This window comes from Actinoplanes sp. NPDC024001 (assembly GCF_040638955.1).
Taxonomy (GTDB): domain Bacteria; phylum Actinomycetota; class Actinomycetes; order Mycobacteriales; family Micromonosporaceae; genus Actinoplanes.
In genome coordinates this window covers 1-110,759 of the sequence record NZ_JBEZZB010000006.1, presented here as the reverse complement: position 1 = coordinate 110,759, position 110,759 = coordinate 1, and the positions used below count along the sequence as shown (strand labels likewise).

Genomic DNA, 110,759 nt, shown 5'->3' with positions numbered 1-110,759 from the left:
GACGTCTTCAACACGCTGCTGCAGATCCTGGAGGACGGTCGGCTGACCGACGGCCAGGGCCGCATCGTCGACTTCAAGAACACCGTCATCATCCTGACGACGAACCTGGGCACCCGGAACGCCGCGAAGGCGGTCCAGCTCGGCTTCCAGACCTCGGAGAGCACCGAGAACAACTACGAGCTGATGAAGACGAAGGTCAACGACGAGCTGAAGCAGCACTTCCGCCCCGAGTTCCTGAACCGGATCGACGACACGATCGTCTTCCACCAGCTCAGCGAGGACGAGATCCTGCAGATCGTCGACATCTTCGTGGCCCGCATCGCGGAGCAGCTCAAGAACAAGGACATGGGTCTGGAGATGACCGCCAAGGCCCGCAAGTTCCTGGCGACGAAGGGCTTCGACCCGGTGATGGGCGCCCGGCCGCTGCGCCGCACCGTGCAGCGGGACCTGGAGGACCCGCTCTCCGAGCAGATCCTCTTCAACGAGCTGCGGCCCGGGCAGACCGTGGTGGTCGACTGCAAGGGCAAGCCGGAGAAGCTGACCTTCCACAGCAAGGGCCGGGAGAAGGTGCCGGCCGCCGCCGGCGAGGAGTAGGTCACTGCCCGGCGAGCACCACCAGCTCGCCGGGCTCGGCCGTCAGCACCTGCGCGGCGCCCTCCATCTGGATCCGGTAACCGGTGGGCGGGCCGGGCGGGCCCCACACGGCGGCGACGATGGTCGCGGTGCGGTCCTCGTACGGGCTGGTGAGGACCCGCACCCGGGTGCCGGGGGCGTGCCCGTCATTGGCGACCATCAGCAGCGCGTCGAGGATCTGCCGGACACCGCGGAACGGCGGCTCGTCGAGTTCCGCCCGTTCCAGCAGCTCCCGCACCTCCCGGTCCAGCCGGGCGCACTCCATGTCGACCGCGGTCTCCTCGCCCATCTCGGCGATCCAGGCCAGCTCGCCGACCGGTGGCACCAGCTCCGGGGCGTGCGCCGCGACCGTCACGTAGAGCATCGACAGCAGCTCCTGACGGCCCTCGCCGGGATAGAGCGGGAACCGCTCGACGAGATGCCGGGCGCGGCCTTCCGGCAGCAGGGCGGCCCGCCGGGTGTCGTCGCGCCGCTGCTCGAACGACCGCCGGGCACGCTCCTCGGCCACGCGCCGCCGGCCCGGATAGATGGTGCGCCCGTAACTGGCGATCGTCTCGCCGGAGCGCAGGCCGACGGCCTCCAGCTGGCGCGCGGCCACGGAGTAGGCGACACCGGCGCGGGCCGCGTGCGCCCGGATGGCTCGTTTGCGGGCTCGCCCCCGCCGGGGCGTCCCTCGATTGTGATCAGTCATGCTGCTCACCGCCCTGTGCGGATGATATCGCCGGGTGTCTCTGCGCGGGGGTCACGAAGCGGGAGCGTCGTATCGCCGACGGACGAACCGGCCGAGCCGCCCGGCGAACTCGGCGATCGTCGCGGCGGCCGCGTGCCGCGAGTCCCAGACCGCGACCAGGCGGATGCTCAACCGGCCGCCCCCGGTCTCGATCGCGACCGGGACCAGACCGAACCGGGGATCGTCGGAGACCACCGCGATCCCCCGGCCGGCGGCGGCCAGGGCCTGCGCGACCGTACCGTTGGCGGCCTCGATCACGGTGGCCGCGCCGGCGCCGGACGCGGCGGCCGCGGCGTCCAGCGACTGCCGCGCGGTGAACGCCGGCGGCAGCACGATCAGCGGCTCGGCGAGCAGGTCGCTCAGCGGCACCGCGGACCGGCCGGCCCAGGTGTGGCCCTCGTGCACGTACGCCCAGACCGGCAGCACGGCGAGCGGCAGGCAGAGCAGGGGCGGGGCCGGCCGTACGGTGCCGATCGCCAGATCCGCGCCGAGCCGCAGCGTCTCGGCCGGGTTGAGCCCGTCGGCGCCGGCCACGCCGACGGTCGGGTCCTCCGGCGCCAGGGTCGCGATGAACGGCGACACCACGTCGGTGAGGGTGACCGTGGGCGCCCCGATGGTGAGCCGGTCCAGCCGGCCCTGCGCGTGGAAAGCGGCCGCCACCCGCAGCGCGTCGGCCCGTTGCAGCAGGTCACGAGCCTGCGTCAGGAGCGCCCGGCCGGTGGTCGACAGCTCCAAGCGGCCGCCGGAGCGGTCGAACAGCGGCACACCGAGATCGCGTTCCAGCTGGCGCAGCTGCCGGGACAGGCCCGGCTGGGTGAGGTGCAGCCGCTCGGCCGCGCCGCTGACCGTGCCGGCTTCCGCGGTCGCCACGAAGTAGCGGAGATGACGCAGCTCCATCATGCCTCCGAGGCATAGTCTCGCTGCCAAGATGGTAATGGACGGGCATACCTGTCGGCTCGACACTGGTCGGGTGAGCATCGAACAGCAGCGCCGGCTCGTCACCGCCCTCCCCGGCCCGCGATCCGAGGAACTGATGAGCCGCAAGACCGCGGCGGTCCCGGACGGCGTCGGCACCACCATGCCGGTCTTCGCCGCCCGCGCCGGCGGGGGCATCGTGGTGGACGTCGACGGCAACCACCTGATCGACCTCGGGTCCGGCATCGCGGTCACCTCGGTCGGCGCCAGCGCGCCCCGGGTGGTCGAGGCGGTGGGCGAGCAGCTCAGCGCGTTCACGCACACCTGCTTCATGGTCACGCCCTACGAGGGTTATCTGGCGGTGGCCGAGACGCTCAACCGGATCACCCCCGGCGACCACGAGAAGCGCAGCGTCCTGTTCAACTCGGGCGCCGAGGCGGTGGAGAACGCGGTGAAGATCGCCCGCTCGTACACCGGGCGGGACGCGGTCGTGGTGTTCGACCACGCCTACCACGGGCGGACCAACCTGACCATGGCGATGACGGCGAAGAACAAGCCGTACAAGCACGGGTTCGGGCCGTTCGCGCCGGAGGTCTACCGGGCGGCGGGCTCCTACCCGTACCGGGACGGGAACCTGGACGGTGCGACCGCCGCGGCGCGGGCGATCGACCAGATCGAGAAGCAGATCGGCGCGGAGAACCTGGCGGCGCTGGTGATCGAGCCGATCCAGGGCGAGGGTGGCTTCATCGAGCCGGCGCCCGGATTCCTGCCCGCGCTGGCGGCCTGGTGCCGGGCCAGTGGCGTGGTGTTCGTCGCCGACGAGGTGCAGACCGGCTTCGCGCGTACCGGTGATCTCTTCGCGTGCGAGCGGGAGGGTGTCGTACCCGATCTGATCGTGACCGCCAAGGGCATCGCCGGCGGCCTGCCGCTCTCCGCGGTCACCGGCCGCGCCGAGATCATGCAGGCGCCGCACGTCGGCGGCCTGGGCGGGACCTACGGCGGCAACCCGCTGGCCTGCGCGGCCGCCCTGGCGGCCGTCGCGACGATCGAGGCCGACGGCCTCGTCGATCGCGCCCGCAAGATCGAGACCTTGCTCATCGAGCGCCTGTCCCGCTTGCAGGCCCGAGATGATCGCATCGCCGACGTACGCGGGCGCGGTGCCATGATCGCCGTCGAGCTGGTCCGCCCCGGCAGCAGCGAACCCGACCCGCGCCTGGCCCGCGACGTGGCCCGTGCCGCGCATCAGCAGGGCGTCATCGTGCTGACCTGCGGGACCTACGGCAACGTCCTGCGGTTCCTGCCCCCGCTGACCATCAGCGACGACCTGCTGCACGACGCCTTCGACGTGCTCGACGCCGCCTTCGCCGCCACCCCCTGACCCGCACCGGGGTGACCTGCGCGCTGGGTGAGCTTCGGCCCGCACCCGCCCAACCGCCCTGCGGGAACCGGCCCGCACCCGCCCCAACCGCCCTGCGTGGATTTCGGCCCGCGTCCGCGCCCGAAGATCGCACGCTGACCTGCTTCAGGAGAACGCTCGATGAGTGCCACGTTCGCCGTTACCGATCCGGCCACCCTGGAGGCTGTCGCTGAGGTTCCCGACCAGGGGGTCGCGGAGGCTCGGGAGGCGGTCGACGCTGCGACGGCCGCCTTCCCCACCTGGTCGCGGACGGCGCCGCGGCGGCGATCGGAGATCCTGCACCGCGCGTTCCAGCTGATGTTGCGGGACCGCGACGAGCTGGCCCGGCTGATCAGCCGGGAGAACGGCAAGTCGCTCACCGACGCGGCCGGTGAGGTGACCTATGCGGCGGAGTTCTTCCGCTGGTTCGCCGAGGAGGCGGTCCGGCCCGGGGGCGAATACGGGGAGTCACCAGCGGGCGGCACCCGTACGCTCGTCACTCACCACCCGGTAGGCGTCGCCGCGCTGGTCACGCCCTGGAACTTCCCGGCCGCGATGGCCACCCGCAAGATCGCGCCGGCGCTCGCAGCCGGTTGCACCGCGGTCCTCAAGCCGGCGGCGGAGACGCCGCTGACCGCGCTCGCGGTCGCCCGGCTGCTCGCCGAGGCGGGCCTGCCGGACGGCGTGGTCACCGTCGTCACCACCACCGACTCGTCCGGCGTCGTCGGCGCCTGGCTGAACGACGAACGAGTCCGCAAGATCTCCTTCACCGGCAGCACCGCGGTCGGCCGGGTGCTGCTGCGGCACGCCGCCGACCGGGTGGTCAACTCGTCGATGGAGCTCGGTGGCAACGCCCCGTTCATCGTCACCGAGGACGCCGACCTGGACGCGGCGGTCGCCGGCGCGATGATCGCCAAGTTCCGCAACGGTGGGCAGGCCTGCACCGCCGCCAACCGGTTCTACGTGCACGCGGCGGTCGCCGACGAGTTCGTCGCCCGGTTCGGCGCGCGGGTGGAGAAGCTCGTCGTGGGCCCGGCCGCCGACGGCAGCGACATCGGGCCGCTGATCAGCGCGGCCGCGCTGCAGCGGGTCGAGCGCACCGTGACCGAGGCGGTCGCCGCCGGCGCCCGGATCAGCCACCAGGCCACGCAGTCCGGCGCGGCCGGCCACTTCTACCCGCCGACCGTGCTGGTGGACGTGCCGGCCGGCGCGGCCATCCTGCAGGAGGAGATCTTCGGCCCGGTGGCTCCCGTGACCACCTGGACCGACGAGACCGAACTGCTCCACGCGGTCAACGACACCGAATACGGCCTGGCCGCCTACGTCTTCGCCGGCGACCTGGCCCGGGCTCTGCGCCTCGGCGAATCGATCGAGGCCGGGATGGTGGGCATCAACCGCGGGCTGGTGTCGGACCCGTCCGCCCCGTTCGGCGGCGTCAAGCAGAGCGGCCTCGGCCGCGAGGGCGCCCGGGAAGGCTTGCGCGAGTTCCAGGAGACGCGCTACCTGAGCGTCGACTGGCCCCTCTAGGCAGTCCAGGCCCCCACCGGCCCACTTACTTCATCTGCGCTGGCGCCCGGCGCCGCAGAACGAGCGCTGGGCGTCAGCCAGACCAACCAGCTGACGCCTGGCGCTGGCCTACGACCGCCAAACGAGCACTGGGTGACAGCCGGGGTGGCGTTGGGGCGGGGTGGAGGGTGAGTGGCTGCTTAAGCCCGGCGGTCGCGTTGTGGGGCGCGACCCGGTGGGTGGTCGCGCGGGTAGCACAGGGGCACCTAGTTCGGCGGAAGCTGCGAACGCGTACCGGGAAAGGGCCGGAAGCGGACAGCGGAGCCGGACCCGCGCGGGGTGTCGCGGAGGGCGACCGGGAGAGAGTGTCGGATGGCCCACGTGCCGGGGCGCGGGAGGCCTACCGCCGGGTAGCGTCGGCGGTGATCCAGACTGCGGGGAGCGACGGGAGAACGGGAATGACGCGGTACGTCGCGATCGGTGACAGCTTCACCGAAGGGCTCGGCGACACGCAGCCCGACGGCACCGAGCGGGGCTGGGCCGATCTCGTCGCCGCCGGCATTGCTGCCGGGGAGGGCGAGACGATTCAGTACGCGAATCTCGCCATCCGTGGCCGCCTGCTGGAGCCGATCGTCACCGAGCAGCTCGACGCGGCGCTGGCCCTGTCGCCGCAGCCCACGCTGTTGTCGCTGAACGGCGGCGGCAACGACATGATGCGGCCCGGCGGCGACCTGGAGCGGCTGGTGAGCCTGACCGAGCAGGCGGTGCGCCGCTGCACCGACGCGGGTGTGCGGGTTCTGCTGCTCAGCGGGGCGGACCCGTCGGGGCACCTGCCGCTGGGCGGGCGGATGCGGCCGAAGGGCGCGATGCTCACCGAGGCGGTGCGCGGGTTCGCGGAGCGCTACGACGTGGTGTTCGTCGACATGTTCAACGACGCCGAGATCAAGAAGCGGCACTACTGGTCGGCCGACCGGCTGCACCTGAACGCGAACGGGCACCGCCGGGTGGCGAGTGTGGTGCTGGCCGCGCTCGGCTATCCGACGGAGGCCCACGTGATCGATCCGGGGCCGGCCGCGAGCCGCGGCCTGGTCGCCGAGGCCCGGTACTACCGGGAGCACGTGCTGCCGTGGATCCAGCGCCGGCTCGCCGGCCGGTCGTCGGGCGACAACCGGACCGGCAAGTACCTGGACTGGGTTCCGGTCAGCTCACCGGCAGTACCCGAGCGATCCTGATCGAGGCGTTCCCGCTGCCCGCCGCCGGGTAGGCGGCGCTGCCGTCCGGGTACGCCTTGAACGCCTGGTAGTTGTGGTCACGCACCTTGATGGTGAACGTGGCGCCGACCGCTTTGCCGGTGCCGGCGTCGTAGACCCGGGCCGCCGTCGCCGAACCGGACTGCCAGGTCAGCAGCATCCGGCCGGTGCCGTAGGAGACCAGGTGCGGATGCGCCGACGCCACCCCGGTGCTGATCGTCCTGTCGGACCGGCCGGTGGTGAAGTGCTCGAGCCGGACCGAGCCGCCCTGGCTCCAGGCCGTCCAGTAACCCTTGGTCTCGGCCAGCACCAGGTCACCGCCGAAGAGGGTGCCGTCGCAGGTGCCCACCGCCACCGTCCGGTACGGATCAGGCCGGGCGATCCGGCACTCGTTGTCGGTGGCGCAGACCGCCACGAACCGTTTGGTCCGCGGGTCCCAGACGATCCGTGACGTCCAGGCGTGACTGCATCCGACCTCGGCCGCGTCCCGGTGCCCGCTGACCAGGTTCCCGTTCGCGTCGACCACCTGGATCCGGTCGCCCTGGTGGATGTCGACGCAGGTGCCGTTCTTCACGGTGATCGCCACCCCGAAGTACGCGGCCCAGTTCTTGCCGTCGGTGGCGAGCCGGCCGTGGTGCTGATACCACCAGACGAAACGGGCGCCGTCGTCGTACCCGGTGCGCCCGCCGGTCAGATTGGTGACCTGCCGCTGCCAGACCTGCTTGCCGGCGTTGTCGAACCGGATCATGTGCATGGTGTAGCACGGGCTGGATTCGCCGCCGCAGAGCCGGCCGGTGCCGCAGTTGCCTTTGCGGGTGAGCAGCAGCACGCCGCCGTTCGCGTCGGCCTGCACGTCCTGCAGGTCGATCCCGGCGAAGCTGGTGGGTTCGCCAACGAGTTTGTCGGCGCAGTCCAGTTTGCCGAGGTAAACCTTGCCGTCGGTGCCGCGCCAGGCCAGCCAGGAGCCGCCGTCGGGCCGGGCCGCGATGGCCATCGGCAGCGGTTCGGTGTCGCCTTCGCTGCCGTAACCGGTGACCTTCGTGCCGAGCTTCACCTCGGTGACCCGGGCGACCGGGGTGGCGGAGATCTTGCGGGCGCACGGGCCGGTCGCGGTGGGCGCCACGGCGGACGGCGAAGCCGGGGCGGATGCCACGGTGGAGGGCGAAGCCGGGGTGGACGCCGCGCCGCTCGCAGCGGCGGCGCCAGCCGCGGGCACCGGGGACCCGGCGGCCTCCGGGTCGCTCGTGGAGCACGCACCGGTTGCCAGAGCGGCCATGAGTGCGATCGCCGCCGCGATGGTCCGCGATGTGCGCATACTGTTTCCTCGGGGATTTTTTAATTCTCGATTAGGGGCGACTTAAATGCACTTCGGCTGACGCCGGAAATGCAGCAATCGAAGACCCTAACCGTGTCAGCCCGAGAATGGAAACAGTGGAGAACTCTTTCCGAGAGGCTCCGGAAAAGCCGGCACCGACGTCTGCGCCCGCAACTCCGCGAGCGCCTGCCGGGCGTCCACCACCCCTGACGGCGTGAGCCGGTAGAACCTCCGGGCCGGCCGCCCCTGCTCGGACGGATCGATCTCCTCCCACCGGGCGGTCACCCATCCCGCCTCCTGCAGGCGGTGCAGGATCGGATAGAGGCTGCCGCTGGCCAGCCCGGTCGCCTGCATGAGCTCCAACCCGTACCGATCGGCGTCGGGCTCCGTGAGGAGCGCGGCCAGAATCCGCGCCGTCGGTATCGTGATGCGCATCCGCCGACTGTATCCGCCCTCTATATAGGGTGGACAGCCACCTCAGATCCGGAAGCGGCCGATCACCCGCTGCAGCTCCGCGCTGATCCCGGCCAGCTCGGTCGCGGTCCCGCTGGCCTCGGTGAGCGTCGACGTGGTGCTCTGCGCGGCGGCCGCGACCCCGGTGATCGTGCTGGCGATCTCGGTGCTGCCCTGCGCCGCGTCACCGACGCTGCGGCTCATCTCGCCGGTGGTCGCGGTCTGCTCCTCGACGGCCGACGCGATGGTCAGCTGGTAGTCGTTGATCCGCGCGATGATCTGCGAGATCTCGCCGATCGCGGCGACCGCGTTGGCGGTGTCCGACTGGATCGCCTCGACCCGACGGGAGATGTCGTCGGTGGCCCGGGCGGTCTCCTGGGCCAGGTCCTTGACCTCGCTGGCGACCACGGCGAAGCCCTTGCCCATCTCACCGGCCCGGGCCGCCTCGATGGTGGCGTTGAGGGCGAGCAGGTTGGTCTGCTCGGCGATCGCCGTGATCGTCTTGACCACGTTGCCGATCTCGGCGCTGGAATCGCCCAGCTTGGAGACGGTCGCGTTGGTGTTCTCGGCGACGCCGACCGCCTCGGAGGCGACCCGGGCCGCCTCGTTCGCGCTCTCGGCGATCTCCCGGATGGAGACGCCCATCTCGTCACTGCCGGCGGCGACGGTCTGCACGTTGCTGGAGATCGTGCCGGCCGCGGCGGCGACCGCGTCCGCCTGGGTGGCCGCCTGCTGGGCCGACTCGCCGATCCGCTCGGTGGCGCTGGTCAGCCGCTGGGTGCTCTGGCCGAGGATCTGCGAGCTGGCGGTCAGCTGGCCGACCATGTCACGCAGGCCGTCGCGGGCGGTGTTCACCGCCACCGCCATGCCGCCCAGCTCGTCACGGACCTGCACCTCGGCCGGCACGGTCAGGTCGCCCTGGGCGACCGCGGCGAGCGAGGTGGAGACGCTGCCCAGCTGCCGGACGATGATCCGGCCGATGAGGGCCGCCAGGGCGATCCCGAGCAGCAGCGCCACCGAGACGAAGACGATCATTTGGGTACGGGCGTCGCGATACGTCTCCTCGGCGGCCGCGGCCATCTCGCCCGACTCGGCGTCCTCGACCCGCTGGAGTTCCTCGATGGCCCCCTTGAGGTCGGCCTGGGTCTTGGTCCAGATCGCGACGACCTGGTCGGCGGGCGGCATCTCGAACCCGGCGGCCGGCGCCTCGCGGAAGAGCGCGACGTCCCGCAGATTGCGGTAGTAGGCGAACGCGTCGCCGAGCTTCTGCGCCGCCTCGGTGCGCTCCGGCGACCCGGCGGCCAGCGCGCGGTAGGAGTCCAGGGCCGCCACGAACGCGGTGTCGGCCTTCTCGGCGGTCTTCCGGGACTCGGCCTTGCCGGCCGCGTCCGGAGTGATCGCCCATCCGAACAGGCCCTGGAAACCGTCACCCGCCGCGCCGCGCAGCGTACTGAGCTGCACCAGGGCGTCGACGTGCTGCGCCTTCATCGCCTTGATGCCGTTGTTGAGCTCGCTCATCCGGTTCACCCCGAGCACACCGATGGCGAGCGCGGCGATCGCGATGGCGAGCACCGCGACGTAGATCTTGGTGCCGACGCCGAAGTCGGCCAGCCGCCCGGCTACCGGGTTGCGCTTCGCGGTCACCTGGTCAGCACTCGGCCGCACTCCCGTTCCCATACCTGGATGATCGGCAGATCCGGCGCAGAGATGAGCGAAGCGTGGTGCAACGTTCACATCGGCGGGCCACGCCGAGGGCATCTTGACAAGGAAGTTACGTACGTCAACACTGCGAAACAATTCAAGGCCAGCTATCCCGTCCCCCTGGTTAGCGCTCACATGAGGCAGGCCCCGATGCATCGAATCCTCGTCCGGATCACCACCCTGTTCAGCCTCGCCGTCCTCACCGTCACCGCCTGGACGCTGGCCGTGGTCAGCCCGGCCGCCGCGCTCGACCCGTTCACCGGCTACCTGATGGCCCACTTCATCGGGGAGTCGGCCCGCGGCGAGCAGATCTACCTGGCCCACAGCAAGGACGGCCGGAACTGGACCGACCTCAACGGCGGCAGCCCGGTGCTGCTCTCCACGGTCGGCACCCAGGGCGTCCGCGACCCCGCACTGGTCCGCTCCCCCGCCGGCGACCGGTACTGGATCATCGCGACCGACCTGCGGATCGCCAGCGGCACCTCGTGGGGCGACGCCTCCACCCGCGGCAGCAAGTCACTGGTCGTCTGGGAGTCCACCGACCTGGTCAACTGGTCCGCGCCCCGGCTGCTGAACGTGGCCGGCGCGATCGCCGGCGCCGGTGACGCCTGGGCGCCCGAGGCCATCTACAACGCCGCCACCGGTGACTACGTCGTCTACTGGGCCACCAATTCGGCGATGAACGGGGTCACCAAGCACCGCATCTGGTACGTGCGGACCAGCGACTTCCGCACCTTCACCGCCCCGCAGCTCTACATCGACCGGGGCACCGGCCAGGGCATCATCGACACCCAGATCATCGAGGTGCCGAACAGCCTCGGCGGTTACCGCTACTACCGGGCCTCGGCCGACGGGCAGATCACCATCGAAGGCAGCAACGCGATCCTGGGCAGCTGGACCCGGATCGGCGACCTGCAGCACCTCGGCATCTCCAACGGCGCCACCGGCGGCAACGTGGTCGAGGGCCCGATGTGGGCGCAGACCAACGGCGCCAACGAGTGGAACCTCTGGCTGGACCAGTACGCGACCGGCCGCGGCTACATGCCGGTGACCTCGACCAACCTGGGCAGCACCCAGAACTTCCGGACCCGCACCGACTACAGCCTCGGCGCCACCCGCAAGCGGCACGGCTCCATCCTCAACCTGACCGCCGCCGAGGAGAGCCGGGTGCTCGCCAAGTGGGGCGCGTCGGCGCCGCTGCGGCGGATCCAGTCCTACAACTTCCAGACCCGTTACGTGCGGCACGCCAACCTCGACGTCCGCATCGACGCCTCGGTCAGCCCGGCGCAGGACGCGCAGTTCCGGGTGGTCCCGGGGCTGGCGAACAACTCCGGCTACGTCTCCTTCGAGTCGGCCAACTACCCCGGCTACTACCTGCGACACTACAACTACGACCTGGTCCTGGCACCGAACGACGGGAGCACCACCTTCGCCGGTGACGCGACCTTCCGGCAGGTGGCCGGGCTCGCCGACGCGAGCTGGTCGTCGTTCCAGTCGTACAACTATCCGACGCGTTACCTGCGGCACTACAACTACCTGCTGCGGGTCGACCCGATCAGCACCACCCAGGAACGCGCGGACGCGACGTTCCGCATCACCAGCTGACAGCCGCGCGACCGGGCCGGCATCACCGGCCCGGTTCCGGCAGTGCGTCGGTCGGCCTGACCAGATCGTTCTGGTACGCGATGACGACCAGTTGCGCCCGGTCCCGCGCATTCAACTTGATCATCGTACGGTTGACGTGTGTCTTGACCGTGAGTGGCGAGACGTGCAGGCGCCGGGCGATGTCGTCGTTGGACAGCCCGTGCGCCACCAGCAGAAGGATCTCCATCTCCCGCTCGGTGACCAGGTCCAGAGCCGGCAGCCGGCGCACCGCCGGTGAGCGGATCTGGTGGATGAAGCGGCTGACCAGGCCCCGCGTGGCCCGCGGCGACAGCAGCGCCTCGCCGTCGGCGACCACCCGGATCGCGGTGACCAGGTCGGCCGGGTCGACGTTCTTGCCGAGGAAGCCGCTCGCCCCGGCCTGCAGCGCGAGCACCACGTTGTCGTCGTTGTCGAACGTGGTGAGCACCAGCACCCGCACCCCGGCGAGGCGCTCGTCGGCGCAGATCCGGCGGGTCGCCTCGATGCCGTCCAGGTGCGGCATCCGGATGTCCATCAGCACCACGTCGGTGCGCGTGGTGTGGCACAGGTCGACGGCCTCGCGCCCGTCGGCGGCCTCCCCCGCCACCTCCAGCCCCGACTCGGCGTCGATGATCATCTTGAAGCCGGCCCGGATCAGCGCCTGGTCGTCGGCGAGCAGCACCCGGATCGTCATGTCAGCACCTTCAGTTCGCTGTCGGCCGCGGCGGGCAGGACGGCGTGCACCCGGAAAGAGCCACCCGCGATCGCCCCGGCGGTGATCGTGCCGTGCGCCGCGGCCGCCCGCTCCCGCATGCCGAGCAGACCGAAGCCGGATCCGGAGCGGCGCGGGCGCGGGTGCGCGATCCGGTTGGTGACCTCGAAGGTGACCGTCTCCGGGCCGTACTCGACGTCGAGCAGGGCGCTGCCGTCGCCGTAGCGGTGGGCGTTGGTCAGGGCCTCCTGCACGATCCGGTAGGCGGCCAGGTCCGCCACCGCGGGCAGCGGCCGGGACTCGCCGCGCTGCTGGTGGCGCACCTCGAAGCCGATCGCGCGCAGGCTGTCGAGCAGGTCCGGCAGCCGGTCCAGTCCGGGGGTGGGCTCGGTGCTGTCCATCTCGTCCGGGTCGCGCAGCACGCTGATCACCGACTTGATCTCCTCCAGGACCGTGTCCGCCGCGGTACGGATGTGCCCCAGCACCGGCCACACCCGCTCCGGGTCGTTGCGCAGCACGTGCCCGGCGGCGCCGGCGTGCACGCTGATCACCGCGATGTGGTGGGCGACCACGTCGTGCAGTTCGCGGGCGATGCGCAGCCGCTCGTCCATCACCCGCCGCCGGGCTTCTTCCTCCCGGGTCAGCTCGGCCTGGCGGGCGCGTTCGGTCACCTCGGCGATGTAGGCCCGCCGCATCCGGGTCGAGTCGCCGGCCCCCGCGCCGCCGAAGATCCAGGCGAACAGCCCGAACTGGTCCGGCTTCCACCACTCCCAGAAATAGGCGGCGGAGCCGGCGGCCACCAGCGAACCCCAGACGAGCAGGGCGTAGAACCAGGGCCGGCGCCGCGGGGCGTACAGCGCGGCGGAGTAGGTCAGGACGCCGAGGGTGAGGACCAGCCCGCCGGGCGCCGCGCCGAACAGGATGGTCACCACGGTAACGACGGTGAGCAGGGCGAGACACCGCTCCGGATACCGCCGGCGCAGCCACGTGGTCACCGACGCCAGGACGGCGAAGGTGAGTGTCCACGCGCTGACCGGGCTCCCGTCCACCTTGAGGACCACGACGAAGACCGCGACCACGAGCGTGATGTCGCCGAGCCGCGCCCGATGGCGGTTGAGCCAGGGCGGAAGCCACCGGCCGTCCAGGTATTGCACGATCACGACGGTATGCGGCCGGGCCCGCCGCATCGTCATGTTCCCGCAGTAACCCGGCCCACCGCCGGCTACTGCGAACGCAGTACGCCGATGCCTGCGCCGGCCGGACGACGCCCGGGCCGTTCCCCGAGATCGTGATGGGGTCCCGGGTTTCACCTCGCAGCGGAGGACTTTGTGGCAACCCTTCTGTACCGGCTCGGCCGGTTCTCGTTCCGGCAGCGCCGGCTGACCCTGGCGGTCTGGGTCACCGTGCTCGCCCTGTTCGGCATCGGGGCGGTGACGCTCTCCGGACCGACCAGCAACGCGTTCTCGATCCCCGGCACCGAGTCGTCGCGGGCCATGGAGGTGCTGGAGGAGAAGTTCGGCGGCGGCGGTGACACGGCCTCCGCCAAGGTCGTCTTCACCGTGTCCGGGCCGGCCAAGCTCACCGGCGGCGAGCAGAGGGCCGTGGTCGACACGGCGGTCGCGCAGCTGGGGAAGGCGCCCGGGGTGGCCACGGTGACCGGGCCGTTCGAGGCGAAGACGATCTCGCAGGACCAGCAGACGGCGTACGCGACCGTCACGTACGCGATCCCCGCCGCCGACATCAGCGTCGACGACCGGAAGGCGCTGCAGGAGGCCGGGGACCGTGCGGAGGCCGCGGGCGTACGGATCGAGTTCTCCGGCGAGGTCACCCAGACCGCCGAGCAGAGTCACGCCGCCGAGGCGATCGGCATCGCCGTCGCCGCCCTGGTTCTGATGCTGACCTTCGGTTCGCTGGTCGCGGCCGGGCTGCCGCTGCTCACCGCGCTGATCGGCGTCGGCGTCGGGATGCTCGGCATCCAGATCGCCACCGGCTTCTTCGACCTGTCGTCGTCGACCTCCGCGCTGGCCACCATGCTCGGCCTGGCGGTCGGCATCGACTACGCGCTGTTCGTGGTCTCCCGGTTCCGGCACGAGCTGGCCGAGGGCCGCACCGGGGAGGAGGCGGCCGGCCGCGCCGTCGGCACCGCGGGGTCGGCGGTCGTCTTCGCCGGCCTCACCGTGATCATCGCGCTGGCCGCGCTGTCGGTCACCGGCATCCCGTTCCTCGCCGCGATGGGCTGGGCGGCCGCCGCCACCGTCGCCGTGGCCGTCGTGATCACGCTCAGCCTGGTGCCCGCGCTGCTCGGTTTCGCCGGCCGGCGGATCCTGCCGAAGCGGCACCGGCGCGCCTCCGCGAAGGTGCCGTTCGGCGAGCGCTGGGCGCGGGGGGTGCTGCGGCACCGCTGGGCCGCGCTGCTGGTCTCGCTCGGCCTGATCGCGGTGGCCGCGTGGCCGGCCCAGGACCTGCGGCTGGCGCTGCCCGACGACAGCACCGCGGCCGTCGACTCCACCCAGCGCAAGGCGTACGACCAGCTCGCCGAGGGCTTCGGCGCCGGCTCCAACGGCCCGCTCGTCGTGGTCCTTCCCGCCGACAGCGCCGAGCAGGCCCGGCAGGCGATCGGCAGGCTGACCGACGTCGTCATGGTCACCGCGCCGGTCGTGAGTCCGGGCGGGGACACCGCGATGCTGACCGTCGTCCCCGCCTCGGCACCGACCAGCGAGGCGACCAAGGACCTGGTCCACGCGATGCGCGCGTCGGGCATCCCCGGCCTCGCCGTCACCGGCACCACGGCCGTCAACATCGACATCTCGGAGAAGCTCTCCGACGCCCTGATCCCCTACCTGGCGATCGTCGTCGGCCTCGCGTTCGTGCTGTTGATGCTGGTCTTCCGGAGCATCGTGGTGCCGATCAAGGCGACCGCCGGCTTCCTGCTCAGCGTCGCGGCCGCGTTCGGCGCGCTGGTCTTCATCTTCCAGCAGGGCCACCTGGCCGGCCTGATCGGTCTGGACTCCACCGGCCCGCTGGTCAGCATCATGCCGATCTTCCTGATCGGCATCCTGTTCGGCCTGGCCATGGACTACGAGGTCTTCCTGGTCACCCGTGCCCGGGAGGAGTTCGTGCACGGCGCCGGACCGGACGAGGCCGTGATCGCCGGGATGAGCCACGGCGCCCGGGTGGTCACCGCCGCCGCGCTGATCATGATGAGCGTCTTTGCCGGGTTCATCCTGGCCGACGACACGATCATCAAGATGCTCGGATTCGGGCTCGCCTTCGGGGTGGCGGTGGACGCCTTCCTGGTCCGGATGACCATCGTCCCGGCCGTGATGTCGCTGCTCGGCCGCTCGGCCTGGTGGTTGCCCCGCTGGCTGGACCGGATCCTGCCGAACGTGGACGTCGAGGGCGAACGGCTCACCCGGCAACTGGCCGGCGCCGAGCGCGAGCGGGTGCCGGTCTGATCGAGCCGGCTCAGCCGGTGAAGTCCTCCCGGATGATCGCCCAGACCACCTTGCCGTCGGTGGTCGGCATGGCGCCCCACGCCGAGGACGCCTCGTGCACGATCTGCAGGCCCCGGCCACCCTCGGCGAGCTTGGCACCGCCCCGGCCTCGCATTCCCGCGCCGGGCCGGGGCATCACCCGGCTGTGATCCTCGACCGCCAGGTGCAGGCCCCGCCCGCGCCGGCTCATCAGCAGCCGCCCGTCCGTCGCGGTGTGCTCCAGCACGTTGGAGACCAGTTCGGAGACCACGATCTGCACCGGGTACGCCAGGTCCTCCCGGCCCCAGGCGTCGCAGGCGTTCTGGGCCAGCTTGCGGGCTCGCGCCGGCGTCTCCGCGTCCCGGTCCAGCCGCATCTCGATCCGATCGGTCAGCGGCCGGCCCCTCATCAGGGCCTGCTCGGCCGCCTCGGCCCGGGCGTAGAGCGGCAGATAGCGGAGCGCGCCGCTGCGGCGCAGGTTCGCGGTCAGCGCGCCCTCTTCCGGTGCACAGACGGCGACCGGCACCGGCGGGTCCATGCCGGCGCCCCGCCGGTACGCCGTCACCCACGCCGGTCCACTGCGGCCGGACTCGTCGTCCAGACCGGTCAGGTCGAGCAGCAGCCCGCGCGGATGCTCGCTGAAACACTTGCGCAGCGCCACCGAGACCGTGGTGGCCAGGGCCAGACTCCACGGGCCGTGCAGGCTCATCAGGGTGATGTCGGCGTCGAACTCACTCCGGACGGCCACCTCGGACGGCCCGGTGTCGAACAGGTAAGGCGGGGAGACGCCCATAGCGCGATCGTACGGAGTGTCACCACCATCCGCATCTGCCGACAACGGTGAAGGACTAGGGGTCTATATCCGGGTTGTCACGGATGGGCCGCTGACAGCGCACTTGGAATGATTGGCGCGTCTCGTCACCCGGCCTTGGGGAGGCCCGTCATGAGATTCATCCGTTGGGGTGTCGCCGGTGCGGTCACCGTTCTGCTCCTGGCCGCGGGCTGCGGCTCTGATCCGCCGGCCGAGCCGGGCGCCGCGGCGAGCACCGATCCGCACACGTCGCACAGCGCCGGATCAGCGCCACCGCCGGCTCCGCTGCGCACCGGGGAGCGCTTCGCCGACATCGGGCTGGCCCAGCCGTACACGCCGGCCGCGCCGAACGGCGGCACCGACGAGTACCGGTGCTTCCTGGTCGACCCGAAACTGACCGAGCCCGCCTACCTGACCGGCAGCCGCTTCCTGCCGCAGAACGCCGCCGTCGTGCACCACGCGATCTTCTACCGGCTCGCCCCGGAACAGGCGAAGGCCGCCACCCAGGTGGACGCCGAGACCCCCGGCGAGGGCTGGACCTGCTTCGGCGACACCGGCGTGCAGGGCGAGACCGCCTGGGTCGCGCACTGGGCGCCCGGCGCCGGCGAGACGCTGATGCCGGAGGGCTACGGCTTCGCGATGCCGCCCGGCAGCAAACTCGTCATGCAGATCCACTACAACCTGCTCGGCGCCGGTGACGGCGGCGACACCAGCGACCGGTCCGGCATGCAGATGCGCCTGGCCGACGGGAAGGCCCCGCTCAAGCCGCTCGAGACGGCCCTCGCGATGGCGCCGATCGAGCTGCCCTGCGAACCGGGCGGTACCGGCCCGCTCTGCGACCGCGAGGCGGCCGTCGCCGACGTCGCGAAACGCTTCGGCGCCGACTCCGGCGAGCAGGTCGCCCAGCTCGTCCAGTGGTGCAGCGGCGGCAAGCCCAAGCCGGGCAACACGCAGAGCTGCGACCAGCCGGTCGAGGAGGCCGGCACGATCCACATGGCGGCCGGTCACATGCACCTGCTGGGCCGGGCGATCAAGGTCGAGCTGAACCCGGGCACCGCGAAGGCGCAGACCATCCTCGACCAGCCGAACTACAACTTCGACGACCAGGCGCTCGTGCCGCTGGCGAAGCCGATCACGGTCGCCCGGGGCGACACGGTCCGGGTGACCTGCACCCACGACGCCACGCTGCGGGCGAAACTGCCACAGCTCAAGACGCTCCCGTCCCGGTACGTGGTGTGGGGCGAGGGCACCAGCGACGAGATGTGCCTCGGAATCATGGTGATGTCGAAGAGCTAGGCGGGTACCAGTAGGGCCATGACCGAGTACGGCATTCACGCCTCGCACGAGCAGATCCCGCCCGGCGCACTCCTCGAGGCGGTGATCGCCGCCGAACGAGCCGGCTTCGACGCCGCGATGTGCTCCGACCACTTCTCGCCGTGGAGCGCCCGCCAGGGCCAGTCGGGTTTCGCCTGGTCCTGGCTGGGCGCCGCGCTGCAGGCCACGAACCTGTCGTTCGGCGTGGTGAACGCACCCGGCCAGCGTTACCACCCGGCGGTCATCGCGCAGGCGATCGGGACGCTGGCCAGCATGTACCCGGGCCGGTTCTGGGCCGCGCTCGGCACCGGCGAGTTCAGCAACGAGCACATCACCGGCGGCAAGTGGCCGCGCAAGGAGGTCCGCAACGCCCGCCTGCGCGAGTGCGTCGATGTCATCCGGGACCTGCTGGCCGGCGAGGAGGTCTCCCGGGACGGCCTGATCACCGTCGACCGGGCCCGGCTCTGGACCCGGCCCGAGGTGACCCCGCCGCTGATCGGCGCCGCGGTCAGCAAGAAGACGGCACGCTGGTGCGCGGAGTGGGCGGACGGCCTGGTCACGGTCAACGCGCCGGAGCCGTACCTGCGGGAGATGATCTCGGCGTACCGGGACGCCGGCGGCCGCGGGCCGGTCTGCCTGCAGGTGCACCTGAGCTGGGCGCCGACCCAGGCCGAGGCCGAGGAGATCGCCCACCACCAGTGGCGCAGCAACATCTTCAAGCCGCCGGTCTGCTGGGACCTGGCCACCGCCGACGAGTTCGACGTGGTCTCCGAGAACGTCACGGTCGAGCAGGTGGCCGAGGTGGTCAACATCTCCGCCGACCTGGAGCGGCACATCGCCTGGCTGCGCGGCTACGCCGCGCTCGGCTTCGACCGCATCTACCTGCACCACGTGGGCCAGGATCTGGGTCCGTTCGTGGAGACCTTCGGCGCGAAGGTCCTGCCGGCACTTCGCTGAGAACCCGTCGGGGTACGCCTGCGTCAGGCCCCGTGGCATCGGCCGGGGCCTGGGTGGGCGTTCACCCGCGGATCGCCGCGACCGCCCCGTCGAACAGCCCCTCCAGCGGGACCGCCCCGTCGCACCGGGCCCACGCCTCGCTGGCCACGTCCAGGCAGGTGAGGACGGTGGCTACGAGCGCTTCCGCCCGTACGTCCGCGGGGTCTGCCGGATCGGCGCCGAGCCGGCGCCGGACCTCGGGGGTGAGTGCCGCCTGCCATTGCAGATGTTTCTCGATGCTGCGCGCGCGCAGCGAGGGTGTCTCGTGGACCATCTTGAAGATCTTGAGCATCTCCGCGTCGGTCTCGGCCAAGCCGGCCTTGACCGCGTGCATGGCGCTGACCAGGGCGGTCCACGCGTCCTCGGACTCCGGGCGGGCCTGCAGCGCGTCCCGGATCAGCTCGCCACGGGCGGCGAGGTCGCCGAGGACGACGTCCTCCTTCGTGCCGAAGTAGCGGAAGAAGGAGCGGCGCGAGATGCCGGCCGCGGCGGCGATGTCGTCGATCGTGGTCGCCTCGAAGCCGCGCTCCAGGAAAAGCTCCATCGCGGTCCGGGTGATCTCGCCGTAGACGGCGTTGCGGGTCCGGGACCAGAGCGACATGCCGCGACCTTAACACGCCATGCCCCATTGACACTCAGTGCCACATCGACATAGCGTGCCACCATGGCTGTCGACTACCGCAACCAGACCACCCTGATCACCGGCGCCAGCTCCGGCCTCGGCGTCGAGTTCGCCCACCGGCTCGCCGCCCGCGGCTCCCACCTGGTCCTCGTCGCCCGCCGCGGCGACCGCCTCAACCAGCTCGCCACCGACCTCACCGCCCGGCACGGCATCACCGCCACCCCGATCCCGATGGACCTGGCCGTCCCCGGCGCCGGCGCCAAACTCCACGCCGCGGTCGCGTCGCACGGCATCGAGGTCACCGGCCTGATCAACAACGCCGGCTTCGGCACGCACGGCCTGTTTCACCAGGCCGACCCGCAGCGCATCACCGACGAGATCACCCTCAACGTGACCAGCCTGACCGAGATCAGCCGGGCCTACATCGAGACGCTGCGCACCCGCGGCGACGGCATCCTGCTCAACGTCGCCAGCATCGCCGCCTTCCAGCCCGGCCCGACCCTCGCCGTCTACGCCGCCACCAAAGCCTTCGTGCTCAGCTTCACCGAGGCGCTCGCCTACGAGTCGCGCGGCACCGGCCTGCGCGTCATGGCCCTCTGCCCCGGCGCCACCCAGACCGAATTCTTCGACGTCGCCGGCCAGGGCGCCGACGGCGGCACCCGTCGGATGACCGCGGAGCAGGTCGTCGGCCTGGCGCTGGCGGCGCTGGACCGGCGCAACCCGCCGCCCAGCCTGGTCACCGGCCGGGTCAACCGCTTCATGATGACCGCCAGCCGCCTCGCCGGCCGGCGAATCACGCTGGCCGCCCTCGGCGCGATGATGAAGCCTGGTCAGGCGGGCTGAGGGCGGGGTTCCGGCCGGCCTCAGGCGGGAGATATGCGTCCCCGCGCTTGGGCACCGGCGTTGCGAAGAGGGTCGGGCTCGCCTCCGGCCAAGCCGAACACCGGGGTTCCGGGCCCACCACCGCCAAGCTCAGCCCGCGGCCCGAGTCCACCTTCGCCGCCCTGAGTGCAGGGTGTCGAGCCCGCCTCCGCCGCCCTGAGTGCAGGGTGTCGAGCCCACCTCCGCCGCCCTGAGTGCAGGGTGTCGAGCCCACCTCCGCCGCCCTGAGCGCAGGGTGTCGAGCCCGCCTCCGCCGCCCTGAGCGCAGGGCTCGGCCCGCGTCCGCCGGGGTGAGCGCGGGGCACGGATCGGCCTTCGCCGAGCCGCGTCAGCCGCCTCACGGGCCGCTCCCACTCCGACGTCGGCTCCCGCGGGCTGCCGGCCGGCGAAAATGTCGGTGGTGGGGCCTACGCTGACCGGCATGGCGGAGACGAAGACTTACGTGACAACCCGTGACTGGGATGCGGGGGCGTCCGAGCTGCGCAGCCACCAGGGCGTCACCTTCTCCGCCCTGGATCTCTGCGAGACCGACGTGCGGGGCGTCGAGTTCTCCGACTGCACCTTCCGCGACGCCCGTTTCAACTGCTCCCGCCAGACCGACGTGGCGTTTCTGAACTGCACTTTCATCAACTGCACGTTCTTCGACGCCACATTCACCAACTGCAAGATGGTCGGCAGCACGTTCCAGCAGTGCACGTTCGACATCATGACCGTCGAGGGCGGCGACTGGTCATTCGCCGCCCTGCCACGCGCCGACCTGAGCAGCGCCACCCTGACCGGCGTCCGCATGCGCGAGGCAGACCTGACCGGCGCCCGCTGCCACGGCGCCACCATGCGCGACTTGGACCTCTCCGCCGCGACTCTGACCGCCGCCGACTTCACGAGCTGCGACCTGCGAGGCTCGGATCTGTCCGCCCTGGACCCAGCCTCCGCCGAACTCCGCGGCGCCATCATCACGGTCGACCAGGCCGTCACCGTCGCGATGGCGCTGGGCTTGCAGATCCGCGACTGACTGACACGCGAGGGCGGTCAGCCCGGCATCCGCGCCCGAGCGATCGGCCCGCGTCCGCGCCCGAGCGATCAGCCCGGCACCCGCGCCCGAGCCAGCAGCCCGGCATCCGCACCCCAGCGAGCAGCCGGGCATCCGCGCGAGGGCCAGCAGCCCGGCATCCGCGCCCGAGCCAGCAGCCCGACATCCGCACCCCAGCGAGCAGCCCGACATCCGCGCCCGAGCCAGCAGCCCGACATCCGCGCCCGAGCCAGCAGCCCGGCATCCGCCAGCACGGCTGGCATCCCACTCCGGGCGCTGCCCTGTCGCCTGTCTATGCCGGTCGTCTTTCTATGCGGGTCGTGATCCTGAGCGGGTTGGAGATCGGCGCGGGTTCGGCGTGGATTGGAATTTGCGCTGTTGGGGTTTGCTCGAAGGATGGGCGCACCGGACGAGGACCTGGACGCGAAGATCGATCGCCTGTCAGCGTCGCTGCGGGAGCGAGAGCAGCTCGGACCGCGCCGGGCCGGAATTGTGGCGGCCATTGCGCGGGCTTCCGGTGAGCTGGAAGAACTGCGCCGTCGGGCGGTTGCGGAGGAGCAGGACGTCGACCGGCTGGAAGGGTTCTCGGTGGACCGGGTCCTGACCATGCTGCGCGGCGTCCACGGGCGGAGCCTGGAGCGGGAGCGCGCCGAGGCCGAGCAGGCCCGCGAACGGGTGGCGGACGAGATGGGCCGGCTCGATCATCTCGAGTCGCAGTTGGCGCAGGTCAATGCCCGGCTGGACGCTACCTCGACCGCGCCTGCCACCTATGCGGCGGCCATCGCGGAGCGGGAGCGGCGGCTGCGGGAGGCCGGCGGCGACGCGGGGCGCCGGCTGACTGAACTCGCCGAGGAGAGCGCGGAGCTGGCAGCGCAACTGCGCCGTCTCGAGCGGGTGGCGACGACGGCGAGGCGGGCCGCGGAAGCGCTGCGTAAGGCAAACGAGCTGCTGGAGTCGGCGGACGGCTGGTCGGCGGCGGACACGTTCCTGGGCGGCGGCGCACTCAGCAGCCACGTCAAGCATGAGCGGCTCGATGAGGCGGCCGGCCACATCGTAGGAGCGGAACGCCTACTGAGACTCCTGCGGGACGAGCTGGGCGAGGAAGACCTCGCCAATCCGGTGTCGGCCGGTCTGGGGGTCGACGGCACGACCCGGGTCATCGACGTCTTCTTCGACAACATCTTCACCGACCTCGGCGTGGGCTCGCAGATCGGCGCCGGCTTGACACAGGTCGGAAGAGCCGCGGTACGGGTACGCGAGGTCCGCACCGCACTGACCACCCGGATCGCCGAGCATCGTGCCCAGCTCCGGCTAGTCGAGGCCGAGCGAGCGAGGCTAACCGCCCCCGACGAGATCTAGCCGAATCCAACTCAACCCAGCGCAAGTCACCAAGATCCGCCGGCCTCCTCCCACGACGTCCAGATAGCCAGGGCGGGCCCCAGCGCTGGATCACGGCCCTTGCGGCAGCACCGACCGCCAGCCGCCCTGGCCAGCTGACAACCAGCGCCGGGTCGCGGCCCTTGCGGCAGCGCTGAGAGCCAGCCGCCCAGTCCGGCCGACAACCAGCGCTGCATCGCGGCCCTCCCCACAGCACCGACCGCCAGCCGCCCTGGCCAGCTGACAACCAGCGCCGGGTCACGGCCCCTGCGACAGCACTGAGAGCCAGCCGCCCCGTCCGGCCGACAACCAGCGCTGGATCACGGCCCTTGCGGCAGCACCGACCGCCAGCCGCCCTGGCCAGCTGACAACCAGCGCCGGGTCGCGGCCCCTGCGGCAGCACTGAGAGCCAGCCGCCCCGTCCGGCCGATAACCAGCGCTGGGTCACGGCCCTCCCGACAGCGCTGAGAGCCAGCCGCCCTGTCCGGCTGACAAGCAGCGGTGGTTGCGGCGCTTGCGGCAGCGCTGTGCGTCGGCCGGGCAGGGCGGCTGGCGGTCAGGGGGGGAAGGGCAGCGCAGGCGGTGAGCGGTGGGCTGGTTGGGTGAGAAAAGCGGGGCGGATGCGGTGGGGTCAGGGGGAGAAGGCTTGGAGGTGACGGGTGCGGGCGGCGGCGAGGTGGGCGTGCATGGCAGCCTCGGCGCGGTCGGGGTCGGCGGCCTGGACGGCGGCGGCGATCTGGCGGTGTTCGTCGGTGGTGGAGGCGGTCTCGGCATATGGGAAGTACAGGCGGTGAATGTGCAGGTGCGCGTGGAGGCGGGTGATCGCGTCGCGGAGCAGCGGATTGCCGGCGGCCTGGGCGAGGCGGTCGTGGAATCGGGCGTCCAGCGCCGTGAATGAGGCGTGGGAGCGGGGGCCTTCAGAGTCGGGGGCTGCTGCCTCGTACGAAATGGTGGCCTCGATGTTGATGGTGGCGCGCAGGCCGGCGGTGGCGCGGATGGCCGCCCAGCGGGCGGACGCGCCTTCCAGGACGATCCGCATGTCGAACATGTCGTTGAACTCGTCGCGGGTGAGCAGCGGGCTGACCGTGTAGCCGGCGAGTGGGCGCTTGCGGACGAGACCTTCGGATTCCAGCCGGGCCAGCGCCTCGCGGACCGGAGTGGGTGAGACTCGCAGGTCGCGGGCCAGCGCCTCGATGTTGAGCCGGGCCTCGGGAGCGAGCCGGTGCTCCAGGATAAGCGCCTTGAGCGACTCGTGCACGCCATCGCTGAGCACGGAACGACGCACGGAGCGGGGCTCGGCGCGAGGCACGGAGCGGGGCTCGGCGCGAGGCACGGAGCGGGGCTCGGCGCGAGGCATGGGACGGGGCTCGGCGCGAGGCACGGAACGGGGCTCGGAGCGACCCTGGGAACGGGGCTCGGAACGACGGATGGGTGCCGACATCGTTACCCTCCGGGTTGACGCGGGTATCGACAGGCATTAAACAGTGCTGTGGATCCTATAGGATCTACGAGAGGAATCCCGCGTGGACCCGTTCGCAAGAGTGCCGCTCGGCCAGACCGGCGTCACGGTCACCCGGCTCGGCATGGGCCTGGCCCCGATCGGTGGGCTCTACTCCCCGGTCGGCGACCAGACCGCGATCGGCGCGATCGACGAGGCCTGGCGGCACGGCGTGCGGTTCTTCGACACCGCGCCGCTCTACGGTGCGGGGCTCTCCGAAAAGCGGGCCGGGCGGGCGCTGCGCGGGCGCGACGGGCTCACGTTGTCCACGAAGGTCGGCCGCCGGCTCGTCAGCGGCGCCGAGGACGCGGGCATCTGGTCCGAGCACAGCGGCGCGGTGCCGGTGTGGGACTTCTCCGCCGAGGGCGTGCGCACCTCGCACCGGGAGAGCCTGGAGCGGCTCGGGCTGGACCGGGTGGACCTGCTGCACCTGCACGACCCGGACGAGCATTTCACCGAGGCGGTCACCGAGGCCCTGCCGGCGCTGGTCCAGCTGCGCCGGGAGGGCACGATCGGCGCGGTGTCGGCGGGGATGAACCAGTCGGCGATGCTGACCGAGTTTGCGCGGACCGGCCAGTTCGACTGTTTCCTGCTCGCCGGGCGGTATTCGCTGCTCGACCAGTCGGGGCTCGCCGACCTGCTGCCGGAGTGCGAGCGCCGGGGGATTTCGGTGATCGTCGGCGGGGTCTACAACTCCGGGGTGCTGGCCGATCCGCACGCTGGCGCGTCCTTCGACTACCGGCCGGCCCCACCCGAGGTGGTCGCCCGGGCCCAGGCGATGGCCCGGCTGTGCGAGCGGCACGAGGTGCCGTTGCGTGCGGCGGCCCTGCAGTTCCCGCTCGGCCATCCCGCGGTCGCGGGGGTGCTGGTCGGCATCCGCTCGCCGGAGGAGGCCGCCGACGCGGTGGCGATGGCGAACGTGAAGATCCCGGAGGCGCTCTGGCAGGACCTGGTCGCCGCCTGGCTGCTCGACCCGGAGGTGCCAGTGCCATGACGGACTGCGCCGAGCGGCACCCAGCCGCACCGCCCTGCGACCTCGCAGGCGAGGGCCACGACGGCATGGCAAGGAAGGCACAGCCATGACGGACTGCACCGAGCGGCACCCAGCCGCACCGCCCTGCGACCTCGCAGGCGAGGGCCACGACGGCATGGCAAGGAAGGCACAGCCATGACGCACTGCACCGAGCGGCACCCAGCCGCACCGCCCTGCGACCTCGCAGGCGAAGGCCGGGACGGCATGGCAAGGAAGGCACAGCCGTGATGGTGGTGGACGCGCACCAGCACTTCTGGACGTCGGACTATCCGTGGCTGTCCGGTCCCGCGCTGGCCCGGATCCGCAACGACTACACCATCGAGGACCTGCGCCCGCACCTGGCCGCGACCGGGGTGCACCGGACCGTGCTGGTCGAGGCGGCCCGCTGCACCGCCGACGAGACCACCGAGTTCCTGGCGCTGGCCGAGGCCACCCCGGAGATCGCCGGCGTGGTCGGCTACGCCTCGCTGGCCGCCGAGGAGCTGGCCGACGTCCTCGCCCGGCACCGGGACGGTCCGGGCGGGCACCTGCTGGTCGGCGTCCGGGATCAGATCCAGGCCGGGCCGGACGACGTGCTGGACCGCCCCGAGGTGCGGGCCGGCCTGACCCGGGTGGCCCGCGCCGGCCTGGTCAACGAGCTGGTGATCCGTGCCGAGCAGCTGCCCTCGGTGGAGCGGGCGGTGGCCGCGCTGCCGGAGGCCCGGTTCGTCCTGGACCATCTCGGCAAGCCGCCGATCGCGGCCGGCGAGCTGGACCGCTGGCGCCGGATGATCACACCGGTGGCCCGGCAGCAGAACGTGGTCGCCAAACTCTCCGGCCTGGTCACCGAGGCCGGCGCCGGCTGGACCACGGCGGACCTCCGGCCGTACGTGGAAACCGCGTGCGAGTTGTTCGGCCCGGACCGGCTGATGTTCGGTTCGGACTGGCCGGTGTGTGAGCTGGTCGCCACCTACGAGCAGGTCGTCGACGCGCTGGCCGCGATCCTCGGCGGCCGGCCGGAGACCGTCTTCGGCGGCACCGCCGCCCGCGTCTACGAATTGGAGCTGCGATGAGGTACCTGCGTGTCGGACCGCCCGGCGCCGAGCGCCCGGTGCTGTACGCCGACGGATCCCTGCTCGACCTGTCCGGGGTGACCGCCGACATCGACGGCGCCTTCCTCGCCGCCGGCGGTTTCCAGGGTGATCCGGCGGATCTGCCGCCCGCCGGGGTGGACGGCAGCCGGATCGGCCCGCCGATCGCGCGGCCGGGCGTGGTGCTCTGCATCGGGCAGAACTACGCCGCGCACGCCGCCGAGTCCGGCGCGGCCCCGCCGAAGGAGCCGATCGTCTTCTACAAGGCGCCGAACACGGTGATCGGCCCGGAGGACGACATCCTGCTCCCGCCCGATTCGGTGCGCACCGACTGGGAGGTGGAGCTGGGCGTGGTGATCGGCCGGACCGCCCGCTACCTCTCCTCGCCGGAGGAGGCGCTCGGCCACGTCGCCGGCTACGTGATCTCCAACGACGTCTCGGAACGGGACTACCAGCTGGATCGTTCCGGCGGGCAGTGGTCGAAGGGCAAGTCGTGCGAGACCTTCAACCCGCTCGGCCCGTGGCTGGTCACCCCGGACGAGCTGGAGTTCCCGCTGCGGCTGCGGTCCTGGGTGGACGGCTCGCCGCGGCAGGACTCCACCACCGCCGACATGATCTTCGACATCGGGTTCCTGATCTGGCACCTGTCCCAGTTCACCGTCCTGGAGCCGGGCGACCTGATCAACACCGGGACGCCGGAGGGGGTGGCGCTGTCCGGCCGGTTCCCGTACCTGCGGGCCGGTGACGTGGTGGAGATGGAGATCGACGGCCTGGGCCGGCAGCGCTGCGTGGTCAAGGGATGAAGATCAAGACCGTCGAGACGTACGACATCCGGTTCCCCACCTCCCGCGACCTGGACGGCTCGGACGCGATGAACCCGGATCCGGACTACTCGGCGGCCTACGTGGTGCTGCGGACCGAGGAGGGCGCCGAGGGCCACGGCTTCACCTTCACGATCGGCCGGGGCAACGAGGTGGTGCGGGCGGCCCTGGACGCGCTGGCCCCGTTCGTGGCCGGCCGCGGCCTGGACGACCTGGGCGAGTTCGGCCGCCGGCTGACCCACGACTCGCAGATTCGCTGGCTCGGGCCGGAGAAGGGCGTCATGCACCTGGCCGCGGCCGCCCTGATCAACGCGGCCTGGGACCTGCACGCGCGGGCGGCGGGCAAGCCGCTCTGGCGGTTCCTGTCCGACATGTCGCCGGAGGCGATCGTCGACCTCGTCGACTGGCGATATCTGAGCGACGCGCTGACCCCGGCGGAGGCCGTCGAGCTGATGGCGCAGGTGGAGAGCGGGCAGAAGGAGCGGACCTCCCTGCTGGAGGCGCACGGCTATCCGGCGTACACCACCTCCGCCGGCTGGCTCGGTTACCCCGACGAGAAGATCGACCGCCTGGCACGCCAGGCGGTCGCCGACGGCTTCCGCCAGATCAAGCTCAAGGTGGGCGCGGACCGCGCCGATGACGTACGCCGGCTCGCGCTCGCCCGTGCCGCCGTGGGGCCGGACGTCCGTATCGCGGTCGACGCCAACCAGCGCTGGGACGTCGGCGAGGCGATCGAGTGGATGACCGAGCTGTCCGCCTACGACCCGTGGTGGATCGAGGAGCCGACCAGTCCCGACGACGTCCTCGGGCACGCCGCGATCCGCCGGGCGCTGATCCCGAAGGGCATCCGGGTCGCCACCGGTGAGCACGTCGCGAACCGGGTCGTCTTCAAGCAGCTGCTGCAGGCCGACGCGGTGGACTTCGTGCAGCTGGACGCCTGCCGGGTGGCCGGGGTCAACGAGAACCTCGCGATCCTGCTGCTGGCCGCGAAGTTCGGCAAGCCGGTCTGCCCGCACGCCGGCGGGGTCGGGCTCTGCGAGGCGGTCCAGCACCTCTCCTACTTCGACTACGTCGCCGTGTCCGGGCGGCTCGACGACCGGGTCATCGAGTACGTCGACCACCTGCACGAGCACTTCACCGATCCGGTCGTCGTCGAGCGCGGTGCGTACCGGCCGCCGTCGGCTCCGGGCTTCTCCACCCGGATCAGGCCGGAGTCGCTGATCCGGTATTCCTATCCCGAGGGGGCGGCATGGAACTGAACGGTCGGGTCGTGGCGATCACCGGCGGCGCCTCGGGCATCGGCGCCGCCTGCGCCGCCCGCTTCGCGGCGGCCGGCGCGAAGGTGGGCACGCTGGACATCTCCCCCGAGGCCGATTACACCGCAGACGTACGGGACCGCGCGTCCCTGGAAGCGGCGATGGCGGAACTGGCCCGTGCCCACGGCGGCATCGACATCCTGGTGAACAGCGCCGGGATCAGCTCGGTCGGACCGGTCGAGGGCAACGACGACGAGGAGTGGGCCCGGGTCCTCGACGTGAACGTCACCGGGGTGGCGCGGGCCAGCACCGCCGCGCTGCCCTACCTGCGCCGCAGCGACGATGCGGTGATCATCAACCTGTCGTCGATCGCGGCCACCGCCGGGCTGGTGCAGCGGGCGCTCTACTCGGCGTCGAAGGGTGCCGTGCACGCGCTCACCCTGGCGATGGCGGCGGACCTGGTCAGCGAGGGGATCCGGGTGTGCTGCGTGGCGCCCGGGACGGTGGACACGCCGTGGGTGGGGCGGCTGCTCGCCCGTACCGATGATCCGGAGGGAGAGAAGGCCCGGCTGGCGGCGCGGCAGCCGACCGGCCGCCTGGTGACCGCGGACGAGGTCGCCGCGGCCGTGCTCTACCTGGCCGGCCCGGCGTCGGGCGCCACGACCGGCATGTCGCTGGCCGTCGACGGCGGCATGTCCGGCCTGCGCCTCCCCCGCTGAGCGAGCCCGGCGACGCGAAGGTCTCTCGACATAGACGCCGGGCCCCTCCAGCCTCGTCGAGTCGATCATGTGGCTGTTCGAGGAGGGCGGCCGCCTGGCCGCGTTCGGCATCGCCCTGCTGCTGGGCCTGGCCGGCGGGGGCCTGCTGGCCGCGTCCGCCCACTTCGGCCAGAACTGCGACATCTGGTGAACCGGCCTGCTTACGCGACGTCCTCTGACTCGCGGCGCTCGGCGCAGGGTGCGCCGGTCGGCGCGGACGGCCGGGCCGGTGCCGTCAGCTCGGCCTCGGCGTCGTCGCGCCCGAGGAACGGGGCCGTCATGAAATAGCTCAGCACGGGCAGCAGCGCGGGCAGCTCGGCGACCCGGCCGGCGTCGACGTAGCGGTAGATCGTCGCGTAGACGCCGCCGACCACCGCGCTGACCAGCTCGCCGGGCCGGGCCGGCCCGCCGGGGCGGGGCGCCTCGGCGAAGAACCGGGCGAAGCGGCCGAGCAGCTCGGCCCGCTCCGCGCGGGCCCGCGCGCCGACCGCGTCGATCTCCACGACCGCCATGGCGGCGAAGGCCGGCACGCTCGCCAGCACGTCGAGCAGGACACCGAGCGCGGCGCGGGCGCCGGCCCGCCAGTCGGGCGCCTGCGCGTACGCCTCGTCCATCAGCCGCAGCAGCACACCGATGCCGTGCCGGTACGTCGACAGGAAGGCGTCCTCCTTGCCGGCGAAGAGCGCGTAGAACGCCGGCCGGGTCACCCCGGCCGCGGTGCAGATGTCGCTGACCCGGGCGCTGGCGTAGCCTTTCGCCGCGACGGTGTGCACGATGGCGTCGAAGAGCCGTTCCCGCTGCGTGGCGGCGACGACCTCGGCCGGGAGCTGCCGCGGCCCCGGCTTGATCGACCGGGCCGGATCCCGGCCGGTCCGCGAGCCCGGCAGAGGCACCGGAGCAGTCATCGTCACCCCTAGATGTCGTGACTCGTCGATGCTCCAGTATCGCTCCCGCCGGCGGCGGCTCCCCCGATGCCGCCGCCGGCGAGACGGTGTCAGCCGATGACGGCCTCCACCCGCACCACGGCGCCGGGAGCGCCGACCGGCACCAGGTTGCCGGCCACCGGCACGCCGTCCACCAGCAGTTCGGTGACGCGACCGGTCGCACCCTCGGCGCGGCGCACGCTGATCTCGTAGGTGGTGCCGCGGAACGACCGGGTCACCTCGAAGCCCGGCCAGCCGGCGGGCAGCACCGGGTCGATCCGCAGTCCCTCGAAGTCGGGCCGGACACCCAGGATCCACTGGGTGATCGCCACGAAGTTCCACGCCGCGGTGCCGGAGAGCCACGAGTTCTTCGCCTCGCCGTGGGTGGGCGCGTCCTTGCCGGCGATCATCTGGGCGTAGACGTACGGCTCGCAGCGGTGCACCTCGCTGATCTCCTCCCGGGCGGACGGGTTGAGCCGCCGGTAGTAGTCGAAGGCGCGGTCGCCGTTGCCCACGATCGCCTCGGCGATCATGATCCACGGGTTGGTGTGGCAGAAGATGCCGGCGTTCTCCTTGTATCCCGGCGGGTACGACGAGATCTCCCCCAGCTCGATGCGGTAGCTGGAGTAGGCCGGCTGCTGGAGCACGATGCCGTGCGGGGTGGCGAGCCGTTCCGCCACGCTGTCCAGCGCCCGCTGGGCCAGGCCGTCGTCGATGCCGACACCGCCGAGGATGCACATGCCCTGCGGCTCGATGAAGATCTGCCCCTCGTCGTTCTCCCCCGAGCCGATCACGTTGCCGTAGAAGTCGTAGGCCCGGCGGAACCAGGCGCCGTCCCAGCCGTGCTCGGCGACGCTGCCGGCCATCTTCTCCGCGGCCGCCCGGAAGTAGACCTCCTCGCTGTCGCGCCCGAGCAGCCCGGCGATCCCGGCGAGCTCCTTGGCGGCGAGCACGAACTGGCCGGCGATGAAGACCGACTCGGCGACCCCGCCGGTGGCGTTCTCGGTGGTCTGGAACGGCTCGCCCGGGGTGTCCGAGAAGCAGTTCAGGTTGAGGCAGTCGTTCCAGTCGGCGCGCCCGATCAGCGGCAGCCCGTGCGGGCCGAGCCGCTCCAGGGTGTAGCGCAGCGACCGGCGCAGGTGCTCGTAGAGCGGGACCTCGCTGCCGGGCTCGTTGTCGAACGGCACCGGCTCGTCGAGCAGCGCCAGGTCACCGGTCTCCTTCAGGTACGCCGCGACGCCGAGGATCAGCCACAGCGGGTCGTCGTTGAAGCCCTCGCCGATGTCGTTGTTCCCGCGCTTGGTCAGCGGTTGGTACTGGTGGTAGGCGCCGCCGGTCTCCTTCTGGGTGGCGGCGATGTCGAGGATCCGCTCGCGGGCCCGCTCGGGGACCATGTGCACGAAGCCGAGCAGGTCCTGGTTGGAGTCGCGGAAACCCATGCCGCGGCCGATGCCGGACTCGTAGAACGACGCGGACCGGCTCATGTTGAACGTGACCAGGCACTGGTACGCGTTCCACACGTTGACCATCCGGTCGGTGTCGCCGTCGGGGGTGCGCACGCGCAGCCCGCCGAGCAGCCGGTCCCAGTACTCCTTGAGGGCGGTGAGGCCCTGCTCCACGGTCTCCGGGCGCAGCCAGCGGTCGATCACCGGCCGGACCAGCGTCTTGTTCAGCGTCTGCGAGCCGGGGTCGAACTTGGCGTCGCGGGGGTTCTCCGCGTACCCCAGCAGGAAGACGACCTCGCGGGTCTCGCCGGCCGCGAGCGAGAGGCGCACGTGGTGGCTGCCGATCGGCTGCCAGCCGTGCGCGATCGAGCCGGCGGCCGAGCCGCGCTCGACCGCGGCCGGCCGGTCCCATCCCCGGTACGCCCCGAGGAACGCCTCGCGCGAGGTGTCGAACCCGGCGAGCGGCTCGGAGCAGGCGAAGTACGCGAAGTGGTCGCGCCGCTCCCGGTACTCCGTCTTGTGGTAGATCACGCCGTCGACCACCTCGACCTGGCCGGTCGAGAAGTTGCGCTGGTAGTTGGTGGCGTCGTCCTGCGCGTCCCAGAGGCAGAACTCGATCGAGGAGAAGAGCGACAGCTCGGCGGGGGTGTCGCGGTGGTTGGTCACCCGGACCCGCCACACCTCGAGAGTCTCGCCGAGCGGCGCGAAATAGAGCGTCTCGGCCCGGATGCCGCCGCGCGAGGAGGCGATCTTCGTGTACGACAACCCGTGCCGGCACTCGTAGTCGTCGAGCTCCCGCTCCGGGGTCGGCTGCCAGGTCGGCGACCAGTAGTCGCCGGTCGCGTCGTCGCGGACGTAGACGTAGCGGCCGCCGACGTCGAGCGGGGCGTTGTTGTAGCGGTACCGGGTCAGCCGGCGCAGCCGGGCGTCACGGTAGAACGAGTACCCACCCCCGGTGTTGGAGACGATGCCGAAATAGGCCTCGGTGCCGAGGTAGTTGATCCACGGCAGCGGAGTGTCCGGCCGCTCGATCACATACTCGCGCTGATCGTCGTCGAAGTGCCCGTAGCGCAAAAGGTCCTCCCCGGTGGCGGGTGGGCCGGTCCGGCGCCGCGCCGCCCGGCGTATGGGAGCGCTCCCATATGGCGCTCATTTTACCGGCTGAAAGCGCTTTCCGGACCCGTCGATCAGGCCAATCCCGCCGAAACTTTCGCGCCCCACTCGGAACCGCCCCGTCCGAATCCAACAAGCCCAGCTGACCACCAGCGCTGCCCGAAGGGCCGCGAGACAGCACTGGGCGCCAGCCGGCCAACGCGGCTGACCACCAGCGCCGCCTCAAGGGCCGCGAGACAGCACTGGGCGCCAGCCGGCCAACGCGGCTGACCACCAGCGCCGCCGCAAAGGCCGCGAGACAGCACTGGGCGCCAGCCGGCCAACGCGGCTGGCGCCCAGGCTGGTCAGCGGGTCGTCACGGGGTCCAGGGGCTGACGACGTTCCAGCTGCTGTCGGCGGAGAGGGTCTGCGGACGTTCGTACCCGGTGCCGTTGCCCGCGGCGATGTAGGCCTGCGAGTCGAAATGCCGCAGGTAGCGGCCCGGGAAGTTGACCGACTCGAAGGTCACGCCGGTGCCGCCCAGGCCGGGACGCGTACAGAAGGTGGCGTCGCCGGCGAAGAGCGCCGAGCCGTCATTGGCCGCAAGCCGGATCCGGCTGCCCGCGTGCCGCAGATACTGGCCGGGGACGTTGACCGACTCGAAGGAGTAGCAGGACGAGTCGGCCAGCCCGCGCCGCAGCGTGAACGTCGCGTCGGCCTTCAGCAGGGCCGCCGAGCCGGCGTTCACCACCTCGGTCCAGCCGAGACTGTCGGCGTGCCGCAGGTAGCGGTCGGTGTAGCCCCAGGTGGTGACCTGCAGCGAGCGCCGGACGTCGAACGGCAGGATCACCGAGCTGCGCCACAGCGCCGGGTTCGCGACGTTCCAGGTGGCGTCCGCGGCGAAGGACCCACCGGTGTTCGCGTCGATGCGTACCTGCTCGTTGGCGTGCCGCAGATACTGACCCGGCTGGTTGGCAGCCTCGAAGGAGACACCACCGGCGGCCAGACCGGGCCGCGCGCACCAGGTCGCGTCGGCGGCGAACGAGCCGCCGGTGTCGGCGTCGATCCGCACCACGCTGTTCGCGTGCCGCAGGTAGCGGCCCGGCAGGTTCACCGACTCGAAGGAGTAACAGCGCGGGTCGGAAAGACCCGCGACGGTGCGGAACGAGGCGTCCTGCCGCGCCGCGTCTCCACTGATCACATCGGTACGGGCCAGCGAGCTCGCGTGCCGCAGGTGCCGGTCGGTGTACCCGGGTGTGGTCACCTGGAACGACCGCACGTGCCCGAGGGTGAGCGGCGCTGCCGCGTTCTGGTTGCGGGACGCCCGGATCAGGTTGGTCAGCGCGGTGCGCACCTGGTTGGTGTCGACCTTCTGGATCCGCCGGTCGTACGTGTAGAGCCCGTTGTACTCGCCCTCCACATCGGTGATCTCGGTGTAGACGAAGCCGGACAGCCCCTTGCTGGTGAGCAGCCGCTCCGAGTCCCGGATCATCCCGGTGAACCGGTCGTTGAGCTGCGCGTTGCTCGACATCTGCTCGTAGGCGAAGAACTGCCCGTTGGGGCTGTACTCGTGCCCGGGGGTGCGCAGCCCCAGGCCACCGAACTCACCGAGGATCGACGCCCGGGTCGACGAGGGTGAAGGCGCGTCCGGCCCGGTGTACATGTGCCAATCGATCATGTCACCGGTTCCCGGGTCACCCTTCGAGGCGCAGCAGTTGAAGCCGCTGTGCGGGTTCATCAGCCGGGTCGGGTCGTAGTTCTCGAGCATCGTGGTGACCCGCTGGGTCTCGGCCAGGCTCCACTCCCCCCAGCCCTCGTTGAACGGCACGTAGGTGACCACCGACGGGAACGCCCGGTGCTCGTCGACGATCTCCCGGGCCTCGGTCTCGAACTGGGCGATCTGCGCGGCCGTCTTGGTGTCGTCGCCGCCGGACGGGATGTCCTGCCAGACCAGCAGGCCGAGCCGGTCGGCGTGGTAGTACCAGCGGGCCGGTTCCACCTTGATGTGTTTGCGGACCATGTTGAAGCCCAGGTCTTTGTGCTTCTGGAGGTCGAAGGCGAGGGCCGCGTCGGTGGGCGCGGTGTAGACCCCGTCGGGCCAGTAGCCCTGGTCCAGGGTGCCGGCGTGGAAGACGAACTCGCCGTTGAGGGTGGGCCGCATGACGCCGTTGACCAGCTTCTTGCCCACCTCGCGCATGCCGAAGTAACTGGTCACCTGATCGACGGTGCCGGCGCCGTTGCGCAGGCTGACCCGCAGGTTGTAGAGGAACGGGTCGTCGGGTGACCAGCGGCGCGCGTTGGGCACCGGAACGGTGAAGTCGGTGAAGCCACCGGTGGCGGATCCGACCACGGTGCTGCCGTTCAGGGCCTCGGCGAAGACGCTGTGGCCGCTCACGTTGCCGCGAGTGAAGACCCGCACCCGCACCGTGTTCGCCGTGATGTTCGGGTAGATGTCGACCGAGTAGATCGAGGAGACCGGGGTCGGCTCCAGCCAGACGGTCTGCCAGATGCCGCTGGACGGGGTGTAGAAGATGCCGCCCGGGTTGTTCACCTGCTTGCCGGCCGGCTGTTCCTCGCCGCGGCCGTTGGTGGGGTCGTAGACCCGGACCACGATCTCGTTGGTGCCGCCGTTGAGCTGCGGCGTGATGTCCACCTCGAAGCGGTCGTAACCGCCCCGGTGGGTGGTCACCTGGGTGCCGTTGATCCAGACGGTGGCCTCGTAGTCGACCGCGCCGAAGTGCAGTTGCACCCGGCGGCCGGTCCAGCCGGCCGGGACGGTGAAGGTCCGCCGGTAGAACATCAGGTCGCGGTTGTCGTTGCGCATGATTCCGGAGAGCGCGGACTCCACCGGGTACGGAACGTTGATCCGCTCCGGCAGTGTCTGCCCGAGCGGCGGGGCGGCGTTGCGGTTGACGTTGCCGGCGCTGTCGGTCGCCGGGTTGAGGAACTGCCATTCGCCGTTCAGCGACTGCCAGTCCGGCCGGGTCATCTGCGGCCGCGGGTATTCCGGGAGCGGGTTCGCGGTGTTGACCTGGCTGGTCCAGGGCGTGGACAGCGGCGGGGTCTTGGGGACTACGGCGGAGGCGGGCGCGGCGGTGGCGACCACGCCGGCGGCGGCCAGGGTGAGAGCGGCGAGGGCACGGGCGATGAGGTGGCGCATCGAACTCCTCCCGAAACCAGCAAAGCCAAACGGCATCGCTCAGGGTCGAACACATTCACCCATCGGCCATCGCCATCTGTCAATACAGTTCACGATTCCCGGAACCGGGCGGTTTTGCCGCTGCGTGCGCAACGCCGTGCCGAGCGCGCCGACGTGGTGCATGCTCTGCACAATGAGCACCGACCTCGCCGCCCTGGAAGCCGCCCGCCACCGCATTCGCGACACCCACCTGCGCCCGGTCGAGGACCGGCCGGCGTCGACCGCCCGCGGGCTGCACCACACCGCCCTGATCAGCAGCGACGTCGAGCGGACCGTCCGCTTCTATCAGGGCCTGCTCGGTTTCCCGCTCACCGAGCTGATCGAGAACCGCGACTACCCCGGCTCCTCGCACTTCTTCTTCGACATCGGCAACGGCAACCTGCTCGCCTTCTTCGACCTGCCCGGCCTCGACCTGGGGCCCTACGCCGAGGTGCTCGGCGGGCTGCACCACATGGCCATCTCGATGGAGCCGGAACGCTGGGACGAGATCGTCGCGCGCCTGGCCGAGGCCGGTGTCGAGCACACCGTGCACAGCGGGGTGTCGGTCTACTTCCAGGACCCGGACGGCGCCCGCATCGAGCTGATCGCCGACCCGCTCGGCGAGATGTACGGCACCAAGGTGCTCTAGGCCCGGAACTGCCGCCGGACGATGGTGACGGCCAGCGGCGCCGCGAGCAGCCCGAAGACGATGAGCCACCAGTTCCGTTCGACGACGGCCTCGACCAGCAGGTAGAGCCACCAGCCGAACAGGACCACGGTGCCGATCCGGGCGGCGGTCCGGCTGCGCCACCACGGGCCCTTCCGGACCGGCTCGCCCGCGGCGAGCTCGCGAGCGTACGCGTCGATGGAGGGGAACTCCTCGGACGGGCGGACACCGGCCTCGGTGACGTGCGCCCGGGTCTCGGCCACCAGCTCGGCCGCGCGCTCGGACGGCACGTCGAAACGCCCCACCAGCACGGCGTGCAACCGGACGAACCAGGCGTGCGAGTCACTCGGATCGGTCTCCGCCGGACCGGGCGCCGCCGGGGCGGAATCGGTCACCGGCTTGCCGTCCGGCTGGGTCAGCCGCCAGCAGGCGAACAGCGAGACGCCGCCGAGAAGCAGCACCGGAAGGCTGCCGATCCGGGTCTCCGGCAGCAGGACGAGGGCCGCGAAGCCGGCGGCGCCCAGCACGCCGGCGACGGCGAAGGCCCACGGCGCCAGGCGCGGATGGCCGGCGGCCCGCAGCGCTCCCGGAGCGCTGATGACGGCGAGGAAGGCCAGGACGAGCACCACGGCGCCGACCACCACGTTGAGGACGAGCGGCATGGTCAGACCACGGTTCGCCCAGGCGCCCAGCAGCGCGATCAGGACACCGAAGGTCGCGACCACGAAAAGCCCGTCGGTCAGGTGGTCGTAGGGGGTCTTACCCTCGGCGTCCCGCCCGGCCAGCAGCTCCGGGTTGGCGGCGGCCACGTCGGCCGCGAACTGCTCGGGCGCGCCCAGCACCTCCCGCGCGTCCCCACCGGCCGCGGCGTGGTGCCCGCGGGCCTCCTCGATGAACGGCGTCGCCCGGTGGTAACCGATCCCGCGCTCCGCCAGCGCCCACCGGGCCTTGCCCTCCCAGTGGTCGAAAGAGCCGTAAAGATCATCAATCGCGGACATCATGCCTCCGTCGTCTGCTCAAGGAAGCGGCTCATGGTGTCCGCGAAGCGGCCCCAGGACTCGCGCTGCTCGGCCAGCCGCTCCCGGCCGGCCTGGGTGATCACATAGACCTTGCGACCGGGGCCACCCTGGCCCGCCTGCCAGCTCGACGCGACCACCGCGTCGGCCTCCATGCGGTTGAGCACGGGATAGAGCACGCCGCCGCGGATCGCCCCGAACCCCTGCTCGGCGAGGCGCTGGCCGATCGCATAGCCGTGCTGGTCACCCTCGGTGAGGGCGGCCAGCACGGCCAGCTCCAGCGCGGCCCGGACCCAGCCGGACTCGGCGTCCTGCGGCATGCTCAGCCTCCGACTAAACCCGATCATCAACTAGTCGAAAATTAGACTAGTGGAGCGGCGCGAGTCAACCGGAGGGGGTGTGAGGTCAGTCGGCGGGCAGCCAGACGCGCATGCCGGCCGGGCCACGGTTGGCCCAGGAATGGTAGGTGACCAGCGGAATCTCTCCCAGATCACTGCCGGCCACCCGCGGTGGCCCGGCCGCATAGGGCAGCTCACCCTCCGCTGCCACGATCCGCCGACCGCGTACGACAACACGGCCGCCCACCACCCGTGGCGGTGTCGCCGAGCTGATCCGCACCTCGTCGACACCCACCCCGTCGGGCAGGTCCACCGACTCGAGGGCGTACACCAGCGGGCCGCGCTCCACCGCGACGCACCCGCGCACCGCGTCGATCCGCGGGTCCGGATAGGTGAAGCGGGGCTCCATCGGCAGGCAGAGCAGCAGCTCGTCCCCCCGGCGCCAGCGGCGGCGCTCGGTCACGTACCCCGGCTCGACCTCCCAGGTGTGCCCGCCGACCGTGAGGGTCGCCCCGGTCCCGGCCCAGGCCGGGACCCGCAGCGACAGCGTCCACTCCTCGTCGGCGTCGGTGTCGATCCGCACCCGGATCTCGCCCTCGGCCGGGTAGCGCGTGGTGACCGTCAGCCGGCCGGCGACCGTGCCCGGCACGTACTGGTGCAACTGGATGCCGTCGTCGTCGGAGGTCGCGACGTAACCGGCCAGGCCGGCCACGGTGCGCGACACGTTGGTCGGGCAGCAGGAGACGTCGAACCACGGCGCGCGCACCGCCGCGATCGGGCGCGGATGCGGCCGGTCCGGGTCGGGCACCGGGCCGGGCACCCGCCGGTGCAGGGTGTTGGAGTAGAAGAACGCCCGCCCGTCGGCCCGCGGGGACGTGGCGATGACGTTGTAGAGCGTCCGCTCGATCAGATCGGCGGCGGCCGGGTCGCCGTGGGCGAGCAGCAGCCGCCAGGCCACCATCACCGAGCCGACCGCCGCGCAGGTCTCCGAGTACGCCCGGTCCGGCGGCAGCATGAAGTCCTCGCCGAACGCCTCGTCCAGGTGCCGTGAGCCGATGCCGCCGGTCAGGTAGACCCGCCGGGCCACGGTCCGCCGCCACTGGCCGGTCACCGCGTCGAGCAGCTCGCCGTCGCCGGTCTCGTCGGCGAGGTCGAGCGCACCGGCCGCCAGGTAGACGGCCCGCACCGCGTGCCCGCGGAACACCGTCGCCTCCCGGACCGGCACGTCGTCCAGGTAGTACTCGCGGCCCCACTCGTCGTCCGGCAGCACGGGCCGGCCGCGCCGCTCCACGAAGAGGCGGGCCTGCTCCAGGTAGCGCTGCTCGCCGGTGACCCGGTAGAGCTCGACCAGCGCCGGTTCGATCACCGGATGCCCGTCCACCGACGCGATGCCGTCGTCGCCGAAGGTCGCGCACACCAGGTCGGCGGCCCGGCAGGCGACCCGGACCAGCAGGTCGTCCGGATGCCCGGTCCGGGCACGCGCCACCGCGGCCTGGATCAGGTGGCCCAGGCAGTACAGCTCGTGGCCCATCGCCAGGTCGGACCAGCGGGGCGGCTGCCCGGGCCGGCCGAACCGGGTGTTCAGGTAGCCGTCCGGCGCCTGGGCCGCGGCGACCCGGGCCACGATCGCGTCGTACCGCTCGGCCAGCGCGCGGTCCGGGGCGCGGCCCAGCTCCCAGGCCATCGCCTCGAGGAACTTGTAGATCTCGCTGTCCGAGAACTCCCGGCCGCGGCGGTCCTGCGGTGCGGCGGAGAAATTGCCCAGCCAGCCGGCCCGCTCCAGCCAGTGGTCGATGTGCGGGATGATCGCCCGCCGGTTGCGGTCCTGGAGCTCGGCCCAGAAGCCGCCGGTGATGCTCACCTGGGCCGGGCTGAGCGGCCGCAGGCGGGACCGGTGGGGCGCCACCGGTCCGCCGGTCTGTGTCGTCTCGATCGTCATTGGTCACCCCTTGAGCGCGCCGGACATGAAACCGCGGATGTACTGCCGCTGGAGGGCCAGGAAGAGCAGGACGCACGGAAGCGCCAGGACGACCACGCCGGCCTCGGTGGCGCCGTAGTCGATGATTCCCATGACCTGCTGGCGCAGGTTGGCGACGGCGAGCGGCAGGGGCGCCTTGTCCGCGTCGCTGATCAGCACGAGCGGGGTGATGAAGTCGTTCCACGCCGCGAGGAAGGCGAACAGGCCGACCGTGACCAGGCCGGGCCGGACCGCCGGGAGCATCACGTTCAGCAGCGCCCGGACCGAGCCGCAGCCGTCGACCAGCGCGGCCTCCTCCAGTTCGGCCGGCACCGCCTCGAACGAGATCCGCATCATGAAGGTGGCGAACGGCAGCTGGAACATGGTGAGCACCAGGGCCAGCCCGAGCAGCGAGTTCTGCAGCCCGATCCGGTTGAGCAGCACGTAGAGCGGGATCAGCAGGGTCGCGTACGGAACCATCAGGATGGCGAGGGTGAGCAGGAACAGCGCGTTCTTGCCGGGGAACCGGAAGCGGGCGAAGGCGTAACCGCCGAGCAGCGAGACGGTGAGCGTGAACAGCACGGTCAGCCCGGAGACGATGACGCTGTTGAGCAGGTACTGCCAGATGCCGGCCTGATAGCCGGCGAGGGTGCCGTAGTTGGCGAAGCCCCAGCCGTCGGTCTGCGCGGTGCCGCCCTGCGGGGAGACCGAGGCGAACCCGGCCCAGAGCAGGGGGAACAGGAAGAGCAGCGCCAGCGCGCCGGTGAACACGTAGTAGGGCATCCGCCGCATCAGCTCTCCTTCCCGCGCAGCCAGCGGAACTGGCCGGCGTTGAGCAGCAGCAGCGCGCCGAGCACCATGATCGACAGAGCCGCGGCGAGGCCGAGGTCGTTGCCGCCGGCGAACGCGGCGTTGTAGATGAGCTGGACGATCGTCACCGTGCTGTTGTCCGGGCCGCCCTTGGTGAGGATGAAGAACTGGTCGAAGGCGAGCAGCGACCCGGTGACACAGAGGATCGTGCAGAGCGCGAGCGAGGAGCGCAGCAGCGGCAGCGTGACCGAGCGGAAGGTGCGCCAGCGGCCGGCGCCGTCCATCTCGGCCGCCTCGTAGACGTCGGCGGAGATGCCCTGCAGCGCGACCAGCAGCAGGAGCATGTAGAAGCCGGCGAAGCGCCAGACGATCAGGGCGACCGTGGACCAGAGCGCCCGGTCCGGGGTGCCCAGGAACGAGTCGATGCCGAGGAAGCCGAGCGGGCTGCTCTGCGGCGAGTAGAGCGCGTAGAACAGCAGCGACGCCGAGGCCAGGCCGAGCGCGCTGGGCACCAGGATCGCGGTCCGCAGGAAGGCGGTCCACCGGGTCGCCTCCTGCACGAGCAGGGCCAGCCCGAGGGCCAGCCCGATCAGCAGCAGCGTGGTGATCACCGTGTACTTCACGGTGAACCAGACCGCCGGCCAGAACAGCCGCTGGTCGAGGGCGTCGACGAAGTTCTCCGGCGCGTTCAGGCCGCGGTTGCCGGCGAACAGGCCCCAGTCGGAGACCGACATCTGGGCGACCAGCAGCACCGGTACGGCGAAGAACACCAGCACGAACAGGGCGGTCGGCGTCGCGTACGCCCAACCGGTGAGTGCCTGGTGCCGGCGCCGGCGTGGCATGCGGGTCGCCCCCGGCGCTGCCGGGGGCGACTGTTGCAGTGTCGCGGTCACTGGCCGAGGACCTCGGTGATCGCGGTGTTTCCGGCCGCCGGGTCGGTGCCTCCGCTGAAGATCTGATCGCGGAAGAGGGCGACCCACGGGCTGCCGGCCGCGTTGTAGGCCTGCTGGAAGTTCTTCGCCACCGGCGTCTTGCTGGCCGGCGCGGCGGCCACCTCGTTGATCGCCAGCACCCGGGGGTCCTTGCGCGAGTGCTCGTTGTCGGCGAGGTCGGAGCGCGACACCACGGTGTTGTTCGCCGCCAGCACGTTGACCTGGGCCTGTTCGGACATCATCCAGGAGAGGAAGTTCCACGCCTGGGCGGCCTTGCCGGAGTCCTTGGAGATGCCGATGCCGTCGCCGCCGACGAAGGTGGACGCGCCACCGCTGACGCCGGAGAGCGGGGTGACGCCGACCTTGACCGTCTTGTCGGCGGTCTGCAGCAGGGTCGCCGGGTACGGCATCACGCCGATCTTGCCCTGCTGGAAGCCGGCCACCCAGGTCGCGCCGGTCTCGTCCCGGCTGGACGGGTCGACCGCCCCGGCGCTCCACAGCTCCCGCCAGGTCGAGTAGACCTCCTTCGCCGCCGGTCCGGCCAGCAGCGCCTCGGTGCCCTCCGGGTTCATCACCTCCTCGCCGGAGGCCCAGATCATCGGGAACCAGGTGAAGACCCCGCAGCCACCGCAGTTGCCGCCGAAGGAGCTGCCGTAGACGCCCTTCCTGTTGAGCTTCTGGACGGCGAGGGCGTGCTCCTTGAACTCGGCCAGGCTCGCCGGGCCCTTCTCCGGGTCGAGGCCGGCCTCGCGGTAGAGGTCCTTGTTCCAGAACATCACCGACAGGTCGAGCACGAACGGCAGGACGTAGCGCTTGCCGTCCAGCGTCCCGGCGTCCAGGTGACCTTTGTTGATCTTGTCGACGTAGGGCAGCTCGCTGATCTGCTGGGTGAGGTCGGCGAACAGGCCGGCGTCGGTCCAGTTCGGCACGTAGACGATGTCCGCGGCGAACAGGTCGGGCAGGTCGCCGCTGCCCGCCGCGGCGCCGACCTTCGCCACGTAGTCGTCGTTCGGCACGATGGTCAGGGCGACCTGGTTCTTGTGCGACTTGTTGTACGCGTCGACGAGCAGCTTGGCCTGCGCCTCCAGCGGGGCGCGGGTCCACAGGGTCAGCTTGGCGCCGTCGTCGGCGCCCTCGGCGCCGCCGGTGTCGACGGAACCGCTGTTCTCCTCGGAGCTCCCGCCACAGGCGGCCAGGCCGGCCGTGAGGACGACGGCCAGGGCGGCGGCTATCACGCGTCGTTTTCCGATCATGGACTCTTCTCCTGATCCGTGCGGCGCCCCTTTCTGGATCCCGTCAACCGGAGCGCGTCGATGAAGCCCGAAAACGCTTTCCGAACGTAACCTGCGTCACATCGACGGTCAAGAGTGGCCGGCGCGTTACGGTGTGTCCCTGACGACGCGAGAACGGGAGGAACCCGGGTGACCTCGACGGAGCCGCATGCGACCGGCAGGCCCGCCACCCTGCACGACGTGGCCCGGCTGGCCGGCGTCTCGATCGCCACCGCGTCCAAGGCGCTCAACGGGCGAAAACATGTTTCGGCCGCGACCCGGGCCGAGGTGCTGCAGGCGGCCGGGCTGCTGGCGTACACGCCGAACACGCTCGCCCGGGGCCTGGTCGCCGGCCGCACCGGCATGGTCGGGCTGCTCACCTCCGACCTGGAGGGCCGCCTGTCCATCCCGATCCTGATGGGGGCGGAGGACGCGTTCGGCGCCGACCGGACCAGCGTGCTGCTCTGCGACGCGCGCGGCGACGCGATCCGCGAGGGCCACCACCTGCGCACGCTGCTCAGCCGCCGGGTCGACGGGCTGATCGTGGTGGGGGCGCGGCCCGACCCGCGGCCGTCGATCGGGCGGGACCTGCCGGTGCCGGTGGTGTACGCGTACGCGCCCTCGGCGGACCCCGGCGACCTCTCACTGGTCAGCGACAACGTGAGCGCCGGGCGGATGGCGATCGAGCACCTGGCGGAGCTGGGGCGGCGCACGATCGCGCACATCACCGGCGATCCGACGTACGGGGCGGCGCAGGACCGGGCGAAGGGCGCGCTCGCCGAACTGGCCGACCGCGGCCTGCCGCTGGCCGGTGACCGGGTCTACTTCGGTGCCTGGTCCGAGGCGTGGGGGCGCAGCGCCACCCGGATGCTGCTGGCCCAGCACGTCGCGGTGGACGCGGTCTTCGCCGGCTCGGACCAGATCGCCCGCGGGGTGATCGACGCCCTGCACGGTGCGGGGCTGGAGGTGCCGCGCGACGTGGCGGTGATCGGCTTCGACAACTGGGAGATCTTCACGACCAGCTCGCGGCCGCCGCTGTCCAGCATCGACATGAACCTGGAGAACCTCGGCCGGGTCGCCGCCGAACGCCTGGCCGCCGCCTTCGACGGCGCGCTCGGCTCGGGCGTCGAGCAGCTCCCCTGCCGGCTGATCCCCCGCGAGTCCACCGTCCCGGGATAGTCAGGCAGGCGGCGGTCCGGCAGACGCCGCCCCTGATACGCCGGTTCCTGCCGCCTGGTCACTGGTTCCTCCGATGTGCCGGTTGCCTGCCGACCATGCAAGCACCGCAATCCATGGCTGAGCTGTGACCGTCCGGGATCAGCGCCACCACCACCGGTGGCGGCCGGCCGGCCCGTAACTTGCATCCCCACCACGGCGATCGATCTCCGGTAGGGTCGGGCGCATCGCGTGACGTCGATACGGGGAGATGGGCTGTGAGCGACGAACTGGCGCCCCCCGGGCTGGACACCTCGAAGGCGCATCCGGCCCGCCGCTACAACTACTGGCTCGGCGGCAAGGACCACTTCGCCGCCGATCGCGAGTCCGGCGACATGCTGGAGCAGGCCCACCCCACGGTGCGGCTCACCGCCCGGGAGAATCGGGCCTTCCTGCAGCGGGCCGTGCACTACCTGGCCGCCGAGGCCGGCATCGACCAGTTCCTGGACATCGGCACCGGGCTGCCCACCGCCGACAACACCCACGAGGTCGCGCAGCGCATCAACCCGCGCTCCCGGGTGGTCTACGTGGACAACGACCCGATGGTCGGCGTGCACGCCCGGGCGCTGCTCACCAGCACTTCCGAGGGCCGCACCTGTTACCTGGAGGAGGACCTGCGCAACCCGGCCGAGATCCTCGGGCACCCGCAGCTCAAGGAGGTCCTCGACCTCGACCGGCCGGTGGCGCTGATCCTGGTCGCGGTGCTGCACTTCATCCCCGACCACGAGCAGGCCCGCTCGATCGTCAGCCGGCTCGTCGACGCGCTGCCCTCCGGCAGTTGCCTCGCCGCCTCGCACTTCACCCTCGACTTCACCCCGCCGGAGCAGGCCGCCGTCGCCCGCGACTGGATCGCCAAGGGCCGGGCCGACGCGTTCCCGCGCAGCCGCGAGGAGTTCGGCGAGTTCTTCGCCGGCCTGGAGCCGGTCGGGCCGGGCATCGTGCCGGTCGCCGAGTGGATGTCGCCGGTGCCGGCCGCCCAGCGGCCGACACCGGCGCAGATCGCCATCTACGGCGCGGTGGGCCGCAAGCCCTAGAAAAGCGCGGAGTACGCGTTGAGCGCCGGCTGCCCGCCGAGGTGGGCGTAAAGCACCGTGGAGTCGCCCGGGATCTCCTCCCGGGCGACCAGGTCGATCAGGCCGGCCATCGACTTGCCCTCGTAGACCGGGTCGGTGACCATGCCCTCGGTGCGGGCGGCCAGCCGCATCGCCTCCAGGGTCGACTCGTCGGGGATGCCGTAGATCCCGGCGTGATAGCGGTCGTCGAGAATGATCTCGTCCTCGGTCAGGTCGCGCTCCAGGCCGATCAGCGAGGCGGTCGCGCGGGCGATCCGGGCCACCTGGTCGCGGGTCTCGGCGGGCTTGGCCGAGCCGTCGATGCCGATCACCCGGCGCGGCGACCCGGCGGCGGCGAACCCGGCGATCATGCCGGCCTGGGTGCTGCCGGTCACCGAGCAGACGATGATGGTGTCGAAGAAGACGCCGAGCTGCCGCTCCTGCTCGATCACCTCGAACGCCCAGTTCGCAAAACCGAGACCGCCGAGGCGGTGGTCGGAGGCGCCGGCCGGAATCGCATAGGGCACTCCCCCGCCGGCGGTCACCTCGGCGAGGGCGGCTTCCCAGCTCTCCTTGAAGCCGATGCCGAAACCGGCTTTCACCAGCCGCACGTCGGCGCCGGCGAGCCGGCTGATCAGGATGTTGCCGACCTTGTCATAGACGCTGTCCGGCCAGTCGACCCAGCTCTCCTGCACCAGCACGCACTTGAGGCCGGTGGCGGCGGCGACCGCGGCCACCTGGCGGGTGTGGTTGGACTGCACGCCGCCGATCGAGACCAGGGTGTCGGCGCCCTGCGCGAGGGCGTCGGCCACCAGGTATTCCAGCTTGCGGGTCTTGTTGCCGCCGTAGGCGATGCCGGAGTTGCAGTCCTCCCGTTTCGCCCAGACCTCGGCGCCGCCCAGATGGCGGGTGAGGCGGTCGAGGCGGTGCACCGGGGACGGGCCGAACAGCAGCGGATGGCGGGGGAAGTCAGCGAGAGGCATGCGGGGCTCCTAAAGGTCGACGCTGTGGTGCAGGTGGCCCCAGATCTCCGCGTTCACCGCGAGGGCGCGCGCCGGGTCGTCGGCGGCCAGGGCTTCGATCAGGTCGTCGTGCAGCCGCACGGAGCGGGACGCCTGCGGGGAGGTGAACAGGAGGCGTTCGGCACGTCGCACCAAAGGGGTGTATCTCTCGACGGTGCCGGCGGCCGCGGCATTGCCGTAGGCCGCGAGGGGGATCGCGTGCACGTCGTCGTCGGCGGCGAGAGCCGCCTCGACGTCGCCCGCGGCGACAGCGGCGGCGAACCGGGCGTTGGCCTCGCGCATGGCGCCGAGCTGGGCGGCGGTGAGCTTGCCGGTCGCGTGGCGCACGGCCAGGTCGTGCATCGCGCCCAGGACGGCGGCGGCGTCCTCCACCTCCTTGGCGACGACCTCGGTGACCCGGGTGTAGCTCTGCGGCTTGGTCTCGACCAGGCCCTCGCCGGTCAGGCGGGCGATCGCCTCGCGGATCGGCGCCCGGGAGAGGCCGAGCCGCTCGGCCAGCTCGTCGGGGCGCAGCGCGGCGCCGGGCGCGAGCGTGCCGTCGACGATGGCGCCGCGGATCCGCTGGTAGGCGGCGTCGCGCAGCAGGTGCCGTCCAATGCTCTCCACAACTGAAATGTTAGATGTCAACCACAGAAGATCACAAGAGCCGGGCGCACCCGCCTAGCGTCAGGACGTGATCGGACGGGCGGCGGTGCTGACCCACCGCGACACCCGCGACGCGGTGCTCGGCCTGCTTCCCACGGCGGCCGCGCTGACCGTGGCGTCCTGGCTGCTCGCCGGCCTGGACCTGGGGCCGTGGTGGGTGGGGTTCGCGGTCGCCGTCGTGGTGGCGGTGGCGGATGGGCTGACCCGGCCGGTGCTGCGGCTGCTGGCCCGCTGGTGCGGCGCGGTCGCCGCGATGATCCTCGGCGTGGCCACCCAGGTCCTGATCGTCGGCATCGCGCTGACCCACGCCCCGCAGGTCCGGGTCGACGGGTGGACCACCGTGCTGGCCACGTTCGGCGTGGTCGGGGTCGTCTCGGTCGTGGTGACCTGGATGCTCGGCGTCAACGACAGTTCCTACCTGGTCGCCGACCTGCTGCGCCGGGCCCGCCGGCAGGCCACCGCGCCGGCGCCGGGCACCCCGGCCGGGCTGGTCGTGGTGCAGGTCGACGGGCTGCCCTATCCGCTGCTGCGGCACGGCATCACGAGCGGCATCCTGCCGACGCTGTCCCGCTGGGTGCGCTCCGGCAGCCACGACGCCGTCGCGTGGTGGGCGCGGGTGCCGTCGACCACCCCGGCCAGCCAGGCCGGGCTGCTGCACGGCACCAGCGACGGCATCCCGGCGTTCCGCTGGTACGAGCGCTCCCTCGGCCGTCTCGTGGTCGCCAACCGCCCCGCCGACGCCGAGCTCATCGAGAAGCGGGCCTCCGACGGGCACGGCCTGCTCGCCGGTGGTGGGGTCAGCATCTCCAACATGTTCAGCGGCGACGCGGCCACCGCGCTGATGGTGATGAGCCGGGCCGGCCGGCGCGGCGGCCTCGGACCGGGCGGTGACTACCTGCGGTTCTTCGCCCGGCCGTTCATCCTGGTGCGGTCCCTGGTGCTGACCGTCGGCGAGATCGTGAAGGAGATCTACCAGGGCCGGCAGCAGCGGATGCGCGGCATCGAGCCGCGGATCCACCGGCACGGTTCCTATCCGCTGCTGCGCGGGCTGACCAACGTGCTGCTGCGCGACCTCAACGTGGCACTGGTCGCCGAGCACATGATGCGCGGCGCGCCGGTGATCTTCGTGGACTTCGTGGACTACGACGAGATCGCCCACCACGCCGGGGTGGCGCGGCCCGAGTCGATGGACGCGCTCGCGGGCGTCGACCGGGTGCTCGGCACCCTCGAGCAGCTCGCGGCGGCGGCGCCCCGGGCGTACCGGTTCGTCGTCCTCTCCGACCACGGGCAGAGTCAGGGGCCGACGTTCCGGCAGCTCTCCGGGCGGACGCTGGAGGACGCCGTACGCGCTCATCTGAAAATGCCGGCGCCGGCGACGCTCACCGCGACCGACGACGTGGAGGGCTGGGGCCCGGTGAACGCCCTGCTCGCCGACCTGCTGGGGACCGGCGGCCCGGTCGGGCGCTGGGCCCGGCGGCGCTCCACCGGGCCGCGCGGCGGCATGCTGGTCGGCCCGCCGGACGCCGCGCAGAGCGGCAGCGGCAAGGACCTCGTGGTGGTCGGCTCCGGCAACCTCGGCCTGATCTGGTTCCCCCGGCTGCCCGAGCCGGTCACCCTGGAGGACCTGCAGGAGCACTTCCCCGGCCTGGTTCCCGGCCTGCTCAGCGAGCCGGGCATCGCCTTCCTGGTGGCCGGCAGCGCCCGCGGGCCGCTCGCGATCGGCCCGCGCGGCATCCATCTGCTGGCCGAGGGCACGGTGCAGGGTGAGGACCCGCTCGCGCCCTTCGGGCGGCGGGCGGCCGGCGATCTGCTGCGGGTGGCGGGCATGGAGAACACCCCCGACCTGTACGTGCACTCCACGCTCGACCCGAACACCGACGAGGTGCACGCGTTCGAGGAGCTCGTCGGCTGCCACGGCGGGCTGGGCGGCGGGCAGAACCAGCCGATCCTGGTGCACCCGCACGACTGGCCGGTCGACGCCGACCTGCTCGACGACGGTGAGCTCTACGGCGCGGAGGCGGTGCACCGTCAGCTCGTCCGCTGGCTGGAACGGGCCGGGCTGCGCGGCTAGGACCGGTGGCGCAGGTGCCGGGTCAGCAGCAGCATCGCGACCCCGCCGATGATCAGGGCGAACCCGGCGAGCAGCACCGCCACCGAGGAACCGCCGGTGACCGGGACCTTCCCGGGGGCCGCGGCCGGCGCCGACGGTCCGGGTTCCGGTTCGGCCGGGACCACCACGGTCGACGGCGCGTTCGCCTCGGCACCGGGCCGGCCGGACGCCGTCGGGTCGCCCGTCACCCGCGCCTGATAGGTGTGCCGGCCCCGGGCGATGTCCTCGGCGCTCAGGTGATAGCTCCCGGACACGCAGGTCATCGACCTGCCCGGGGCCAGTTCGGTGGCCGGGCAGGTGACCGCGGCGGGCAGGCCGGCGACCTTGACGTTCACCAGCGTGACGTTGCCGGTGTTGGTGACCACCACGGTCGAGACGACCTCGTCGCGGATGCTGAGCTTCCCGTCGCCGTCGGTGTCGGACCAGGCCGCCTTCTGCGCGGCGGCCAGCTTCGGGCGGGGCACGGCGACCGGCACGGAGGCCCGCGCCGGCGTGGACGAGACGGCCCGGCTGTCGCCGGACCAGACGCCGCGGGCGGTCGCCCTGGCCACGATCGCGCGGCCCGCGTCCGTCTCGGCCTGACTGACCCGGTACGGACGGTCAGCGGTGCAGTCCGTCCGGGCGCCCACCGCGAGCCGGGTGTCGAGGCAGGTGACCGAGCCGGCGCGCGGGTCGTCCACGGTGACGTCGCGGACGGTGACGTTGCCGGTGTTGGTGACCGTGTAGCGGTACCGGATGGCGCCACCGGCCTGGACCGCGCTCGGCTCGGCGGCGATCGAGACACCGGCCGACATGGTCAGGGTCAGGCTCGGGCGACCCGCCACCACGCCGAGCGCCGACCAGAACGGGCCGAACGTCTGCCGACCACCGGCGCCGGGAAGGGTGCCGGTGAGCGAGACCTCCTCGGTGATCGGGCGGCCGGCGTCCACGTCGGCCTGGGTCACCGTGTACGGCTCCCCGGTGCAGGTCATGCTCTCCCGTACGGCCAGGGCGGCGACCGGGCAGCGGACCGCGCCGGCCCGGCTCGCGGTGACCGCGATGCCGGCCATCGCCTGGTTGCCGGCGTTCGCCACCTCGATCCGGTAGCCGACGCTGTCTCCGGCCTCGGCGGCGTTCTGGTTCGCCGCGGGCGTCACCACCGGCGTGATCTGTGCCCGCAGCGCCGGTTCCCGGACCAGCACGTTCACCCCGGCGGCCACCGGCGTGTAGGTCACGTCCTGCCCGCCGGGCGTGCGCGCGCTCATCGACACCTCGTTGGCGATCTCCCCGCCGGCGTCGACGTCCGCCGCGGTCACCGTGTGGGTGCCGGCCGAGCGGCAGGTGTGGGTGGCGCCGGGGGCGAGCACAGTGCCCGGGCAGTCGGCCCGGCCGAACCGGGTGTCGGTCACCTCGATCTGCCGCATCGTGACCGAGCCGGCGTTGGTCACCACGTAGTCGTAGTCGATCCGGTCGCCCACGTCGACGGCGGTCCGGTGGCCGGCCGGGCTGACCCGGGCCGTGGCGGTGAGGGTCAGGTCCGGCATGCCGGGCATCAGCGGGAGGCTCAGCGCCGCGGTCGCGTACTCGGCCGGTGCCGTCTGCGCCGGGCTGCGGCCGCGTACCCGTGCCGCCGCGACGATCGACCCGCCCTGGTCGACGTCGTCCTGCTTCACCGTGTACGTGGTGGCGTCGCAGATCATCTGGGCGTTCACCGCCAGCACGGTGCCCGGGCAGGTGGCCGGGCCGGCCAGTGTGTCCGCGACGCTGATGTCGCGCATGGTCACGTTGCCGGTGTTGCGGATCCGGTACCCGGTGTCGATCCGGTCGCCGACCGCGACGCCGGCCGAGTGCTCCGGCGGCGTGACCGCCGAGGTCGCGGTGATGCTCAGGGCGGGCTGGGCGGTCGCCACCGCCACCGAGGCCACGCCCTCCGCGGTCGCCACCGCGCTGCCCGGGGCGACGCCCTGCCCGGTGACGATGGCGTGGTTCTCCAGCGGGTCGCCGCCGTCGACGTCCGTCTGCGTGACCCGGTACGCCTGGGCCACCGTGGACTGGCAGGTGACCGTGGCGCCGACCGCGATGCTGGCCGGGCAGTCGTTGCCGGTGTGCTTCGTGTCGGCCACCGCCAGGTTCCCGATCGTGACGTTGCCGGTGTTGGTCAGCGTGTACCGGTAGGTGATCGCCTGATCGACCCCGACCGGCCCGCTGACCAGCGAATCCAGCAGGACGCTCAGCTGCGGTGCGGGCGGCGCGACCGTCACGCTGGTGTGGAACGGCCCGAAACTCTGGGCGGTCGGGGAACCGGACTGCTTGGCGGTGATGGAGACGGCGTCGGTGATCGGCAGGCCGGCGTTCAGGTCGCCCTGCGTCACCGTGTAGCCGGCGCCGCCCTGCGTCGAGCAGGTCATCGAGACGCCGATCGCCAGCGTCTGCGCCGGGCAGCTCACCGGGCCGGTCCGCGTGTCGGACAGGGCGATGTCCACCATGTCGACGTTGCCGTTGTTGGTGACGCGGTAGTCGTACTCGATCGTGTCGGAGACGGCGGCGGCGTACCGGTGGCTCGCCGGCGAGACCCTCGGGGTGACCACGGCGGCCAGCGAGGCGGCGGCCACCACCACCGGCACGCTCGACGTGACCCGGGCGTACTCGACGGGGCCGCTGTTCATCGAGCTCATCGCGCTGACCGTGACCGTGTTGCCGATCGGCGCGCCGGCGGTGATGTCGCCGGACACGACGGTGTAGCTGCCGCCCGGACAGTCCGTGGACGCGTTCGGCGCCAGGGTGGTGCTCGGGCAGGCGCCGGCGGTGGCCCTCGTACCGGTGGCGCTGACCTGGCTCAACGGCAGGTTCCCGGTGTTGGTCACCCGGTAGACGTAACTGATCGTGGTGCCGGCCGCGGCGCCGACGAGCGAACCGCTGCTCAGCGCCGGGATCACCGAGACCGACACGCCGGGCGCGGCCGGCATCGCGGTGACCGAGACGGACGCGGCGTCATTGCCCGGGTTCGGGTCGGTGCTGTCCGAGGCGATCACCCGGGTCCAGTCGACGAGCGTGCCGCTGTCCTGGGCGATCCCGTCGATGGTCAGGGTCCGGTCGTTGCCGGCGACCGTCAGCTGCGGGATCCGCCAGGTCAGCGCGGCGGGATCGTAGGTTCCGGTGGCGGTCGCGCCGGCGACCAGGAGCAGGCCGGTCTGCGGCTCCTCCCGCAGCATCACCCCGGTGGCGTCGGACGGCCCCAGGTTGCGGACGGTGATCGCGAACTGGACGGCGCCGCTCTGCACCAGCGGCGGGCCGGGCACCACCGACTTGGTCACCCGCAGGTCGGAGCGGCGTTCCACGGTTCGGGTGGTGACCGTCGTGTTGTTCGAGCCGTCCGGGTCCGGTGATGAGGCCGAGACCGTCGCGGTCCGGGTGTACACGGTGTTCGAGTAGCCCGGGGAGAGCAGCACCCCGTCGAGGACGATCTCCCAGTCCGCGTTCGCGGCCAGGGTGGCCAGGTTGCAGACGTAGGTGCCGCCGTCCGGGGTCGTACCGTCCAGGGCGCGAACGCCCTGGAAGTCGCAGGTCCCGGCACTCGGGCCGGCCACCGGCACCGGCCGGCCGGCCGGGACGGCCTGCCGGAAGACCACACCCTCGGCCCGCGTCGGGCCGTCGTTGGTCACGGTCACCACACCGCGTACGTCCTCGCCGGCGACCAGTGGATTCGCCGGGGTGGTGGCATTGCTCAGGACCTGGGAGACGCGCAGGTCGGCGGAGAGTTCGATGGTGAAGCTGACGACCGAGGTCTCCTGGCCCGGGTGTGGGTCGTTGGTGGACGAGATGATCGTGGTGCTGGCCTGCTGGACGCCGGCCGCCGCGGTCGGGCCGACCACCGCCTTGCCGGTGATCGGGATGACCGCCCCGGCGCGCAGCTCCTGGATCGTGCACGCGGTCGGGGTGCAGATCGGGCTCGGCTCCCGGACGATCGTGAAACCGGGCGGGACCACGGTGTTGAACGAGACGTTCTTCGCGGCGGACGGGCCCTGGTTGCGGACGACCAGGGTGAACGGCACCTCGTCGCCGGGTTCCGCGGTGCTCTGCCCGAGCGTCAGCTGAACCCGCAGGTCGGCCTGCTGACTGCTGGGCGCCTTCACCGCGGCGTTGTTGTCGGCGACCTGCGGGTCCGGGGTGGACGAGCTCACCGAGACGGCGTTGTGGACCGACTCGCTCTCGTCGTCGTTGAGCTGCACCAGGATGTCCACCGACGTGTCCGCCCCGGGATTCAGGCTCGCCCAGGAGCACGTGAGGGTCCGCAGGGGCAGCCCGGCGTAGGTGCAGGCGCCACCGTTCGCGGGTGCGGCGCTGAGGAACGTGGAGCCGGTGGTGATCGGATCGGTGAGGGTGACGCCCAGGGCGGTGGACGGGCCGTTGTTGCGGACCGTGGCCCGGTAGGTGACCGTGTCGCCGGAGACCGGCTGCGCCGGCGAATAGGTCATCGCCACCTCGAGGTCGGCCGAGGTGGTCACCGTGTCGCTCACCGAGGTGGCGTTGTCGGACTGGCTGATCTCGAACGTGCTGCTCGACGCCGACGCCGTCAGGGTGGCCTGGGCGCCGGGGGTGGCCTGCGGCAACACCGAACCGGAGACCCGCACCGTGGCGGTGGCGCCGAGCGGCAGCGACCCGAGGGCGCAGCTGACGACCGAGGCGTTCACCGCGCAGGTGCCCTGCGAGGCGCTCGCCGCGATGCCGAGGATCCCGGGCGGGACCACCACGCCGGCCTGCACCGCGTTCGCCGTGTTCGGCCCGTTGTTGACGACCGTGATGTCGGTGGTGGCGGTCTGCCCGGCGACCACACCCGGCGCGACGACCACGGCGGAGATCGCCAGGTTCGCGGCGGCGGCGACGACGGTCGTGGCGGTGCTGGACGTCGAGGTGGGTGAGGTGTTGCTGAGGTCGTCGCGGTACGTCACCGCGGCCTCGTTGGTGATCGTGGTGGTGGCGGCGGACGGGCTCACCCGTACCTGATAGGAGAAGGACCGGCTCTCGCCCACCGGGACCGTGCCGCCGGCGCCGGCGCCGGCGCCGGCGCCCGTGCCGGTCCGGACCCGGACCGTGCGCGTGGCCGCGTCATACTCGCCGGTGTCGCTGTCCGCGCCGTCGGAGACGGCCGTGCTGCTCGATCCGCTGATCGACCGGATCGAGCCCGGCACGAACGTCACGTTCGCCGGCAGATCATCGGTCAGGACGACGTTCTTCGCCGGGTTGCCGCCCCTGTTGCGAGTGTTGACCGTGTACGTCAGCACGTCCCCGACGTTGGCCGTGCCGCCGCCGGACGCGCTGGTCACCGTCGTCGTGCTCTCCAGGCAGGAGGCGGTGCCGAACGAGATGCCGTCGAGAAAGTTGCCGTGGGTCGGCTTGCCCTGCGCGGTCGAGATCGAGTCGAAGGCGAACCGGGTGGTGGTCTGCCCGGCCGGCACCGTGTAGGTGCCCGACCAGTTCCCCCAGCTCGCCGCGCCGTCCACGACCAGGGAGTTGTAGTTCGGGGCGAACGGCAGGTTGGCCGACGCGGGCGGCGGGCCGATCTTGACGGCCATGGTGTCGGTGCCGAGCCGGCCGCGGTGCTTGAGCTCCCAGCGCAACGTGGTGTTCGGCGTGGTGGGCAGGTCCTGGTAGAGCTGCGAGACGTAGTTCGCGTTCAGCTCGACGAACTGGCTGCCGGCGCCGGCGTTGAAGCCCTGACGGACCTCGCGCCACAGTTCGAAGACGTTGTCCTGGGCGGTGGTCAGCCAGCCGGGCATCACGCCCTCGTCGATCAGCGACATGGAGGCGGCGGCGATGACCGGGGCCTCGAAGTCGCCGTTGGCGAGCGTCACCGGGGCGCCGCAGAGGGTCTGGGCAGCGCGGGCCGGGCGTTTCGTGCCGGGAAGTGATTCGGGGAGCGTCAGGCAGAAGGTCGCCAGAATGAGGATCACGCCGAGGCGTGCGAAGCTCCGCATAACTATCAGGCACCCGATCCCGTTGCCGCCACATCGTGTACCGGTAAGTTATGTGCCAGAAGTGAGCTTTACCTAGGTTTTCGGAAGAAACCGGGCAGGACCGGCGGTTTACGCCGGCCCTGCCTCGTGCGGGCGCGTCAGGCGTCCTCGAGCTTGCGGACCGCCTTCTTGGCGATCTTCTTCAGCTCGCTGGTGCTCGGTGCCGGCATACCCACCAGGGCGACGGTGGCGTAGACGTCGTCGTGCACGATCGCGACCAGCTTGCCCTGCACGGTGATCTCGAAGCCGCCCTCCTTCATGGTGACCTCCATCGCGACGGCGACGGACCCGTCACCGAGCTCGGGCATCTTCGGCAGAGCGGACATCTCGATGCGGATGTCGTCGTTCTCCAGGGTCGGGCAGCGCTCCAGGACGTCGGCGGTCTGGTGGATCAGCTGGCGGGCGTGCTTACGGCCGGCGTCGTAAAGGGTTTCCAGGAGGACCGGGCCTTCGGTGCCCTTGATGAAGGAGACGGCCTCCATCTCGGGGTCGGCAGGGGCGGCCATGACCTTGACCGGCGGGGTGCTCTTGTCGCCCTTCGCCGGCCGGTCGCCCTTGTCGGCGCTTACCGGCCGGTCGACCTTGTCGGCCCCGTCGCCCTTATCGGCCCCGTCGCCCTTATCGGCCTTGATGTCCTTGGCGCTCCCGTCGCCCTTGCTGCCTTTGCTGTCTTTTTCATCCTTGAAAGGCCACTCGATCCTGATGGGCCACTCGCCGGCGCTGGGCCACTCGATCTTGATCGGGCGTTCTCCCTTGATCGGCTTGCCCGGCTTGCCGGGCTTCGTGGGACGTCCTGGCCGATCCGGCCGCCACGGCACGAGATCGTCATCGGGCGGAACCACCTCATCCGCGTTGACCGCGTCCGGCCTCGCACACGGGTCCGCGACCGGCTGCCCCGGCTCAAGCATCCCGGCAAGCGTCTCCGCCGGATCGAAGTCCAGAAGCGCGTAACCCTTCGGCAGATCACCCACGGTGAGCAGCGCGTCCTCAAGCGCCGCCGGACCGGCGGGAAGCGCCGCCGAAGCCGGGCGCGCAAGCCCGGAAACATCCGCGACCGCCATCGGCAGTCCCACCCCGACAGAAAGGCCGAGAGTCAGCGGAAAACCAGCGGCAAGCCGGACAACCTTGCTTTTCAGAATCCCCATCGCCTCACCATAGGGCGGTTCCAGCGCCGATTCCGGCGATCAGCCATATGGCCGCTGGCCTGCACTTATAGCTGCAATAGAATGCATTTGCGCGCTGCGAGCAGGCGGCGGGGAATTGATATCCGGCTGGTTACTCTACCGTCGCTGACCACTGCCGGACCGGTTTTTCACCACGCCACCTGACTAGCGACAGCGAGCGCCCTGGCCGACCTCTGACGCCGAGCCGGTCGGGGCTTCTACCGGAGGCCGATAGCGGACGGGCGGACCTCAAAGACGGCGACCTGGTCGGCAGCGGCGGCAAACTCGTCCGGGTCACCGTTGGTGACCAGGCCGAGCTTGACGAAGAACGGAACCCCACTGGGCACCTCAGCCGGGAACGCTCGCATCACCGCGCGCCGCTCGCCGTGGTCCTCCACCTCGATCAGGTCAACCTGGGTCCTGGTGCGGCCCGCCGCGAGTTCGCCTCGGCGGGCCGCACGGACGTTGCGCGCCCAGTCCCCCTCCGGCAGCCCCGCCACGACGTAGCGGCGACCCGCCACGCTCAACGGCGAGACAGGCGTCGAGCGAGCCACCCCCGAACGCCGGCCGGGAACGGTGAGTACATGAATCGTGCCCAGCCGCAGGCCAAGGCGATTCAGCACGCGAACGACGCGGTTGGCGAACGGCAGCCAGCGAGGCAGTTGCAGAGTGACCCCAGCCATCAGAAATCCTTTCGACGATCGAAGCTTTCCCCTACGGTATATTCCTTCGAGTGTCGAAGCAATCGAAGCCGACCACCCCTGCCGCGGCCACCACCACACCGACCGGCCCGACCGCAGAGACGCTGCCGGCTGGCGCACGGACCGCAGAGACGCTGCCGGCTGGCGCACGGACCGCAGAGACGCTGCCGGCTGGCGCACGGACCGCGGGGACACAACCGGCCGAGAGTAGGACTGTGGAGACGCAGCCGGACGGGGTTCGGAGTGCGGCGGCGAACGCGGCGGCCGAGTTCGGTGCCGCGGCCGATGAGGTCGACGACGCTGCGGCTACACGGCTCAGGGTCAACCGCACGGATCTGCGCATCCTCGCGCTGGTCGGCGCGGCAGGCGCGATGACCGCGGGAGCGCTGGCCGCCGCGGCTCGGCTCAGCCCGGCGGCAACGACCGCCGCTATCCAACGGCTGGTCGCCGCCGGTCACCTACGCCGTGATGTCGACCCCGACGATCGGCGCCGAGCCGTGGTCACGGTCACCACCTCCACCGAGGAGACGCTCGATCGCGTCTACGGCCCGATCGGCGAAGCCGGCCGCCAGCTCCTCGACCGTTACTCCCCCGCCGAACTGACCCTGATCACCGACTTCCTCCAGGTCGGCCGCCGCATGCAACTCCAACAGGCCGAACGGATCCGCACCATGCCGGCATAGCGCGACATCATCCGCGCACCGACCGGCGACCCGGAGTCAGGCACGCAGCCAACAATGGCCGGCTGGCTCTGACGCACCTCATGGCGTCCCGATTCGGTAGGTGAAAGCCAGCCGTGCCCGCCCGGCTGGCACTCACACACCTCACCGGCGCTTCATTACGGCCATGCAAGCCAGCCGACGCACCGCTGGCCTCCGATTCAGTGCATAGGAGCCAGCCGAGCGCGGGAACGCGGACTTGTAGGCCGTTCGGCCATGTCTCATCGCAGGCCGCCGCGCTACCGCGAGGGCTGGATGAGCGCCGTGAGCAGGCTGGCATCCACTGGCTTGCGTTCGTGCTGGAAACTGTGACGCACAGCCCCTCCCGGGCGCCCCCTGGACCGATGGAACCGCCGTGAACAGCGCACCGTTGCTCTATCCGTGCCCCTACTGTGGTGCGACCGCGTCGGCCGGCTCCGGCTGTCCGTCGTGCGGGCGTGCCCCGGATCCCGACGCGATCGAAGTGATCCGGCTCGACACGGAGATCGCCGGGCTCCATGCGCGTATTCAGGCGACCCGCGCCGAACTCGACGGGATCCAGCGGCAGCTCGCCGACGTGACGACCCGGCGCAACGCGGCCGCCTTGCGGGTGACGGGCGCCGTGCAGGCAACGATGACGCAAGCGAGCCAGCCGGGTGCAACGCAGCCGGGCGCGATGCCGGCGGGGGCGATGCCGCCGGGCATGATGCCGGCGGGTGTGATGCAGCCGGGCGCGATGCAGCCGGGCGCGATGCCGCCGGGCGCGATGCCGCCGGGCATGATGCCGGCAGGTGCGATGCAGGCGGGTGGGCCGGCGGCAGGGCCGGCGGAGTCGCGGCTGACGACGCTCACCGTGCAGAACGTCCTGTTCGCCCTCGGCGGCCTGCTCATGGTCGTCGCGGCGGCGGTGTTCACGGCGGTGGCCTGGGCGCAGGTCGGCGTGACCGGGCGCGCGCTGCTGCTCGGCGCGGCCACGGCTGCGGTCCTCGCGGTGCCGCCGTTCGCGGCGCGGCGCGGCCTGACGGCCGCCGCGGAGACCCTCGCGGCCGTCGGCCTGCTCATGATTCTTCTTGACGGGTACGCGGCCTGGGCAGTCAACTTCCTCGGCGTCGCCGATCTTCCACCGGAGACGTACGCGGCGGGCGTCTGCGGGGTGACGGCGGCAACGGCATTCGGGTACGGGCGGCTGGTCGGCCTCACCGGCACGCAAGGGTCGGCGCTGGTGATCGCGCAGCCGGTGCTGCCGCTGGCGGTGGCCACCCTGGAACCGGACCTGGTCGGATGGTCCGTCACCCTCACCGGGGTGGCGGCACTGAACGTGGCGGTGCTCCGCCTGCGGCGGGCCCGCTTCCGGGCGGACGGGCTGGGCCTGGTCGCGTACGTCTGTGGCGGGATCGCGGCCGGCCTGGCCGCGCTGCTGTCGGTCCCGGACCTGATCCTCGCGGACAGCGCGGCCGAGGCCGCGGTCGTGGGCGGCGCGCTGGTGCTGGTCAACCTGGTCACGGCCGGCGCGGCGCTGATGAGCGGCAACCGGCCGGCGCAGGGCGTCACCGGCGGCCTGCTCACGGCCGCGATCGGCGTCGCGGTGGGCGGGTGGGCGCTGCGGCTGCAGCCGGGTACGGACACCCTGCGCCTCTCGCTCGTAGCACTGGTGCTGGCGGTGCTGGTGGCCGTGGTGCGACCGCGGCTGCCGGAGAGCCGGGGTCCGTGGGTGGGTGCGCTGGCCGTGGCAGCCGTCCCGGCGGTCGCCGTCGCCGGATGGACTGTCGTCGCCGCCGGCCACAGTGTCGAGGCGGCTCAGCCCTGGCTCGGCGCCCCGTGGTCGGAAACGGTCACCGGGGTGGGCACAGACCTGCCCGTGGCGGCGGTTGCTGTGCTTTGCGCGTACCTCGTGTTGGTGCCGGGCCGGGCCCGTGCCGACCTGGGCCTGACCGCTGTGGCCCTGGTGGGGGTGTTGGTTCCGGCGGCGTTCCGCCTGCCGTGGTGGTCTGCCGCCGTGCTCGGAGTGCTGGTCGCCGCGGTCGCGTTGGGGCTCGCGGTGATGTCCCGGTCGGGGGCATCGCTCGCGGTCCGGCTGTCGATCTGTGTCGCGGCGGCCGGGCATGCTGTGGTCACCGGGCTCGGCCGGGCCGGTGTGGCGGCCGGGGTCTGTGCCGCGATCGCGCTGATCGGAATCGGCAGCGCGCTGGTCGCGCGGTCGGGGCCGCGACGCGCGGACGCCGGAGCGGGCGCGTTGATCGCCGGGTTGTTCGCGGTGCCGGCGGCGGTGTGGCTGGCGCTGGTGGCCGTGGAGGCGTCGCCGACCGCGCAGGTGCGGGTGATGCTCGGCGTCGTGGTCGTGCTGTGCGGGGCGGTGTGGCTGTTCCCGTGGTATGCCGGCGAGGCGCTCGGGGTGGCGTTGCTGCTCAGCACCGTGAGTCCGCTGTGGGCGTTCGGTGGTGAGGATCCGGTCGCGCTCTACGCGGCGGCGGCGTTGTTGCTGGTGGCGGGCTTGTTGTTCGCGCGGGCGGGGGTCGCCGGGGCGTGCGCGGGGGCGGTTCCGTTGCCCGCGGTGGTGCTGCTCGTGACCACCGGGGCGGACTTGGCGGTGGTGCTCGTCGAGCCCTACCGGGAGTTGGGGGACGTGTGGTCGGGCTCGGTCCCGGCTGCTCCGGTGGTGGCGTGGTCGACGGTGGTTGCCCTGCTGGTCACCGCGCTCGCGGCGGCGGTCGCGGGTCTGCGTGCGTCGGGGGTGCGGGTGGCGGTCTGGGCGGCCGCTCCGCTGCTCGGTGTCGCGGTTCCGTTGGGGCTGGCGGCGGTGGGGGCGGCGTGGCCCAGCGTGCCTATGGCTGGGCTGGTGGTGGGGCTCGCGGGGCTGGTCGCCGTGGCGTGGGCGCCGGCCAGGATGAGAGTGGGCGCGGGCGCGGCGGCGTTGGCGCCGGCCAGGATGAAAGTGGAAGCGGGCGCGGCGGCGCTGAAGCCGGCCAGCATGAGAGTGGAAGCGGGCGCGGCGGCGCTGAAGCCGGCCAGCATGAAAGTGGAAGAGGACGCCGCAGCGCTCAAACCGACCAGCAGGAAAGCGGAAGAGGACGCCGCAGCGCTCAAGCCGGCCGAGGCCGGGCCCGCTGTTCCGGCGACTACTCCGGTCAAGATCGACAGCGGGCTGGTGGCTGAGAAGCCGGATCAGGCCGGGAACGAGACCGGTCACGTCGCCGCGGCCTCAGATGCGGCCACCGAGTCGACAGACCCGGCGGCGTCAGGACTGGCCGCCGCATCGTCGGATCGGACCGCAACCGGGACCGGGCACTTTGACGGTGGGTCCGCACCGGTCTGGGGTGCGCTGAGCGCGGCCTTCTTCGGCGCCCTGGCCGCAGCCGGCCTGGCCGGCTCCACCCCCACTCACGGCGCGACGCTGGCCGCGCTGGGCCTGGTGGTGATCGCTGCCGCGGTGATCGGTGTGAGCGGGCGGGACGGCTCCGTCCGGATCGCCGGCTGGGTGACGGCCACGCTGTCGGTGACTGCGCTCGCGTACACCTCGGCTGACGCCGCCGACCTCCCGCGGAGCAGCACCGCTTTCGCCGTGCTCGCCGCGGCGGCCGTGGCCGCGGGGTTGAACGGCTTGCTGGCCCGGCCGCGCCCCGCCGAGGCCCGCCCGGTGGCTGCCGTCGCCCATGCCACCGCGGTGGTCGCCCTCTTCCTCTCCGACAGCACTGAGCGAGCGGCGGTGATCTGCACCCTCTGGGCGATCGTGCTGGTGGTTCGCGCGCTGCTGCCGGGTGAGGCTCGCCGCAGCCGCCTCGGCCATGCGATCGCCGCCGCGCTGACGTTGCTGCTCGGCTGGTGGCTGTTCCTCGCTTCGATCGACGTCGACGTCCCCGAGGTGTACACCCTTCCGGCGGCCGCTCTGGCGCTCCTGCTCGGCTGGTTCGCCCGCCGGGGCCGGCCGGGGTTGCCGTCGTGGACCGCCTACGGTCCGGCGCTGGCGGCTGCTTTCCTGCCGACGCTCGCCGTGATCGGTGACAGCGCGGCGACCGACCCGGAGTACCAGCGGCGCCTGCTGCTCGGCGCCGGCGCGATCGCTGTGCTGGTGCTCGGCGCGCGGGCCCGGTTGCAGGCGCCGGTGGTGGTCGGCGGCGGGGTTCTGGTGCTGGTCGCGCTGCACGAGGTGATCCAGTTCTGGGATCTGGTGCCGCGCTGGTTGCCGCTCGGCCTGGGCGGGCTGCTGCTGGTCGGTATCGCTACGACGATGGAGCAGCGCCGCCGCGACCTGCTGCGCCTCCGCAACGCCGTCGGCCGCATGAGCTGACGGCGAGAAGCGAACACCGTCAGCCGCATGAGCTGACCGCGAGAAGCGAACACCGTCCCGAAAGTCGGGGTGCGGACGGCACCCCGACTTCACCCGTCAGTAGATGTCGCGGACGTAGCGCTTCTCCGCGGCCAGCTGCTTCACATAGGCAGTAGCCGCCTCCTCGCTCAACCGCCCATGGTTGACCGCGATGTCATGCAGCGCCCGGTCCACGTCCCGCGCCATCCGGCTGGCGTCACCGCAGACGTAGAAGTGCGCGCCGTCCTGCAGCCACGCCCAGAGCGCCGCGCCGTGCTCCCGCATCCGATCCTGGACGTACACCTTGGTGCGCTGGTCCCGGGAGAACGCCACATCCAGCCGGGTCAGGGTTCCCGCTTCCCGCAGCTCCGCCAGCTCGCCGGCGTAGTAGAAGTCAGTCGCCCGGCGCTGTTCGCCGAAGAACAGCCAGTTCGGGCCGGACGCGCCCAGGACCTGCCGCTCCTGGAGGAATCCGAGGAACGGCGCCACCCCGGTCCCCGGCCCCACCATGATCATCGGGGTGGCAGGGTCCGCCGGTGGCCGGAAGTGCGGCGCCTTCTGCACGAAGATCGGCACCTCGGCGCCGGGCTCGGCGTCCGCCAGGTGGGTGGAGCACACGCCCTTGCGCGGCTGCCCCCGATGGTTCTCGAAGCGCACCACCGAGACGGTCAGGCTGACCCGGTCCGGTTCGGTCAGCGACGACGAGCTGATCGAGTAGAGCCGCGGCTGGAGCCGCTTGAGCACACCCACCCATTCCTGCGCGCCGGCTCGCACCGGGTGTTCCGCGATCACGTCGACCGCCTGCCGGCCCCAGGACCACTTCGCCAGCTCACCCTTGTTGTCCGCGCGCAGCAGGGTTTTCAGGTGGCCGGCGCCGCCCCGCTCCGCGACGAACCGCAACAGGTCGTTGGTGATCTTCGTGATGTCCAGGCGCCGGGACAGCGCGTCGCCGAACGTCATCGGCTCGTCGAGTTCGACGATCGTGTCACCGCTCAGCCCGGTCGCCGCGAGCCATTCGGCGACCAGCGCCGGGCAGTTCACCGGCCACACGCCGAGCGCGTCACCGGCCCGGTATTCCAGGCGGCCACCGGTGTCGAAGGTGAACCGGCGTACCTCTTTGGCGGATCCGGGCAGGCTGAGCAGCCGGTTCCCGGTGAGCGTGGCGGTCAGCGGCGCGGACTTGGTGGGCGCCGGTGCGGGCGCGGCGGCGGTCAGGGCGGCCACCACGCTTTCCAGCCAGCCGTGCGCGGTGTCCTCGAAGTCGGGTTCGCAGTCCACGCGCGGCGCGAGCCGGACCGCGCCGAGTTCGGCGAGGCGTTCGTCGAGGCGGCGGCCGTGCCCGCAGAAGTCGTCGTAGCTGGAGTCTCCGAACGCGAGCACCGCATACCGCCGCCCGTCGAGCCGCGGCGCGCTCTCTCCCGCGATCGAGTGCCAGAAGGCGGCGCCGTTGTCCGGCGCGTCGCCGTCGCCGAACGTGCTGGTCACGACCAGCAGGTCGGCGCCGGGGTCGAGCAGTTCCGCGGCGTCGCCGTCCATCCCGAGCATGCTGATCTGCCGGCCGGTGGCCGCCAGCCGGTCGGCGAGGGTGCGCGCGAAATCCTCCGCCGTGCCGGTCTGGGAGGCCCAGAGGATCTGCAGGCGGCCCGCCGCCTGCGGCACTTCACGATCAAAACCGGTCTTCGGTACGGCCAGAGCGCCCGCCAGCAACCCGTTGACCCACATGGCCGTCCCGCGATCGAACGGCGCGTTCTCCGGCAGCACCGGCGCAACCGTGGCTCCCGCCGGCACCCCGGCCAGGAAGCCGGCGAGGTAGTGCCGCTGATCCTCGGTGAGCGCCGGAGGCGTGAGGTCGAGCCCGAGCAGCGCCCCGGCGGAGTGCGTGAAGCTCGGCCCGCCAGCGGAGTGCGTGAGGTCCGGCCCGGATGCCGATCCGAGTTCGACACGCTGCTCGGGGACGCGGGCCAGCGAGACCGCGCACACCTTGAGCTCCGGCTGGAACGAGATCGGGTCGACCGCGTCGCTGGTCACCGCGTTCACGCTGACGTATTCACCGAACAGGTCGTTCCAGTGGATCGGCGCGAAGCAGCTGCCCGGCTGCACCCGGTCGGTGAGCACCGCGGGCAGCACGGCCCGCCCGCGCCGGGAGGCGATCTCGACCTGATCACCGGCGGCGATGCCGTACCAGTCCGCGTCCACCGGGTTGATCTCGACGAACGGCTCGGGATTGAGCCGGTTCAGCTTGGCGATCTTCCCGGTCTTGGTCATGGTGTGCCACTGGTGCTGGAGCCGGCCGGTGTTCAGCACGAACGGGTAGTCGTCGTCCGGCATCTCGGCGGGGTCGGCGTGCGGGCGGGCGTGGAAGACGGCCCGGCCGCTCGGGGTGGCGAACCGGAGGCTGCCGTCGTCCTCGCGGTAGCGGATCGGGTTACGGGCGGGTCCGCCGGGAGCGGCCGGCCACTGGACGGGGCCGTCGCCCAGCCGCTGGTAGGTGACCCCGCGTAGGTCGTACCCGGTCTGGGGGTTGGCGAACTGCTTGATCTCCTCGAGGATCTCCGCGGCGCTGGTGTAGTGGAAGGCCTCGGCGTAGCCCATCTCGGCCGCGACGCGGGCGATGAGCTGCCAGTCGGGCAGCGCCTCGCCCGGCGGCTCGACGACCGGGTGGACCAGCGTCAGGTTCCGCTCCGAGTTGATCATGATGCCGTCGGTCTCCGACCACATCGCCGCGGGCAGGGCGATGTCGGCGTACGCGTTCGTCTCGGTCTCGGCGAACGCGTCCTGGGTGATCACGAGTTCGGCGGCCTCCAGGCCGGCGATCACCGTGCGCCGGTTGCCGACCGACGCCACCGGGTTGGTGCAGATGATCCAGCAGGCCTTGATCCGCCCAGCCGCCATCTGCTCGAACATGTCGATCGTGCCCTTGCCGACCTCGGTGCGCAGGGTCCCGGCCGGCACTCCCCAGATCCGCTCGGTGAACTCCCGGTCGGCCGGGACCAGCACCGAACGCTGCCCCGGCAGCCCCGGCCCCATGTAGCCCATCTCCCGGCCGCCCATCGCGTTCGGCTGGCCGGTGAGCGAGAACGGCCCGCTGCCGTTACGGCAGATCGCCCCGGTCGCCAGGTGCAGGTTGATCAGCGCGTTGGTGTTCCAGGTCCCGTGGGTGCTCTGGTTCAGCCCCATGGTCCACAGGCTCATCCAGTTGCCGGCGGCGCCGATCCACGCGGCCGCGGTCCGGATGTCCTCCTCCGGGATGCCGGTCAGCTCGGCCACCCGCTCCGGCGGGTAGTCGGCGAGGAACTCCGGCATCGCCTCCCAGCCCTCGGTGTACGCGGCGATGAAGTCCTCGTCCGGCGGGAGCAGGTGCAGCAGGCCGTTGAGCAGGGCCAGGTCGGCGCCGGGGCGGATCTGCAGGAACAGGTCGGCCTTCTCGGCGGTGGCGGTGCGCCGCGGGTCCACCACGATCAGCTTCGCGCCGGCCTTGACCCGCTCCATCATCCGCAGGAAGAGGATAGGGTGGCAGTCGGCCATGTTCGAGCCGATCACCAGGAAGACGTCCGCGTTGTCGAAGTCGTCGTACGATCCGGGCGGCCCGTCCGCGCCCAGCGACAGCTTGTATCCGGTGCCCGCGCTGGCCATGCACAGCCGCGAGTTCGACTCGATGTTGTTGGTCCCGATGTAGCCCTTGACCAACTTGTTCGCCAGGTACTGAGCTTCCAGGGTCATCTGACCGGAAACGTACATGGCGAACGCGTCCGGCCCGTGCTCGTCGACGATCGCCCGCAACCGCCGGGCGGTCTGCGTGATCGCCGTGTCGACGCTCTCCCTGCGGGGCCCGGCGCCGCGGTCCTCGCGGATCAGCGCGGCGTCCAGCCGGCCGGGCGCGGCGAGCAGGTCGGCGCTGGTCGCGCCCTTGGTGCAGAGCCGGCCCGCGTTCGCCGGGTGTTCCTTGTCGCCGCTGGCCCGGATGACCCGCATCCGGCCCTCGCTGTCCGCGGCGAGGTCGAGGACCATCCCGCAGCCGACGCCGCAGTACCCGCACACGGTTCGCACCTGGGTGACATCGGCAGCCACTTGCACCTCTTCAACCTGACCCGTCGAATCCGCCGAACTCACGCTAGGAAGTCGCGGTTTCCGGACGGTCAAGCGAAAGTGCGTCCCCCGATTACCCGCACGTCACCTCGCGCCGGGCGGCGTTGTGACTCGGAGGATGTCCGAGAACGATTCCGCCCCACCGGACCGCGGGTCCGATGGGGCGGAAGACGTCGTGCGGGGTCAGCTGTCCGAGGACTTGTCCGACCCGGCGCCAGCGGTCGCCTCGGTGCGGTCGGTGTTCTCCTCGCCGTCCCGCGCCGCGTGCCGCGGGCTTCCGTTGCGCTGCGCCGGCACTCCGGCCGTCTCGGCCTTCGGGCCGCGGGCCACCATGACGCCGCCGGCGACCGCGAGGATCACGCCGACCAGGGCGAGCAGCAGCGGGCCCCACAGGCCGACCAGGTTCAGCTTCTGGCGGTTGTCACCGGCCGCCTCGGCCGCCCGGGAGGTGGTGTCCTCGGTGTAGACGAAGACCGCGTCGAGGATGTCGACCGAGCTGCCGTCGTTGCCGACCAGCGTCTTCTTCTGCTCCTCCTGGACCCGGAGGAACTGGCCGGTGGTGGGCTCGACCCACACCGTACGGGTGTTGCTGTAGCTGATCGAGCCGGAGGTGGCCGTCGGCAGCAGCTGGCCCAGGATCACCTTGAGCCGGTCCTCGGGCATGTCCTGCGTCTCGTTCTGGAGCTCCTGGGTGAACTGGTAGGTCTCCAGGCCCTCGATCTCCTGCGTCTGGACGAACTTCGCCGGCTTGGCGGCGAGGATGTCCCGGTCGAAGATGTCGTAGCTCTCCTTCTCGGTGCCGAAGGGGAACTTGTACATGTGGCCGGTGTACTCCACCGGCTGGCGGTTGGTGCCGGTGTCGAGCCACTGGCCGTCCCAGTCGACCGCGGCACCGGTCTTGCGGTCCACCGCGAGCGACGTGCTGTAGGCGCTGACCAGCTCGTTGGTGTCGGTGCGCGTGACCTGCTGGCCGGCCACCCACACCAGGGCGGAGCCGTCGAGGTCGCCGGTCAGCTTGGCGGTCTCCTCGGAGTCCGGCTGCACGGTGACGGTGGAACGCAGGGTGGCGGTGTTGACCGACGCCACGCCGTTGGTGATCTGCAAGAACTTGGCGTTCGGCGCCTCAGCCACCGATTGCGTCTCTTCCATGTCATACGGCAGCTGCTTGACAGCGGGCGCCACGAAGAACGCCAGGCCGCCGGCGAATACCAACGCCAGGACGCCGAGGCCGAACAGCACGGAGCCGAGGACGCGGGACCTCATAGTTCCTCCACGAGGTTTAAAAACGGGACTTCGGCAGGCGTTCTGCATGCCAAGCTTGCGGCAGGTTACTACTGAGTCACATCGAGAAGCGAGACCTTAACCAGATCTTCTGCGAGTGTCAGCTGAATCGGGCTTGTCCGAGCGTCTGAGCACCACGGTGAAGTTCCACGTCAATGTCTCCCGCAGCACCGGCACCGAGGCCACCCACTTCGCCCATCCAGGGTGATAGCGGGGCAAAACATCGACGACGGTGATGTCGCCGGCCCGCCGTGCGGCACGGACCCAGCGCATGGCGCGGGCGGCGCTGACCGGGAAGAGCGACTCCCGGTAGCGGTTCTTCGGCTCGTGACCGTTCTTGCGCACGAACCGGCGCCGGGCGTACTCGCCGCCCAGGAAGTGCCAGGGCGCGGTCTCGTGCCCGCCGTGCGGCGACAGCCACGGCGTGAACGACATGTAGATCGTGCCGCCCGGCCGGGTCACCCGCACCATCTCGTCGAGCATCGCCTCCGGGTCGTCGACGTGCTCCAGCACGTTCGACGAGTAGGTGACGTCCAGGGCCCCGGTGCGGATCGGCAGCGCGGTGCCGCTGCCGCGCACCATGCCGCCGACCTCGGCGCCGGCCGCGGCGAAGTCGCCGACCGCCGGGTCGATGCCCAGGTACTCGGCGCCCGCCCCGCGGAACTCCGAGGCGAAGTAGCCGGGGCCGCCGCCCACGTCCAGCACCCGGGCGCCCTTGAGCTCCACGTACGAGCCGAGCTGGCGTACCGAGTCCTCGGCGAGCAGCGAGTAGAACCGGTCCGGGTCGGTCTGCTCGACCAGGAAGGCCTGGTAGAGGCCGACCGATCGGCGCAGGGTGGCCCGATAGGGCGCGGCGTCGAGCTCCGGCGTGGTGGTCATCTCCGGCTCCTCCGGCAGGGTGTTCTCCGCCGGCCGGCCGGCCGCGGGTGCGACGGTGGCGGCGACCCAGCAGACCGCCGCCAGCATGGCCAGCTGCACCACCGCGTCGTACGCCCAGTCCTGCCCGTGGCCGAGCAGGCGCCCGCCCACCGCGACGGCGAGCCCGGCCGCGGCGCTGGCGAAGGCGAGGACCGGCAGCGCGCCCGGCCGCAGTTGCCGCACGATCAGCGCGATCAGCAGCAACGCGGCGCCCGCGGCGCCACCGAGCGTGATGGCCAGGGCCAGCAGCGGCACCACGATCCAGGCCTCGCCATCGGGCACCATCCGGAAGATCCGGGCCGGTGGCCGGCTGACCGGCGCCACCCGCCGGCGGACCGGCGCCAGGGCCAGCAGCACCACCAGCAGGACGCAGGCCGCGCCCGCGGCGAGCCCGGTACGGTACGGCTCGTCCGGCGTGAACCGCAGGTCGACCGTGCCGCCCTGCCCCTCCGGGACCAGGAACGCCTGCTGCCAGCCGTCCACCCGCACCGGGCGGAGCTCCTGGCCGCCCAGGGTGGCCGTCCAGCCGGCGTTGAGGTTCTCCGGCACCACGAGCACCGCGGCCGGCCCGGCGCCGACGGTGACCGTCCGCTCGGTGGCGTCCCACTTCCCGGCCCGCACCTCGCGCTTGACCGGCGCCGCCGGGGCGGCCGACCCGCGGTCGTGGACCAGCGCCGCCGACTCCACGACGAACCCGGCCGACGGCAGGGTGCGCAGGTGATGCTCGCCGGCCTTCAGCGGCAGCGTGTCGCCCACGAAGTCGTCACACACGGTGACCGGAAGCGGCCGGTGGGCCCGGACGTCGCCGAGGGTCCCGGTGACCGACGTCGGGTAGGAGACGCCGTCGATCTCGACGGCCGGCCCGGTGCCGCACGGCGCGGCCAGTGCCGTGTCGTCACCGGCGGGCGCGAGCAGGCCGCCGAGCGCGGGCACCTCGAGTTCGGCGATCCCGGGCGGCGCCGGCCAGCCGCGGCCCCGCGGGTCGGCGACCGCCTTGGCGAACGCGGTGACGGTGACCTCGATCCGGTCGGTGCTCACGGCCGGGAACCGCACCCAGCCGTCCGCGGCGACGTCGACCTTGGTGTCGGTGGCCGGGGTGCGCAGCTGCACCTGGGTCGGCCGTGCGGCCACCGGCTGCTCCGGCGCGACGATCCGGAGCCGGTCGAGGCTGCGGGCGCCGGTCCAGGCCAGCCGCACGGTCGGGCGGTCGTCGGTGGTCTCGGCGAGCCAGGCGGTGGCCGGGTCACCGTCGACCGCCGCGTGCGCGCCGACCGTGACGTCCCCGGTCAGGGCGGACGAGGCGGACGCGGACACCGGCCGGGCCAGCGGCACCGTCCCGCCGGGACGCGGCAGGGCGGTCAGCTTCACGTCGTACGCGGCGTCGACCGGGGTGCTGAAGTAGCGGTCCACGCCGAGCGGCTCCTCACCGGCCCGGGCGAGGAACTGGTCGCAGCGGACCTTGCCGTCGGTGGCGAAGCAGGAGTCCCGCTGCTGGGTGGCGCGTTCGAAGGAGAAGACCGGCGCGGTGGTGCTCTCGATCGCGGGCACCCGCAGGGCACGTTCGGCGGTCAGGCCGGGGATCCCGAGCTCCCGCAGGGCGACGCCGCCCTCGTAGCCCTGGCGCGGGGCGAGCACGGTCACCCGTACCGATGTGGTGAGGCCCGGCAGCGTGCTCAGCCGGTGCGGGCCCGGGGTGGCCGGCACCGGCCGGTCCACCACGCCCTGGTCGGTGGTGAGCCGGACCAGCGAGACCGGCGCGGAGATCCGCAGGTCGTCGACGAAGTCGACGGTGACCGCGGTGATCCGCTTCGCGGTCTCCAGCTCCACCTCGAGCCACTGCCCGATCGCCGGCTCGTACGGGTCCGACTTCCAGGCCGTCGACACGTCACCGTCGAGCGCCGCGAACGGCATCGCGGACGGGTCGGTCGCGCCGACCGAGTCGGCGAAGCTGGCGCTGCTGGACGCCTCGACCGCGCGGATCCCTTGATAGGTGGCGACCGTCTGGCGCCCGTCGGCGGCGAACGGCAGCACGTCGCTGCGCACCCGCCCCTGCCGGGTCTCCTCGTCCTCGGTGAGGGTCTGGCTGACGTTGTCGCGGATCCGGCCGATGTTGAGTTCCCGGCGCCGCAGCCCGTCGGTGACGATCCGCTCGCCCCGGGTCTCCGGCAGGCCCAGTTCCCCGTCCTGGTCGCCGGCGAGGACCGCCGGCTGGGCCGGGTCGATCAGCCGCTGTTCCAGGACGCCGAGCAGGGACTCCGGGCCGCCGCTGACCACCGGCACGTTGTCGGCCGCGGTCGCCGACACCACCGGCGTCGGCTGTTCCACCTCGAAGATCTCGATGGCCGGCACGGAGACGCCGTCGTCGACCGGGCTCACCTCGGTGCCACCGGCGTAGACCGGCGGGCCGAAGGTGGCGGCCACCTTGAGGCCGGGCGAGCCGGTCACCGCGCGGCGGATCACCGCGACCGGCGGCGCCTGGGTCGCGGTGCGGTCCAGGTCGTTGCGGACCATCAGGTAGCGGTAGCCGGAGCGGGCCAGGAAGGCGGCCAGCGCCGACGAGCCGCGGCCCTGCGCGAGGACGGCCTCGACCGCGTCCATCGCCCGGATGTTGCCCTCGGAGCCGAGCGGGATCTGGTTGCGGGTCGACCACGGTGCGCCGGCCAGCGGCTGCATCGGTTCGTCGACGGTACGGCCCCAGGTGTGCTGGGCGAAGCCGGCGCCGGGGACGACGAGCGTACGGGCCTGGGCGTCGCGGTCGGTGAGCCAGTCGGAGGCCTGCGTCCAGTAGGACGGCACCGACGACCAGCCGGGACCGGGCCGCAGCACCAGCATCCAGGCCGGCGCCATCGCGACGATCAGCAGCGCCGCCACGACCGGGGCCGCGGGAATCCGCACCCGCCGCCAGGCGATCACCCGGCTCGCCGCGTAGGCGATGCCCAGCGCGATCGGCAGGCGCAGGACCGGCTCGAACTTGTGCACGTTGCGCAGCGGGGCCAGCGGGCCGTCGAGCAGCTCCCGGACCAGCGGCGCGAACGGGCTGTCCAGGGTGCCGACATAGCCCATGGTCAGCAGCGACAGGCCGGTCAGCGCGCCGAGCACCAGGAACCGCCGCTCCGGCAGGCCGCGCAGGGCCAGGCCGACCAGGCCGGTGGCGGCCACCAGGGCGGTGGCGATCATCAGCGCCGGGTTGTCGATGAGCACCCAGCCGGCCGGCCACCACGGGTCGCCCTGCACGATGTAGCCGACCCACTGGTTGGTGCCGCGTACCGCCTGGAAGAGCGAGACCACCGCGGTGGTCGTGCCGGACGACTCGATGAAGTCGAGGAACGGCAGGCTGTACTCGCCGAACAGCAGCAGCGGGATGATCCACCACAGGGTCGCGCCGACGACGCAGACGCACCACCAGGCGATCAGCTTGAACAGCTGCCGGTCCCAGCGGCGGGTGATCAGCCACAGGCCGGGCAGCACCAGCGCCATCACCACGGCGGCCGCGTTGATGCCGCCCATGAAGAGCACGGCCAGCCCGGAGAGCGCGGCGGCCCGGCGCGGCGAGCCGATCCGGCGTACGCAGACCAGCGGCAGCAGCACCCAGGGCAGCGCGACCACCGGCAGCATCTCCGAGGAGAGCGGGCCGATCTCGGTGAGCATCCGGGGCGCCAGCGCGTAGGCCAGGGCGCCGAGCACCCGGCCCGGCTCGGTGCCGATCCGCAGGGCGCGGGCCAGCAGCAGCACGCCGAAGTACGCCGCGCAGAGCAGCAGCGCGCACCAGATCCGCTGGGTGATCCACGGCGGGATGCCGAGCAGGTCACCGGCCGCGAAGAACGGTCCCATCGGGAACAGGTAGCCGTACGCCTGCTGCTGCAGCTCGCCCGAGGTGGCCCACGGGTTCCACAGGTGCAGGGCGCGGGACATGAAGCCGATCGGGTTCTCGGCGAGGTCCAGCTTGGTGTCGAAGGTGGTCCGCCCGGGGCGCTGCACGAAGGCGAGCACCACGAGCAGCAGCGCACCGGCGAGGGCCAGGTAGGGGCGGCGCGGGGCGGGCGGTGTGGCAGCCACGGTGGGCGTCCGCTCCCGGAGGGCGGCAGTCATCGGCGGCACTCCGGGGGCAGGCAGCTGAATTCGGCGAGCGAACTATAGAAGATGTCGCGGATTCCGGAAGGCTTCTCGGTGAGCGCGACCTGGCCGCCGGTGACCGTGGCGATCTGGTTCAGCTCGTCCTTGTCGATGTCCGGGCCCACGCCGATGAACAGGATCGGCAGCGGCCGTTTCTTGTCGACCAGCCCTTTCAGCTCGCGCAGCAGACGGGCCCGGCTGATGCCGCCGGCGTTGTCGTCGCGGCCGTCGGTCAGGATCAGCACCATATTGATCTTTCCGGGCTGCCAGTTGCGGGTGCCGTCCCGGTAGGCGGCGAGGGTGGTGTTGTAGAGGCCGGTCCGGCCGTCGGGCTCGACCTCGATGCGGCCGACCCGGTCGAGCATCTGCTGGCGGCGCGGGCCGATCGGGCCGACCGGGATCACCTCGCGGTAGTCGCGCCCGCCGTCGAGGTCGGTGGAGAACTCCCAGACGCCGAGCTCGGTGGTGCCCAGCAGCAGGTTCGAGCCGTCCTGCGCGGCCTTGATGGTGGCGCTCAGCCGGGTCTCGTTCGAGCCGGGCACCGCGGACCCCATCGAGCCGGAGATGTCGAAGACGGCCAGCATCCGGGCGCTGATGTGCACCCCGCCCCAGCTGTTGAGCAGGTCCTCGGCGGCCGCCTGGTCGGGCAGCTCAGCCGGCGGGTAGTCGGCGGCGCGCACCTTGGTGGCCGGCGGGACCTCCTTCGCGCCCTTGCCGGCCGGGGTTCGCAGCCCGTGCGTGGTGAACACGGCCGCACCGTCGTCGGCGAGCATCGAGTGCAGGAACGCGGTGGCGTCGTCGCGGCCCGTGCCGGTGGAGGTCAGCACCGCGTACGGGTAGTCGGGGCCGGGGACGGCCGCCGGCGGGTAGACCGCGACGTGGCGCCGGCCGGCCTCGGCGGCGAGCAGAACCTGCTGCTCGGTGCTGACCACGGCGGTCTCGTTGGCGCCGGGACCGGACGGTTCGGGTGCGGCCTCACCGGCGGTCGACACGGTGTCCGGCGAGATCCGGCGCATCACCGCGACCGTGCCGGCCGGGTCGGACTTGGCGACGGCCCGCATGCCGACCAGCGCGGCGAAGCCGATCGGGCTGGTGGCCGGGTCGGGCAGCAGCACCGGCACCGGCTTCTTGGCGGCGCCGACCAGGCCGGGCCAGCCGAGCCCGGTGCCGTTGAGCCGGGTGTCGGAGCGCTGGTCGAGGGCGACCACCACCGGGGTGGTGGCGATCGAGACGCCGCTGTCGGGCACCTGGAACGCGCCGATGGACCGGGCCCGGCGCAGCCACAGCGTCGACTCGGGCACCCAGACGTCCGGGATCGGGATGGCGGTCTCCGCGCTCGGGCTCGGGTTCACCGAGGGTTTCACCGACGGCGAGGCGCCGGCGGCGGGCACGTCGCGCCCGACGGTCCGCAGCACGTCGGCCGACTCGCGGCCCTCGACGACCACGTCCAGGCACGGCTGCCGGGCGCTGAACCGGTCGGCGAGCTCGCGGACCGGCAGAGCGACGCTCGGCGCGGTGGCGACCCGCAGTGTGGTGCGCTCGTCGCACCCCGGGTCGCTACGTGTTCTATCGATATACGTAAATCCGGCCCACCCGCCGAGCAGCAGGATCAGCGCCACGCTCAGCAGCGTGACCGGCCAGAACTCCGGTCGCCCACGGAGAGTCCCCTCGGTCACGCAGTCCCTCCCGTTGTGACGCCACCGTTGCGGATTTTCGCGGGGCTGCCCTAGTGTGACCCGACCGCGAATCGTACTCGCTAGTAGGGGTGGCAGAGTAGACCATGACGGATGCCTGCGGCGGTCACATCCTGTTCCTGAACTGGCGGGACACCCAGCATCCCGAGGGTGGTGGCTCGGAGCTGTTCCTCGACCGGATCGCCGCTGAGCTGATCCATCAGGGCTACCGGGTGACCCTGCTCTGTCAGGCGCACGGTACCGCGCCGGCCGAGGAGACCACTCCGGAAGGGCTGCGAATCGTGCGCCGCGGCGGCCGGCACACGGTCTACCTGATGGCCGCGCTGACCTATCTGATCGGCCTGCTGGGCCTCGGCCCACTGTCGCGTCGACGCCACGGTCGTCCGGATCTGATCATCGATGTCGGCAACGGCATGCCGTTCCTCAGCCGCCTGTACGCCCGCCGCCCGGTGATTGCCCTGGTCCATCACGTGCACCGTGAGCAGTGGCCAGTGGTGTTCGGGCCGCGGGTCGCCCGGATCGGCTGGTGGATCGAGTCGCGACTGGCGATCCGCGTCTATCGCCGATGCGCCTATATAACAGTGTCCGAATCCACCAGGGACGAGCTGATCGGGCTGGGCGTCGACGCGCACCGGATCAGCGTCGTCCACAACGGCACACCGGAGGTCACCGCGCCGCCGGCGCCGCGTACCCCGCACCCGAGCCTGATGGTGCTGGGCCGGCTCGTGCCGCACAAGCGGGTGGAGTTCGCGCTGCGGGCGACCGCGCTGCTCGCCACCGAGCTGCCCGACGTCGAGCTGGTGGTGGCCGGGCAGGGCTGGTGGGACGAGCCGCTGATCAAGCTGGCCGCGGACCTGTGCATCGAGGACCGGGTGCGGTTCACCGGCTTCGTCTCCGAGGAGCGCAAGCACGAGCTGCTCTGCGGATCCTGGCTGCTGCTGATGCCCTCGCTGAAGGAGGGCTGGGGCCTGACCATCGTCGAGGCCGGCGCCCGGGGCACGCCGTCGGTCGCGTTCCGCTCGGCCGGCGGTGTTGCCGACGCCATGGCCGACGGCGAGACCGGCGTGCTGGTCGACAACGAGTACGAGTTCTACCTGCAGGTGCGCTCGCTGCTGCTGGACGGCCGGCGCCGCCTCGCGATGGGTGAGGCGGCGACCGCGCACGCCCGGCGGTTCACCTGGGAGAAGGCCGGCGAGGCCTTCGGCAGGGTGGTGGCCCGGCAGCTTCCCACGGCGCCCGCGGCCCCGGCGAGCCAGCGGGTCTCCTGACCCCCTCGGAAACGCCACATGCCCGGTGATCCAGTGGATCACCGGGCATGTGGTGGTGGGTCAGCGAGTGCCGTAAGCCGCCGGCTCCGTGTCGCTGGTCTCGATGCTGGCGACGTGATCGGCGGACGGGCTCACTGCACCGACGGTCGCGAGAATGCCGACGATGCCGAGGACACCCCCGGCGACAGCCGCGACTACGAAGGTGGCCAACTTGGCCATGTTTTTTCCTCCCCGGACTCGTGGGTGCGCGGACCGTACCACGATCTACGGCGTAGCCGCAGTACTGCTAGACCAGCGCAGACCACAAAACTACCCGCGAGTAAATGAGCCGCCAGCGCGGGTATCCGCCGGCCGGCGGCGGCGGTTCTCGTGGTCTGCGGCGCGGCCGGGTTCTCCCAGAGCTGCAGGTACGGACCGTCATGAACCAGTCGCAGACCGGTGAGGACACCGGCCGGCGGTCCGGCCACGGCGCCCTTGCGGACGAGCACCCAGCGGACCCCGAGTTCGGCGGCCGGCCGGCCCTCGGCCAGCAGCGCCTGCGCGGCGGTGGCCCGCGGGCTCTCCCCGTCGACGGTGACCGTGCCGACCCGCAGCGCGTCGTTCATCAGCACCGGGGCGTCCAGATAGCGCGGCGCCGGGTCGCGCACCACCACCCCGCGGGTCCAGTCGTAGCGCTGGTAGCCCTCGAACGGCAGCGACAGCACCTCACCGGGCACGGCCGCCACCCGCGCGGCCACCGCGTCCCAGTCGGCCGGGTAGCGCACCGGCCGCAGCGCGCCGGCGCCGCCGAACGCCAGGTCCGGCATGACCACCACCGGCAGCAGCATCGCGCCGGCCAGCAGCACCCGGCCGGCCGCCGGCTCGAACCGCCGGGCCAGCCGGTCGGCGAGCAGTTCGGCGCCGAGCGCGAAGCCGAGGGCGACCACCAGCGCGTACGGGATCAGGAACTTCTGGCCGTCGCGCAGCAGCCCGGCGCCGGGCACGTGCACCACCAGCCACTCCAGGGCCGCCACGGTGGGGCCGGTGGCCCCGGCGGCGGCCAGCACGAACCCGCCGGCGGCGAGCACGAACAGCCGGTCCGCGCCGCCCGGCCAGCGCCGGCGCAGCTCGCGCAGGCCCGGCACGGCCACCGCCAGCAGCAGCACGGTCACCACCGGGACCAGCACCGAGGACCGGCTGGCCGGCACGGTCTGCGCGTTCCAGATGCCGCCGGTGCCGGCGAGCGCCAGCCACGAGCCGGCCCAGTTCTCGGCCCGCGCGGCGAACATCGCCACGCCCTCCGGATCGGAGCTGCCGCCGGCGGCGCTCGCCAGCGCGGCCAGCAGCCACGGCGCGTTGAGAGCCGCGACCGCCGCCACCGCCAGAGCGGTGACGCGCGACCGCAGCGGCAGCAGGACCGCCACGGTGAGCAGCGCGATCAGGCCGCCGGTCGGGGTGAGCGCGGCGGGCGCGGCGGCCAGCACCAGCCGGGCCAGGGCGCCCGGCCGGCCGGCACGCAGGTCACGCGCGGCAGACACCAGCCAGGGCAGGGCGGCGTACGCGAGCAGCAGCGCCCACTGCCCCAGCAGGAGTCGTTCGGCGAGGTAGGGCGTCCAGGCGTAGGCCAGCGCCGCGACCACCCGGGGCATCGTGCGGGCTGTCGGCAGCAGCCGGGCGGCGCCCAGCGCGGCCAGATAGACCACCGCGACCAGGGCGACGCGCTGCAGCAGCCAGCCGGGCACGAGCAGGTTGGCCGCCGACACCACCGCGTCCAGCGGCACGGCACGGGGCAGCGCGTCGGCGGGGGCGATCATCTCCCAGTTCAGCGGCTGCCGCGGCACGAACACCATGTCGTAGCGCAGCACGTAACCGGGCAGCGCCAGCGGGGCCAGCACCACCGCGGTGACCAGGGCGGCGACCGCGTGCGGGACGAGACGGCGCGGCACTACCCGGCCGGGGCGGGCACGAGCTTGCCGACCGCGATCTCGTCGGTGCAGAGGCTGGTCGCGGCGTCGGCGACGGTCAGCTCCAGGTCGGCGCCGGCCCCCCACACGATCATGAACTGGGCGTTGAGGCCGCGGTGCACGTCGAATCCGACCGGGTCGTCGGCGCCGATGCGCACCGTCGCCGAGGTGTCCCGGTCGCTGAGGTAGGCGATCCGGACCACGTGCCAGTAGGCCGCGACGGTCTCCCGCAGCGGGATCCGCACCGGCTTGCCGCCGACCCGGTAACCGCACCCCTGCAGCGGACCGGGTTTCGCCGTCACCCCCTCGACCCAGCCGGGACGGACGTGGCCGGTCTCGTCGAAGACCGAGATCTCCCGGCCCTCGGTGACGAAGATCGGGCCGTCCTCCAGCGGGCCGAAGAACCGCGACTGCATGTGGTACGGCTGGGACAGGCGCCCGACCACCGCCTCCGGCACCGGCTGATCCATGAACACGGTGCCCGCCGGGATCCGCTTCAGGTCGGCGCGCGCGTTCGCCAGGTAGTCCCGGCCCGCCTTGACCGACCATGCGTCGCCGTACCGCACGATGGTGAACGCCGCGCTGGCCAGCAGCAGGACCAGGCTGCCGAGCAGGACCGGGCGGCCCAGCCGGGGCCTCAGCCGGACCGCCGCCTCCGGGACCGGCCGGGCCGCCGGCGCGTCGTCGAAGCCCTCGCGCCGCAGGCCGCACAGGGCCGCGCCGGCCGCGATCGCCGCGACCACCACCACGTCCGAGATGTAGCGGGGCACCATGCCGGCGACCGCGCTGTAGACCGAGCCCAGCCGGGTCGCGCCGAGCAGGCCGGCGACCAGGACCAGGTAGAGCAGGACGAGCAGCCAGGCCCGCGCCGCGAAGGCGCCGCGCAGCCAGACCGTGTAGCCGATGAAGCCGACCACGAGCACCAGGGCCAGCCACTGGGCGAACACCGCGGGCGCGGTGATCGGGGCGCCGTCACCCACGCCGAACCAGGTCCAGGGGCCGCCGAGCAGGCCCGGCAGCAGCGTCTGCCCGAACATCTGGCCGACGAAGTCGAGCACCTCGGTGACCGAGGACGGCCGGCGCAGCGACGAGGTGGACCGCGACAGGTACACCGCCAGGAACCCGAGCGAGAGCAGGGTCAGCACCAGCCACGCCGGCCACCAGCGACGGACCGTGGTAACCACCGCGCGCACCGGCCCGCCCGGCGCGTAGAGGCAGACCGCGAGCAGGAAGACGAGGGCGACCGTGAGCAGCGCCTTCTCGAAGAAGAGCAGCCCCAGCAGAACCGCCGCGGCGAGCGTGACCACGTGCTTGAGCTGCTGCGTCCGGATGTACTTCACCGTGGCGCCGACCGCCAGGATCATGGCGAGCTGCATCGGCAGCATGTTGATGCCGACCGCCCACCAGGAGGTGGCCTCCAGGGTCAGCGGGCTGAACACGAAGATCGTCAGCGGCACCAGCAGGGTCCAGCCGGGCAGCAGCATCAGCACGAGCAGCCGGTAGAAGACCACGCTCACCAGCGCCTGCCCGGCGATCAGCAGTGCCAGGAACGGCAGGTAATCGAAGCCGCCCAACCGCAGCGTCAGCCAGCTGACCAGGTGGCCGGCCGGCATCAGGTGGTTGTTGAAGAGCCGGAACAGGTACTCCGGGGAGAGCCCGTTCGCGTCGGCCAGCGACAGGATCGGGTAGTCGTCGTAGGAGAGATATCCCCGGTAGGCGACCGCTGCCCGGATCGCCAGGGCGGCGACGATCAGCGCCGCGGCGACGGCCGGCACGGTGAGGGCCGGGCCGCGGGCGGTCTGCGGCGGGGCTGCGGTCTGCGTGGCTACAGGCACGTCAAGAGGTTGCCACAACTTCGAACACCCGGTCAGCCCGGGACTGAACGACCACTAGACCTGAAGTTTCCTCACCAGTAACCTGCGATGGCCAGCACAGGGAGCGATTGCGAGGCGACATGACACACCCGAGCAACGCAGTCGACGTCTGCGTGGTGGGGGGCTGCGGACGGGTCGGCCTGCCGTTGGGCATCGCCCTCGCGGCACGCGGGCTGTCCGTGGTGCTCTACGACATCGACGCTGCCGCGGTCGACCGGGTCAACGCGGGAAATCTGCCGTTCGCCGAGGGTGGCGCGGCGCAGCCGATGACCGAGGCGCTGGCCGCCGGCCGGCTGCGGGCCACCACCGATCCGACCAGCGTCGGGCTCGCCGACGCGCTGGTCGTGGTCGTCGGGACCCCCGTCGACGAGCACCTCAACCCCGACCTGGGCGCGGTGCCACGAGCCATCGAGCGGTGCGTCGAGCACCTGCGCGACGGCCAGCTCATCGTGCTGCGCAGCACCGTCTACCCAGGCGTCACCGCGCTCACCGAGAAGCTGCTGACCAGCCGCGGCCTCACCGTCGACGTGGCGTTCTGCCCGGAGCGGATCGCCGAGGGCAAGGCGATGACCGAGCTCTTCACGCTGCCGCAGATCGTCTCCGCGCGTACCCCGCAGGCGATGGAGCGGGCCGAGAAGTTGTTCCGGCACCTGACCGACTCGATCGTGCCGCTGCAGCCGGAAGAGGCCGAGCTCGCGAAGCTCTACACCAATACCTGGCGCTATCTGAAGTTCGCGGCCGCCAACCAGTTCTGGATGATGGCGAACGATTTCGGCCTGGACTTCGAGCGGATCCGGCACGCGGTCACCTTCGACTACCCGCGCGCCGCCGACCTGCCGATGCCGGGCTTCGCGGCCGGGCCGTGCCTGCTCAAGGACACCATGCAGCTGGCGGCGTTCAACCGGAACAACTTCGTGCTCGGCCACTCCGCGATGCTGATCAACGAGGGCCTGCCGCTCTACCTGGTCTCCCGGCTGGAGGACCGCTTCGACCTCGCCGAGCTGAGCGTCGGCATCCTCGGCATGGCGTTCAAGGGCGGCAGCGACGACTCCCGCGACAGCCTGGCCTACAAGCTGCGGAAGATTCTCACGCTCAAGGCGCGCGAGACCCTCTGCACCGATCCGTACGTGGCCGACGACCGTTTCCTCCCCCTCGACGACGTGCTGAAACGAGCCGACCTGCTGGTCATCGCGGCACCACACGCGGACTACGCCGAGTTGGACACCGAGAAGCCGGTCATCGACATGTGGGGCCTGACCGGACAGGGGGTGCTGGTGTGACGCCACGGGTTTCGGTGGTCATCCCGGTCTACAACGAGGGCGAGGGCGTGGTCCGCCACCTCGAGCGGATCCTGCGCGAGGTGCTGCTGCCCGCGGAGATCCTCGTCGTGCACGACATGCCGGACGACACCACGGTGCCGTTCGCGCAGGAGATCGCGCGGCACGACCCACGGGTGCGCACGGTGCTCAACACGTACGGCCGGGGGCCGGCCAACGCGATCCGGTTCGGCATCGACGCGGCCGCGGCGCCGGTGGCGGTCGTGACGATGGCCGACGGCTGCGACGACCCGCGGCAGATCGACGACCTGGCCCGGCTGGTCGACCGGGGCGTGGTGGTCGCGGCGGCGTCGCGCTACATGCCCGGCGGCCAGCAGGTCGGCGGCCCGCGGTTCAAGCGGATGGCCTCGCGCTGGGCCGGGCGCACCCTGCACTGGTTCGCCCGGGTCGGCACCCGGGACGCCACCAACAGCTTCAAGGCGTACGACACGGATTTCGTCCGTGAGGTGGGCATCGAGTCGAACACCGGCTTCGAGATCGGCATCGAGCTGACCGCGAAGGCGACCCGTCTGGGCCGCCCGGTCGCCGAGATCCCGACGATCTGGCTGGACCGTCAGCTCGGCGAGTCGCACTTCGACGTGGGCCGGTTCATGCCCAGCTACCTGCGCTGGTACTTTTTCGCGTTCGGCCGCAAGCTGCCGGCCGATCAGCTTGCCGCCCGCTGGGCGGCCCGGAAGCCGGACACCGCGCCGGCTGATCGCGACAAGGAGGGCACCCGGGCATGACGAAGGTGCTGGTCACCGGCTCAGCCGGGTTCATCGGGGGCTATCTGGTCGAGGAGCTTCTCGGCCGCGGGCACGAGGTGGTCGGGCTCGACAACTTCTCCAAGTACGGCCCGGTGTCGCACAGCTACGACGACCACCCGCGGTTCCGCTTCGTCGAGGGCGACGCCCGCGACACCGGCCTGCTCGCCGACCTGCTCGCCGACTGCGACCACTTCGTCGCCGGCGCCGCGATGATCGGTGGCATCTCCTACTTCCACGCCTACGCCTACGACCTGCTCGCCACCAACGAGCGGATCATGGCGGCCTCCTGCGACGCGGCGATCGCCGCGCACCGCGCCGGCCGGCTCAGGAAGATGACGTACGTGTCGTCGTCCATGGTCTTCGAGTCGACCGACCGCTGGCCGAGCAAGGAGGGCGACCAGCTCGAGGTCCCGCCGCCGGTCTCGTCGTACGGTTTCCAGAAGCTGGCCGTGGAGTACTACGCCCGCGCCGCCTGGGACCAGTACAAGCTGCCCTACACGGTCGTCCGGCCGTTCAACTGCGTCGGCATCGGCGAAGGGCGGGCGCTGGGCTCGGCCGAGGTGATGTCCGGCAACGTCAAGCTGGCCATGTCGCACGTCGTCCCGGACCTGGTGCAGAAGGTGCTCAAGGGCCAGGACCCGCTGCACATCCTGGGCAGCGGCGACCAGGTGCGCCACTACACCTACGGCGGTGACCTGGCCCGCGGCATCGCCACCGCGATGGAGCACGAGGCCGCCACCAACGACGACTTCAACCTCTCCACCGCCGAGTCGACGACCGTGCTGGAGCTCGCCGAGCTGATCTGGCGCAAGATCAAGGGTCCGGACGTCCCGTTCCGCCACGTCAGCGACGAGCCGTTCGCGCACGACGTGGCGATGCGCGTGCCGGACGTGACCAAGGCCCGCGAGGTGCTCGGCTTCACCGCGGAGACCTCGCTCGACACGATGCTCGACGAGGTGATCCCGTGGATTCAGCAGGCGGTCGAGGAGGGCCGCCTGTAGGCGGCGCCCCCACGACGGCGCGCACCTCGCGGATCGGCATCGCCGGCGCCGCGGTCGCCGTCGCCAGCGCGGGGACCAGCGCGCTGGGCTATCTCGTTCCGGTGCTCGGCGCCCGCCGCCTCGACGCCGCCGACCTGGGCGCCCTGGCGACCGTGCTGGCGATCGCCGGCATCGTCAGCGTGCCCAGCATGGGCCTGCAGATCGCGGTGGCGGTGCACCGGGCCCGGCATCCGGGCGCGACCGCCCGGCGGGCCGGCTGGCTGACCGCCGCCGTCTGCGCCGGCCTGGTCGCGCTGCTGGCCCCGGTGGCGGCCCCGCTGCTGGACGTGCCGCTGAGCGTGACGCTGCTGCTCGCCGTCTACATCGGCGCGATCGTGGCGGCCGGCCGCTGGCTCGGCGAGCTGCAGGGTGACGAGCGGTTCCTGCGCCTGGCCGTGGGCATGGCACTACTCGCGGCCGGCCGTTACGGCGGGCTCTCCGCCGGCCTGCTGCTCGGCGCCGGGCTGACCGGGTCGATGCTGCTCGGCACCGCGACGGCGCTGCTCATCCCGGTGGCGCTGGCCCTGGTGACCCGGGGCCTGCCGGCCTTCCCCGACGGGCGGGGCATCACCGCGCGGCAGGTGTTCACGGCCTGCTCCGCGACACTCGCGATGCTCGTCGTGTCGTACGCGGACCTGCTGCTCGCCCGCGCCCTGCTGCCCGCGGCCGACTCGGGCGCGTACGCCGTGGGCACCGTGCTCACCAAGGGCGCGCTGTGGGCGCCGCAGGTGGTCACCGTGCTCGCGCTCCCCCGCCTGGCGCAGGGCAGCCGGCGCGCGCTGATCGTCGCGGTCGGGCTGGTCACCGGCTCCGGGACGCTGCTGATCGCGATGTCGGCGCTGGCCGGCGGCCTGGCGTTCCGGGTGGCCGGCGGTCCCGACTACGTCGGCCTGGGCCGCTACGCGCCGGTCTTCGCCGCCACCGGCGCCCTCTACGCGCTGGTGTTCGTGCTGGTCAACGCCCAGGTGGCGGCCGGCGCGAAGTGGCCGTCGGCGCCGCTGTGGCTCTCCACCGCGGTGCTCGTCGTGGTGGCCTGGCTGGTGCCGCACACCTTCCCGGCGATCATGTGGTGCGCCGCCGGCACGGCCGCGCTCGCCCTGGCCGCGACGGCCTGGGCGACCTGGCGCAGCGGCGCCACGAGACTGACCGGCGCCGCCCTCACATCGTGAGTGCAACGCCCTGACCGGCCGGCGGTTGTGGCCCGACCCCCGTTAGGGAAGCAGTCCGCCGGGACGGGTTAGGCCGTTCCGGCCGGATTTGCGGCGCGAGCACGCAACGGCCTCGCCGGGCCCTCTACCACGGCTAACTTTCCTGGCACGCGATTTGCGCAACACGTGCCAGAGGAGAACAAAATGGTCGACGATTCCATCCGGCTGGGCCGGCGAACCCTGCTCGCCGGCACGGCGGGCGCGGCCGGCGCGGTCGCCGTCACGGCCGGCATGTGCCCCGGCGCCGCGGCCGCAGCGGCCGGCGCACCCGGCCGGCCGGCCGACTGGAAGCACGCGGTCGCCTGGACCCGTGGCAGCGACATCGCCGTCAAAGCCGGCCGGGAGAAGGAGGGCCGCTTCGGGGTCATGTTCAAGAGCGAGGCGGCGTACAGCCCGCCGGACGATCTGCTCAAGTCGCTCGCCGCCCAGATGGGCGAGCCGTCCGGGCCGAACACCGGCGACCTCGACAACCCGCGCATCCCGGCCGGCTTCACGTTCCTCGGCCAGTTCATCGACCACGACATGACGCTGGACCGGACCCCGCTGTCCGAGCAGCAGTCCGACCCGCAGGCGCTCACCAACTTCGACACCCCGCAGTTCGACCTGGGCTCGCTCTACGGTCGCGGTCCGGCCACCGACCCCGATCTGTACGAGGCCGACCGCACCCGGATGAAGGTGGTCCGCAACGCCAACGGGGTCGACGACCTGCCCCGGCGCTCCGACGGCAGCGCGTTCCTCGGTGACGCCCGCAACGACGAGAACCTGATCATCGCCCAGCTGCACCTGGCCTTCGCGAAGTTCCACAACCGCTGCCTGGCGACCGGACTGGCCAAGAACCTGGCCGAGGCGCAGCGGCTGACCCGCTGGCACTTCCAGTGGATCATCGTGCACGACTTCCTCGACAAGGTCGCCGGGCCCGAGGTGGTGGGCCGGTTCCTGGACGGCAAGGGCAAGGTCAAGCGGGAGCACTACAAGCCGAAGAACCCGAACCGGCCGATGATGCCGATCGAGTACTCGGTCGCCGCGTACCGGTTCGGGCACAGCATGATCCGCGCCGGGTACCTGCTCAACACCCGGACCAACCCGCCCGCCGCGGCCGCCATCTTCGGCGCCGAGGGCAGCGACCTGCGCGGCAACCGCCCGCTGCCGGCCCGCCTCGAGATCGACTGGTGGCACTTCTTCGACGTGCCCGGCAAGCCGGCCGCCCCGCGCAACGCCGCCCGCCGCATCGACGGCAAGCTGTCGCTGCCGCTGTTCAACCTCCCCGCCACCGTGGTCGGCGACGGCACCTCGCCCTCGCTGGCCGAGCGCAACCTGATCCGCGGCAAGCGCCTCGGCCTGCCCGCCGGGCAGGACGTCGCCCGGCGGATGGGCATCACCCCGCTGACCAACGCGCAGCTCGGCCTGCCCGACCCGGCGAACCCGGGCTGGCAGGACAAGGCGCCGCTCTGGTTCTACCTGCTCAAGGAGGCCGAGCTCAGCCACGCCGGGCAGCGGCTCGGCCCGGTCGGCGGCCGGATCGTCACCGAGGTCATCCTCGGCATCCTGGAGGCGGACAAGAACAGTTACCTGCGGGCCAACCCGGGCTTCCGCCCGGCAGCGCCGATCGCGCCGGCCACCGGCCAGTTCAGCACCGGCGACTTCCTCAAGTTCGCCTTGGACATGTAGCGGAAAGGCGGCACGGGACCGCGGGTTCAGCGCGCCGTGAGCGGGGTATCTAGTGTGATCACCATGGGCCCGACACTGAGCGCGAAGAAAGCGCGGTCCGCGCTGCGCAACTCGGCGAGCATCTCGCTCCAGATCCTGCTCGTGCTGCTCATGACCTGGGTGGCCCTGTGGCTGCTGGGCAAAGCCTGGTCGATCATCTGGCCGCTCGTGCTGGCGCTGCTGCTCACCACGCTCACCTGGCCACCGGTGCGGTTCCTGCGCCGCCACCGGTGGCCGGCAGCGCTGGCCGCCTCCGTGGTGACCGTGCTCTTCCTGCTGGTCGCCGCGGGCACTCTGGTCGGGATCGTCGCCCCGGTGGCGTCGGAGTCACCGCAGCTGGCTGAGGGTGTGGCGAACGGTATCCAGACGGTGCGTGACTGGGCCGCCGGCCCGCCGCTGAACATCGGCGACGACGAGGTGAACACGGCCGCGAACACGGCCATCGACCGTCTCCAGGCCAGTGTGGGCAGTATCGCCACGGCCACCCTCACCGGCGTGAACACCGTGGTGGACGGACTGGTCACCACGATCCTGGCGCTGTTCCTGATGTTCTTCTTCCTCAAGGACGGGCCCCGCTTCCTGCCCTGGCTGACCCGGCAGCTGCCCGGCCGGCTCTCGGTGGACGTGCCGGTCGTCTTCGCCCGCAGCTGGGAGACACTCGGCGCGTTCGTCCGCTCGCAGGCATTCGTCGGCCTGCTCGACGCGGTGGCGATCGGCATCGGCCTGTGGATCGTCGGGGTGCCGCTGGTGCTGCCCCTGGCCGTGCTCACCTTCGTGGCCGCGTTCGTGCCGATCGTCGGCGCGCTCTTCGCCGGCTTCGTCGCGGTGCTGATCGCGCTGGTCTCCAACGGGTGGACCGACGCGCTGATCGTGCTCGGCATCATCGTGGCGGTGCAGCAGCTGGAGGGCAACGTCTTCCAGCCGATGGTGCAGAGCCGCGGCCTGGGCCTGCACGCGGCCGTCGTGCTGCTCGCGGTCACCCTGGGCAGCAGCCTCTACGGCATCGTCGGCGCGCTGCTCGCGGTGCCGGTCGCCGCGATCGTCGCGGTCTTCTGGAACTATCTGCGCGAGCAGCTGAGCGACTCGCCAGCCCCGCCACCGGACGATCCCGCCGACGAAGCCGCCGAAGAGGCTATTCGCAGCCCGGAGACCGCCGGACGGCCGGAAGTCGCCTAACCGACAGAACTCCATCCGCGACGCCGAGCGCTCCCGAACCTCCTCCGACAGGCCAAGCAGCCCGTAGGAGGATCAATGCAACAGCGCTCATTTCGGCGACCAGCACTCGGCGTCGCGGCCGCACTGGCCGCCGCGGCGTGCGTCGCCTCGCTAGCGCCGACCATCGGCACGGCATCCAGCCACCGCGAGGCCCCGCTCGTCGCCGGCGAGCCCCGGCTCGACAACACCGATGTGTACGCGTTCGTCAGCCCCGACGCGCCGGACACCGTCACCATGATCGCCAACTGGCTCCCGTTCGAGGAGCCCAACGGTGGTCCCAACTTCTACTCGTTCGCGACCGAGACCGCGTACGACATCAACATCGACAACGACGGCGACGCCGAGCCGGACCTCACGTACCGGTGGACGTTCGACGACAACTACCGCAACCGCAACACGTTCCTCTACAACACCGGGCCGGTCACCACGCTCGACGACCCGGACCTGAACTACTTCCAGACCTACCGTCTCCAGGCGATCACCGAGAGCGGCACCACGACGCTGATCCGCAACGGCAAGGTGGCGCCGTCGCGGGTCGGAACGGCGTCGATGCCGAACTACGGCGCGCTGGCCGACGCGGCGGTCACCCGCCTGCCGAACGGTGGCAAGACCTTCGCCGGGCAGGCCGACGACCCGTTCTTCCTGGACCTGCGGATCTTCAATTTCCTCTACGGCGGTGACTTCTCCGAGATCGGCCAGGACACGGTCAAGGGCTACAACGTCAACACCCTGGCCATCCAGGTGCCCAAGAGCGCCCTGGCGCTCAAGGGCGACGCCACCCGCAACCCGGCGGTCGGCATCTGGAGCACCACCTCCCGCAAGCGCGTCGAGGTGGTCGGCACCAAGAACCAGCGGGACCGCTCCGGCGAGTTCCGGCAGGTGTCGCGGCTCGGCATGCCGCTGGTCAACGAGGTGGTCATCCCGGTCGGCCGCAAGGACGAGTTCAACGCCACGCAGCCGCGCAACGACGGCCGCTTCCTGCAGTTCGTCACCAACCCCGAGGTGCCCCGGCTGGTCGAGCAGATCTACCGGATCCCGGCCCCGGCGACACCGCGGCAGGACCTGGTCGAGGCCTTCCTCACCGGATTCTGCAAGGACTGCGGGCCGGTCGCGATCGACCTGAACTCGCAGCGGATCAACAAGGACGTCGACGCGAGCAAGTTCCGCCCCAGCGAGCAGCTGCGGCTGAACATGTCGATCCCGCCGGCCGCCCAGCCGAACCGCTTCGGGGTCCTCGGCGGCGACAACGCCGGCTTCCCGAACGGCCGCCGGCTCGCCGACGACGCGCTCGACGTGACACTGCGGGTCGCCGAGGGCGTCCTGCTGCCGAACCACCCGGCCGCCGTCGACGGACTCGGTGACGCGGTGGACACCAACAACGTCCAGTTCCGGGGCGCGTTCCCGTACGTCGCCCTGCCCAACGCCGTCGCCGTCAACCAGCAGTAGACCTACGAGCTCCGGGCCCGCCGCAGGCGGGTCCGGAGACATAAAGGAGCGCGTCGTGAAGCGTCTCATCGTTGTGGCCGTCGTGGTGCTGGCGGCCGTTCTGATCGGAGCCGGGTTCCTGGTGACCCGGCGTTCGTCCGCCCCGGCCGCGGGTCCCGCGCTGCCGGCGCCGGACCAGTTCGCCCCGGGCGTCTGCCGCGACGCCGCCGACACGATCATCGCGCTGGCCCGGGTGACCCGGCAGACCGACGCCGCCGCGATCACGGTGCCGGACCGGGAGGAGTTACGCACCCTGCAGAGCCGCCTGTGGGAGTTACGTGACCAGGCGGACGGCAAGGTCTTCGACTCGATGACAGAGACGGTGCTCAATATCGGATACCTGCGGGTCCGGCTGGACAGCCGGACCGCCGAGCCGCAATACCTGGAGCAGGCGGAGGCCGCCCGAGCAAGGCTCGAGAAGACATGCCAGGCGTCCGCAGCGCAGTGACGGGGCCTCCGCATGCGCTTAGAGTGGTGCCGGGGTGGGGTGAGCGCCTTGGTGCATCAGAGATCCACCGAGAGTTCCACGGCGGAGCGGGCGGCGTCGTCCGAAGAGGACGCGAGGCTCCGCGATCGCCTCGTCTTCGGCGACGAGGACGCCTTCAGCGAGGTGTACGAGAAGTACAGCTGCCTCGTCTACACCATCGCGGTGCGGGTCACCCGCGACGAACGGGCCGCGGAGGACGTCGCCCAGGAGGTCTTCCTGTCCTTCTGGCAGCGCCCGTTCGCCTTCGACGCGGCGAAAGGCAGCCTGCGCGGCTGGCTCGCCATGATCGCCCACCGGCGGGCGGTGGACCTGGTGCGCCGCGAGGAGGCACACCGGCGCGGCAATCAGGACCCGCAGTTGAGCATGGCGGCACTGGGCGGCGGCGATCCGGTCGCCGACCAGGTCACCGACGCGGACACCACGCACCGCCTGCGGGCCGCGTTGCGCACCCTGCCCGAACCGTTGCGGCACGCCGTCACGTTGGCGTACCTGCACGGACGGACCTACCGTGAAGTAGCGATGGAGCTGGGCCTGCCGGAGGGCACGGCCAAGTCCCGGCTCCGCGAGGCGTTACGCCGACTGACCGTGGCGTTGAGCAATCACGCTCACGACTGATGAGGAGACATGACCGGCACATTCAGCCATGAGGCGATCTCCCAGCTCATCGGGGCGTGGGCGGTGGACGCCTGCTCCCCGGAGGAGGCGGACCTCGTCCAGGCCCACCTGCGCCGGTGTGACATCTGCACCACCGAGGCCCGCGTCCTGCGCGAGACGGTCGCCGACCTCGGCGGCGACGACCTGCGGCCGCCACCCGGCCTCGGCGCCCGGCTGCGCACGGCAGCGCACGTCCGGCGCCGGCCGGCACCGCGAGCCCCGGCGTACGCGAAGCCGTACGCCGCACAGGTCGCCGCACTCGACCTGACGCTCTCCACCCTCGATCCCGGCGGCTGGCAGCGGATCGCGGCGTACGAGGAGATGAGCGTCCACGACCTGCTGGCCCACCTGCTCGCCACCGACAGCCTGGTCGCCGCGGCGCTCGGCGTGCCGGTGCAGCCGCCGATGGAACCCGGGACGAACCCGGTGGCGCGGACCGCCGTGGTGGTCGCCCAGGAGCGCGAGCGCCCGGTCGAGCAGACCCTGCGGGCCTGGCGTGACCAGGCGGAGGCGCTGTGCCGGGTCCTTCCGCGCCGGCCCGGCGACGCCACGGTGACCCTCGGCTTCCCGATGGTGGTGCCGGACGTGCTGCTGGCACGGGCCTTCGAGACGTGGATACACACCGAGGACATCGCCGGGGCGACCGCGAGCCCGGCGGCCACGCCGCTGCCGGAGAACCTGAGCCCGATGGCCGACCTGGCCGCCCGCATGCTGCCCAAGGTGACCGCCCGCGGATTCCCGGACGGCGGGCTCATCGGCCTGCACCTGACCGGCCCGGGCGGCGGCGACTGGACGATCCCGGCCGGCCGGTCCGATGACCTCGGCGGTGTCCCGGACGCCGAGATCACCGCCGACGTCGTCGAGTTCTGCCGGCTAGTCGGGGGCCGCCGCGATCCCGCCACGTTCCCGGCCGTCATCAGCGGTGACACCGCAGTGGCGCGGCGGTGGCTGGCCGCCGCGCCGAAGCTCGCGCCGTACCCCTGAGGGTTTTCAGCCTTTCACCGCGCCCTGGGTGAAGCCGGCGATGAAGCGGTCCAGGAAGACGTTGAAGACGATGGCGATGGGGATCGCCGCGAGCACCGTGGCGGCCTGCAGCGACTGCCAGAAGAAGACGTCGCCGCGGACCAGTTCGGTGGGCACGCCGGTGGAGAGCACCTTCTCGGTGGTCGGCGAGACGAACGCCAGGGCGTAGATGAACTCGCTGGCGGTCAGGGTGAACGCGAAGACCACCACCGCCACGATGCCGGGGAACGTCAGCGGGACCACGGCACGCCAGAACGCGGCGAGCCGGCTGAAGCCGTCCACCATCGCCTGCTCCTCGATGTCCCTCGGCACCGCCTTGAGGAAGCCGATCAGCAGCCAGATCGAGACCGGGATGGTGATGGTCGGGTAGATCAGCACCAGCGACCAGGTGGAGTCCTGCAGCCCGAGGCCGACGACCAGCCGGGACAGCGACAGGAACAGCAGGCTGGGCGGCACCAGGTAGACCAGGAAGATCGCGACGCCGAACCAGCCGGCCCACGGCCGGTCCAGGCGGGCCAGGGCGTACGCGGCCGGCAGCCCCAGCGACAGCGTGATCACCACGACCAGGACGCCGACCCACAGCGTGTTCCAGGCGAACGTGGTGAACGACGTGTTGTCGAACAGGTAGAGGACGTGGTCGGAGGTGGCCGGCCGGTTGTAGCGGAACGGGTTGTTCTCCGGGTTGTACAGGTCGCGGTTCTGCTTGAACGCGGTGACGATGCTCCACAGGAACGGCGCCGCGCAGATCAGGGCCGCCAGGATCGCGGCGAGGTAGAGCCCGGCCCGGGACGCGACGTGCCGCCGGGCGTACCTACGGCGCAGGTCGGTCATCGCACCTCCAGCTTGCGCACCGCGCGCAGGATCGCGATCGCCGCGGCCAGCAGCAGCGGGAACAGGAACAGCGCGATCGCCGCCCCCTGCCCCACGTCGCCGCCGTCGATGCCGCGGAAGAACGCCCAGCTGGTCAGCACCTGGGTGGCATTGTTCGGGCCGCCGTTGGTGAGCACGTCCACCACGGCCATGTCGGTGAAGGTGAAGATCGCCCCGAACAGCGCGGCGACCGCCGCCACCGGCAGCACCAGCGGGATGGTCACCTCGAACATCCGCCGCCAGTAGCCGGCGCCGTCGACGCGGGCCGCCTCGTCCAGGTCGCGCGGGATGGCGACCAGCCCGGCCACCATGATCACCGCGGCCAGCGGGGTGAGCCGCCAGACGTGCACCGCGATCACGCTGGCCATGGCCAGGCCCGGTTCGCCGAGCCAGTACATGTTGCCCTCGATCAGGCCGAGCTGGCGCAGCACCCAGTCGATCGGCGAGAAGATCGAGTCGAGCATCCAGAGCCAGGCGATCGAGGAGAGCGCCACCGGGGTGGTCCACGGCAGCAGCACCAGGAACCGGACCACCCACTTGCCGCGGAAGTCGGCGACCAGGATGTTGGCCAGCACCTTGCCGAGCACCACGATCAGCGCCATCGAGATCAGCGTGAAGACGAAGGTGTTGCCGAGCGAGCGCCAGAACACCGGGTCCTCGAAGACCCGCTGGAAGTTGCGCAGGCCGACCCAGTCGTAGGACGGATCGCCCGCGGTCACGTCGGACAGCGCGTAGCCGATCGCCAGCAGGAACGGCAGCGCCACCAGCGCCAGGATGTAGACCACGCTGGGCATCAGGAACAACCAGGCCAGCGTTCCGTCCCGGTCGGCAAGGCGGCGCGCGCTCATCGCGCGCCTCCGTTCGTACGGGTGCCGGACTCGGCGTCGAAATAGCGCAACCGGCGTTCCGGGACCATGAACGGCTGCTCCTCCCCCACCGCGACGTCGGCCTCCACGGTCGCCGGGAGGCGGGCCACCACGCGGGTGGGTTCGCCGACGCCGGTCGCGGTGCCGTAGACGTGCCGGTCGCCGGAGAGGTATTCGAGCCGGTCCACCTTCAGGCTCACCGGGAGCCCGCCACCGGGGACCACGCCGGCCGGGAACAGGTGCTCGGGGCGGAAGCCCACCAGCACGTCACCGCGCGGCACCAGGTTCATGGGCGGGGAGCCGATGAACGTCGCGACGAACGTGTCGGCCGGGTCGTCGTACACCTGCATCGGTGGACCCACCTGACGCACGCGACCCTGGGAGAGCACCGCGATGCGATCGCCGAGGCCCATGGCCTCGGTCTGATCGTGGGTGACGTAGACCGTGGTGGTGCGCACCTCGTCTTGGAACCGCTTGAGCTCGTCGCGCGCGCTCGCGCGCAGTTTCGCGTCCAGGTTCGACAGCGGCTCGTCGAGCAGGAAGACCTTCGGCTGGCGCACCAGGGCCCGGGCCAGTGCGACGCGCTGGCGCTCGCCGCCGGAGAGCTGCCGAGGCTTGCGGGCCAGCAGGTGGGAGATGCCGAGCAGATCGGCCGCCCACTTCGCCTTGCGGTCGCGTTCGGAGCGGTCGAGCTTGGCCGCACGCAGCGGGAAGACGATGTTGCCGAGCACGGTCTTGTGCGGATAGAGCGCGTAGCTCTGGAACACCATGGCGACCTGCCGCGCGCGGGGCGGCAGGCCGCTGACCACGTCGCCGTCGATCAGCACGTCGCCGTTCGTCTGCTGCTCCAGGCCGGCGATCATGCGGAGCAGCGTGGTCTTGCCGCACCCGGACGGGCCGAGGAGGACGAGGTATTCGCCCTCCTCGGTCACCAGGTCGATGCCGTCGACCGCGCGCACCCCGCCCGGGAACTCCTTCACCAGGTTCCGGACCTCGACGATCGCCACGCGTTCAGCCCTTGCCTACTAGACCCTGGGCCCGCCACTTCTCGAAGACCGCGTTGGCCTGCGCGGTGGCGGCGGCGACGGATTCGGTGGCGCTCTGCTCGCCGCGGGCGACCCGGGCGAACATGTTCGGGATGACGAAGGTGTTGAAGATCTCGCCCTCGGCGGTGTTGGCCGGGCCGGGGTAGCCGATGTTGACGCTCCACTTGGTCGCGTCGGTGAGCAGCTTCAACTTGTCCGGCGGCTTCGCGCCGAACGGGTCGGTGGAGAGCCAGCCGGACAACTCGGGCGTGCGCTCGGCGAAGGCGCAGAAGTCGTAGAGCTTGCTGGCGTACGTCGCGGCTTTGAAGTTGCTCGTGTAGTGGAGCAGGAACTCCTTGGCGGCGTCCGGGTTCGCGGCGTGCTTCGGGACGATCCAGTTGTAGAGGACGTGCTGCGCGGCGAACTGCCCGGCCGGGCCGCTCAGCGCCGGCACGAAGTGCACGTCGTCGGCGACCTGCGGGTTGGTGCCCTGCGAGGTGCGCCAGGCCGAGATCGAGTTGACGATGTACGACATCTTGCCCGCGACCAGGCCCTGGTTGTTGCTCGCGGCGTTCCAGGAGAAGACCTCGTTGGTCATGCTCTCCTTGAACAGCCGGGCCATGAACTCGACCGCCTGCACGGTCTCCGGCGAGTTCAGGACGACCCGTTCGCTCTCGTCCTGGATCGAGGCGCCGTGCGTCCACATCAGCCCGCGCAGCACCATGTTCGAGTCGATCTCCTGGGACATGCCCAGGCCCATCTGCACGTTCTTCGACTTCTTGATCTCGCCGCCGCCCTTGAGCAGGTCGTCCCAGGACGCCGGGCCGCTCGGGAAGCCGGCCGGCTCCCACAGCGACTTGCGGTAGTTGCCCGGGTCCGGGACCCAGCCCGGTGAGTACGCGTAGAACTTGCCGGTGCTCGGGTTGAAACTGGACTTCTGGCACAGCTCCAGCTGCTTGCCCCAGCGCTTGCCCGCCTCGTCGGTGAGGTCCTTGAGGTCGAGCACGCTCGGCTCGAACTGCGACAGCGGCGCGATGAACTGGATCATGTCGTGGCCCTGGCCGGCCGAGATCTCGGCGGCGATCCGGGTGGTGATCTGCGCCTGGTCGATGTGGTCGACCTTCACGTCGACGCCGGCCTTGGCGCCCCAGTCCTTGGCGAACTTGTCGAACCAGGTGTCGTGGCTGGGCACGAAGTGGCTCCACAGCAGGATGCTCAGGCCGCCGGAGAGCTTCTTCGACGGTTCCTCGTAGGTCTCGGCCGGCGCGCCGCCCGGTGCCCCGGTGGGGCCGCCCGGCCCGGCGTCCTCCTCACTCGCGCAGCCCGCGAGAAAGGCACCGACGGCCAGCGCACCCGTGGTACGTAGAAAGTTCCTCCTATTTGTCATCGGACGCTCCCTCTTCAGGTGTTCATCGATGACCGTAGAGTGTTGTGATCTAGATCACTAGCTTGCACTATCCTGGACATGTAGTGTCCAGGTATGCGGATGAGCGAAGGCGTCGAGTGGGCACTGCACACCTGCCTCAACCTGACCTGGCTGCCGGAGGACAAGCCGGTGCCCACGGCCAAGCTGGCCGCCTTCTACGAGCTGCCCGCGGCGTACCTGAACAAGCAGATGCAGGCGCTCTCCCGCGCCGGCATCGTCTCCTCGACGCCCGGCCCGCGCGGCGGGTTCCGGCTCGCCCGCGACCCGGAGCGGATCACGCTGCTCGACATCGTGGTCGCGATCGAGGGCCCGGAGGAGGCGTTCCGCTGCGAGCAACTGCTCCAGCAGGGGCCGGGCGCCGATCCCACGGTCGATTACCGCCAGGCGTGCCTGATCTCGCAGGCCATGCGGCGGGCTGATCTCGCGTGGCGGCGGGAGCTGGCGGCACAGACCATCGCCGACCTGAAGCGGTCGGTCGAGCAGCAGTTCCCCGCGACGCCGGGCAACACCGCCCATCGATTTTCCGCGCTGCGCGCCTGAGGCGCGTTTTTCGGACCTAATTCTAGACATCAGATATCCAGGATTGGAGCACTCATGTCCCTCACCTCCGCCGTCCGGGGCCAGGTCTGGCTGCCCGGCACAGCCGGCTTCGACACCGTCCGCCGGCCGTGGAACCTCGCCATCGAGCAGCCGGTCGACGCGGTCGTCGAAGCCGCCGACGCGGACGACGTCGCCGCACTCGTCCGGTACGCCCGCGGCGCCGGGCTGACCGTCACCACTCAGCCCAACGGGCACGGGGCGACCGGGCGTACCGCGGGCACCGTCCTGCTCCGCACCCGCCGCCTCGACTCCATCACGATCGACCCGGTCACCCGGCGCGCCCGGCTCGGCGCCGGCGTGGCCTCCGGCAGCCTGCAGGCCGCCGCCGCACCGCACGGCCTGACCGGCCTGCCCGGCAGCTCACCGGTGGTGAGCGTGACCGGCGTCGCGCTCGGCGGCGGCCTCAGCTGGTTCGGGCGGGCGCACGGGTGGGTGTCCGACAGCGTCCTCGCCTTCGACATCGTCGACGCCTCCGGGGATCCGCGGCAGGTCACCGCCACCTCCGATCCGGACCTGTTCTGGGCGCTGCGCGGCGGGGGCGGTGACTACGCCGTGGTCACCGGTCTGGAGATGGCGCTGCACCCGGCGCCGCACGTCTACGGCGGGCGTGTCCTATGGGCCGGGGAGCACACGGCTGAGGTCGTCGACGCCTTCCGGCGTATCGCCGCCACCGCACCGAACGAGCTGACTGTCTGGCTCGAACTGCTGCACTTCCCCGGCGCCGACCCGATGGTCGCCATCGACGTCACGCACCTCGGCTCCGCCGCTTCCCACCCCGCCGCCTCCCAGCCGACCGCTTCCCACCCCGCCGCCTCCCAGCCGACCGCTTCTCGACTCGCCGCCGAGGCCCGTGAGCTGCTCGCCCCGCTCGACGCCCTGCCGGCGCCGATCTCGGACAGCCGGCGGATCATGGCCGTCGACGAGCTCGGCTCGATCACCGCCGAACCGACCGACCCGAGCGCCGGCCTGTCGCACAGCGAATTCCTGACCGACCTGGACGACGGCACCGTCGCCAAACTCCTCGCCGATCCGATCGCTCCCCTGCTCAGCGTCCAGATCCGCCACCTCGGCGGCGCCTTCGCGCAGCCGTCCGACAGCCCGCACGGTCCGCTGACCGAACCCTTCGCGCTCTACCTGTTCGGCCTGGCCGACGACCCGGCCGCGGTCCTCGCCAAACAGGCCGCCCTCGCCGGGTCGCTGCCGGTCAGCGGGCGCAAGGTGTTCACCCTTCTCAACCCGCGAGAGACGGTCGCCGACGCCTTCACCCCGGAGACCGTGGCGCGCTTGCGCGCCATCAAGCAGCGGCACGACCCGGCGGGGCTCTTCCGCAGCAACTTCCCGGTCAGCTGAGCTGTGTGGCTGTCGGGGCATACCCTGCACACGCTGGAATGGAGGCGCTCGATGAGTGACGGGTTCTACTCGCACGCGAGGCTGTATGACCTGATGTTCCCGGGCGGCGGGCCCGCGGTCGACTTCTACCGGGCCAGCGCTGATCGGCAGGGCGGGCGCGTCCTCGAACTCGGATGCGGCACCGGGCAGAAGCTGATTCCCATCGCGGCCGACGGGCATCCCTGCGCCGGCCTGGACTTCTCAGCAGACATGCTGGCCGAGGCCCAGCGCAAGGCGGACGAGCGCGGTGCGGCGGTGGAATGGATACCGGGCGACATGCGGGCCTTCGATCTGGGCCGCACCTTCGACTTCGTGTTCATCGCCGCCAATTCCCTGCTGCATCTGCATGCGGCGGAGGATCTGGTGAGCTGCTTCCGGTCGGTTCGAAGACACCTGGCCCCGGGAGCCCGGTTCGTCTTCGACGTGTTCAACCCGAACGTGCGCCTCCTCGCCGAAGCCGACGGCGTGCGGCGCACCCGGGAGTCGTTGTCGTTCAGGGATCCGGACCGTGGCGACGTCCGGGTCGATGTCACTGAGATCTACGATGCGCCGGCGCAGGTCACCCGCGGGACGTGGCACCTCTCGACTGACGCGGAGCCCGACTTCGTCGTCGCACCGCTCGAAATCAGGAGCATCTTCCCGCAGGAGCTGCCGCTGCTCCTCTCGCTCGGCGGCCTCCGGCTCGTCGAGCGCCTCGGCGACTGGTCCGGTCGGCCCTTCGCCGCGGATACGCCACTGCAACTCTGTATCTGCGAGTCCGCGTGATCAGGCATCCCATCAGCGGGCAATCCTCTGTTCTCAGGACAAAAAACCCATGCAGCGCGAGCCTGAAGCTATGTGGAAATGCCCGTCGCTGCTGCTCGCCGCCTTGCTCATGACGACGCCGACCGTGCCCGCGCAGGCGGTGGACCCTGCCGAGAAGCCGATCGAGGTCCGGCTGGAACAGGCGCCGCCGGCGCGAGGCGCGCTGCTACCGGCTCAGTCGGAGCAGGCCGAGAGGTCTCGCAAGGCGGCGGCGAAAGCCGGACCGGCCACACCGCGGCAGAGTGCGCACATCGTGCGGACCGGCGACACTCTCCGCCGGATCGCGGCCCGGCACGGAGTGCGCGTGGCTGACCTGCGCAAATGGAATCGGTTGGGCAGGAACTACCGGCCGCAGGTCGACGGGCTGCTGCGGTTGACCGCCCCGGCCACCCCGCTGCCCGCCTGGCGCACCCGGACGGAGACGGTGACGGCGACCGAGGCCAACGGCGACCCCGCGAAGCAGTGCCCGGTTCCGACCGCCGACCTGCGCCGCATCTGGGTGCGTTACCTCGACTATCAGGGTGTCGCCCGCAACGGCAGCCTGATCATGCACCGGAGCCTGGTGGCGCCGACACAGCGGGCGTTCGCCGCCCTCTACCACTGGCGGTTCCCGATCATGGTGATGCAGCCGGCCGCGGTGAACATGCCCGGCCTCACCGACAAGAGCGTGCTGACCAGCGGTTACGAGTGCCGCTACGTGGCCGGCACGACCACCTGGTCACAGCACTCCTACGGCCGGGCGATCGACGTGAACCCCCGGCAGAACCCGATGATCCGCGGCACCTACCCGAACCACACCTACCTGGACCCGCCGAACAGCGCCACCTGGCTGGCCCGCGACCGTTTCTGGCCCGGCATGGTCCACGCCGACGGCGCGGTCCGCGCCTTCACCACCAACGGCTTCGCCTGGGGCGGCCGCTGGACCACTCTCAAGGACTACATGCACTTCAGCACCACCGACCGCTGACCAGCTCAAATGGAGATCAGCCCGTCGTCTGGGCCGTGGAAGCCACTCGGACCGTCGAACGCCATAAGCCGGCCACCTACACTGCGCGCCATGGATCTCAGTGCTCGGCATGTGCGCAACGTTGGCACCTTCGCGTCGGTGGCGGGTTTCTGCTGGTTGGTGCTGCTCGGCGACAGCAGCTACGACAGGTGGCGGATGCTGGCCGCGGTGACCCTGATCGGTGGCCTGCTGCTGCGGATCGAGGCGGCGGTGCTCGACGGCCGGGCGGCGAACACCGAGGTCAGCCGGTGACGACGCGGTTGCGGCCGGACTCCTTGGCTCGGTAGAGGGCGTGGTCGGCCCGGGCCAGCAGGTCGTCGAGGGAGCCGTCGCCCGACTCCAGGCGGGTCAGGCCGACGCTGATGGTCACCGGGACGGGACCGGCCTGGGTTTGGACCGGCTCGGCGGAGACGGCCTGGCGCATGCGTTCGGCCAGTTCGGTGGCGTGGCCCTCGTGGTCGGGCAGGACCACGGCGAACTCCTCGCCGCCGTAACGGCCCAGGACGTCCGAGTGGCGCAGGCGGGCGCGGACCCGCGCGGCGACGGTACGGATGACCTCGTCGCCCACCCCGTGACCGTACGTGTCGTTGATGGCCTTGAACTTGTCGATGTCGAGCATGGCCGCGGCGAGCTGGCGGCCGTTGCGTGACGCCGCCTGGACCAGGGCGCCGGCGATGGCGTAGAAGTGCCGGCGGTTGTGCTGGCCGGTCAGCTCATCAGTGGTGGCCAGCTCGCGGACCCGGCTGAACAGGCGCGCGTTCTCGTACGCTGCCATGCCCTGCGTGGCGAGAGCCGCCGCGACCTGGCGGCTGGTGTCGTCGAGGCCGGTGCCGCCCAGCAGAACCAGCCCGGCGCATTCGTCGCGGGCCCGCAGCGGCACGGCCAGGGTGACCGGCGCGCCGCCGAACAGGCGATCCCGCAGGCCGGCGGTCTCGGCCGGGTCGAGCAGCACCGGGGAGCCCTCCGGGCGCTCGGCCAGGTCGACGACGCTGCCGAGCAGTTCGGCGGGCGCCTGGCCGACCACCTCGACGACCTCGCCGCCGGCGCCGAGCAGGCAGCCGGCGGAGGCGCCGAGCTGGGTCTGCAGGGTGACGCAGAGCTGCCGCAGCAGCTGGTCCGGTTCCAGGATGGTGCTGAGTTCGGCGAGGCTGGCGCGCAGCATCTCGGCGAGGGCCTGCTGCTGCCGGGCGGCCTGGACGGCGGAGTGCAGCTGCGCGGCCCGGGCGGTCTCCAGCGACACCGCGACGTGGCTGGTCACGGCGGTCAGCACGGCGACGTCGTCGTCGGTGAAGATGCCCCGGGCCAGGCGGCTGTCCAGGTAGACGACGGCCACCAGGCGGCCCTTGAACTGCACCGGCGCGACCAGGATGCTGCGCAGGCCGTGCACGACGGCGCTGCGGGAGCCGAGCGCGGCGCCCTGCTCGGTGCCGGTGACCACCAGCGGCTCGCCGGTCTCGGCGACCCGGCGGACCAGGGTGGCGCCGTACTCGGTGGTGTCGGCCAGGTCGCCGGAAGCGTCCCGGCCGGCGAAACGGACCGGCTCGCCGGACTCGTCGAGCAGGAAGAACAGGGCCCGCTCGGCGCCGAGGATGCGCAGCATCTCGTCGAGCGCGACCTGGGCGAGCTGCCGCGGGTCGAGGATGGTGGCGGCCGCGGTGCCGATCTGCTGGAGCGCGTCCAGGTGCCGGTTGCGGCCGGAGCTGGGCCGACGCTCCGCGACGGTCCGCCGGTGCGTGCCGGCGCCCTCGTCCACGCCGAACTCGGTGCGGGTCTGCCGGCGCCGCTGGTCCCAGCCGTGGAAGACGGCCAGGCCGAGGGCGAACCGGGCCTGCCGGTCGGCCTCGTTCGCCATGCCGAGCGCCCGGAACGCGCGGGCCCGGATGCGGCACACCTCGTACTGGATGAACGGCGCGTCGACCGCGCGCAGCCGGCGCTCGGCCTCGTCGGCGGTACGGATGCAGCGCTGGTGGTCGCCGGCCACGTAGAACAGCGAGGCCTTCGTGGTCTGGTGCACGGCGCGCAGCAGCGGGGTGCCGCCGACCTTGCCCAGCTCGTCGATGGCCTTGCGGGCCACCTCCAGCCGGCGCGGGCGCTCCTCGTCCGGCGCGTACCGCAGCTGGATCAGCCGGGCGTGCGCCTGGTAGACGTAGATCCACTTGTGCTGCGGCATGAGATCGCCCGGGCGCAGCCCGAGGGCGTGGAACTCGGCGAGCACGTCCTCGATCTGCTGGCCGACCTCGCCCTGTTCCAGCAGGAGGCAGGCGGCGGCGGTGAGGATGTTGGCCCGCTGGACCCGGGTGCCGGTGCCCTCCGGGAAGGCGGCGCGCAGCCGCTGCAGTGCCGCGGCGGCCTCGCCGAAGCGGCTCTGACCGGCCGGGATCATCACGCTGAGCATGCCGAGCGAGGTGCCGAGGGCACTCTGCGGGTCGGCCAGGTGGCTCATGCCGCGCTCGAACTCGCGCTCGCTCTCCGCGATGTAGCCGCGCAGCAGGAAGCGCAGGCCGAGGGTGGCGTAGCCGGGGATCAGCTGGGCCGGCACGTACCACCGGATGTTGCGGGTGATCACCTTCTCCCAGGCGGTGCCGTCGTCGTAGCCGCCGAAGAGCAGCGCACAACCGCGCATCCACTCCACGTAGGCGGCCAGCGCCGGGTCTCCGAGGTCGGCGGCGACCCGGGCGGCCCGGCGCAGGCAGCGCTCGGAGGTGCCGCGCAATTTGATCACTGCGGTCACGTAGCCGATCAGCGAGTAGATCCGGGCGTACTCCCGGCAGGGGCCGATCCGGTTGACCGCGTACAGGCCGCGCAGGGCGAGGACAGCGGCCTCACGCAGGCGCAGCCCGATCCCGGCGGCATAGCCACCGGCGTCGAGCACGGCGGTGAGCGCGGCCAGCGTTTCCCGCCGCCGGCCCTGTGCCGTGCCGAAACCGATCCGGGTACGCCGGACGAACCCGCCCGCCATGGCGATGAACAGCGTCGTGATCAGCACCAGCAGGCCGGGCCCGGACAGTGGCCGGCGCAGCTCGCCCAGGGCGGCGCGGGTCGCGACCAGTGCCTTCTCGTCGTCGAAGACCGTATGGTGCAGCTCGATCTTGATGGTGAGCAGCCGCGCCCGGACCAGGCGGTCCGGCTCGCCGGCCAGGGCGCGGTCCAGCACCTCCGCGCACTCGTCGAACCGGCCGGCCCAGAGGTACGCCCGGGCCAGCGGATCCAGCAGGGCGGTGCCGGGCGCCGTCTCGTCCGCGATGGCCTCGGTCAGGTAGTCGATCGCCTCGCCGGGCGCCTGGTCGGCGAGGGCACGCAGGCCGGCCGCCGCGGCGCTGCGCCGCCGGGCCTCGGGCGGGACCAGGTCACCGGCGCGCCGGTGGTGCCGGGCCACCGCGTAGGCGTGGCCCTCGTCGCGCAGGTCCTCCGGCAGCTGTTCCAGCGCGCCGGCCAGCGACGCGTGCATCCGCCGCAGCTCGTCCTCGCCGGTGCGGTCCAGCAGCACGTCACGCAGTTGCGGGTGGACGAACGCGTACCAGCCGCCGGGGCGGGGTTCCAGCACGTGCCGGTCGACGCCGGCGGCGAGGGCGGCCACCACGTGGTCGGGGTCGCCGATGGTGAGCAGCGGCTCGGGACGGAACCGGACGCCGGCCACGGCCGCGACGGTCAGGCAGGCGAGCGCCTGGCCGGGCAGCTGCTCGAGCCGGGTGGCGAACAGGTCGCGGACGTCGGCGGTGGCCGGCAGCGCGTCGGCGCCGGCGGTGTCCAGCCGCCAGGTCCCCCAGAACGGGCTGAGCAGGCCGGCGTCGAGCAGCCGCAGCAGGTGGCTGACCACGGCGAGCGGGGTCCCGTCGGTGCGGGTGGTCACGTAGCGGGCCAGCTCGGCGGGCACCTCGGCGCCGGGCAGCCGTGACGTGATCAGCTCGGCGACCGCCGGCGCGGGCATGGGCGCGCAGGTCACCTCGAGCGCGCCGGCCGCGCCCAGGGCAGTGGCCGGGTCGGCGGCCTCGTCGGGCGCGGTGAGCAGCAGCAGGACCGGCAGGGCGGACAGCTCGGCGACGAGCTTGGTGAGCAGCTGCCGGGTGCCGGAGTCGAGCTGGTGTGCGTCGTCGACGACCAGGAGCAGCCCGCCGGAACGGGTGGCCAGGTCACCGAAGAACGCGACGCCGGCCGCGAGGACGTGCTCCTCGCCGCCGGGCGCCGAGGCGACGGGTTCGGCGGTCGCCGGGCCGAGTTCGCCGAAGAGTTTGCCGATCATGGCCGGTCCAGCCACGGCAGAGGCCTCGGCGATCTGCGCCTCGACGGCCGCACGCCGCTGCTCGGGCAGCCGGCGGACGGTGGCCAGCCAGCTCTCGACCGCCTCGCGGGCGGCGGACAGCGGCGACTCGTCCGGGCGGCCGGTGGCCCACAGCACCGGGACCCCGTCGTCCCCGGCCTGCCGGGCGATCTCCTCGGCGAGCCGGGTCCGGCCGGAGCCGGGCCCGCCGCGAACCACCGCGACACCACCCTGGCCGGCCCGGGCGCGTTCCCAGCGGCGGGTGAGCCGCCCGGCCTCGGCGTCGCGGCCGCACAACGGCCAGCCGGTCACCGCCGGACGTTCGGCGGCCTCGCCGCCGGGGCAGCCGCGCAGGTCGGCGAGGAGCGCGGCGGCGTCGGGGTAGCGGTCGTCCGGGTCCTTGGCGAGCAGCCGGTAGACCACCGACGCGAGCGTGGGATCGACGCCGGGGCGCAGCTCCGCCAGGTCGGGCACCGGGGCGGCCAGGTGCAGGCGCAGCAGCTCACCGACGTCGTCGGCCTCGAACGGCAGCCGGCCGGTCAGGCACTCGAAGAGCACGACGCCGAGCGAGTACAGGTCGGAGCGCCCGTCGACCGGGCGCTTGAGCATGCCGGACTGCTCCGGCGGCGCGTACAGGAAGGTGCCGACCGCCTCGTCGTCGCCGGCGGCCTGGCTGTCCAGCTGGGCCAGGCCGAAGTCGATCAGCTTGGCCGGGCGATCCCCGGACACCATGATGTTGCCGGGCTTGATGTCGCGGTGCACCAGGCCGAGCCGGTGCGCGGCGGCCAGGCCGCGGGCCAGCTGGGCGGCGATCTCGACCACCCGCTCCTGGCTCATCAGGCCGCCGGCGAGCAGGTCGGCGAGCGAGCCGCCGGGCAGGTGCTCCAGGACCAGGGTGGGTGCGCCGTCGAGCTCGCCGGCCGCGTGCACGCCGACCACGCCCGGGTCGGCGATGCAGGCCAGCAGCGCCGCCTCCCGGTGGAAGGCGGCCCGGATCTCCGGGTACGCCTCCGGGTCGGCGAGCGGGCGTTTCACCGCGAACCACCGGTTGCCGTGGCGGGCCCGGTGAACCATCGTGAACGCGCCCCGGCCGAGCTCCTCCCCGACCTCGAGGTCGGTCAGCTCCGCCGGCCGCGCCCGTCCTGAATCCGTCACCTACACACTCACTCCGCATCCGGCGTCGTTCTGCTGATCGGCTGAAAGCGGGCAGAACTGAACACTGTCGGCGAACATCACGGCCAGGTCGGGCGCGGGAATCGGGCGCGCGAAGTGGTAACCCTGGCCGCGGTCGCAGCCCAGAGCCCGCAACAGGTCGGCGTGGTACGCGGTCTCCACCCCCTCGGCAACCGTGGTCAGTCCGAGGCTACGCGCCAGATCGACGATCGTACGCACCAGCGCTGTCTGCTGTGCGTCACCGGCGCCGTGACCGTTCCCGGCAGGCATGAACGAACGGTCGATCTTCAGCACGTCGATCGGCAGGTCCCGCAGGTAGGCCAGCGAGGAGTAGCCGGTGCCGAAGTCGTCGATCGCCACGCGTACGCCCTCGGCCCGCAACGTGCTCAGATGGACCAGCGCCTGCTGGGTGTGCGTGCCGGACCGGACCAGCACGCCCTCGGTGATCTCCAGGGTGAGCGCGGCGGCCGGCAGGCCGCTGTCGCGCAGCGCGGCGACGACCTTGGCGGTGAACCGCGGGTCGATCAGCTGGCGCGGGGAGACGTTGACGGTGAGGGTGGTGCCCCACCGCCGGTACCAGGGCGCGGCGTCCCGGCAGGCGCGGCGCAGCACCCACTCGCCGAGCGCGACGATCAGGCCGCTGTCCTCGGCGGCCGGGATGAACCGGTCCGGGCCGATCGGCGCCTGGCCGGGCGGGATCCACCGGACCAGCGCCTCGGCGGCGGCCGGCGCCCCGGTCTCCAGCGACACGATCGGCTGGTAGTGCACGGCGAACTCGCCGGCGTCGACGGCCGCCCGCAGCCGCTCCAGCAGCCGGATGCGCTCGTGCTGCTCCTCGCGCATCGCCACGTCGAAGTGCACGGCGCAGTCCTTGCCGGCCGCCTTGGCGGCGTAGAGGGCCAGGTCGGCGTCGGCGAGCAACTGGACCGCGTCCGAGCCGGGCTCGATCACGCGGACGCCGGCGCTGGCCGTCACGTGCAGCGTCTGGCCGGCGGCGGGCAGCGGCCGGCGGATCGCCTCGACCAGCGGCAGGCCGTCCCGGCCGGGGTTCAGCAGCAGCGCGAACTCGTCGCCGCCGAGCCGCGCGACGGCCTCGCCGGGGCCGGCCAGCTCCCGCAGCCGCCCGGCGACCGCGATCAGCAGGGCGTCCCCGGTCGGGTGCCCGAGACGCTCGTTGACGTCCTTGAACCCGTCCACGTCCAGCAGGACCAGCACACCGCCGGCGCCGCCGGCGGCGGTGTGCGCGATCAGGCTGGTCATCTCCACCCGGTTGGGCAGGCCGGTCAGCGCGTCGTGGCGGGCCTGGTGGCTCAGCGACCGCTGCAGCCCGGCCTGCTCGCGCAGCGAGTCCTTCAGGCGGGCGGCGCGCCGGTTCGCCGTCCAGCTGGCGTGGCTGGCCCGGATGACCAGCAGCACCGCGGTGAACGCGGTCGCCACCAGCGGCACGACGAGGTCGAACCGGTCCAGATCGCTACCGGATTCCTCGCCGACGACCAGGTACGTCGTGGCGGCCGGCCCGACCAGCACGAGCACCACGTTGAGCGCGATCGTGCGCCATCCGTGTCCGCTGCCGTCACCGTCCTGCTCGCCGGCCCGGACCCGCGCGTCCGGGTGCAGGGCCGCCGCGCCGATCAGCAGGAACGCCAGCACCCAGCCGGCGGCACTCCACGCCGGGCCGGCCCAGGATCCGCCGTTCGCGGTCGCCACGAAGTAGACGACGTCGGCGGCGGTCAGCACGAGCGCGGCCGCGATCAGCATGAGATCGGACCGGGTGAGCCGGCGCAGCACCACCACCAGCCGGGTCACCGCGGCCAGCACCAGCAGGTCCAGCCAGGGGTAGGCGATCACGCCGGGTGAACCCGGCCACGGACCTTGGTCGTGGACGAAGGGGTCGTAGAGCAGCACCCAGACCAGCACCGAGCCGGTGCAGAGCACGATCCCGCCCTCGACGACGCCGGACCAGCGCGACCGCAGCCGCTCGCCGGGCAGACCGAGCAGGCCGATCATGAGAAGCACGTACATGCTCAGGTAGAGAAGATCGACCGCGGAGAACCGCATCGCGATCGGCCGGCCGGCGGCCAGCTCGATCCCCCAGATCGCGTTGGCGGCGGCGCAGCAGACCATCGCGGCCGCTGTCGCCCGCCACGGCCAGCGCCGGGCCGGGCGGTGCCGGCAGGCGCCGGCCACGACCGCGGCGAGCGCCGCGCCGGAGGCGACGACGTACGCCACCTGCCGGGTCACCTCGTCCATCAGCGGGGCGGCGACCGCCACCAGGACACCGACGATCAGGCACCACGACCAGGCGCGATCCCGGGCCGTACGCCACGAGTTCCGGTCCACCGGCACACCCCTCCGTCGTTCTGCCCTGACCCGGCCACGATGACCGGCCCAGGGTGCGGAAGGGTTGCAGGCCGGGCTCCGCGGGGGAGCCGGCCCGGATCAGAGCGAGGCGGCCAGTTGCTTGAGCGCCGCGGCGGCGTTGCTGGTGAGCGGGTCGCCGTGGCCGGGCAGGATGGTCTTCACGTCGAGCGCCGCGAGCTTCTTGACGGAGACGGCGGCTTTGTCCGGATCCTCGGTGTACTGCGGCGCGGCGCCCTCCAGCCCGTTCTCGTTGCGCAGCGCGTCGCCGGCCACCAGGACGCCGGTCGCCGGCTCGAAGACCGACACGTGTCCCGCGGTGTGCCCGGGCGTGCCGATGATCCGCAACCCGAAGACCTCGTCGCCGTCGGCGATCGCGGTCATCGGCTTGTCCGCGTTGATCCCCTGGATGTCGGCCTGCCCCGCATAGAGCTTGGCGGTGACCAGCGGAACCACCCCGGCGAGCCCGCCCGCGTGGTCCTGGTGCTGGTGGGTGAGGATGACGTGTTTCACCGCCGACCAGTCGCAGCCGGCCGCTTTCAGCCCGTCGCCGATGGCGGTCTCGGAGCCGGCGGTGCCGGTGTCCACGACGGCCGCCTCCTTGCCGCGGATCAGCAGGTAGGCCGAGACGAACGAGAGGTTCACCCGGTGCCAGTCGCCGGTCACCGCGGTGCCGCCGGCCGGGCCCGAGGAGCCGCCCGGGGCCGGCGCGGTGGTGGCGGAGGAGGCCGGCTCGCCCGAGTCGGAGCAGCCGGTCAGGGTGTTGAGGACGGTCACGCCGAGCACACCGGAGCCGGCGGTGAAGAGCAGTCTGCGGCTGAGTCTGAGGTCCCTCATTCCCTCATCGTGGTGCGCGACCGGGCCGGCCGGCTGCCCCACACCGACGGATCGTTGCCCTATCGACACTCAGCGCAGCCACGGCCGCAGGCAATAGTCGATCATCCGCAGCTGCCGGGCCGGCTCGGCCAGGTCGGATCCCATGATCGCGTGCACCTGCTGGCCCACCGCGATGGAGAGCAGCACGTCGATCACCTCCTCGACCGGGGTGGCCGGGTCGAGCCGGCCGTCCCGGACCGCCTCGGCGAGGTGGCGGCCGAGCAGGTCGTGCCAGTGATCGTCGACGTCCGCCCGGGTGGCCGCGATCTTGTCGTTGGCGGCCAGCCGGCCCCAGAAGCCGACCACCACGTACGCCTCGTCGACGGTCTCCTTCTCCAGCGGGAGGATCTCGCGCAGCATGGCGCGCACCGCGTCCAGCCCGCGCAGCTCGGCGGTGGCCGCCGCGATCCGCGCGTTGGTCCGGTCGGTGATCCGCTGGTACGCCCCGGCCGCCACCGCGTCGAACCCGTCGAAGTAGTGCCAGAGCGCGCCGGTGCCGACCCCGAGCTCGGCGGCGATCGCGCGGGTGGTCGCGGCGGGCAGCCCGTCCCGGGCGACGACCGTCAGGTACGCCTCGATGATCTCGTCGCGCCGCTGGTCGTGATCGACGATCTTGGGCACTCTTCTCCTCCCGAAGCCGTTGGTGAGGCTAAGTGTTGTGCACCTGACAGTCCACTTCGGGGCTGCGGGACACACGCCGGACCCGGCGCCCGGCATGCTGAGAAGCCGGTACTGGTCGAGCGTGGCGAGGTGAGTGATGACGATGGCGGCCCCGCTGGACCCGGTGGCCGGCGCCGACGAGGAGCGGGTGATCGCCCTGATCACCGAGCTGACCACGGCCGTGCTCCGGGAGGCGCCGGCACCGGTGGTGGTCTGGGGCACGCACGGGCGTGATCCGGTGCCCGCGCTCGACGACGTGCTCTCTCGCGTGCAGGATCGGTGGCTGCGACGGCTGAGCGCGGCTGACCGGCTGGCCGTGCGGGTGGCCGCGCTGCTGCGCTCGCCGCGGCCGACGCCGGTGTCCGACGCGGTGATCGCGTGCCGTCTCGCCGCCGACTGCGGGCATCCCGTGGAGCTGCCCGAGTTCACCTCGCTGACCTGCGGCTCGGTGAAGCCGGGCCGGCGCGGGGTGTGGTCCGCCGAGGTCGGCACCCGGCCCTACGGGGTCGGGCACATCGGCGACTACGGCAGCATCCGGGCGGCGAACGCGGCGGTCTGGGACACCGTGGAGAGCAACCGGGAGACGCTGCGCGCCCGGATGCGCGCGGCCTCGCCGCTGCTCGCCGAGGTCGCCGGCCGCGCCTGGGAGGAGCCGCAGGTCGCCGTCTGGGCCACCCCCGCACAGCGCGACGAGGACGACCCCGAGCTGGTGACGATGCACCAGATCGCGCACCGGGCCCGGGTCCGGGTCAGCCGGGTCGAGGAGTGGCGGGCCCAGCACGCGGCCTTCCCGCCGCCGGAGCAGGGCACCTCGGTGTGGTTCTGGCCGCTGGTGCGGCGCTGGCTCACCGACACCGGGCGGGTGCCCGCCCTCGGCTTCGCCGCCGACCGGCCGGTCCTGCCCCGCGAGCTGGGTTACTGATCGGGGCTGATCGCCCAGTCGTGGGCCGGCACCTCGGCCGTCCCGCTCGGGAAGCGGTAGGGCTCGTCGCCGACGTTGAGCATCAGGACCAGCCGGTTCGCCGCGTCGTCCGGGTCGGTGCAGGCGAACGCGGCCGCCTCGTTGGTCAGGTGCAGGGTCTCGGTGCGGGCCCGCGCCAGCCACGGGTGCCGGCGCCGCACGCTGATGAGGCGCTGGTGCAGGTGATAGGTGGCCCAGCCGTACGGGGCGAGCCCGGCCGGCGACGCCGGATATTCCGGGCGGACCGCGTCGTCCCCGCCGGCCCGGTCCTCCTTGACGCCGCGGAAGGCCTGCTCGTCGCCGTAATAGATGCTCGGCACCCCGCCGACGGTCAGCAGCACGGCCAGCGCGTGGCCGAGGTGGCGTTCGTCGTCCAGGCGGCTCGCCAGCCGGGTGACGTCGTGGTTGCCGACGAAGGTGAGCGGCCTGCCCGCGGCGAGCACGTCGCGGTGCCGGTCCAGGGCCCAGGCCAGCTCGAACAGGTTGCCGTCGTTGAGGCTGCTCCAGATCGCCTTCCACAGCTCGTACTGGGTGATCCCGTCGAGGGTGCTCTCCCGCAGGTAGCCGGTGTAGTCGCCGTGGATCACCTCGCCGCCGAACCAGGCGTCCGGGAACCGCGGCCGGACCCGCTCCAGCGCGGCCCGCCAGAACGCCGGCGGCACCGCGTAGGCCGCGTCCAGCCGCCACCCGGAGGCGCCCCGGTCCAGCCAGTGGCTCAGCACCCGGACCACGTGGTCGAGGACCTCCGGCTCGTCGTGGTCCAGCTCGATCAGGCCGGAGTGGCCCTCGAAGACCGCGAAGTCGTCCGGGCCGGGACCGGTACGCCGGAACCAGCGCTCCCGGTCGGGCACCGGGAAACCCCGCCCCACGTGGTTGAAGACGCCGTCCAGGATCACCCGCAGGCCCCGCTCGCGGGCGGCCGCGATCAGCTTGTCGAAGTCCGCGTCGTCACCGAGCCGCGGGTCGACGCGGAAGTGGTCGACCGTGTCGTACCCGTGCGACTCGGACGCGAAGATCGGCCCGAGCTGCAACCCGGAGACGCCCAGCTCGATCGCGTAGTCCAGCCAGTCGACGATCCGGGTGAGCCGGTGCGAGCCGGGCTCGGCGTGCAGCGCGCCGGTGAAGCCGAGCGGGTAGACGTGCCACCAGATCGCATGGTCGATCCACGAACCCACCAGGGGCCTCCACTCGGTGTCTCAGTCGCGCGGCGCCGGCGGGAGCTGACGGCGCGACGTCACGTCCAGCTTGCGGAACACCTTACGCAGGTGGTGATCGACCGTGTTGGCGCTGAGGAAGAGCTGGGCGGCGATCTCGCCGTTGGTGGCGCCCGAGGCAGCGAGCCGGGCGATCGCCGCCTCCTGCGGCGTGAGCACCCCGGCCGGGTGCCGGCGCCCGGATCCTCCGGTGGCGTCGAGTTCCTGCTCGGCGCGGGCGGCGAACCCGTCGGCCCCGATCCGCTCGAACATCTCCAGGGCGGTGCGCAGTTCGGCGCGAGCGTCCCGGCGGCGCCGCTGCCGGCGCAGCCACTCCCCGTGCAGCAGGTGCGCGCGGGCCAGATCGAGGCGGGCCGCAGTGCCGGTGAGCCGGGTGATCGCGAGCCGGTACGGCTCCTCCGCGGCGGACGCCGGTGCGAGCAGCGCCTCGGCGCGGGCGAGCACTCCGAGCGCCCAGTCGGTGCCGGCGGCCGTGGCGCGCACGCGCAGCACCTCCAGCGCCCGGCCGGCGAGGACCCGGTCGCCGCTGCGCATCGCCGCCTCGACCAGGTCGGGCAGCACCCGCGGGTGCAGGCCCAGGGTGTCGGTCTCGAACACCTCGCGCGCCGCCACCCGGGCCCGGGTGTAGTCCCCGCACCCCAGGTGCAGCAGGACCAGGCCCATCCGGATCAGCGACTGGATCGACCCGGCGCCGAGCCACCCGGCGGTGTCCAGCGCGGACTCCAGGACGCCCGCGGGTTCGGTGGTCCGGCTGCGCAGGGCGAGCAGCTCGGGATGCCGGTGGACGGTCCACAGCTCGTCGGTGGCGCCGATCGCCGCCCGTGCCTGATCGCTCTCCTCCAGCAGGGCGACGGCGGCCGCGGTCTCCCCCAGCTGCAACTCCACGGACGCCGCGCAGTAGAGGGCGACGACCAGCCGCCACAGCGCGCCGGACGCCCGCGCGGTGTCGATCGCCCGCCGCCACACCGCGCGGAGCAGGCCGGCGTCCCAGAGCGGGGTGGCCAGCACCGCCCCGGTCAGGTGCCGGCGCAGCACCTGCTCGCCGGGCAGGGCCGGATCCAGCAGCGCCTCGGCGGCGCGCCGGATTCGCGGCAGCGCGTCCTCGGTGGACCCGGCCAGGCCCAGGAAGGCGTCCAGCGACAGGTCGGCGAGCGTCGGGCGCCCGGCAGCCGCGGACAGCCGCGCCGCCAGGCCGGCGATCTCCGCCGGGCCGGTGTCGTCCAGGTGCCCGGCGCGGATCGTGTGCTCGACGGCTTCCACCAGGGCCACGCGAGCCAGGCGTGGCTCAGCGCCGGCCAGCGCGCGAGCGGCCTCGACGCAGAGACCGGAGGCTTTCCCGTACGACCCGGCGCCGCCCAGCATGACCAGGGCGCCCGCCCGCACGATCAGGGCCCGGCCGCGGGCCGTCCCGGTGGCCGGCGCCTCCTGCGGCAGGCCCGCCTCGGCCAGCCGCAGGGCCTGCAGCGGCGCGCCCGCGGTGAGGGCGCC

The 110,759-nt window shown here is 72.1% G+C and carries 81 protein-coding genes; 40 read left to right on the top strand and 41 right to left on the bottom strand.

Annotated features, from left to right (window positions below; genetic code table 11):
• The coding region (locus AB0F81_RS04645; protein WP_360190895.1) for an AAA family ATPase at nucleotides 1–594 on the top strand (594 nt) is incomplete at its 5' end.
• 1 nt (nucleotide 595) lies between these two features.
• Here the strand turns inward: AB0F81_RS04645 and AB0F81_RS04640 are convergent.
• The gene (locus AB0F81_RS04640) at nucleotides 596–1,324 is read right to left on the bottom strand and encodes a hypothetical protein (RefSeq protein ID WP_360190892.1); all 729 of its coding nucleotides are present in this window, start codon (nucleotides 1,322–1,324) and stop codon (nucleotides 596–598) included.
• A 51-nt stretch (nucleotides 1,325–1,375) separates the two neighbouring features.
• Nucleotides 1,376–2,263, bottom strand: coding sequence for a LysR family transcriptional regulator (locus AB0F81_RS04635; protein ID WP_360190889.1), 888 nt, complete (start codon nucleotides 2,261–2,263; stop codon nucleotides 1,376–1,378).
• A 34-nt stretch (nucleotides 2,264–2,297) separates the two neighbouring features.
• On the opposite strand from AB0F81_RS04635, the gene gabT reads away from it, so the two are divergent.
• The 3 genes from gabT (at nucleotide 2,298) to AB0F81_RS04620 (ending at nucleotide 6,412) form a co-directional block, all read left to right on the top strand.
• Nucleotides 2,298–3,656 carry a 4-aminobutyrate--2-oxoglutarate transaminase gene (gabT, locus tag AB0F81_RS04630; RefSeq protein WP_360190888.1) on the top strand — a complete coding sequence of 453 codons (1,359 nt, stop codon included), beginning with the start codon at nucleotides 2,298–2,300 and terminating at the stop codon, nucleotides 3,654–3,656.
• A 159-nt stretch (nucleotides 3,657–3,815) separates the two neighbouring features.
• Nucleotides 3,816–5,201: an NAD-dependent succinate-semialdehyde dehydrogenase gene (locus AB0F81_RS04625; RefSeq protein ID WP_360190886.1), complete on the top strand. Its 1,386-nt coding sequence runs from the start codon at nucleotides 3,816–3,818 to the stop codon at nucleotides 5,199–5,201.
• 437 nt (nucleotides 5,202–5,638) lie between these two features.
• Entirely contained in the window at nucleotides 5,639–6,412 is a 774-nt protein-coding gene (locus AB0F81_RS04620) for an SGNH/GDSL hydrolase family protein (protein ID WP_360190884.1), read from the top strand.
• Here the strand turns inward: AB0F81_RS04620 and AB0F81_RS04615 are convergent.
• From AB0F81_RS04615 to AB0F81_RS04605, 3 genes are all read right to left on the bottom strand, one after another.
• Nucleotides 6,381–7,745 carry a hypothetical protein gene (locus tag AB0F81_RS04615; RefSeq protein ID WP_360190883.1) on the bottom strand — a complete coding sequence of 455 codons (1,365 nt, stop codon included), beginning with the start codon at nucleotides 7,743–7,745 and terminating at the stop codon, nucleotides 6,381–6,383. The genes AB0F81_RS04620 and AB0F81_RS04615 overlap by 32 nt on opposite strands.
• Nucleotides 7,746–7,841: 96 nt before the next feature.
• Nucleotides 7,842–8,180: a PadR family transcriptional regulator gene (locus AB0F81_RS04610; protein ID WP_360190882.1), complete on the bottom strand. Its 339-nt coding sequence runs from the start codon at nucleotides 8,178–8,180 to the stop codon at nucleotides 7,842–7,844.
• A gap of 42 nt (nucleotides 8,181–8,222) precedes the next feature.
• On the bottom strand, nucleotides 8,223–9,875 hold the full coding sequence (locus AB0F81_RS04605; RefSeq protein WP_360190881.1) for a methyl-accepting chemotaxis protein: 1,653 nt from the start codon (nucleotides 9,873–9,875) through the stop codon (nucleotides 8,223–8,225).
• Between the two features lie 174 nt (nucleotides 9,876–10,049).
• On the opposite strand from AB0F81_RS04605, the gene AB0F81_RS04600 reads away from it, so the two are divergent.
• Nucleotides 10,050–11,504, top strand: a complete 1,455-nt coding sequence (locus AB0F81_RS04600) for a glycoside hydrolase family 43 protein (RefSeq protein ID WP_360190879.1) — start codon at nucleotides 10,050–10,052, stop codon at nucleotides 11,502–11,504.
• 22 nt (nucleotides 11,505–11,526) lie between these two features.
• Here the strand turns inward: AB0F81_RS04600 and AB0F81_RS04595 are convergent, their stop codons facing one another.
• Together AB0F81_RS04595 and AB0F81_RS04590 are read right to left on the bottom strand one after the other, a co-directional pair.
• On the bottom strand, nucleotides 11,527–12,216 hold the full coding sequence (locus AB0F81_RS04595; protein WP_360190877.1) for a response regulator transcription factor: 690 nt from the start codon (nucleotides 12,214–12,216) through the stop codon (nucleotides 11,527–11,529).
• Nucleotides 12,213–13,388 (bottom strand): histidine kinase, encoded by a 1,176-nt coding sequence (locus AB0F81_RS04590; RefSeq protein WP_360190875.1) that lies wholly within the window; start codon nucleotides 13,386–13,388, stop codon nucleotides 12,213–12,215. The genes AB0F81_RS04595 and AB0F81_RS04590 overlap by 4 nt, the downstream gene beginning before the upstream one ends.
• Nucleotides 13,389–13,562: 174 nt before the next feature.
• Here AB0F81_RS04590 and AB0F81_RS04585 point away from each other — a divergent pair, with 174 nt between their 5' ends.
• On the top strand, nucleotides 13,563–15,689 hold the full coding sequence (locus AB0F81_RS04585) for an MMPL family transporter (RefSeq protein ID WP_360190872.1): 2,127 nt from the start codon (nucleotides 13,563–13,565) through the stop codon (nucleotides 15,687–15,689).
• 10 nt (nucleotides 15,690–15,699) lie between these two features.
• On the opposite strand, the gene AB0F81_RS04580 is transcribed toward AB0F81_RS04585, so the two are convergent.
• On the bottom strand, nucleotides 15,700–16,500 hold the full coding sequence (locus AB0F81_RS04580) for an ATP-binding protein (protein ID WP_360190870.1): 801 nt from the start codon (nucleotides 16,498–16,500) through the stop codon (nucleotides 15,700–15,702).
• Between the two features lie 150 nt (nucleotides 16,501–16,650).
• Here AB0F81_RS04580 and AB0F81_RS04575 point away from each other — a divergent pair, with 150 nt between their 5' ends.
• Nucleotides 16,651–17,814 carry a monooxygenase gene (locus AB0F81_RS04575; RefSeq protein WP_360190867.1) on the top strand — a complete coding sequence of 388 codons (1,164 nt, stop codon included), beginning with the start codon at nucleotides 16,651–16,653 and terminating at the stop codon, nucleotides 17,812–17,814.
• Between the two features lie 18 nt (nucleotides 17,815–17,832).
• Nucleotides 17,833–18,789, top strand: a complete 957-nt coding sequence (locus tag AB0F81_RS04570; protein ID WP_360190864.1) for a TIGR03885 family FMN-dependent LLM class oxidoreductase — start codon at nucleotides 17,833–17,835, stop codon at nucleotides 18,787–18,789.
• A 61-nt stretch (nucleotides 18,790–18,850) separates the two neighbouring features.
• Here the strand turns inward: AB0F81_RS04570 and AB0F81_RS04565 are convergent, their stop codons facing one another.
• Entirely contained in the window at nucleotides 18,851–19,429 is a 579-nt protein-coding gene (locus tag AB0F81_RS04565) for a TetR family transcriptional regulator (protein WP_360190861.1), read from the bottom strand.
• Nucleotides 19,430–19,492: 63 nt separating this feature from the next.
• On the opposite strand from AB0F81_RS04565, the gene AB0F81_RS04560 reads away from it, so the two are divergent.
• The 3 genes from AB0F81_RS04560 to AB0F81_RS04550 all read left to right on the top strand — a co-directional run bounded on the left by AB0F81_RS04560 (nucleotide 19,493) and on the right by AB0F81_RS04550 (nucleotide 22,721).
• Nucleotides 19,493–20,293 carry an SDR family oxidoreductase gene (locus AB0F81_RS04560; RefSeq protein ID WP_360190858.1) on the top strand — a complete coding sequence of 267 codons (801 nt, stop codon included), beginning with the start codon at nucleotides 19,493–19,495 and terminating at the stop codon, nucleotides 20,291–20,293.
• A gap of 460 nt (nucleotides 20,294–20,753) precedes the next feature.
• On the top strand, nucleotides 20,754–21,344 hold the full coding sequence (locus AB0F81_RS04555) for a pentapeptide repeat-containing protein (RefSeq protein ID WP_360190855.1): 591 nt from the start codon (nucleotides 20,754–20,756) through the stop codon (nucleotides 21,342–21,344).
• 414 nt (nucleotides 21,345–21,758) lie between these two features.
• A complete protein-coding gene (locus tag AB0F81_RS04550; RefSeq protein ID WP_360190852.1) occupies nucleotides 21,759–22,721 on the top strand; it encodes a hypothetical protein in 963 nt (320 codons plus the stop codon).
• 649 nt (nucleotides 22,722–23,370) lie between these two features.
• On the opposite strand, the gene AB0F81_RS04545 is transcribed toward AB0F81_RS04550, so the two are convergent.
• Nucleotides 23,371–24,024, bottom strand: coding sequence for a GntR family transcriptional regulator (locus tag AB0F81_RS04545; protein ID WP_360190849.1), 654 nt, complete (start codon nucleotides 24,022–24,024; stop codon nucleotides 23,371–23,373).
• A 238-nt stretch (nucleotides 24,025–24,262) separates the two neighbouring features.
• On the opposite strand from AB0F81_RS04545, the gene AB0F81_RS04540 reads away from it, so the two are divergent.
• From AB0F81_RS04540 to AB0F81_RS04515, 6 genes are all read left to right on the top strand, one after another.
• Nucleotides 24,263–25,231: an aldo/keto reductase gene (locus AB0F81_RS04540; protein ID WP_360190846.1), complete on the top strand. Its 969-nt coding sequence runs from the start codon at nucleotides 24,263–24,265 to the stop codon at nucleotides 25,229–25,231.
• A gap of 266 nt (nucleotides 25,232–25,497) precedes the next feature.
• Nucleotides 25,498–26,322: an amidohydrolase family protein gene (locus AB0F81_RS04535; RefSeq protein ID WP_360190902.1), complete on the top strand. Its 825-nt coding sequence runs from the start codon at nucleotides 25,498–25,500 to the stop codon at nucleotides 26,320–26,322.
• Complete coding sequence (locus AB0F81_RS04530) at nucleotides 26,319–27,143, top strand: fumarylacetoacetate hydrolase family protein (protein ID WP_360190843.1); 825 nt, start codon at nucleotides 26,319–26,321, stop codon at nucleotides 27,141–27,143. Before AB0F81_RS04535 ends, AB0F81_RS04530 begins: the two co-directional genes overlap by 4 nt.
• On the top strand, nucleotides 27,140–28,420 hold the full coding sequence (locus AB0F81_RS04525) for an enolase C-terminal domain-like protein (protein WP_360190840.1): 1,281 nt from the start codon (nucleotides 27,140–27,142) through the stop codon (nucleotides 28,418–28,420). Before AB0F81_RS04530 ends, AB0F81_RS04525 begins: the two co-directional genes overlap by 4 nt.
• The gene (locus AB0F81_RS04520; RefSeq protein WP_360190837.1) at nucleotides 28,411–29,136 is read left to right on the top strand and encodes an SDR family oxidoreductase; all 726 of its coding nucleotides are present in this window, start codon (nucleotides 28,411–28,413) and stop codon (nucleotides 29,134–29,136) included. Before AB0F81_RS04525 ends, AB0F81_RS04520 begins: the two co-directional genes overlap by 10 nt.
• A 67-nt stretch (nucleotides 29,137–29,203) precedes the next feature.
• Nucleotides 29,204–29,326 (top strand): hypothetical protein, encoded by a 123-nt coding sequence (locus AB0F81_RS04515; protein ID WP_360190835.1) that lies wholly within the window; start codon nucleotides 29,204–29,206, stop codon nucleotides 29,324–29,326.
• 10 nt (nucleotides 29,327–29,336) lie between these two features.
• Here the strand turns inward: AB0F81_RS04515 and AB0F81_RS04510 are convergent, their stop codons facing one another.
• The 3 genes from AB0F81_RS04510 to AB0F81_RS04500 form a co-directional block, all read right to left on the bottom strand.
• Nucleotides 29,337–30,080 (bottom strand): TetR/AcrR family transcriptional regulator, encoded by a 744-nt coding sequence (locus AB0F81_RS04510; protein ID WP_360190832.1) that lies wholly within the window; start codon nucleotides 30,078–30,080, stop codon nucleotides 29,337–29,339.
• A gap of 89 nt (nucleotides 30,081–30,169) precedes the next feature.
• Complete coding sequence (locus tag AB0F81_RS04505) at nucleotides 30,170–32,617, bottom strand: glycosyl transferase (RefSeq protein ID WP_360190829.1); 2,448 nt, start codon at nucleotides 32,615–32,617, stop codon at nucleotides 30,170–30,172.
• A gap of 394 nt (nucleotides 32,618–33,011) precedes the next feature.
• Nucleotides 33,012–35,795, bottom strand: coding sequence for an AbfB domain-containing protein (locus AB0F81_RS04500; protein ID WP_360190826.1), 2,784 nt, complete (start codon nucleotides 35,793–35,795; stop codon nucleotides 33,012–33,014).
• Nucleotides 35,796–35,967: 172 nt separating this feature from the next.
• Here AB0F81_RS04500 and AB0F81_RS04495 point away from each other — a divergent pair, with 172 nt between their 5' ends.
• Entirely contained in the window at nucleotides 35,968–36,462 is a 495-nt protein-coding gene (locus tag AB0F81_RS04495; protein WP_360190824.1) for a VOC family protein, read from the top strand.
• Here AB0F81_RS04495 and AB0F81_RS04490 read toward each other — a convergent pair.
• The 6 genes from AB0F81_RS04490 to AB0F81_RS04465 form a co-directional block, all read right to left on the bottom strand.
• Nucleotides 36,459–37,478 carry a hypothetical protein gene (locus AB0F81_RS04490; RefSeq protein ID WP_360190821.1) on the bottom strand — a complete coding sequence of 340 codons (1,020 nt, stop codon included), beginning with the start codon at nucleotides 37,476–37,478 and terminating at the stop codon, nucleotides 36,459–36,461. The two genes, AB0F81_RS04495 and AB0F81_RS04490, sit on opposite strands and share 4 nt — an antisense overlap.
• Entirely contained in the window at nucleotides 37,478–37,816 is a 339-nt protein-coding gene (locus AB0F81_RS04485; protein ID WP_360190819.1) for a PadR family transcriptional regulator, read from the bottom strand. Before AB0F81_RS04485 ends, AB0F81_RS04490 begins: the two co-directional genes overlap by 1 nt.
• An 85-nt stretch (nucleotides 37,817–37,901) precedes the next feature.
• Nucleotides 37,902–39,773 (bottom strand): beta-L-arabinofuranosidase domain-containing protein, encoded by a 1,872-nt coding sequence (locus AB0F81_RS04480; protein ID WP_360190816.1) that lies wholly within the window; start codon nucleotides 39,771–39,773, stop codon nucleotides 37,902–37,904.
• A 3-nt stretch (nucleotides 39,774–39,776) separates the two neighbouring features.
• On the bottom strand, nucleotides 39,777–40,583 hold the full coding sequence (locus tag AB0F81_RS04475; RefSeq protein WP_360190813.1) for a carbohydrate ABC transporter permease: 807 nt from the start codon (nucleotides 40,581–40,583) through the stop codon (nucleotides 39,777–39,779).
• Nucleotides 40,583–41,443 carry a sugar ABC transporter permease gene (locus tag AB0F81_RS04470; protein WP_360190810.1) on the bottom strand — a complete coding sequence of 287 codons (861 nt, stop codon included), beginning with the start codon at nucleotides 41,441–41,443 and terminating at the stop codon, nucleotides 40,583–40,585. Before AB0F81_RS04470 ends, AB0F81_RS04475 begins: the two co-directional genes overlap by 1 nt.
• A gap of 47 nt (nucleotides 41,444–41,490) precedes the next feature.
• Nucleotides 41,491–42,786 carry a sugar ABC transporter substrate-binding protein gene (locus tag AB0F81_RS04465; RefSeq protein WP_360190807.1) on the bottom strand — a complete coding sequence of 432 codons (1,296 nt, stop codon included), beginning with the start codon at nucleotides 42,784–42,786 and terminating at the stop codon, nucleotides 41,491–41,493.
• A gap of 168 nt (nucleotides 42,787–42,954) precedes the next feature.
• On the opposite strand from AB0F81_RS04465, the gene AB0F81_RS04460 reads away from it, so the two are divergent.
• Nucleotides 42,955–43,983: a LacI family DNA-binding transcriptional regulator gene (locus AB0F81_RS04460; protein ID WP_360190804.1), complete on the top strand. Its 1,029-nt coding sequence runs from the start codon at nucleotides 42,955–42,957 to the stop codon at nucleotides 43,981–43,983.
• A 254-nt stretch (nucleotides 43,984–44,237) separates the two neighbouring features.
• A complete protein-coding gene (locus tag AB0F81_RS04455; protein WP_360190801.1) occupies nucleotides 44,238–45,053 on the top strand; it encodes an SAM-dependent methyltransferase in 816 nt (271 codons plus the stop codon).
• Here the strand turns inward: AB0F81_RS04455 and AB0F81_RS04450 are convergent.
• Entirely contained in the window at nucleotides 45,050–46,054 is a 1,005-nt protein-coding gene (locus tag AB0F81_RS04450; protein WP_360190798.1) for a 1-aminocyclopropane-1-carboxylate deaminase, read from the bottom strand. The two genes, AB0F81_RS04455 and AB0F81_RS04450, sit on opposite strands and share 4 nt — an antisense overlap.
• A gap of 9 nt (nucleotides 46,055–46,063) precedes the next feature.
• The gene (locus tag AB0F81_RS04445) at nucleotides 46,064–46,699 is read right to left on the bottom strand and encodes a GntR family transcriptional regulator (protein ID WP_360190795.1); all 636 of its coding nucleotides are present in this window, start codon (nucleotides 46,697–46,699) and stop codon (nucleotides 46,064–46,066) included.
• A 67-nt stretch (nucleotides 46,700–46,766) separates the two neighbouring features.
• Between AB0F81_RS04445 and AB0F81_RS04440 the strand changes: the two genes are divergently transcribed.
• Entirely contained in the window at nucleotides 46,767–48,809 is a 2,043-nt protein-coding gene (locus AB0F81_RS04440) for an alkaline phosphatase family protein (RefSeq protein WP_360190792.1), read from the top strand.
• Here the strand turns inward: AB0F81_RS04440 and AB0F81_RS04435 are convergent.
• The 3 genes from AB0F81_RS04435 to AB0F81_RS04425 form a co-directional block, all read right to left on the bottom strand.
• On the bottom strand, nucleotides 48,806–54,802 hold the full coding sequence (locus tag AB0F81_RS04435) for a hypothetical protein (RefSeq protein WP_360190790.1): 5,997 nt from the start codon (nucleotides 54,800–54,802) through the stop codon (nucleotides 48,806–48,808). The two genes, AB0F81_RS04440 and AB0F81_RS04435, sit on opposite strands and share 4 nt — an antisense overlap.
• A 137-nt stretch (nucleotides 54,803–54,939) precedes the next feature.
• A complete protein-coding gene (locus AB0F81_RS04430) occupies nucleotides 54,940–55,986 on the bottom strand; it encodes a hypothetical protein (protein ID WP_360190788.1) in 1,047 nt (348 codons plus the stop codon).
• A 236-nt stretch (nucleotides 55,987–56,222) separates the two neighbouring features.
• Nucleotides 56,223–56,687, bottom strand: coding sequence for a nitroreductase/quinone reductase family protein (locus AB0F81_RS04425; RefSeq protein WP_360190785.1), 465 nt, complete (start codon nucleotides 56,685–56,687; stop codon nucleotides 56,223–56,225).
• Nucleotides 56,688–56,920: 233 nt separating this feature from the next.
• Between AB0F81_RS04425 and AB0F81_RS04420 the strand changes: the two genes are divergently transcribed.
• On the top strand, nucleotides 56,921–57,388 hold the full coding sequence (locus AB0F81_RS04420; RefSeq protein WP_360190782.1) for a MarR family transcriptional regulator: 468 nt from the start codon (nucleotides 56,921–56,923) through the stop codon (nucleotides 57,386–57,388).
• A 391-nt stretch (nucleotides 57,389–57,779) separates the two neighbouring features.
• A complete protein-coding gene (locus AB0F81_RS04415; protein WP_360190779.1) occupies nucleotides 57,780–61,688 on the top strand; it encodes a hypothetical protein in 3,909 nt (1,302 codons plus the stop codon).
• Between the two features lie 96 nt (nucleotides 61,689–61,784).
• On the opposite strand, the gene AB0F81_RS04410 is transcribed toward AB0F81_RS04415, so the two are convergent.
• From AB0F81_RS04410 to AB0F81_RS04395, 4 genes are all read right to left on the bottom strand, one after another.
• Complete coding sequence (locus tag AB0F81_RS04410; RefSeq protein WP_360190777.1) at nucleotides 61,785–65,774, bottom strand: bifunctional nitrate reductase/sulfite reductase flavoprotein subunit alpha; 3,990 nt, start codon at nucleotides 65,772–65,774, stop codon at nucleotides 61,785–61,787.
• Between the two features lie 201 nt (nucleotides 65,775–65,975).
• Nucleotides 65,976–67,055: a DUF3068 domain-containing protein gene (locus AB0F81_RS04405; RefSeq protein WP_360190774.1), complete on the bottom strand. Its 1,080-nt coding sequence runs from the start codon at nucleotides 67,053–67,055 to the stop codon at nucleotides 65,976–65,978.
• A gap of 96 nt (nucleotides 67,056–67,151) precedes the next feature.
• A complete protein-coding gene (locus AB0F81_RS04400) occupies nucleotides 67,152–72,080 on the bottom strand; it encodes an alpha-(1->3)-arabinofuranosyltransferase family protein (RefSeq protein WP_360190771.1) in 4,929 nt (1,642 codons plus the stop codon).
• Complete coding sequence (locus AB0F81_RS04395; RefSeq protein ID WP_360190769.1) at nucleotides 72,077–73,780, bottom strand: substrate-binding and VWA domain-containing protein; 1,704 nt, start codon at nucleotides 73,778–73,780, stop codon at nucleotides 72,077–72,079. Before AB0F81_RS04395 ends, AB0F81_RS04400 begins: the two co-directional genes overlap by 4 nt.
• Nucleotides 73,781–73,884: 104 nt before the next feature.
• Between AB0F81_RS04395 and AB0F81_RS04390 the strand changes: the two genes are divergently transcribed.
• A complete protein-coding gene (locus AB0F81_RS04390) occupies nucleotides 73,885–75,066 on the top strand; it encodes a glycosyltransferase family 4 protein (protein WP_360190766.1) in 1,182 nt (393 codons plus the stop codon).
• Nucleotides 75,067–75,126: 60 nt separating this feature from the next.
• On the opposite strand, the gene AB0F81_RS04385 is transcribed toward AB0F81_RS04390, so the two are convergent.
• From AB0F81_RS04385 to AB0F81_RS04375, 3 genes are read right to left on the bottom strand one after another with little or no spacing between them, the layout of a single operon-like run.
• Entirely contained in the window at nucleotides 75,127–75,285 is a 159-nt protein-coding gene (locus AB0F81_RS04385; RefSeq protein WP_196419717.1) for a hypothetical protein, read from the bottom strand.
• Nucleotides 75,261–76,991: a hypothetical protein gene (locus AB0F81_RS04380; RefSeq protein WP_360190762.1), complete on the bottom strand. Its 1,731-nt coding sequence runs from the start codon at nucleotides 76,989–76,991 to the stop codon at nucleotides 75,261–75,263. Before AB0F81_RS04380 ends, AB0F81_RS04385 begins: the two co-directional genes overlap by 25 nt.
• Complete coding sequence (locus AB0F81_RS04375) at nucleotides 76,991–78,844, bottom strand: hypothetical protein (protein WP_360190760.1); 1,854 nt, start codon at nucleotides 78,842–78,844, stop codon at nucleotides 76,991–76,993. Before AB0F81_RS04375 ends, AB0F81_RS04380 begins: the two co-directional genes overlap by 1 nt.
• Nucleotides 78,845–78,963: 119 nt before the next feature.
• Between AB0F81_RS04375 and AB0F81_RS04370 the strand changes: the two genes are divergently transcribed.
• From AB0F81_RS04370 to AB0F81_RS04325, 10 genes are all read left to right on the top strand, one after another.
• Nucleotides 78,964–80,163, top strand: coding sequence for a nucleotide sugar dehydrogenase (locus AB0F81_RS04370; RefSeq protein ID WP_360190757.1), 1,200 nt, complete (start codon nucleotides 78,964–78,966; stop codon nucleotides 80,161–80,163).
• Entirely contained in the window at nucleotides 80,160–80,945 is a 786-nt protein-coding gene (locus AB0F81_RS04365) for a glycosyltransferase family 2 protein (RefSeq protein ID WP_360190754.1), read from the top strand. Before AB0F81_RS04370 ends, AB0F81_RS04365 begins: the two co-directional genes overlap by 4 nt.
• Nucleotides 80,942–81,967: an NAD-dependent epimerase/dehydratase family protein gene (locus tag AB0F81_RS04360; RefSeq protein WP_360190751.1), complete on the top strand. Its 1,026-nt coding sequence runs from the start codon at nucleotides 80,942–80,944 to the stop codon at nucleotides 81,965–81,967. Before AB0F81_RS04365 ends, AB0F81_RS04360 begins: the two co-directional genes overlap by 4 nt.
• Nucleotides 81,931–83,175: a polysaccharide biosynthesis protein gene (locus tag AB0F81_RS04355; RefSeq protein ID WP_360190748.1), complete on the top strand. Its 1,245-nt coding sequence runs from the start codon at nucleotides 81,931–81,933 to the stop codon at nucleotides 83,173–83,175. The genes AB0F81_RS04360 and AB0F81_RS04355 overlap by 37 nt, the downstream gene beginning before the upstream one ends.
• A 183-nt stretch (nucleotides 83,176–83,358) precedes the next feature.
• A complete protein-coding gene (locus tag AB0F81_RS04350; protein WP_360190745.1) occupies nucleotides 83,359–84,882 on the top strand; it encodes a heme peroxidase family protein in 1,524 nt (507 codons plus the stop codon).
• 63 nt (nucleotides 84,883–84,945) lie between these two features.
• Nucleotides 84,946–86,097 (top strand): AI-2E family transporter, encoded by a 1,152-nt coding sequence (locus AB0F81_RS04345; RefSeq protein ID WP_360190742.1) that lies wholly within the window; start codon nucleotides 84,946–84,948, stop codon nucleotides 86,095–86,097.
• A 75-nt stretch (nucleotides 86,098–86,172) separates the two neighbouring features.
• Nucleotides 86,173–87,582: a DUF4331 domain-containing protein gene (locus AB0F81_RS04340; protein ID WP_360190739.1), complete on the top strand. Its 1,410-nt coding sequence runs from the start codon at nucleotides 86,173–86,175 to the stop codon at nucleotides 87,580–87,582.
• A 55-nt stretch (nucleotides 87,583–87,637) separates the two neighbouring features.
• On the top strand, nucleotides 87,638–88,069 hold the full coding sequence (locus tag AB0F81_RS04335) for a hypothetical protein (protein WP_360190736.1): 432 nt from the start codon (nucleotides 87,638–87,640) through the stop codon (nucleotides 88,067–88,069).
• 51 nt (nucleotides 88,070–88,120) lie between these two features.
• The gene (locus tag AB0F81_RS04330) at nucleotides 88,121–88,723 is read left to right on the top strand and encodes a sigma-70 family RNA polymerase sigma factor (RefSeq protein WP_360190898.1); all 603 of its coding nucleotides are present in this window, start codon (nucleotides 88,121–88,123) and stop codon (nucleotides 88,721–88,723) included.
• A 9-nt stretch (nucleotides 88,724–88,732) separates the two neighbouring features.
• Nucleotides 88,733–89,746, top strand: coding sequence for a maleylpyruvate isomerase family mycothiol-dependent enzyme (locus tag AB0F81_RS04325; protein ID WP_360190733.1), 1,014 nt, complete (start codon nucleotides 88,733–88,735; stop codon nucleotides 89,744–89,746).
• Between the two features lie 6 nt (nucleotides 89,747–89,752).
• Here the strand turns inward: AB0F81_RS04325 and AB0F81_RS04320 are convergent, their stop codons facing one another.
• Genes AB0F81_RS04320 through AB0F81_RS04305 form a run of 4 tightly spaced genes read right to left on the bottom strand, consistent with a single transcriptional unit; the run spans nucleotide 89,753 to nucleotide 93,933 of the window.
• Nucleotides 89,753–90,616, bottom strand: coding sequence for a carbohydrate ABC transporter permease (locus AB0F81_RS04320; RefSeq protein ID WP_360190730.1), 864 nt, complete (start codon nucleotides 90,614–90,616; stop codon nucleotides 89,753–89,755).
• Nucleotides 90,613–91,503, bottom strand: coding sequence for a sugar ABC transporter permease (locus tag AB0F81_RS04315; RefSeq protein WP_360190727.1), 891 nt, complete (start codon nucleotides 91,501–91,503; stop codon nucleotides 90,613–90,615). Before AB0F81_RS04315 ends, AB0F81_RS04320 begins: the two co-directional genes overlap by 4 nt.
• Nucleotides 91,500–92,528 (bottom strand): ABC transporter ATP-binding protein, encoded by a 1,029-nt coding sequence (locus tag AB0F81_RS04310; RefSeq protein WP_360190724.1) that lies wholly within the window; start codon nucleotides 92,526–92,528, stop codon nucleotides 91,500–91,502. The genes AB0F81_RS04315 and AB0F81_RS04310 overlap by 4 nt, the downstream gene beginning before the upstream one ends.
• Nucleotides 92,529–92,532: 4 nt before the next feature.
• Nucleotides 92,533–93,933, bottom strand: a complete 1,401-nt coding sequence (locus AB0F81_RS04305) for a substrate-binding domain-containing protein (RefSeq protein WP_360190721.1) — start codon at nucleotides 93,931–93,933, stop codon at nucleotides 92,533–92,535.
• Nucleotides 93,934–94,026: 93 nt separating this feature from the next.
• Between AB0F81_RS04305 and AB0F81_RS04300 the strand changes: the two genes are divergently transcribed.
• From AB0F81_RS04300 to AB0F81_RS04280, 5 genes are all read left to right on the top strand, one after another.
• Complete coding sequence (locus AB0F81_RS04300) at nucleotides 94,027–94,512, top strand: Rrf2 family transcriptional regulator (RefSeq protein WP_360190718.1); 486 nt, start codon at nucleotides 94,027–94,029, stop codon at nucleotides 94,510–94,512.
• Nucleotides 94,513–94,566: 54 nt separating this feature from the next.
• Nucleotides 94,567–95,922, top strand: a complete 1,356-nt coding sequence (locus tag AB0F81_RS04295; RefSeq protein WP_360190714.1) for an FAD-binding oxidoreductase — start codon at nucleotides 94,567–94,569, stop codon at nucleotides 95,920–95,922.
• Nucleotides 95,923–95,973: 51 nt separating this feature from the next.
• Complete coding sequence (locus AB0F81_RS04290; RefSeq protein ID WP_360190711.1) at nucleotides 95,974–96,726, top strand: class I SAM-dependent methyltransferase; 753 nt, start codon at nucleotides 95,974–95,976, stop codon at nucleotides 96,724–96,726.
• A 70-nt stretch (nucleotides 96,727–96,796) separates the two neighbouring features.
• A complete protein-coding gene (locus tag AB0F81_RS04285; protein WP_360190709.1) occupies nucleotides 96,797–97,732 on the top strand; it encodes a M15 family metallopeptidase in 936 nt (311 codons plus the stop codon).
• 90 nt (nucleotides 97,733–97,822) lie between these two features.
• Nucleotides 97,823–98,023 carry a hypothetical protein gene (locus AB0F81_RS04280; RefSeq protein WP_360190706.1) on the top strand — a complete coding sequence of 67 codons (201 nt, stop codon included), beginning with the start codon at nucleotides 97,823–97,825 and terminating at the stop codon, nucleotides 98,021–98,023.
• On the opposite strand, the gene AB0F81_RS04275 is transcribed toward AB0F81_RS04280, so the two are convergent.
• The 4 genes from AB0F81_RS04275 to AB0F81_RS04260 form a co-directional block, all read right to left on the bottom strand.
• Nucleotides 98,013–103,184: a diguanylate cyclase gene (locus AB0F81_RS04275; protein ID WP_360190703.1), complete on the bottom strand. Its 5,172-nt coding sequence runs from the start codon at nucleotides 103,182–103,184 to the stop codon at nucleotides 98,013–98,015. The two genes, AB0F81_RS04280 and AB0F81_RS04275, sit on opposite strands and share 11 nt — an antisense overlap.
• A complete protein-coding gene (locus AB0F81_RS04270; protein WP_360190700.1) occupies nucleotides 103,185–105,542 on the bottom strand; it encodes a bifunctional diguanylate cyclase/phosphodiesterase in 2,358 nt (785 codons plus the stop codon).
• A 99-nt stretch (nucleotides 105,543–105,641) separates the two neighbouring features.
• Nucleotides 105,642–106,397, bottom strand: a complete 756-nt coding sequence (locus AB0F81_RS04265) for an MBL fold metallo-hydrolase (RefSeq protein WP_360190698.1) — start codon at nucleotides 106,395–106,397, stop codon at nucleotides 105,642–105,644.
• Nucleotides 106,398–106,466: 69 nt separating this feature from the next.
• Nucleotides 106,467–107,057, bottom strand: coding sequence for a TetR/AcrR family transcriptional regulator (locus AB0F81_RS04260; protein ID WP_360190695.1), 591 nt, complete (start codon nucleotides 107,055–107,057; stop codon nucleotides 106,467–106,469).
• A gap of 136 nt (nucleotides 107,058–107,193) precedes the next feature.
• On the opposite strand from AB0F81_RS04260, the gene AB0F81_RS04255 reads away from it, so the two are divergent.
• A complete protein-coding gene (locus tag AB0F81_RS04255; protein WP_360190692.1) occupies nucleotides 107,194–108,018 on the top strand; it encodes a hypothetical protein in 825 nt (274 codons plus the stop codon).
• On the opposite strand, the gene AB0F81_RS04250 is transcribed toward AB0F81_RS04255, so the two are convergent.
• Entirely contained in the window at nucleotides 108,012–109,232 is a 1,221-nt protein-coding gene (locus tag AB0F81_RS04250) for an alpha-amylase family glycosyl hydrolase (RefSeq protein ID WP_360190690.1), read from the bottom strand. The two genes, AB0F81_RS04255 and AB0F81_RS04250, sit on opposite strands and share 7 nt — an antisense overlap.
• A 21-nt stretch (nucleotides 109,233–109,253) precedes the next feature.
• On the bottom strand, nucleotides 109,254–110,759 hold a 1,506-nt coding region (locus AB0F81_RS04245), incomplete at its 5' end, for a LuxR C-terminal-related transcriptional regulator (RefSeq protein WP_360190687.1).

Excerpts from the sequence above, each read along its gene's own strand:
- AB0F81_RS04635 (WP_360190889.1), bottom strand. The coding sequence starts at position 2,263 with ATGATGGAGCTGCGTCATCTCCGCTACTTCGTGGCGACCGCGGAAGCC.
- gabT (WP_360190888.1), top strand. The coding sequence starts at position 2,298 with ATGGACGGGCATACCTGTCGGCTCGACACTGGTCGGGTGAGCATCGAA.
- AB0F81_RS04385 (WP_196419717.1), bottom strand. The coding sequence starts at position 75,285 with ATGGCCAAGTTGGCCACCTTCGTAGTCGCGGCTGTCGCCGGGGGTGTC.
- AB0F81_RS04400 (WP_360190771.1), bottom strand. The coding sequence starts at position 72,080 with ATGACTGCCGCCCTCCGGGAGCGGACGCCCACCGTGGCTGCCACACCG.
- AB0F81_RS04605 (WP_360190881.1), bottom strand. The coding sequence starts at position 9,875 with ATGGGAACGGGAGTGCGGCCGAGTGCTGACCAGGTGACCGCGAAGCGC.
- AB0F81_RS04370 (WP_360190757.1), top strand. The coding sequence starts at position 78,964 with ATGACACACCCGAGCAACGCAGTCGACGTCTGCGTGGTGGGGGGCTGC.
- AB0F81_RS04265 (WP_360190698.1), bottom strand. The coding sequence starts at position 106,397 with ATGAGGGACCTCAGACTCAGCCGCAGACTGCTCTTCACCGCCGGCTCC.
- AB0F81_RS04315 (WP_360190727.1), bottom strand. The coding sequence starts at position 91,503 with ATGAGCGCGCGCCGCCTTGCCGACCGGGACGGAACGCTGGCCTGGTTG.
- AB0F81_RS04640 (WP_360190892.1), bottom strand. The coding sequence starts at position 1,324 with ATGACTGATCACAATCGAGGGACGCCCCGGCGGGGGCGAGCCCGCAAA.
- AB0F81_RS04510 (WP_360190832.1), bottom strand. The coding sequence starts at position 30,080 with ATGACTGCTCCGGTGCCTCTGCCGGGCTCGCGGACCGGCCGGGATCCG.
- AB0F81_RS04450 (WP_360190798.1), bottom strand. The coding sequence starts at position 46,054 with ATGCCTCTCGCTGACTTCCCCCGCCATCCGCTGCTGTTCGGCCCGTCC.
- AB0F81_RS04295 (WP_360190714.1), top strand. The coding sequence starts at position 94,567 with ATGTCCCTCACCTCCGCCGTCCGGGGCCAGGTCTGGCTGCCCGGCACA.
- AB0F81_RS04470 (WP_360190810.1), bottom strand. The coding sequence starts at position 41,443 with ATGCCACGCCGGCGCCGGCACCAGGCACTCACCGGTTGGGCGTACGCG.
- AB0F81_RS04615 (WP_360190883.1), bottom strand. The coding sequence starts at position 7,745 with ATGCGCACATCGCGGACCATCGCGGCGGCGATCGCACTCATGGCCGCT.
- AB0F81_RS04405 (WP_360190774.1), bottom strand. The coding sequence starts at position 67,055 with ATGAGGTCCCGCGTCCTCGGCTCCGTGCTGTTCGGCCTCGGCGTCCTG.
- AB0F81_RS04535 (WP_360190902.1), top strand. The coding sequence starts at position 25,498 with ATGGTGGTGGACGCGCACCAGCACTTCTGGACGTCGGACTATCCGTGG.
- AB0F81_RS04570 (WP_360190864.1), top strand. The coding sequence starts at position 17,833 with ATGACCGAGTACGGCATTCACGCCTCGCACGAGCAGATCCCGCCCGGC.
- AB0F81_RS04485 (WP_360190819.1), bottom strand. The coding sequence starts at position 37,816 with ATGCCGCAGGACGCCGAGTCCGGCTGGGTCCGGGCCGCGCTGGAGCTG.
- AB0F81_RS04340 (WP_360190739.1), top strand. The coding sequence starts at position 86,173 with ATGCAACAGCGCTCATTTCGGCGACCAGCACTCGGCGTCGCGGCCGCA.
- AB0F81_RS04255 (WP_360190692.1), top strand. The coding sequence starts at position 107,194 with ATGACGATGGCGGCCCCGCTGGACCCGGTGGCCGGCGCCGACGAGGAG.
- AB0F81_RS04550 (WP_360190852.1), top strand. The coding sequence starts at position 21,759 with ATGGGCGCACCGGACGAGGACCTGGACGCGAAGATCGATCGCCTGTCA.
- AB0F81_RS04525 (WP_360190840.1), top strand. The coding sequence starts at position 27,140 with ATGAAGATCAAGACCGTCGAGACGTACGACATCCGGTTCCCCACCTCC.
- AB0F81_RS04530 (WP_360190843.1), top strand. The coding sequence starts at position 26,319 with ATGAGGTACCTGCGTGTCGGACCGCCCGGCGCCGAGCGCCCGGTGCTG.
- AB0F81_RS04430 (WP_360190788.1), bottom strand. The coding sequence starts at position 55,986 with ATGGGGATTCTGAAAAGCAAGGTTGTCCGGCTTGCCGCTGGTTTTCCG.
- AB0F81_RS04515 (WP_360190835.1), top strand. The coding sequence starts at position 29,204 with ATGTGGCTGTTCGAGGAGGGCGGCCGCCTGGCCGCGTTCGGCATCGCC.
- AB0F81_RS04495 (WP_360190824.1), top strand. The coding sequence starts at position 35,968 with ATGAGCACCGACCTCGCCGCCCTGGAAGCCGCCCGCCACCGCATTCGC.
- AB0F81_RS04595 (WP_360190877.1), bottom strand. The coding sequence starts at position 12,216 with ATGACGATCCGGGTGCTGCTCGCCGACGACCAGGCGCTGATCCGGGCC.
- AB0F81_RS04560 (WP_360190858.1), top strand. The coding sequence starts at position 19,493 with ATGGCTGTCGACTACCGCAACCAGACCACCCTGATCACCGGCGCCAGC.
- AB0F81_RS04600 (WP_360190879.1), top strand. The coding sequence starts at position 10,050 with ATGCATCGAATCCTCGTCCGGATCACCACCCTGTTCAGCCTCGCCGTC.
- AB0F81_RS04280 (WP_360190706.1), top strand. The coding sequence starts at position 97,823 with ATGGATCTCAGTGCTCGGCATGTGCGCAACGTTGGCACCTTCGCGTCG.
- AB0F81_RS04390 (WP_360190766.1), top strand. The coding sequence starts at position 73,885 with ATGACGGATGCCTGCGGCGGTCACATCCTGTTCCTGAACTGGCGGGAC.
- AB0F81_RS04345 (WP_360190742.1), top strand. The coding sequence starts at position 84,946 with ATGGGCCCGACACTGAGCGCGAAGAAAGCGCGGTCCGCGCTGCGCAAC.
- AB0F81_RS04580 (WP_360190870.1), bottom strand. The coding sequence starts at position 16,500 with ATGGGCGTCTCCCCGCCTTACCTGTTCGACACCGGGCCGTCCGAGGTG.
- AB0F81_RS04360 (WP_360190751.1), top strand. The coding sequence starts at position 80,942 with ATGACGAAGGTGCTGGTCACCGGCTCAGCCGGGTTCATCGGGGGCTAT.
- AB0F81_RS04575 (WP_360190867.1), top strand. The coding sequence starts at position 16,651 with ATGAGATTCATCCGTTGGGGTGTCGCCGGTGCGGTCACCGTTCTGCTC.
- AB0F81_RS04425 (WP_360190785.1), bottom strand. The coding sequence starts at position 56,687 with ATGGCTGGGGTCACTCTGCAACTGCCTCGCTGGCTGCCGTTCGCCAAC.
- AB0F81_RS04490 (WP_360190821.1), bottom strand. The coding sequence starts at position 37,478 with ATGTCCGCGATTGATGATCTTTACGGCTCTTTCGACCACTGGGAGGGC.
- AB0F81_RS04620 (WP_360190884.1), top strand. The coding sequence starts at position 5,639 with ATGACGCGGTACGTCGCGATCGGTGACAGCTTCACCGAAGGGCTCGGC.
- AB0F81_RS04500 (WP_360190826.1), bottom strand. The coding sequence starts at position 35,795 with ATGCGCCACCTCATCGCCCGTGCCCTCGCCGCTCTCACCCTGGCCGCC.
- AB0F81_RS04305 (WP_360190721.1), bottom strand. The coding sequence starts at position 93,933 with ATGACAAATAGGAGGAACTTTCTACGTACCACGGGTGCGCTGGCCGTC.
- AB0F81_RS04290 (WP_360190711.1), top strand. The coding sequence starts at position 95,974 with ATGAGTGACGGGTTCTACTCGCACGCGAGGCTGTATGACCTGATGTTC.
- AB0F81_RS04520 (WP_360190837.1), top strand. The coding sequence starts at position 28,411 with ATGGAACTGAACGGTCGGGTCGTGGCGATCACCGGCGGCGCCTCGGGC.
- AB0F81_RS04480 (WP_360190816.1), bottom strand. The coding sequence starts at position 39,773 with ATGACGATCGAGACGACACAGACCGGCGGACCGGTGGCGCCCCACCGG.
- AB0F81_RS04475 (WP_360190813.1), bottom strand. The coding sequence starts at position 40,583 with ATGCGGCGGATGCCCTACTACGTGTTCACCGGCGCGCTGGCGCTGCTC.
- AB0F81_RS04465 (WP_360190807.1), bottom strand. The coding sequence starts at position 42,786 with ATGATCGGAAAACGACGCGTGATAGCCGCCGCCCTGGCCGTCGTCCTC.
- AB0F81_RS04555 (WP_360190855.1), top strand. The coding sequence starts at position 20,754 with ATGGCGGAGACGAAGACTTACGTGACAACCCGTGACTGGGATGCGGGG.
- AB0F81_RS04435 (WP_360190790.1), bottom strand. The coding sequence starts at position 54,802 with ATGCGGAGCTTCGCACGCCTCGGCGTGATCCTCATTCTGGCGACCTTC.
- AB0F81_RS04300 (WP_360190718.1), top strand. The coding sequence starts at position 94,027 with ATGCGGATGAGCGAAGGCGTCGAGTGGGCACTGCACACCTGCCTCAAC.
- AB0F81_RS04320 (WP_360190730.1), bottom strand. The coding sequence starts at position 90,616 with ATGACCGACCTGCGCCGTAGGTACGCCCGGCGGCACGTCGCGTCCCGG.
- AB0F81_RS04565 (WP_360190861.1), bottom strand. The coding sequence starts at position 19,429 with ATGTCGCTCTGGTCCCGGACCCGCAACGCCGTCTACGGCGAGATCACC.
- AB0F81_RS04610 (WP_360190882.1), bottom strand. The coding sequence starts at position 8,180 with ATGCGCATCACGATACCGACGGCGCGGATTCTGGCCGCGCTCCTCACG.
- AB0F81_RS04325 (WP_360190733.1), top strand. The coding sequence starts at position 88,733 with ATGACCGGCACATTCAGCCATGAGGCGATCTCCCAGCTCATCGGGGCG.
- AB0F81_RS04625 (WP_360190886.1), top strand. The coding sequence starts at position 3,816 with ATGAGTGCCACGTTCGCCGTTACCGATCCGGCCACCCTGGAGGCTGTC.
- AB0F81_RS04285 (WP_360190709.1), top strand. The coding sequence starts at position 96,797 with ATGTGGAAATGCCCGTCGCTGCTGCTCGCCGCCTTGCTCATGACGACG.
- AB0F81_RS04350 (WP_360190745.1), top strand. The coding sequence starts at position 83,359 with ATGGTCGACGATTCCATCCGGCTGGGCCGGCGAACCCTGCTCGCCGGC.